Origin of the sequence: Dyadobacter subterraneus, from assembly GCF_015221875.1 — a bacterium.
Taxonomy (GTDB): Bacteria; Bacteroidota; Bacteroidia; order Cytophagales; family Spirosomataceae; genus Dyadobacter; species Dyadobacter subterraneus.
In genome coordinates this window covers 4,139,626-4,254,968 of record NZ_JACYGY010000001.1, presented here as the reverse complement: position 1 = coordinate 4,254,968, position 115,343 = coordinate 4,139,626, and the positions used below count along the sequence as shown (strand labels likewise).

The 115,343-nt window shown below is 42.2% G+C and carries 108 protein-coding genes and 7 pseudogenes (1 of these 115 running past the window's edge); 65 read left to right on the top strand and 50 right to left on the bottom strand.

Annotated elements, in window-relative coordinates:
* Positions 1–92 precede the first annotated feature (92 nt).
* Genes IEE83_RS17755 through IEE83_RS17740 form a run of 4 tightly spaced genes read right to left on the bottom strand, consistent with a single transcriptional unit; the run spans position 93 to position 2,198 of the window.
* The gene (locus IEE83_RS17755) at positions 93–569 is read right to left on the bottom strand and encodes a T9SS type A sorting domain-containing protein (RefSeq protein ID WP_194121866.1); all 477 of its coding nucleotides are present in this window, start codon (positions 567–569) and stop codon (positions 93–95) included.
* Positions 566–823, bottom strand: coding sequence for a peptidylprolyl isomerase (locus IEE83_RS17750; RefSeq protein ID WP_194121865.1), 258 nt, complete (start codon positions 821–823; stop codon positions 566–568). The genes IEE83_RS17755 and IEE83_RS17750 overlap by 4 nt, the downstream gene beginning before the upstream one ends.
* Positions 824–852: 29 nt before the next feature.
* Entirely contained in the window at positions 853–1,968 is a 1,116-nt protein-coding gene (locus IEE83_RS17745) for a hypothetical protein (RefSeq protein WP_194121864.1), read from the bottom strand.
* Between the two features lie 41 nt (positions 1,969–2,009).
* A complete protein-coding gene (locus tag IEE83_RS17740; RefSeq protein ID WP_194121863.1) occupies positions 2,010–2,198 on the bottom strand; it encodes a hypothetical protein in 189 nt (62 codons plus the stop codon).
* Between the two features lie 513 nt (positions 2,199–2,711).
* Between IEE83_RS17740 and IEE83_RS17735 the strand changes: the two genes are divergently transcribed.
* Complete coding sequence (locus IEE83_RS17735; RefSeq protein WP_228101854.1) at positions 2,712–4,415, top strand: alpha-L-rhamnosidase-related protein; 1,704 nt, start codon at positions 2,712–2,714, stop codon at positions 4,413–4,415.
* 89 nt (positions 4,416–4,504) lie between these two features.
* Positions 4,505–7,303, top strand: a complete 2,799-nt coding sequence (locus tag IEE83_RS17730; RefSeq protein ID WP_194121861.1) for an alpha-L-rhamnosidase — start codon at positions 4,505–4,507, stop codon at positions 7,301–7,303.
* 162 nt (positions 7,304–7,465) lie between these two features.
* Here the strand turns inward: IEE83_RS17730 and IEE83_RS17725 are convergent.
* Positions 7,466–7,678 (bottom strand): annotated as a pseudogene (locus IEE83_RS17725) (IS66 family transposase); the annotation flags it as partial.
* Positions 7,679–8,271: 593 nt separating this feature from the next.
* Here IEE83_RS17725 and IEE83_RS17720 point away from each other — a divergent pair.
* Positions 8,272–8,436 carry a transposase domain-containing protein gene (locus IEE83_RS17720; RefSeq protein WP_379993073.1) on the top strand — a complete coding sequence of 55 codons (165 nt, stop codon included), beginning with the start codon at positions 8,272–8,274 and terminating at the stop codon, positions 8,434–8,436.
* Positions 8,437–8,815: 379 nt separating this feature from the next.
* Here the strand turns inward: IEE83_RS17720 and IEE83_RS17715 are convergent, their stop codons facing one another.
* The 4 genes from IEE83_RS17715 to IEE83_RS17700 form a co-directional block, all read right to left on the bottom strand.
* Positions 8,816–11,830 (bottom strand): T9SS type A sorting domain-containing protein, encoded by a 3,015-nt coding sequence (locus IEE83_RS17715; RefSeq protein ID WP_194121860.1) that lies wholly within the window; start codon positions 11,828–11,830, stop codon positions 8,816–8,818.
* Positions 11,831–11,875: 45 nt separating this feature from the next.
* On the bottom strand, positions 11,876–12,451 hold the full coding sequence (locus IEE83_RS17710; protein ID WP_194121859.1) for a Riean_0653 family protein: 576 nt from the start codon (positions 12,449–12,451) through the stop codon (positions 11,876–11,878).
* Positions 12,452–13,013: 562 nt separating this feature from the next.
* The gene (locus IEE83_RS17705; RefSeq protein ID WP_194121858.1) at positions 13,014–13,661 is read right to left on the bottom strand and encodes a response regulator transcription factor; all 648 of its coding nucleotides are present in this window, start codon (positions 13,659–13,661) and stop codon (positions 13,014–13,016) included.
* Between the two features lie 5 nt (positions 13,662–13,666).
* On the bottom strand, positions 13,667–14,488 hold the full coding sequence (locus IEE83_RS17700; RefSeq protein ID WP_194121857.1) for a sensor histidine kinase: 822 nt from the start codon (positions 14,486–14,488) through the stop codon (positions 13,667–13,669).
* A 559-nt stretch (positions 14,489–15,047) separates the two neighbouring features.
* On the opposite strand from IEE83_RS17700, the gene IEE83_RS17695 reads away from it, so the two are divergent.
* From IEE83_RS17695 to IEE83_RS17655, 9 genes are all read left to right on the top strand, one after another.
* Positions 15,048–15,653, top strand: coding sequence for a TetR/AcrR family transcriptional regulator (locus tag IEE83_RS17695; protein WP_194121856.1), 606 nt, complete (start codon positions 15,048–15,050; stop codon positions 15,651–15,653).
* Between the two features lie 114 nt (positions 15,654–15,767).
* Positions 15,768–17,156, top strand: coding sequence for a TolC family protein (locus IEE83_RS17690; protein ID WP_310588523.1), 1,389 nt, complete (start codon positions 15,768–15,770; stop codon positions 17,154–17,156).
* Positions 17,157–17,174: 18 nt separating this feature from the next.
* Positions 17,175–18,218, top strand: coding sequence for an efflux RND transporter periplasmic adaptor subunit (locus IEE83_RS17685; RefSeq protein ID WP_194121855.1), 1,044 nt, complete (start codon positions 17,175–17,177; stop codon positions 18,216–18,218).
* A 10-nt stretch (positions 18,219–18,228) separates the two neighbouring features.
* Positions 18,229–21,291, top strand: coding sequence for an efflux RND transporter permease subunit (locus IEE83_RS17680; RefSeq protein WP_194121854.1), 3,063 nt, complete (start codon positions 18,229–18,231; stop codon positions 21,289–21,291).
* Between the two features lie 109 nt (positions 21,292–21,400).
* Positions 21,401–22,297: a 3-hydroxyacyl-CoA dehydrogenase gene (locus tag IEE83_RS17675; protein WP_194121853.1), complete on the top strand. Its 897-nt coding sequence runs from the start codon at positions 21,401–21,403 to the stop codon at positions 22,295–22,297.
* Positions 22,298–22,368: 71 nt separating this feature from the next.
* Positions 22,369–23,145: an SDR family NAD(P)-dependent oxidoreductase gene (locus IEE83_RS17670; RefSeq protein WP_194121852.1), complete on the top strand. Its 777-nt coding sequence runs from the start codon at positions 22,369–22,371 to the stop codon at positions 23,143–23,145.
* Positions 23,146–23,206: 61 nt separating this feature from the next.
* The gene (locus tag IEE83_RS17665) at positions 23,207–23,611 is read left to right on the top strand and encodes a hypothetical protein (RefSeq protein ID WP_194121851.1); all 405 of its coding nucleotides are present in this window, start codon (positions 23,207–23,209) and stop codon (positions 23,609–23,611) included.
* 76 nt (positions 23,612–23,687) lie between these two features.
* A complete protein-coding gene (locus IEE83_RS17660; protein WP_194121850.1) occupies positions 23,688–24,272 on the top strand; it encodes a TetR/AcrR family transcriptional regulator in 585 nt (194 codons plus the stop codon).
* Positions 24,273–24,360: 88 nt separating this feature from the next.
* Positions 24,361–24,993: a TetR/AcrR family transcriptional regulator gene (locus IEE83_RS17655; protein WP_194121849.1), complete on the top strand. Its 633-nt coding sequence runs from the start codon at positions 24,361–24,363 to the stop codon at positions 24,991–24,993.
* 84 nt (positions 24,994–25,077) lie between these two features.
* Here IEE83_RS17655 and IEE83_RS17650 read toward each other — a convergent pair whose 3' ends face one another.
* The 5 genes and pseudogenes from IEE83_RS17650 to IEE83_RS17625 all read right to left on the bottom strand — a co-directional run bounded on the left by IEE83_RS17650 (position 25,078) and on the right by IEE83_RS17625 (position 28,790).
* Positions 25,078–25,989 (bottom strand): helix-turn-helix domain-containing protein, encoded by a 912-nt coding sequence (locus tag IEE83_RS17650; RefSeq protein ID WP_194121848.1) that lies wholly within the window; start codon positions 25,987–25,989, stop codon positions 25,078–25,080.
* A 17-nt stretch (positions 25,990–26,006) separates the two neighbouring features.
* Entirely contained in the window at positions 26,007–26,744 is a 738-nt protein-coding gene (locus IEE83_RS17645) for an SDR family oxidoreductase (protein WP_194121847.1), read from the bottom strand.
* A gap of 13 nt (positions 26,745–26,757) precedes the next feature.
* Positions 26,758–27,735, bottom strand: coding sequence for an aldo/keto reductase (locus tag IEE83_RS17640; RefSeq protein WP_194123447.1), 978 nt, complete (start codon positions 27,733–27,735; stop codon positions 26,758–26,760).
* Between the two features lie 118 nt (positions 27,736–27,853).
* Positions 27,854–28,462: pseudogene (locus tag IEE83_RS33610) on the bottom strand (aldo/keto reductase).
* Between the two features lie 154 nt (positions 28,463–28,616).
* Positions 28,617–28,790 (bottom strand): hypothetical protein, encoded by a 174-nt coding sequence (locus tag IEE83_RS17625; RefSeq protein ID WP_194121844.1) that lies wholly within the window; start codon positions 28,788–28,790, stop codon positions 28,617–28,619.
* Positions 28,791–29,054: 264 nt separating this feature from the next.
* Between IEE83_RS17625 and IEE83_RS33605 the strand changes: the two genes are divergently transcribed.
* A complete protein-coding gene (locus IEE83_RS33605) occupies positions 29,055–29,258 on the top strand; it encodes a methyltransferase domain-containing protein (RefSeq protein WP_369009347.1) in 204 nt (67 codons plus the stop codon).
* A 284-nt stretch (positions 29,259–29,542) separates the two neighbouring features.
* On the opposite strand, the pseudogene IEE83_RS33755 reads toward IEE83_RS33605, so the two are convergent.
* Positions 29,543–29,668 (bottom strand): annotated as a pseudogene (locus IEE83_RS33755) (IS3 family transposase); the annotation flags it as partial.
* A gap of 506 nt (positions 29,669–30,174) precedes the next feature.
* On the opposite strand from IEE83_RS33755, the gene IEE83_RS17615 reads away from it, so the two are divergent.
* Together IEE83_RS17615 and IEE83_RS17610 are read left to right on the top strand one after the other, a co-directional pair.
* Positions 30,175–30,483 carry a helix-turn-helix domain-containing protein gene (locus IEE83_RS17615; protein ID WP_194121843.1) on the top strand — a complete coding sequence of 103 codons (309 nt, stop codon included), beginning with the start codon at positions 30,175–30,177 and terminating at the stop codon, positions 30,481–30,483.
* Positions 30,480–31,715, top strand: coding sequence for a type II toxin-antitoxin system HipA family toxin (locus IEE83_RS17610; protein WP_194121842.1), 1,236 nt, complete (start codon positions 30,480–30,482; stop codon positions 31,713–31,715). The genes IEE83_RS17615 and IEE83_RS17610 overlap by 4 nt, the downstream gene beginning before the upstream one ends.
* Before the next feature lie 563 nt (positions 31,716–32,278).
* Here IEE83_RS17610 and IEE83_RS17605 read toward each other — a convergent pair.
* Entirely contained in the window at positions 32,279–33,241 is a 963-nt protein-coding gene (locus IEE83_RS17605; protein ID WP_194121841.1) for a helix-turn-helix transcriptional regulator, read from the bottom strand.
* A gap of 87 nt (positions 33,242–33,328) precedes the next feature.
* On the opposite strand from IEE83_RS17605, the gene IEE83_RS17600 reads away from it, so the two are divergent.
* On the top strand, positions 33,329–33,781 hold the full coding sequence (locus IEE83_RS17600) for a hypothetical protein (protein WP_194121840.1): 453 nt from the start codon (positions 33,329–33,331) through the stop codon (positions 33,779–33,781).
* A gap of 631 nt (positions 33,782–34,412) precedes the next feature.
* Here IEE83_RS17600 and IEE83_RS17595 read toward each other — a convergent pair.
* The gene (locus tag IEE83_RS17595) at positions 34,413–34,766 is read right to left on the bottom strand and encodes a winged helix-turn-helix transcriptional regulator (protein ID WP_194121839.1); all 354 of its coding nucleotides are present in this window, start codon (positions 34,764–34,766) and stop codon (positions 34,413–34,415) included.
* A gap of 111 nt (positions 34,767–34,877) precedes the next feature.
* On the opposite strand from IEE83_RS17595, the gene IEE83_RS17590 reads away from it, so the two are divergent.
* Both IEE83_RS17590 and IEE83_RS17585 read left to right on the top strand, forming a co-directional pair.
* Positions 34,878–35,474 (top strand): short chain dehydrogenase, encoded by a 597-nt coding sequence (locus IEE83_RS17590; RefSeq protein WP_194121838.1) that lies wholly within the window; start codon positions 34,878–34,880, stop codon positions 35,472–35,474.
* Between the two features lie 651 nt (positions 35,475–36,125).
* Positions 36,126–36,266: a hypothetical protein gene (locus tag IEE83_RS17585; protein ID WP_194121837.1), complete on the top strand. Its 141-nt coding sequence runs from the start codon at positions 36,126–36,128 to the stop codon at positions 36,264–36,266.
* A gap of 276 nt (positions 36,267–36,542) precedes the next feature.
* Here IEE83_RS17585 and IEE83_RS17580 read toward each other — a convergent pair whose 3' ends face one another.
* Positions 36,543–36,797, bottom strand: coding sequence for a hypothetical protein (locus IEE83_RS17580; RefSeq protein ID WP_194121836.1), 255 nt, complete (start codon positions 36,795–36,797; stop codon positions 36,543–36,545).
* Between the two features lie 134 nt (positions 36,798–36,931).
* Positions 36,932–37,750 (bottom strand): alpha/beta fold hydrolase, encoded by an 819-nt coding sequence (locus IEE83_RS17575; RefSeq protein WP_194121835.1) that lies wholly within the window; start codon positions 37,748–37,750, stop codon positions 36,932–36,934.
* Between the two features lie 379 nt (positions 37,751–38,129).
* Here IEE83_RS17575 and IEE83_RS17570 point away from each other — a divergent pair, with 379 nt between their 5' ends.
* Both IEE83_RS17570 and IEE83_RS17565 read left to right on the top strand, forming a co-directional pair.
* Positions 38,130–38,342 (top strand): hypothetical protein, encoded by a 213-nt coding sequence (locus IEE83_RS17570; RefSeq protein ID WP_194121834.1) that lies wholly within the window; start codon positions 38,130–38,132, stop codon positions 38,340–38,342.
* 549 nt (positions 38,343–38,891) lie between these two features.
* A complete protein-coding gene (locus tag IEE83_RS17565; protein ID WP_194121833.1) occupies positions 38,892–39,437 on the top strand; it encodes a DUF7010 family protein in 546 nt (181 codons plus the stop codon).
* A gap of 496 nt (positions 39,438–39,933) precedes the next feature.
* Here IEE83_RS17565 and IEE83_RS17560 read toward each other — a convergent pair whose 3' ends face one another.
* On the bottom strand, positions 39,934–40,623 hold the full coding sequence (locus IEE83_RS17560) for a hypothetical protein (protein ID WP_194121832.1): 690 nt from the start codon (positions 40,621–40,623) through the stop codon (positions 39,934–39,936).
* Positions 40,620–41,132: an RNA polymerase sigma factor gene (locus IEE83_RS17555; protein ID WP_194121831.1), complete on the bottom strand. Its 513-nt coding sequence runs from the start codon at positions 41,130–41,132 to the stop codon at positions 40,620–40,622. The genes IEE83_RS17560 and IEE83_RS17555 overlap by 4 nt, the downstream gene beginning before the upstream one ends.
* A 984-nt stretch (positions 41,133–42,116) precedes the next feature.
* On the opposite strand from IEE83_RS17555, the gene IEE83_RS17550 reads away from it, so the two are divergent.
* Positions 42,117–43,574 (top strand): S41 family peptidase, encoded by a 1,458-nt coding sequence (locus IEE83_RS17550; protein ID WP_194121830.1) that lies wholly within the window; start codon positions 42,117–42,119, stop codon positions 43,572–43,574.
* A 145-nt stretch (positions 43,575–43,719) separates the two neighbouring features.
* On the top strand, positions 43,720–44,376 hold the full coding sequence (locus IEE83_RS17545; protein ID WP_194121829.1) for a hypothetical protein: 657 nt from the start codon (positions 43,720–43,722) through the stop codon (positions 44,374–44,376).
* A gap of 42 nt (positions 44,377–44,418) precedes the next feature.
* Here the strand turns inward: IEE83_RS17545 and IEE83_RS17540 are convergent, their stop codons facing one another.
* On the bottom strand, positions 44,419–45,063 hold the full coding sequence (locus IEE83_RS17540) for a DUF2306 domain-containing protein (RefSeq protein ID WP_194121828.1): 645 nt from the start codon (positions 45,061–45,063) through the stop codon (positions 44,419–44,421).
* A 363-nt stretch (positions 45,064–45,426) separates the two neighbouring features.
* Here IEE83_RS17540 and IEE83_RS17535 point away from each other — a divergent pair, with 363 nt between their 5' ends.
* The 4 genes from IEE83_RS17535 to IEE83_RS17520 all read left to right on the top strand — a co-directional run bounded on the left by IEE83_RS17535 (position 45,427) and on the right by IEE83_RS17520 (position 47,337).
* Positions 45,427–45,735 (top strand): hypothetical protein, encoded by a 309-nt coding sequence (locus tag IEE83_RS17535; protein WP_194121827.1) that lies wholly within the window; start codon positions 45,427–45,429, stop codon positions 45,733–45,735.
* Positions 45,736–46,043: 308 nt separating this feature from the next.
* Positions 46,044–46,379: a hypothetical protein gene (locus IEE83_RS17530; protein ID WP_194121826.1), complete on the top strand. Its 336-nt coding sequence runs from the start codon at positions 46,044–46,046 to the stop codon at positions 46,377–46,379.
* Positions 46,380–46,398: 19 nt separating this feature from the next.
* Positions 46,399–46,746: a DUF1330 domain-containing protein gene (locus IEE83_RS17525; protein ID WP_194121825.1), complete on the top strand. Its 348-nt coding sequence runs from the start codon at positions 46,399–46,401 to the stop codon at positions 46,744–46,746.
* A 15-nt stretch (positions 46,747–46,761) separates the two neighbouring features.
* Positions 46,762–47,337, top strand: a complete 576-nt coding sequence (locus tag IEE83_RS17520; protein WP_194121824.1) for a Crp/Fnr family transcriptional regulator — start codon at positions 46,762–46,764, stop codon at positions 47,335–47,337.
* A 315-nt stretch (positions 47,338–47,652) separates the two neighbouring features.
* Here the strand turns inward: IEE83_RS17520 and IEE83_RS17515 are convergent, their stop codons facing one another.
* The 3 genes from IEE83_RS17515 to IEE83_RS17500 all read right to left on the bottom strand — a co-directional run bounded on the left by IEE83_RS17515 (position 47,653) and on the right by IEE83_RS17500 (position 50,005).
* Positions 47,653–48,120 (bottom strand): DUF1772 domain-containing protein, encoded by a 468-nt coding sequence (locus IEE83_RS17515; RefSeq protein WP_194121823.1) that lies wholly within the window; start codon positions 48,118–48,120, stop codon positions 47,653–47,655.
* Between the two features lie 91 nt (positions 48,121–48,211).
* Positions 48,212–48,538: a DUF4267 domain-containing protein gene (locus IEE83_RS17510; protein WP_194121822.1), complete on the bottom strand. Its 327-nt coding sequence runs from the start codon at positions 48,536–48,538 to the stop codon at positions 48,212–48,214.
* Between the two features lie 675 nt (positions 48,539–49,213).
* Positions 49,214–50,005: an SDR family oxidoreductase gene (locus IEE83_RS17500; RefSeq protein WP_194121821.1), complete on the bottom strand. Its 792-nt coding sequence runs from the start codon at positions 50,003–50,005 to the stop codon at positions 49,214–49,216.
* Between the two features lie 141 nt (positions 50,006–50,146).
* On the opposite strand from IEE83_RS17500, the gene IEE83_RS17495 reads away from it, so the two are divergent.
* The 4 genes from IEE83_RS17495 (at position 50,147) to IEE83_RS17480 (ending at position 53,544) form a co-directional block, all read left to right on the top strand.
* Positions 50,147–50,521, top strand: coding sequence for a winged helix-turn-helix transcriptional regulator (locus IEE83_RS17495; RefSeq protein ID WP_194121820.1), 375 nt, complete (start codon positions 50,147–50,149; stop codon positions 50,519–50,521).
* Positions 50,522–50,869: 348 nt separating this feature from the next.
* Entirely contained in the window at positions 50,870–51,862 is a 993-nt protein-coding gene (locus IEE83_RS17490; RefSeq protein WP_194121819.1) for an SDR family NAD(P)-dependent oxidoreductase, read from the top strand.
* Between the two features lie 23 nt (positions 51,863–51,885).
* Positions 51,886–52,614, top strand: a complete 729-nt coding sequence (locus tag IEE83_RS17485) for an SDR family NAD(P)-dependent oxidoreductase (protein ID WP_194121818.1) — start codon at positions 51,886–51,888, stop codon at positions 52,612–52,614.
* 117 nt (positions 52,615–52,731) lie between these two features.
* Positions 52,732–53,544: a helix-turn-helix domain-containing protein gene (locus tag IEE83_RS17480; RefSeq protein ID WP_228101853.1), complete on the top strand. Its 813-nt coding sequence runs from the start codon at positions 52,732–52,734 to the stop codon at positions 53,542–53,544.
* A gap of 342 nt (positions 53,545–53,886) precedes the next feature.
* Here the strand turns inward: IEE83_RS17480 and IEE83_RS17475 are convergent, their stop codons facing one another.
* Both IEE83_RS17475 and IEE83_RS17470 read right to left on the bottom strand, forming a co-directional pair.
* On the bottom strand, positions 53,887–54,069 hold the full coding sequence (locus tag IEE83_RS17475) for an NmrA family NAD(P)-binding protein (RefSeq protein WP_194121817.1): 183 nt from the start codon (positions 54,067–54,069) through the stop codon (positions 53,887–53,889).
* A 32-nt stretch (positions 54,070–54,101) separates the two neighbouring features.
* Positions 54,102–54,287 carry a hypothetical protein gene (locus IEE83_RS17470; protein ID WP_194121816.1) on the bottom strand — a complete coding sequence of 62 codons (186 nt, stop codon included), beginning with the start codon at positions 54,285–54,287 and terminating at the stop codon, positions 54,102–54,104.
* Between the two features lie 25 nt (positions 54,288–54,312).
* Here IEE83_RS17470 and IEE83_RS17465 point away from each other — a divergent pair, with 25 nt between their 5' ends.
* Both IEE83_RS17465 and IEE83_RS17460 read left to right on the top strand, forming a co-directional pair.
* Entirely contained in the window at positions 54,313–55,218 is a 906-nt protein-coding gene (locus IEE83_RS17465; protein WP_194121815.1) for an SDR family NAD(P)-dependent oxidoreductase, read from the top strand.
* A gap of 26 nt (positions 55,219–55,244) precedes the next feature.
* Positions 55,245–56,048, top strand: coding sequence for a helix-turn-helix domain-containing protein (locus tag IEE83_RS17460; protein ID WP_194121814.1), 804 nt, complete (start codon positions 55,245–55,247; stop codon positions 56,046–56,048).
* 426 nt (positions 56,049–56,474) lie between these two features.
* On the opposite strand, the gene IEE83_RS17455 is transcribed toward IEE83_RS17460, so the two are convergent.
* Complete coding sequence (locus tag IEE83_RS17455; protein ID WP_228101852.1) at positions 56,475–56,627, bottom strand: SDR family NAD(P)-dependent oxidoreductase; 153 nt, start codon at positions 56,625–56,627, stop codon at positions 56,475–56,477.
* Between the two features lie 431 nt (positions 56,628–57,058).
* On the opposite strand from IEE83_RS17455, the gene IEE83_RS17450 reads away from it, so the two are divergent.
* The 8 genes from IEE83_RS17450 (at position 57,059) to IEE83_RS17415 (ending at position 63,235) form a co-directional block, all read left to right on the top strand.
* Positions 57,059–58,081: a sensor histidine kinase gene (locus IEE83_RS17450; RefSeq protein ID WP_194121813.1), complete on the top strand. Its 1,023-nt coding sequence runs from the start codon at positions 57,059–57,061 to the stop codon at positions 58,079–58,081.
* Positions 58,078–58,854 carry a LytR/AlgR family response regulator transcription factor gene (locus IEE83_RS17445; RefSeq protein WP_194121812.1) on the top strand — a complete coding sequence of 259 codons (777 nt, stop codon included), beginning with the start codon at positions 58,078–58,080 and terminating at the stop codon, positions 58,852–58,854. Before IEE83_RS17450 ends, IEE83_RS17445 begins: the two co-directional genes overlap by 4 nt.
* Before the next feature lie 113 nt (positions 58,855–58,967).
* Positions 58,968–59,783, top strand: a complete 816-nt coding sequence (locus IEE83_RS17440) for a sterol desaturase family protein (protein ID WP_194121811.1) — start codon at positions 58,968–58,970, stop codon at positions 59,781–59,783.
* Positions 59,784–59,839: 56 nt separating this feature from the next.
* A complete protein-coding gene (locus IEE83_RS17435; protein ID WP_194121810.1) occupies positions 59,840–60,094 on the top strand; it encodes a hypothetical protein in 255 nt (84 codons plus the stop codon).
* A gap of 54 nt (positions 60,095–60,148) precedes the next feature.
* On the top strand, positions 60,149–60,547 hold the full coding sequence (locus tag IEE83_RS17430) for a DUF4890 domain-containing protein (RefSeq protein ID WP_194121809.1): 399 nt from the start codon (positions 60,149–60,151) through the stop codon (positions 60,545–60,547).
* Between the two features lie 37 nt (positions 60,548–60,584).
* Positions 60,585–61,634 (top strand): alpha/beta hydrolase, encoded by a 1,050-nt coding sequence (locus tag IEE83_RS17425; protein ID WP_194121808.1) that lies wholly within the window; start codon positions 60,585–60,587, stop codon positions 61,632–61,634.
* Between the two features lie 13 nt (positions 61,635–61,647).
* On the top strand, positions 61,648–62,715 hold the full coding sequence (locus IEE83_RS17420; RefSeq protein ID WP_194121807.1) for a serine hydrolase domain-containing protein: 1,068 nt from the start codon (positions 61,648–61,650) through the stop codon (positions 62,713–62,715).
* A 97-nt stretch (positions 62,716–62,812) separates the two neighbouring features.
* The gene (locus IEE83_RS17415) at positions 62,813–63,235 is read left to right on the top strand and encodes a DUF3052 domain-containing protein (RefSeq protein WP_194121806.1); all 423 of its coding nucleotides are present in this window, start codon (positions 62,813–62,815) and stop codon (positions 63,233–63,235) included.
* 656 nt (positions 63,236–63,891) lie between these two features.
* On the opposite strand, the gene IEE83_RS17410 is transcribed toward IEE83_RS17415, so the two are convergent.
* The 4 genes from IEE83_RS17410 to IEE83_RS17395 form a co-directional block, all read right to left on the bottom strand.
* Entirely contained in the window at positions 63,892–64,386 is a 495-nt protein-coding gene (locus tag IEE83_RS17410) for a hypothetical protein (RefSeq protein ID WP_194121805.1), read from the bottom strand.
* Positions 64,387–64,601: 215 nt separating this feature from the next.
* On the bottom strand, positions 64,602–65,066 hold the full coding sequence (locus IEE83_RS17405) for a nuclear transport factor 2 family protein (protein WP_194121804.1): 465 nt from the start codon (positions 65,064–65,066) through the stop codon (positions 64,602–64,604).
* A complete protein-coding gene (locus IEE83_RS17400) occupies positions 65,063–66,085 on the bottom strand; it encodes an amidohydrolase family protein (RefSeq protein ID WP_194121803.1) in 1,023 nt (340 codons plus the stop codon). The genes IEE83_RS17405 and IEE83_RS17400 overlap by 4 nt, the downstream gene beginning before the upstream one ends.
* A 37-nt stretch (positions 66,086–66,122) precedes the next feature.
* Entirely contained in the window at positions 66,123–66,824 is a 702-nt protein-coding gene (locus IEE83_RS17395) for a dienelactone hydrolase family protein (RefSeq protein ID WP_194121802.1), read from the bottom strand.
* 82 nt (positions 66,825–66,906) lie between these two features.
* On the opposite strand from IEE83_RS17395, the gene IEE83_RS17390 reads away from it, so the two are divergent.
* A complete protein-coding gene (locus IEE83_RS17390; RefSeq protein WP_194121801.1) occupies positions 66,907–67,512 on the top strand; it encodes a TetR/AcrR family transcriptional regulator in 606 nt (201 codons plus the stop codon).
* A gap of 77 nt (positions 67,513–67,589) precedes the next feature.
* Here IEE83_RS17390 and IEE83_RS33000 read toward each other — a convergent pair.
* Both IEE83_RS33000 and IEE83_RS17380 read right to left on the bottom strand, forming a co-directional pair.
* Positions 67,590–67,871: pseudogene (locus tag IEE83_RS33000) on the bottom strand (transposase); the annotation flags it as partial.
* A gap of 181 nt (positions 67,872–68,052) precedes the next feature.
* Positions 68,053–69,006, bottom strand: a complete 954-nt coding sequence (locus IEE83_RS17380) for a helix-turn-helix domain-containing protein (protein WP_194121800.1) — start codon at positions 69,004–69,006, stop codon at positions 68,053–68,055.
* A gap of 86 nt (positions 69,007–69,092) precedes the next feature.
* Here IEE83_RS17380 and IEE83_RS17375 point away from each other — a divergent pair, with 86 nt between their 5' ends.
* The 7 genes and pseudogenes from IEE83_RS17375 (at position 69,093) to IEE83_RS17345 (ending at position 74,421) form a co-directional block, all read left to right on the top strand.
* Positions 69,093–70,271: an FAD-dependent oxidoreductase gene (locus tag IEE83_RS17375; protein ID WP_194121799.1), complete on the top strand. Its 1,179-nt coding sequence runs from the start codon at positions 69,093–69,095 to the stop codon at positions 70,269–70,271.
* A gap of 1 nt (position 70,272) precedes the next feature.
* The gene (locus IEE83_RS17370) at positions 70,273–70,677 is read left to right on the top strand and encodes a hypothetical protein (RefSeq protein WP_194121798.1); all 405 of its coding nucleotides are present in this window, start codon (positions 70,273–70,275) and stop codon (positions 70,675–70,677) included.
* Positions 70,678–70,790: 113 nt separating this feature from the next.
* Positions 70,791–71,060 (top strand): annotated as a pseudogene (locus tag IEE83_RS17365) (Gfo/Idh/MocA family oxidoreductase); the annotation flags it as partial.
* A 5-nt stretch (positions 71,061–71,065) separates the two neighbouring features.
* Positions 71,066–71,615, top strand: a pseudogene (locus IEE83_RS33750) (MFS transporter); the annotation flags it as partial.
* Positions 71,616–71,837: 222 nt separating this feature from the next.
* On the top strand, positions 71,838–72,086 hold the full coding sequence (locus IEE83_RS32990; RefSeq protein WP_228101849.1) for a hypothetical protein: 249 nt from the start codon (positions 71,838–71,840) through the stop codon (positions 72,084–72,086).
* 547 nt (positions 72,087–72,633) lie between these two features.
* On the top strand, positions 72,634–73,530 hold the full coding sequence (locus tag IEE83_RS17350) for a helix-turn-helix domain-containing protein (protein WP_194121796.1): 897 nt from the start codon (positions 72,634–72,636) through the stop codon (positions 73,528–73,530).
* A gap of 81 nt (positions 73,531–73,611) precedes the next feature.
* Positions 73,612–74,421, top strand: coding sequence for an SDR family oxidoreductase (locus IEE83_RS17345; RefSeq protein ID WP_194121795.1), 810 nt, complete (start codon positions 73,612–73,614; stop codon positions 74,419–74,421).
* A 219-nt stretch (positions 74,422–74,640) separates the two neighbouring features.
* Here the strand turns inward: IEE83_RS17345 and IEE83_RS17340 are convergent, their stop codons facing one another.
* From IEE83_RS17340 to IEE83_RS17330, 3 genes are read right to left on the bottom strand one after another with little or no spacing between them, the layout of a single operon-like run.
* Positions 74,641–75,105 carry a MarR family winged helix-turn-helix transcriptional regulator gene (locus IEE83_RS17340; protein ID WP_194121794.1) on the bottom strand — a complete coding sequence of 155 codons (465 nt, stop codon included), beginning with the start codon at positions 75,103–75,105 and terminating at the stop codon, positions 74,641–74,643.
* The gene (locus IEE83_RS17335) at positions 75,089–75,535 is read right to left on the bottom strand and encodes an EVE domain-containing protein (protein WP_194121793.1); all 447 of its coding nucleotides are present in this window, start codon (positions 75,533–75,535) and stop codon (positions 75,089–75,091) included. Before IEE83_RS17335 ends, IEE83_RS17340 begins: the two co-directional genes overlap by 17 nt.
* Positions 75,536–75,537: 2 nt before the next feature.
* A complete protein-coding gene (locus IEE83_RS17330) occupies positions 75,538–75,903 on the bottom strand; it encodes a VOC family protein (protein WP_194121792.1) in 366 nt (121 codons plus the stop codon).
* Between the two features lie 469 nt (positions 75,904–76,372).
* Between IEE83_RS17330 and IEE83_RS17325 the strand changes: the two genes are divergently transcribed.
* From IEE83_RS17325 to IEE83_RS17290, 9 genes and pseudogenes are all read left to right on the top strand, one after another.
* A complete protein-coding gene (locus IEE83_RS17325) occupies positions 76,373–76,579 on the top strand; it encodes a hypothetical protein (protein ID WP_194121791.1) in 207 nt (68 codons plus the stop codon).
* A 334-nt stretch (positions 76,580–76,913) separates the two neighbouring features.
* Complete coding sequence (locus IEE83_RS32985) at positions 76,914–77,249, top strand: hypothetical protein (RefSeq protein WP_228101848.1); 336 nt, start codon at positions 76,914–76,916, stop codon at positions 77,247–77,249.
* 310 nt (positions 77,250–77,559) lie between these two features.
* Positions 77,560–81,717, top strand: a complete 4,158-nt coding sequence (locus IEE83_RS17320; protein ID WP_194121790.1) for a hybrid sensor histidine kinase/response regulator — start codon at positions 77,560–77,562, stop codon at positions 81,715–81,717.
* 138 nt (positions 81,718–81,855) lie between these two features.
* Positions 81,856–82,056 carry a hypothetical protein gene (locus IEE83_RS17315; protein ID WP_194121789.1) on the top strand — a complete coding sequence of 67 codons (201 nt, stop codon included), beginning with the start codon at positions 81,856–81,858 and terminating at the stop codon, positions 82,054–82,056.
* A 1,463-nt stretch (positions 82,057–83,519) separates the two neighbouring features.
* A complete protein-coding gene (locus IEE83_RS17310) occupies positions 83,520–83,861 on the top strand; it encodes a hypothetical protein (RefSeq protein ID WP_194121788.1) in 342 nt (113 codons plus the stop codon).
* 753 nt (positions 83,862–84,614) lie between these two features.
* Positions 84,615–84,797: pseudogene (locus IEE83_RS17305) on the top strand (Rpn family recombination-promoting nuclease/putative transposase); the annotation flags it as partial.
* A 183-nt stretch (positions 84,798–84,980) separates the two neighbouring features.
* Positions 84,981–86,033, top strand: coding sequence for a DUF5694 domain-containing protein (locus IEE83_RS17300; RefSeq protein WP_194121786.1), 1,053 nt, complete (start codon positions 84,981–84,983; stop codon positions 86,031–86,033).
* Positions 86,034–86,862: 829 nt separating this feature from the next.
* Positions 86,863–87,192 carry a helix-turn-helix transcriptional regulator gene (locus IEE83_RS17295; protein WP_194121785.1) on the top strand — a complete coding sequence of 110 codons (330 nt, stop codon included), beginning with the start codon at positions 86,863–86,865 and terminating at the stop codon, positions 87,190–87,192.
* Position 87,193: 1 nt separating this feature from the next.
* On the top strand, positions 87,194–89,833 hold the full coding sequence (locus IEE83_RS17290; RefSeq protein ID WP_194121784.1) for an ABC transporter permease: 2,640 nt from the start codon (positions 87,194–87,196) through the stop codon (positions 89,831–89,833).
* 430 nt (positions 89,834–90,263) lie between these two features.
* Here the strand turns inward: IEE83_RS17290 and IEE83_RS17285 are convergent, their stop codons facing one another.
* Positions 90,264–91,343, bottom strand: a complete 1,080-nt coding sequence (locus IEE83_RS17285) for an AraC family transcriptional regulator (protein WP_194121783.1) — start codon at positions 91,341–91,343, stop codon at positions 90,264–90,266.
* 377 nt (positions 91,344–91,720) lie between these two features.
* Positions 91,721–91,921, bottom strand: a complete 201-nt coding sequence (locus IEE83_RS17280) for a hypothetical protein (protein ID WP_194121782.1) — start codon at positions 91,919–91,921, stop codon at positions 91,721–91,723.
* 662 nt (positions 91,922–92,583) lie between these two features.
* Here IEE83_RS17280 and IEE83_RS17275 point away from each other — a divergent pair.
* Positions 92,584–94,080 carry a PQQ-dependent sugar dehydrogenase gene (locus IEE83_RS17275; protein WP_194121781.1) on the top strand — a complete coding sequence of 499 codons (1,497 nt, stop codon included), beginning with the start codon at positions 92,584–92,586 and terminating at the stop codon, positions 94,078–94,080.
* 169 nt (positions 94,081–94,249) lie between these two features.
* On the opposite strand, the gene IEE83_RS17270 is transcribed toward IEE83_RS17275, so the two are convergent.
* Entirely contained in the window at positions 94,250–94,564 is a 315-nt protein-coding gene (locus tag IEE83_RS17270; RefSeq protein ID WP_194121780.1) for a winged helix-turn-helix transcriptional regulator, read from the bottom strand.
* Positions 94,565–94,684: 120 nt separating this feature from the next.
* Here IEE83_RS17270 and IEE83_RS17265 point away from each other — a divergent pair, with 120 nt between their 5' ends.
* On the top strand, positions 94,685–95,554 hold the full coding sequence (locus IEE83_RS17265) for an SDR family oxidoreductase (protein WP_194121779.1): 870 nt from the start codon (positions 94,685–94,687) through the stop codon (positions 95,552–95,554).
* Between the two features lie 345 nt (positions 95,555–95,899).
* On the opposite strand, the gene IEE83_RS17260 is transcribed toward IEE83_RS17265, so the two are convergent.
* The 4 genes from IEE83_RS17260 to IEE83_RS17245 all read right to left on the bottom strand — a co-directional run bounded on the left by IEE83_RS17260 (position 95,900) and on the right by IEE83_RS17245 (position 101,845).
* Positions 95,900–98,542 carry an ABC transporter permease gene (locus IEE83_RS17260; protein WP_228101847.1) on the bottom strand — a complete coding sequence of 881 codons (2,643 nt, stop codon included), beginning with the start codon at positions 98,540–98,542 and terminating at the stop codon, positions 95,900–95,902.
* Complete coding sequence (locus tag IEE83_RS17255) at positions 98,539–98,877, bottom strand: PadR family transcriptional regulator (protein WP_194121778.1); 339 nt, start codon at positions 98,875–98,877, stop codon at positions 98,539–98,541. The genes IEE83_RS17260 and IEE83_RS17255 overlap by 4 nt, the downstream gene beginning before the upstream one ends.
* Positions 98,878–99,272: 395 nt before the next feature.
* Complete coding sequence (locus tag IEE83_RS17250) at positions 99,273–100,370, bottom strand: NAD(P)-binding domain-containing protein (protein WP_194121777.1); 1,098 nt, start codon at positions 100,368–100,370, stop codon at positions 99,273–99,275.
* Between the two features lie 275 nt (positions 100,371–100,645).
* Positions 100,646–101,845 (bottom strand): ABC transporter permease, encoded by a 1,200-nt coding sequence (locus IEE83_RS17245; protein ID WP_194121776.1) that lies wholly within the window; start codon positions 101,843–101,845, stop codon positions 100,646–100,648.
* Positions 101,846–102,161: 316 nt separating this feature from the next.
* Here IEE83_RS17245 and IEE83_RS33450 point away from each other — a divergent pair, with 316 nt between their 5' ends.
* The 5 genes from IEE83_RS33450 (at position 102,162) to IEE83_RS17225 (ending at position 106,094) form a co-directional block, all read left to right on the top strand.
* On the top strand, positions 102,162–102,317 hold the full coding sequence (locus IEE83_RS33450) for a winged helix-turn-helix transcriptional regulator (protein WP_310588577.1): 156 nt from the start codon (positions 102,162–102,164) through the stop codon (positions 102,315–102,317).
* Between the two features lie 717 nt (positions 102,318–103,034).
* Entirely contained in the window at positions 103,035–103,835 is an 801-nt protein-coding gene (locus IEE83_RS17235; RefSeq protein WP_194121775.1) for an SDR family oxidoreductase, read from the top strand.
* A 60-nt stretch (positions 103,836–103,895) separates the two neighbouring features.
* Complete coding sequence (locus tag IEE83_RS32975; protein WP_228101846.1) at positions 103,896–104,096, top strand: hypothetical protein; 201 nt, start codon at positions 103,896–103,898, stop codon at positions 104,094–104,096.
* Positions 104,093–104,812 carry a helix-turn-helix domain-containing protein gene (locus IEE83_RS17230; RefSeq protein WP_228101845.1) on the top strand — a complete coding sequence of 240 codons (720 nt, stop codon included), beginning with the start codon at positions 104,093–104,095 and terminating at the stop codon, positions 104,810–104,812. Before IEE83_RS32975 ends, IEE83_RS17230 begins: the two co-directional genes overlap by 4 nt.
* Before the next feature lie 955 nt (positions 104,813–105,767).
* The gene (locus IEE83_RS17225; protein WP_194121774.1) at positions 105,768–106,094 is read left to right on the top strand and encodes an alpha/beta fold hydrolase; all 327 of its coding nucleotides are present in this window, start codon (positions 105,768–105,770) and stop codon (positions 106,092–106,094) included.
* A gap of 68 nt (positions 106,095–106,162) precedes the next feature.
* Here IEE83_RS17225 and IEE83_RS17220 read toward each other — a convergent pair whose 3' ends face one another.
* Positions 106,163–106,672, bottom strand: coding sequence for a hypothetical protein (locus IEE83_RS17220; protein ID WP_194121773.1), 510 nt, complete (start codon positions 106,670–106,672; stop codon positions 106,163–106,165).
* Between the two features lie 196 nt (positions 106,673–106,868).
* Positions 106,869–109,415 carry a TonB-dependent receptor gene (locus tag IEE83_RS17215; RefSeq protein ID WP_194121772.1) on the bottom strand — a complete coding sequence of 849 codons (2,547 nt, stop codon included), beginning with the start codon at positions 109,413–109,415 and terminating at the stop codon, positions 106,869–106,871.
* A 298-nt stretch (positions 109,416–109,713) separates the two neighbouring features.
* Between IEE83_RS17215 and IEE83_RS17210 the strand changes: the two genes are divergently transcribed.
* Positions 109,714–110,106: a hypothetical protein gene (locus IEE83_RS17210; protein WP_194121771.1), complete on the top strand. Its 393-nt coding sequence runs from the start codon at positions 109,714–109,716 to the stop codon at positions 110,104–110,106.
* A 105-nt stretch (positions 110,107–110,211) separates the two neighbouring features.
* Here the strand turns inward: IEE83_RS17210 and IEE83_RS17205 are convergent, their stop codons facing one another.
* From IEE83_RS17205 to IEE83_RS17190, 4 genes are all read right to left on the bottom strand, one after another.
* Positions 110,212–110,781, bottom strand: a complete 570-nt coding sequence (locus IEE83_RS17205; protein ID WP_194121770.1) for a Crp/Fnr family transcriptional regulator — start codon at positions 110,779–110,781, stop codon at positions 110,212–110,214.
* An 8-nt stretch (positions 110,782–110,789) separates the two neighbouring features.
* Positions 110,790–112,025: an MFS transporter gene (locus IEE83_RS17200; protein ID WP_194121769.1), complete on the bottom strand. Its 1,236-nt coding sequence runs from the start codon at positions 112,023–112,025 to the stop codon at positions 110,790–110,792.
* Between the two features lie 117 nt (positions 112,026–112,142).
* Positions 112,143–113,726, bottom strand: a complete 1,584-nt coding sequence (locus tag IEE83_RS17195) for a Na+/H+ antiporter (protein WP_194121768.1) — start codon at positions 113,724–113,726, stop codon at positions 112,143–112,145.
* Between the two features lie 424 nt (positions 113,727–114,150).
* Positions 114,151–115,343, bottom strand: partial view of a hypothetical protein gene (locus tag IEE83_RS17190; RefSeq protein ID WP_194121767.1) — the 3' portion only. It continues 169 nt past the right edge of the window; only the last 1,193 of its 1,362 coding nucleotides appear in the window; its start codon lies off the right edge, out of view; it ends in the stop codon at positions 114,151–114,153.

Here is a 115,343-nt window from a genome sequence, read left to right as displayed (position 1 = left end):
AGAGATTACCATCGAAAGGACAGGGCAGAAGAGAGAGATTTTAATAAAGATGCCGTTTCTTAAAGTAAGAAGTTTCCCACCCTTATTAAGACTTACTTACTCACAACCATTTTTAACGTCCTCACACTATCATCAGCCATTCTCACCCGGATAATATACAAGCCGTCAGAGAATTTGTTTGTTGAAATGCCATCTTCCAATACTCCGCTCGATTCAAACAAAGTGATTCCAGATTGATTTTTTATCACAACAGATTTGGCATTTTCTAAAAGGCCGCCGGATAAATAGAACTTATCAGATGCCGGGTTCGGGTAAATAGTGTAAATTAAAAAATCGAAACTCACCTGACGGGTATCAGAGTAGGAATAGTTTCCGTCAAGATCGATCATTTTCAGCCGGTAAAAGTTATCTCCGTTTAGAGGATTTTTATCTAAAAAACTGTACTGTGCATTAGTCGAATGCTGATTGCTTGCCAAAATAGACCCAAGGTTAACCCATGTTTGTTCATCACCGCTGCGTTCAATTTCAAACTGGCTGAAATGAATCTTTGTAACTGCAGACCAGTTCAAAAGCGCGGTTCTTCCTTACTAACTTCAAAGTTTTCAAGTGTTATGGGCGATGGAATGTCTTGAAATTTATTACGCGGATCACCTAGAATTAATTCGCTTTCGTTGTATGATCCCGATAATCTAAACGCATCGCTGGTGTTAAACCCGCGCGACATCAAACTATATGCCCAATTGTCCAAAAACTGGGATTCCAGTGCGCTTGCCCCGTTAATTGTAATGGTTACTAAAAGATCGCTGTAAGCATGCACATTCATTACATTTCCTTTCTGAAGGTACAGTCCCGCTAAATAGTGTTATACTTATAGTGACCCACATTACAGGATAAAAGATTAATAAGTTGGATATTAGCCTTTGGAAGATTATATAGGATATCACTGCTGTAAATGCCAAAAGAATGGTATGTAGGACTACCGTGAAGATTCAGGCTAAATAATTCATAAGACCGGCTGCTTAGCTTATCTAAAAAATCAGTTTTCCAAACGGGGTCTTCGCCTGAGTAATCAGTATCTTTCGTTCTTCCAAAACTAAGTACGTCCGCGGAGACCCATCTGCCATTGGCTTGTGCCTTTGCAACAGCGTGTTGCTCACTTACAAAGCCGTCTGTTAAAAGAACTTTTTTTTCGAATGTGATTTCCTTATTTTTGAATTTATGCAGTTTGGCAAAATAATCTCCGAGATAGTTAATCTGCCCGTCGAAGCTTAATGCAGGATCCGGAATGATCATGCCCATGGAAATGAGCGAATTGCGCTGTTGAAATACAGCTTCTCTGATTTCCTGGTCGGGCCTGTAGCACGTATTTTGATATTTTACATTTTGCAAATAATAAGTTGATGGATCGTAAGTATAGTGCTGATACAAGGGCAGGGTGTAGTGGGTAAAAGAATAGGAACCTGCCGTCAGCATTACGTTTCCCTGTTCATCAAGCAGTGTCCTGGAAGTGGTCGTTGAAGCATTGTCGCCGATAAAAAATAAGTACGAAAGATTATCACTTTTATACTGCTCCTGTATATAATTGTATAAGCCGATTTTTGAAGTGCTGTTGGTTGAAACGTAGTATTTCTCTACTAAGATAAGCGGGTTAGTTTTTTCTGCATCAGCGATATACTGATTCAGATTGGATTGAACAAGCAGTGTGTTTTTCCATTCTTCATTAATAACCAGTAGCATTTTTGAAGGTTTTGCAGTGGCAGCAGAAGTTTGAAAGCTGACGGGAGAGATTATTGATGTTTCCAGTTTGTAATTTGCTCCCGGCAGCATACCACCCATTGTAAAATCCACGGAGCGCGTTGCTTTATTAATAGCTTTGGTGGAAACCCAGCTATCTGCTACCGTCTGATCGTTGCAATCACCATCGCAGTAAGGCCGGATTGCGAAAACAACAGTAAATAAATCATCCATGTTGATGCTGATTAAAGCTAAGGTCAATATCAACAGTGCTTTCAGGATGCTCCGCATTGGCAGTTACTGTAACTGTAATATTCCGAATCAAGAATTCTTGAAGTCGCAATGGCGGTTTTGTCCTGAACTAGTATAAATTGTTTTGAGGCTGTATCTGCTTCAATGTGACAGAATCTTTGCGCCAGACCAGCGTGTGAAACAGCCAGAACATAGTAAAGGTTTCGTTTCATATGTGTTCCCGTTTAATTCATCAAAACAAATACATGTTACCAATAATATGACATTATAGGAAGTTATTTTTGTATTATGTCCTGTTAAATTGGCGAGGTTAAAAGGAGTAATAGCTCATTGAAATGGGATTGTTTGGAAGTTGAGTCAATGATTTATTTCAATCAAATATCTCGGATTGGTAAGGAGTGGCAACTCCTTTTGTTTATCAACCAAATACCGGCTCACTTATTAACTATGCGCTATATCTGCTGGCAACTAAATCAGTTTAATAAAGCAGATGTATCGCTTTGCCACGTCCACTAATGGATAAGATACTTACCTTGGTTAATTTGACCCACTTCATAAGATATCTCACAACGCAGGCAGGATAGAACAGGCTAGTTCTACGCGTAGAATTGATTTATTTTCGAAGATTTTACGATCTTAAAGCATTCATTTTTAACCAACACCGCCCAGTGAAAAAACTTCTTGCCCTGCTGACATGTCTATTTTACCTAGAAAACCAACCAATTTTGGCCCAGAACTTACCCCCGATATTTGGAAGTAATGTGATCTCTGAGAAAGACGCCCGGGTAAAACAATATCTGACAGCAACAAGAATTGTCTGGAAAACAAGCGGCGCAGGCATTTCAGGTGAGCAGAATCTTTTAAGACCCGGCACCGGGCAGGCGGATCTGATGCATCAGAATATCTGTACGCTGACAAGCAAGGATGGTGAAAAACCCGGACTGGTTCTGGACTTTGGAAAGGAAATACAAGGAGGGATTCAGTTGGTAACAGATCAACCCAGCAATCAGCATCCGATCAAAATAAGACTTCGTTTTGGAGAATCGGTCAGTGAAACCATGTCGAGCATCGATACAGTCAGCGGTGCGACCAATGACCATGCTATGCGCGATTTTATCATTGAAGTGCCCTGGCTGGGTGTGATGAACGTTGGTAATACCGGCTTTCGTTTTGTTCGTATTGATCTCGTGGATGATAACCGCGAGCTGCAATTAAAAGAGGCACGTGCTATTTTCGAGTACCGTGATCTTGATTATATAGGCTCGTTTAAAAGCAGTGACGAGAGACTTAACACCATCTGGAATACAGGTGCTTACACCGTGCATCTTAACATGCAGCAATTTTTATGGGATGGTATTAAAAGAGACAGACTTGTCTGGGTAGGGGATATGCACCCTGAAATCATGACGATCAACAGCGTATTTGGTAAAAACGAGGTCGTGGCAAAAAGCCTGGACCAGGCGCGCGATATTACTCCGCTTCCGGGCTGGATGAATGGGATCAGCGCCTATTCGATGTGGTGGGTCCTCATTCACCGAGACCTATATAAATATCAGGGAGATAAAGAATATCTAAGAAAGCAGCAGAAATATCTGGTAGCGCTTCTGGATCTTTTAATAAGTAAAACAAAAGATAACAAAGAGAATCTGGACGGAACCCGCTTTCTGGACTGGCCTTCGAGTGAAAACCCAAAAGCAATCCATGCCGGGCTTCATGCCATGATGATTATGACCCTGGATGCAGGTGCTGAGCTTTGCACGATTCTGGATGAACCTGCCCAGGCCCAGAAATGCAGAGCCGCATCAACCAATCTGAAACTATATGTTCCCGATGCAAACGGATCCAAACAGGCTGCTGCGCTGCTTGCGCTTTCTGGCCTTGTACCTGCTCAGAAAGCAAATACAGAAGTACTGGCTGTGGATGGCTGCGCGAGAATGTCGACTTTTTATGGCTATTACATGCTCCAGGCAAGAGCCAAGGCGGGTGATTATCAGGGCGCGATTGACTGTATTAGAAACTACTGGGGTGGAATGCTTGATATGGGTGCAACAACGTTTTGGGAAGATTTTGATCTGGACTGGACCAAAAACGCAGCTCCCATCACAGAAATTGTGCCCGAAGGAAAAGATGATATCCATGGTGATTTTGGCGCATATTGTTACAAAAACCTTCGCCATAGTCTTTGTCACGGCTGGGCTTCGGGTCCGACGGCCTGGCTGAGCGAACATGTGCTTGGAGCAAGCGTGCTGGAACCAGGTTGCAAAAGCATCCGAATCCAGCCTAATCTGGGCGATCTTAAATGGGTGGAAGGAACATTTCCAACCCCGATGGGAGCTGTTAAGATCCGGCATGAAAAGCTGGCGAACGGCAAAATAAAATCAACCATCGACGCGCCCAAGGGCGTAAAAGTCGTGCAGAATAACGGTTGATAGTCCAGCTCAGCCCGTGTTCCCATATTGTTTTTAGTAATTTAAGGTTTATGAAAAGTTACGGTTTATCTGTTTTTTTGATTGTTCTCATGTCAATTCCAGTGTTTGCGGATGGTTTAACCGCAGTAAATCTGCGCACTGAGTATAAAGTTAATCCTGTCACCGATGCCACAGCGCCGCGTCTGAGCTGGGAGCTTACCTCGGACAAAAGAAACCAAATGCAGTCTTCCTATCAGATTCTGGTAGCAAGCGCTCCTTCACTGCTCAATGAGGATAAAATTGACCTTTGGAATTCAGGCCAGGTTAAAAGCCGGGCTACTGCGCAGGTGCAGTACAGCGGAAAAACGCTTGTTTCCAGACAGCTCTGCTACTGGAAAATCAGAAGCTGGAATCAGGATGGCATCGCCGGACCTTGGAGCGGGGTGAGCACGTTTGAAATCGGTCTTCTTTCAAAAGATCAGTGGAGTGCGCAATGGATCGGTCTTGATCTTGACAATCTGGGCAAGGGAAAAACCTACCATCTTCCGCCTGCTCCCTATCTTAGAAAGGAAATAAAAATTAAAACAGGCGTAAAAAAAGCCAGGCTTTATGTGACGGCTCTGGGACTTTACGAATTTTCTATCAATGGTAAAAAGACTGGAACTGATTTTCTTACCCCGGGCTGGACCGATTATCACAAACGCGTTTATTACCAGACTTATGATGTGACTGCCGATCTGGAAACCGGCGTAAACGTGCTGGGCTCTCAGCTTTCATACGGCTGGTATGCAGGCTACCTGGGTTATTCGCTTCTGGTGGGAAACCCTGTTGTAAGGGCTTTTTACGGAAAAGTGCCGCTTTTGAAAGCGCAATTAGAAGTATCATACAACGACGGCAGCACCCAGACTTTTGCTACTGGAGCAGACTGGAAAGCCAGTAAAGGAGCGCTTACCGAATCGGATCTTTTAAACGGGGAGACGTATGATGCAAGGCTTGAACTTTCCGGCTGGCAAAAACCTGGTTTCAATGATAGCAGTTGGCAAAAGCCGGAAGTCTATCAGGATAAAGAAGACCGCAAGATACAGACATACCCAGGTCCGCCTGTCAAAATAACCGGTGAGCTGACTGTGAAAAGCCAGACGAAAAGAGCGGACGGCAGCTGGATTTTTGATCTGGGCCAAAACTTAGCAGGTATCGTAAGAATCAAAGTGAAAGGCGCTGCCGGCGATACGATCAGGATCCGGTATGGCGAAAAACTTTATCCCGACGGGCATCTGATGACAGAGAATCTTCGCATGGCAAGAGCCACGGATTATTATATTTTGAAAGGCGATCCAAAAGGAGAGAGCTGGGAGCCAAAATTCACATTTCATGGCTTTCAGTATGTGGAGATAAAAGGGTTTAAAGAAAAGCCAGATGCGGGCACATTGCTTGGTCTTGTCATCGGTTCAGACACGCCCAAAACTGGCTCTTTTGAAACCGACAATAAAATGGTCAACCAGCTTTATAGTAACATTGACTGGACGCAGCGCTCCAATTACATTGATATTCCGACCGATTGCCCGCAAAGAGATGAGCGTATTGGCTGGACCGGCGATGCACAGGTTTATGTCAAATCCGCCACTTTCAACCGCGATGTGGCTTCCTTTTTTACCAAATGGAATGTGGATCTGGCTGACGGACAGTTTGAAAACGGTGCTTACCCGCTTTACGCGCCGGCACCAAATCTTCGCAAAACCGATACTTTCTCACCAGGCTGGATGGAAGCCGGCATCATTTGTCCCTACCAGATTTACCAGACTTATGGCGATACCCGCATCATCGAACAAGGCTGGCCCAACATGGTGCGTTTCATGGATTTTCTTGAAAAAAGAAGCGGCGGCAATCATGTTTTCAAAGAAACGGCTTTCAAAGATCTTGATCCCAAAGGCGGTTTTGGCGACTGGCTTTCTTTCGGCCAGAAAACGCCTCCAGATATGCTGGCCAGTTTCTACTACGCCTACTGCGCAGACCTGATGACAGAGATGGCGGGAGCCATCGGAAATCAAAGTGAACAGAAACGGTTCTCCGATACCTCTGATAAAATCAGAAAAGCGGTACTAGCGCATTACACAGATACCACCGGCCGTTTTATCTGTGATGCCAAGGTGTATGGTAAAGGCGAGGGTTATGTGGATGGAAATCTTGGTTTCTCCGGAAATACCCAGACTGCCTACGCCAATGCGATTTATATGAACATAGTTTCTAAAAACAACATTAATAAAGCAGGCAATTTTCTGGCAGAACTTATCAAGGAAAACGGAGGAAAACTTGCTACCGGATTTCTTGGCGCCAAACCGCTTCTTCCGGCACTTTCAGCCAGCGGGAATTCTGCACTTGCTTATGATCTGTTTTTAAGCAAAGAATTTCCTTCCTGGGGTTTTGAAGTTGAAAATGGCTCAACCACGATCTGGGAGCGGTGGGATAGTTTCACCAATGAAGATGGCTTCAAATACAATGCGGCGATGAATTCCTTCAACCATTACGCCTTCGGAGCAGTTTGTGAATGGATGTTTTCAAACGCCGCCGGCATTCAGCAGACTCACCCAGGATTTGATCATTTTGATATTAAACCAGAAATAGACCCAAAATCCGGAGCCGGAAGAATTGACAATTTGAAGGCAACCTTTCACACCATGCACGGCGAGATAATCTCAGCCTGGAAAAAAGATGGTGTTCATTTGACAATGCAGGTAACAGTGCCAGTAAATACGACTGCTGACATTTACGTGCCAGCAGATTTGACTGATCAGTTGACAGTAGATGGAAAAAAGGTGGCGTCGAGTAAGGATGTTGTAGTGAAGAAAGGAGAGAAAGGTTTCATAATTCTTGAGGTAGGATCGGGAAATTATGTGATAAAAAGGCAATAGTTTTTTTTTTACAGAGGTTCACCAAGGTTAACGAGAGGGCCACAGAGATTTATTCCCAGTGGCCCTTTCGATTTAAAAATGATCATTGAGACTTACAAACACCATCTTATAGTAATTCGCGATTTTACCGAGAGCATCTTACTTTTGTATCCGGCCTACCAACTACATCTTTGTTAACTGTTGAATATTGTTAAAGTTTTGCGGGTACAGATCGGGGATGTTTTTATGTTTAATTGTCGAGATGTTTAGCAGAGTGTTTTTTAGCCAATTGTAGGGATTGACGTTGTGTTTTTTGCAGATAGCAAAGAAGGAGTAGATCATAGCAGCTCGTTGTGCTGCTTCGTGTGATCCGGCGAAAAGATAGTTTTTTCGGCCCTTATTATGTAAAGCTTTACATAAAATTGGTTATGGATAGTTAAAGATTATGCAAAGCAATAGTCTAAAATCAATGTTTCCAGGTAGTTGACTCTATATTTCCGATAAATCGCTTTGCATAATATTATTCATTTTCACCTTCAAAAGTTCGATGGAGACCACTTTCTAACCAATTCAGATAGAATGAGTGGGGGCGTGAGTCAACCTTACTCGATAATATTCATTGTTAATAACCCTGGATTTGTTAAAGTGTTTACTGGCTTAAAACCACTGTATAACTAATTAAACGCCACAAGGTCAATTGCCAAGACTGTGATTTGAGTTCCAGAACCATTTGACAACGTGATAATTTAACCCTGCGCATATTGTTAGTTATTTACACTTGATTATTTATTCCAGCAGCTATACCACGATAATTTCAAAATATTATGTCAAGTGAAAAGGTAATCAATAAGCCTTGATTTGATCCCAATGGCCATTTTTTAGTAAAGCTTTACATAACCCTTAGCTATGCATAACCCAGTTTATGTAAAGCTTTACATAAACTGGGACGAAAGGCGTTTTTGTTCGCTGGTTCCCACCAGGCAGCTGAAATGACAGCAGCTATGTATTCCTTTATGGCAACATGCAAAAAGAATGGTGTTGATGAGCAACGCTGGCTGACAGATGTGTTTGAAAGAATACAATCCCATAAACATAAAGATCTTTATCAACTGCTACCAAACAACTGGGAGAAGTTCAGAAATCTCGAAAATTAACCCAGAATTACGTTTACCAAATTAGCAACACGGGTTTTGTCGGAGCGATACAATAAATTGCGTTTTTCAGAATGCCAAATACCTGTTAACTTGATAATCTTGCATCTGTTTAAGTTAATTGAGAATTCCAAATCCATTTTTTGTAATGCGCTAACTTAGTACGCTTTTCAATTCCTCTTTATTTATCAATTGTCTGATCTATATGGTTTTATAACAAAAATATCGGGTGTCAATATCAGGTGTCCTCTAAAATTCATTTAAAGTAACTTTTAAGCCAGAAAAATGAGTGGTTTTCTCAAAAGCTTAGTATCAGCAAAATCGATAAACAACAAAATTGAATTCAAAAATCAATTGTTTCTGAATTCAATTTTTGATTATTTTATTCTAGAATAACTCTTGTCTTATCCACATCTCCTTCGCTTTTGACAATATGGAGATAATAGGTTCCACGAGGATAATTTTTCACCGGAATGTCTATTGTCATGGCTTTGGAAAGAGCAATAGCTAATTCTTCGTATGTAATAGAGTATACCACTTTCTGACTTTCCTCATTATAAAGTAAAATCTGTTCTGGAAGTTTGTGGTTTGATTCTTCAAATCCAAGTGTCAAAATATCTGACGCCGGGTTAGGATATGCCATTCGCGAAATAGGTCCGCCGCAAGCAACCGTTACAAAAATCTTTGTTATAGGTGAACTCACTCCACAAGCATTTTGGGCGGTTACTGAAATAGATTGTGAGGTTGGTCCAGAACTTGGCACATTAAATAGAGCATAAGTAGTTGGTATAGGAGTTCCCGGATATGTTATCAGATAGGATGCCCAGCTTCCCGCACTCCAATCATATTGCGTAACACTTTGGGACGTTTGGTTTGAATTAGTGAGGGTTATAGCAGTATCGGTATTTCTACAAAGTTGATTGTCTGGAGAAGCATTCGGAACATATAATAAAGACGGTGCGGTTGGTGTCCCCACATATACCGTTTTACTAAGACCAACATTACATCCATTGATTAATGAAGATACGGTGGCATATTGCGCATTGCCAACTTTCGTTGCCAGACCTGAAACAGAATTGATCGTTAATAGCCCCGTATTTGACGAAGACCAAGTCGGGGTAACAAAATTTAAAGCCGGACTTAAACTATAAGTTCCTGTCGTACAGATCAGACTTGGACCAGTAATTGAGATTCCTGAAAATGAACATTCAGTTGAACAATGAAGCGTGTTAATGCTCGGATTTTCCATTTCATTGTACAACCATTGACCGTTGCGTGCCGTAAACCGAATGTGCTTTTCATTATACGCAGTTGCGCTGGTGCTCGGTTTAGTGAACGATTCCTGAGCTATAAATTTTCCGAGGCGAGAAGGATTGCCAGGACTCACAGCGTCAATATTAGAGGCGGTGAGATTGCTCGCTGTAAAGTTTGTTACATCCAAGGCACTCGCGGTCGGAACAAAACAGAATTCGTCCCTTAATGTGGAACTGTATCCGGCTTGCAAAAACCATAAGACTTTGAATGAAGCACTGGGTTTAAATTCACTTCCCAGATAATCGCTAACAGGATATGTCCCGCCAGGCGCTCCGTCATAAAAAGGAATTGAAGCGCCCGTTACGGAATGACTTGCAATAGGAACATTAATACTAATTACTGAAAGTAAATTAAAAACAGAGGAAAGACTGACATTAAAAACTGTACTAGTAGATTGATTTGCTGACGAATTGATCGTTAGTGTTGTTGTCAAACGATTGTTATTGATCCATGGAAGCGGTGTAAGGAACCCGGATGCTGTAAAATTAGCCAGTTGAGTTGAGGGAGAAAAAAGTGCAACTCCGCATTGGGAACCATCACTTGTAGCAACCAGCCTGTATGGTGGTGCAGAGGGTAAATTCACCATGTTCCAGTAATCATTATTTAAGAATGAATTCGCTGAAATACTGCCAGTACTATTTGTAACTTTGTTAATCAGCAACTGTCCTGTTGCAGTTGCGTCAAACAATTTCAGTGTTTGATCTAACTCCGGAATAACATCTCTTGCAGTGAATAGACCAAGAAATCCCAAAGCTCCTAGGTGGCGGGGAGCAACCTGAACCCCCAATGGAACGTTTGCTCCTCGTTGTGGGCTGTCGTGAGCAATGAATAGACGAGTCTGCGTTGCGATACTATTTCTCACCATTTTTGCCAGTGCATATCTACCGACCAAACCTCCCATACTTAGGCCCATCACTACATTATCTGAATCTCCGGTTACTTTCTGACCATTTACCCAGATTATCAAATCTTGTAACAAGGCAGCATTTCTAATAATATCATCAGTGCCATTATTATAGTCTAAAAATATCAAATCATAATTTGAATCATCCAGAGATCCATTGAAATCAAAAGTACCGGTTGCCCCTCCTAAATCATTCAGATTTAGAATAAAATCCCGATAGGAGTAATTTTCCGCGAGATTTGGTGCAATTGAATGTACGTCAAAGCCCTCAACTACAATAAGGGGCTTTTTAAGCCTTTTAGGGCTTGATGTATTATTTTGACTATACCTTATATAGCCGATTCCGCCTGAATGACTTGTAGTGGCAGCAAAAGTATGTGAAGTATAAAAGCTTGTCCCAAAGCGGCAGATGTTACAAACATCATTTGAATAAATCTGAAAATCAAAATGGTTTTCAACAGTACTTCCTACTGCAGGTGTAACTCTGACTTTTATACGTTTATTCCCTACAGAATTAAAAGTATGACTTAAAGCGGTCCCCCAGCTAGCAGTTTGATAACCTGCACCTTCTCCAAAATCGATTGCGATACTGCTGATACTTCCACCATTGCCGAAGGACAACGATGAGTTAAATATGAACGACACAACGTTAGTCGATGAAAATGTTTTGCCAGGGGCCGCTACAAATAAGGTTCTCTCATCATATGGTGTCTGAGACCGGCCGGCGACATCATAAAATTGGCTATTTGAGACACTCAGCAAATTACTGCTCACGGCATTGGTCTTTAATGAATTGTATTTCCCATACAGCAGCAATATTGGAATGTTTGTTGAGCTGTTTAATGCCGTGTAGGTTGAAGTATTTACAACGGAAGGATTTGTTCCGGGAGTACTTGAAGAAGCAATGTATGAGGTATACCATGTCGCATAAGCCATTTGCCAAATTTGTGTGTTTGTTACATTATTCGCATTAAGAGTGCCATTAAAATTTTCGAGCGGTATAAACGGGAATGCATATTCAGAAAGATAACCTGTAGTGATATACGTCTTATTTAAATTAGCAAAAACACTATTCATTTTGGTTCTATAATCATCTGGAACCTGCGCTTTAAGATTTAAGGTCAATAGTAACAGCATAAGGGCACAGCCTAGCCCGCGAACGAGTAGAGAATTTTTCATTAGAAAATGGATTTTAAAATGTGGGAGTATTTATAAATGTATGAACTAAAATTTTACGTCGAAACGCCCTTCCGTTACTTTGATGACTGGTTTACAGCCTGCAAGGGAATCCTTTTTGTTGAGAATAAAATCAAATGTTCCTGAAATAAACCCGTTTTGAAGATCAAGTTTAGAGATGGTCAATGTTCCTGTTCTTTTATCTCCCACTTCATCGTAGTAGCAATTCATTATTTCCGTGGCACTTTGATCTTCCAGCGTTGCTATATAATATTGGCCTAAAGCCTGCCCAATATCACTATCGAATGAATATTTACCAGTTTTTGATAACTGTCCAATTGCAATATTAATATTAGAAGCTGTACTTATAGTTTGCTGCTTATTGGTGTAAAACCAATTTCTAGCCTTAAGACTCATTGTCCCACCATTAAATGCGGGATCATAGGAAAGATCTATACCTGGTTTCCCGAAGGAGCTCTTGGGAAGCCAAATTTCACCATTGACTTTACAGCCAAAAGTATTACTCCCATTCTGGGTTTCATCAGGTAATACATCGCTTTCTTTTTTGCAATTGGACAGCATAAAGAGAATAGCAAAAGCAAGAGATAAGCAATTAAATCTCATACACCAATGATAAGGGGTTAACGAACACATTGAAACTCTTACTGAAATGACTTGTTCTATATGAGTTTGTTAGGGAGGAACGCTATTAATCAAATTTAGGTTACAATAATTTAAGAACAAAATCTTTTTAAACAAAATTTAAAATAATTCTATAATAATTGTCGCATATGTTCTACATGATAAATTAATTTCAAGACCATTTCTCTGAATAGATCAAATTGACTGAATTATTAATTATCAAAAGAGCCTTTCTATAAAAATAAAGCGCTTTTCTACGCCAAAATAAAGAAGCTACTTCTATCAATTCGGTGGGGAATAATTTATTTAGTCAGGGAAGTCGAGTTTATTTACCTACTCACAAAAGTAAGTGTGCGGAAGACGCTATCAACACAATCCCGTTGAGACAGTGATGAATGGTATTGACAAAGGCAATGACTTTTATCACTCCTTTTTTCTTGAATTATCTCTGTGCCTTTGTGTCTCAACCCGGACGCAATACTTTATCGATCAAGGAATAAGTCGTTCGGAGAATTTCTCCCATAAGTTAGCGCACATCGTTTATTCAGATATCTACGATTTTAAACTGAATAGCTTTGATAATCATACCAACTCTACTCTTGACTTCCATTTTTTGAAATATGGATTCCCGGTAACCATCAATTGTTCTGGGGCTAAGGCACATCTTATCCGCGATTTCTACATAGGTTAGATCACTACAAGATAGCTGGATAAATAGTTTTTCTTTTTCATTTATTCCTAAACGCTCAATTGGATTTTGAAGGGTAACATTATTTAAATTTTTTATCAATTGGCTCGTGACAAATTCAGTGTAGTAAAATCCTTTTTGTACAACGGTATCCAAAGCTTGTTTGAGTTCGTGCGGTTTGCAACCTTTTAGAAGATAGCCGCAAGCGCCACTCCGAAGCATTTTCACTATAGATTCTTCTCTATCATTCATAGAAAGAGCAATGATTTTTATATTTGGAAAATTGTTTTTCAACCATAATGCCACTTCATATCCATTCATTCCGGGCATGTTTATATCCAAAAGGACAATGTCGGGTACAAGCTGCAGGTGAAGTCGTCTAGTTAATTCTTCTCCGCTGGACACATCATACAAAACCTCATAATTTCCGAATTTTTGGACAAGGCCTGATAGGGCTTTGGCCATAAGCTCGTGATCGTCAACTATTGCAATTGTCGGTTTCATGACTCTTAAGAGTGATTTTTAATTATCACTGAGATTTCTATGGTTGTTCCTCGTCCTATTCCAGTTTCTAAATCAAGTTTTCCACCAATTAATTTTGTTCTGCGGCTAATGTTTCGAAGTCCGGCCCCCGAACTTAAAACCGTTGTCTTAGGTGTTAAGTCAATGTCGAAACCAATTCCGTTATCCCCAATTCTCATTACGAATTCATTTTCCTTGTAAATTAATTGGGCAATTATTCTGTTTGCTGATGCGTGCTTTAAGGCATTATTTAGAATTTCCTGAGCAACTCTAAATAATACAATTTCTCTTTCAAATCCTAAACTATATCGAGCTCCTGAGACGCTTAATTCGGTACTATAAGCATTTGTATCGCGAAGTCGTTTCAATTCATGAGACAAGCTTTCTTCAAGACCGAAATCTTTTACAAAATCACCATCAAAGCTTCGCGTAAGATTTCTGACGTCTTTAATCGACAAACCTATAATCTCATTGGTCTGTTTAATATATTGCCTGCTTTCCTCGGAAAGCTCAAGATCCTCCAATATGTTAAGGTTGAGTTTTGCTACCGAAAGTAACTGCCCGATATTATCATGCAGATTCTGAGCAATTTCTTGTAACGTCAAATTCTGAATTTCGATGTGTGTTTTTAATATTTCCTGATCATACTGAGCCTTAAGATTATTTTCAATTGCTATCTTTTCTTGTTGAAACCGCAATTGGCGCTGTCTGAAAATCTGCGCGAATGCAATTAAAAAAGCGACAAAAAGAACCAAAATAATCGTGGCAACAGATAATGTCAGAAAGAGTTCGATTTCGTTACTAAACATATATGATGTTTCAATGGTATCTTTCTATCCGCTGCTGTGAAGTTAGGAACGACACGATGTAACAGACATATAAAAAATAATTAGCACCAATTTTTACATTTCTAAAGACGCTGTAAAAAACCGGGTTGTTGATTGTAAGGACGTAATTAAAAGTTCCAAAGTGGAACAGCGTCAATATATTAAATACTAGCCATCCGCAACTTATCCAAAATAATGTGTAGCTTTGTTGTTGCTGGGGTAAGTATCTTGCGTATCATTATAATCCAATTATTTCCTGAATTCTCATATTGATTTTGCCTTAATTTTAGAGTTGTCGACCTGTCAAACCAGCCTTATCTCCAACGTTACGGCAAGGATATTTATCCGCTAAATCACGGGCATAGTCAAATCAATATTTCATAAATATATCATAGATTGGTTTAAATGATTTATTTGCCGGATAGGAATATATGTCAAGGATGCGAAGAAATTTTATTGAACACTGTTTAAAAAAAAATTGAGAAAATTTTTTTTATTGAACACTGTTTAATAGATTTGCATATCAAATGAGTTTTGTAGTATGTCAATAGCGCAGAGAAAAGAGCAGGAAAAGATAGAAATGCACAAAAAGATTTTGGACAGTGCCCGTAAGATATTCCTTGAAAAGGGTTACGAACAGACCAGTATTCGCAATATTGCGAGCGCTATCAGTTACAGTCCGGGTTCAATCTATTTTTATTTTAAGGATAAGAGCGAGATTTTTCACGAGCTGCATAGAGAAGGGTTCCGGTTGTTTTTAAGCCAGATGAAAGCTTTGGATGTCATCGAAGATCCCTATGAACGCTATAAAGCACTTGGGTTGGTTTTTATCCGTTTTGCACAAAACCACTCCGATTATTATAATCTGATGTTCTTGGTCAGTGAAACCGGTAAAGCTGAAGGGGAAGGTTTTCAGATCGCACAGGAAGCCATAGAGCATTTATCAGGTGTTATACAGCAGTGCCAGGACCAGGGGAAATTCCAGGGATTGCATAACAAGCACTTCACCTTTATGACACTTTCGCTGGTACATGGTATTTGTTCACTGTACTGCAAAGACCGGATGTCGGGTTTTTTTGAAAAATCAAGTGAGGAGCTGATGCTGCATGGATACGAAACTTTTATCGCATTGATCGAGTCGAAATAGGATCAGCAGCATTTAAATTTTAATCAGTAGGAGTAAGCATTATTCTTGGCCGGTTGTGACGGGATGTTGTTATCCCAAATAATTTGGCCTTTTCTTTTAAATATTAATTAAACAGTGTTTGAAATTATTACAGTGAACAAATTACTAAAAAGATCAGGCGCCTTGCAGGCAGCGCTGTCGTTTCCCATGCTTGCCATGTTAGCTTACCCGTCCCATGCCCAGGGCATGCTCGATGATTACATCAAGGAAGGGCTCGGGTCAAACCAGAGCATCAAACAGCAGAATTTTCTTTTAGAACGAAATGTACTGGCCCTGGCCGAAGCCAAAACCATGTTTCTGCCCAGCGTTTCATTTTCTGCCACCTACACCAAGGCAAGCGGCGGGCGGACGATCGATTTTCCGACCGGGGATCTTTTAAATGGCGTGTATTCCACACTCAACCAGCTGACGGGCAGCAGCGCCTTTCCTAATTTGAAAAATGAGAGTATCCAGCTTTTTCCCGATAATTTTTATGATGCAAAATTTCGGACCACACTGCCCTTGATCAATGCGGAGCTGGTCTACAACAAGCGTATCAAAGGCCAGCAGGTTGATCTGCAGAAAGCGGAGGTGCTTGTCTATAAGCGTGAACTGGTCAAAGAGATCAAAACCGCTTACTATCAATATGCCAAGGCGCTGAATGCGGTGCAGATCTACGAATCTTCACTCGGACTGGTCCAGGAGGGCAAACGAATCAACCAGGTGCTTTTTGATAATGAGAAAGTGAACCGGACCGGGGTGATCCGAAGCGCCAATGAAGTAATCAAGATCAACGCATCGCTGACCGCTGCCAGAAAAACCGAAGAGTCGGCCAGGTATTATTTTAATTTTCTGCTCAACCGGCCGCTCACTGATAGTGTCCAGGTTGATTCTGTTACCAGCCTGCCGGAATTCAGTGCCCTGCTGGGTGGCGATGTGGCAGGAAGGGAAGAGCTGGAGAAACTCAGAATTTCACAAGGAATCAGTACCAACCTGACAGGCCTTGCTAAATCTTATATCATTCCCAGGGTGGGAACGTTTATAGACCTGGGTTCGCAGGCATTCGACTGGGATTTCAACAAAAAGAGCCGCTACTACTTCTGGGGTGTATCACTGGACTGGGACCTTTTTGCCTTTGGAAAGAATAATTACAAGATCAAAAAAGCGGTAGCTGAACAAAAAAGCATTTCGGCCCAGACCGACTACATCGCAAAGCAGCTGGAAACCGAGCTGAGAGTACGCCAAAACCAGATGCAGAGTGCAGTAGCCCAGTACCAATCCGCCCAGTCGCAGCTTAAAACCGCCCAGACCTACTACAACGATGAGCTGAAACTATACCGGGAAGGTGTAGCAATTTACATCGAGCTTCTTGATGCGCAAAACCAGTTGATCAACGCCCGCCTGGATGCCAATATCGCGCTGTTCGACATCTGGATTGCCCATGCTTCGATCGAGCGCGCCAATGCCAGTTTTACTTTCAACTAATTCAAAAAAATAGATTATATGAAAACGATACCATTATTGATTTTGGGTGCCGCGGCCTTTGTGGGCTGTAAGCTGACGCCCAAGCAGGAAGTCCATTTTGATGACCGGGAAGCGGTTCCTGTAAAAGTGTCAGCGGTCAGCGCCCTTGACGTTTCGGGCAATATCACTGCCACAGGTCTTGTCAGCACAGAGCACGAAGCCAAGTACGGCTTTAAAATAGGCGGGGTGATCAGCCGCATTCTGGTCGAGGAAGGACAATCTTTCAAAAAGGGGCAGCTATTGGCTGTTTTGAACGCCACAGAAATTGCAGCGGGGCTTAGCCAGTCGAATCTGAATGTAGAAAAAGCGCAGCGCGATTACGACCGGGCGGTGAATCTGTACCGCGACAGTGTGTATACCAAAGAACAGCTGCAGAATACCAAGACGCTTTTGGATATCGCCAAAAAAGGGGATGAGACCGTTTCCTTCAACGAGCAGTATTCCAGGATTTACGCTGCATCCGATGGTTTTGTAGCCCAGCGGCTGGCCTCGGAAGGCGAGGTGATCGCAGCGGGCAGCCCGGTCCTTGTGATCAATGAGACCAAACAGGATAAAAGCTTTCTTCTCAGGGTAGGACTTACCGATAAGGAGTGGGCTGCTGTTTCCGCGGGTCAAAAAGCAGTGGTTACGCTGGACGGCTATCCGGACAGAGAGATTGATGCCTACGTTTTTCGCAAATCTCAAACCTCGGATGCGGCCGCAGCCTCTTTTCAGGTCGAATTAAAATTGAAACTGACTGACATCAGCCCTGCCGTGGGTATGTTTGGCAAAGCGCAGATCGCTACCGGCAAAGCGCAGCATGTGATGAGCATCCCTTATGATGCGTTGGTGGAGGCGGACGGATACAGCGCCTACGCCTTCATTTTGAATGGCACCTCAAAAGTAAAAAAGGTGCCTGTTGACATTGCCAGTTTCGATAACAAAACGGTGTATCTGAAAGAGGGGCTCAAACCGACCGACCAGGTGGTTGTTTCCAATAGTGCCTACCTGAACGAAGAATCTACCATTAAAATAATACAGTAATCTCAAAGCAATGAAAATTACCAGTTTCGCTGTTAAAAATTATCAGTTCACCCTAATCATTTTCCTTCTGATTGCTGTTGTCGGCGTGCTGACGCTGCTGACCATGCCACGCTCAGAAGATCCCACTACCCATCCGCCACAGTATCTGGTGACGGTAATCTACCCGGGCACCAGTCCAAAGGACATGGAAGAACAGGTCGTAAAACCCATAGAAAATAAAATTTACGGTCTGGAGAATATCGACAAGATCCTGACCACGGTGGAAGACGGCGTAGCCGCCATCCAGATCAAGTTCAAATATGGTGTGGATGTAGATAATAAGTACCAGGAAATTTCTACGGAAATCAACGCTTTGAAAAACAGCGAGCTTCCCAAGGAGATCTACCAGATCAAGACCGAAAAAATCGCTTCATCCGATGTGAAAATCATTCAGGTTGCGCTCATATCCAATACGGCTTCTGCGAAGACATTGAGAGACCAGGCAGATATCTTAAAGACCAAGCTGGAAAAGATCACCAACCTTCGCGAGGTGAAATACACCGGGATGCCCGAGCAGGAAATACGTATTGATTTGCAGCTGGATAAGCTCGCGCAGCTGAGAATACCGATGAACCTGGTCGCAGGCAGCCTGCAAAGTGAAGCGGCAGACATTCCGGGCGGAAGTATCCATATGGACAGCAAGGTTTTTAATGTCAAAACCAGCGGCAAGTTCAAAAATGCAGAGGATGTCGCAAACACGGTCATCTACAACGCCAACGGGAAAATAGTCTACCTCAAAGACGTTGCCCAGGTGAGCTACAAAGACGGCACGGTCAGCCACATCACCCGCATCAACGGCCAGCGCTGTATTCTGGTGACAGCTGCCATGAAAAACGATGTGGACATCAGCCAGGTTAAAAAGCAGTACACACCTGTACTGGAAGAATTCAGCGAAACATTGCCTGAAAACATCAAAATGGTCAAAAACTTCGACCAGGCTGATATGGTTTCCAAGCGGCTGGGACACCTTGGTTTTGATTTCGGACTGGCCATTGTGCTTGTGATTGTCACGCTGCTGCCACTGGGTTTCAGACCATCGTTGATCGTGATGATCTCCATTCCACTTTCGCTCGCCCTGGGCCTGATTGCGATGAACCTTCTGGGCTACTCGCTTAACCAGCTCAGTATTGTCGGTCTTGTGGTTGCACTGGGGCTTCTGGTTGACGACAGCATCGTCGTGGTTGAAAATATAGAAAGATGGCTCAGGGAAGGACATTCCAGAAAAGATGCCGTCCTGAAAGGCACCCGCCAGATCGGGGCAGCCGTTGTGGGCTGTACCGCAACGCTTGTGATCGCATTTTTACCTTTGGCTTTTTTGCCGGATATGGCCGGTGAGTTCATACGGAGTCTACCGATGGCCATCATTACCAGTGTGCTGGCATCGATGATCGTAGCGCTGACGCTGGTCCCTTTCATCGGAAGCAAGATCCTGAAAACCCACGACCACGGAGAGGGTAATTACTTTCTTCGGAAATTGCAAGGCTTTCTGACCTATTCTTACCGGGGCATCATGCCGCTGGCCTTAAAGTGGCCAAAAGTAACGATTGGTATATCGCTTGCATTGAGCGTACTGGCATTTTTACTGTTCCCGCTGGCAGGGTTTAAACTTTTCCCTACCTCGGAAAAACCCATGTTTCTGATCAATATTAAAATGCCGCTGCAGGCCAACATCCCTGAAAGTGACCGGGCTGCAAGGCTCGTTGAAACGGAGCTGAAAAAACATAAGGAGATCGTTTATTACACCTCTAATGTGGGGAAGGGTAATCCGCAGATCTATTACAACGTCCACCAGCAGGATATTAAACCGGACTTTGCTCAGATTTTTGTGCAGCTGCAGGAAGAAACAAGTCCGGATGCCAAAACAGAGCTGATCAAAAGATTAAGGGGCAAGTTCAGTGATTTTCCTTATGCAAAAATAGAGGTAAAGGATTTTGACCAGGGTACCCCGATTGAAGCCAATATCGTCGTCAGGGTTTTCGGAGATAATCAGGATACGCTGCGCGCGCTTACCTTCAAAGTGGAAGATATTCTGCGCAGACACCCGGGCACCTTTTTTATCAATAACGAGCTGAATACTTATAAGTCGGATGTGAAGATCAGCATCGACAAGGAAAAAGCCAGGACATTGGGCGTGATGACCAGCGACATCGATAGGGTGATCAGGCTGGCCGTTGCCGGCTTGAATGTCGGAGATTACATTGATGACAGGGGGGATGCCAGAAATGTTGTGATTACCATTCCGCGCGAGAAGTTCTCAAATCTGGATGCACTAAAAAATCTTTATGTGAGCAGCATCCAGGGGGCACCGGTACAGATAGATCAGATTGCTACCATAGGCTTTGAAACATCGCCAACGGCCATCAACCATTTCAACAAATCACGGTTTGCCAAGGTTACTTCGCTGACAAAGGACAACATGCTGGCCAACAATATTTTGAAAGATGTGGTGCCGCAGCTGAACAAATTGAAAATGCCGAAGGGGTATTATTACAAGTTGTCGGGCGAGGCCGAATCAGAAGGTGATGCGCTGGGCGGAAATTTTCTTGCAGTCATCATTTTAAGCACATTTCTATTTATTGGCGTGCTGCTGTTGCAATTCAAAACCTTCAAGGGGATCATCATCGTTTTATCGATCATCCCGCTGGGCGTTTTGGGTGGGGTGCTGTTTCTTTTGATGACAGGCAATCCGATGTCTCTGGTTTCGATCATTGGTTTTATCGGGCTCTCCGGGATACAGGTTAAAAACTCGCTGCTGCTTGTCGACTTTACCAACCAGCTTAGAGCAGAAGGTAAAAGTATAGAGCAGGCCATCAGCATTGCCGGGGAAACCAGGTTCCTGCCGGTGGTGCTTACTTCGATAACGGCGATATGCGGTTTGATCCCGATCGCGATGAACCCCAATCCGCAGATTGCGCCACTTGCCATTGTACTGATCGGTGGACTGATCAGCTCCACGATACTTTCAAGGATCGTTACCCCGGTGATGTACAAATTGATCCCGCCAAGCATTGATAATGATATGGATGAGGAGTGAGACAAACGATGCAAAGTTAAATGACTACAAAATGCAGGGGCCTGCTTTTCAGGCCTTTCAGAATCGTTCTTAAAAATGCTTATCAAACAAATATTTTAAATTCATAAAGATGAAAATTAATAACGTCACCGTATTTGGATCTGGTGTACTGGGTGCACAGATCGCCTTTCAAACTGCCTATCACGGCTATGATGTCACACTATTTGATATAAACGAAGAGCTACTTAAAAATGCGAAACTGAAATTTGAGCAGTTCAAAGCACTTTGCCAGCAAGATATCAATGCGAACCTCGCCGATCTGGATGCTGCTGTATCAAGAATAAGTTTTACGACCGATCTGGCAGAGTCAGTAAAAGATGCGGATCTGACCATTGAAGCAATTCCCGAAAGTATCCAGATCAAAAAGGATTTTTACACCAGGCTGAGTGGGCTTGCTCCGGCAAAAACCATTTTCTGCACTAATTCTTCCACATTTTTGCCAAGCCAGTTTGCGGCTGAAACAGGCAGGCCGCAGCGGTTTCTGGCATTGCACTTTGCTACTAACCTGTTGAAGAATAATCTGGCTGAAATCATGGGGCACGGCGGCACAGATCCTGAAATTTTCGATCAGATTGTTCAATTCGCTAAATCGATTGGAATGGTAGCTATCCCAATTTACAAAGAGCAGCCCGGATACATCACCAACACACTCTTGATACCATTACTGATTGCAGGTTTCGATCTGTACCGCAATGGAGTTGCCGATGTCGCATCCATTGACAAGACCTGGATGAAAAGCCTTGGGGTTGATCTGGGACCCATGGCTATGCTGGATTTCGTGGGAATGAATACGGCCTACAATGTGGTCACATCCTTGGCTGAGTCAACCGGGGACCAGGTTTGGAAACAAAGACAGCAGTTTATGAAAGAGAATTTCATAGATAAAAATAAGCTGGGTATCGCTACGGGGGAAGGTTTTTACTCCTATCCAAACCCGGCATATCAGGATGCTGATTTTTTGAAATAGTACATCATCTAAATGTAAAAGGTAAGATTAAACTCAAAACGCAAATCGTACCAACTTAAATTTTAATGACTATGAAAGAATACATACTGCTCACCGGGGCATCATCCGGTATTGGTTATGAGATGGCCAATCAATTGGCTTCGAAAAAATTCAGCCTGATATTGGTCGCCCGCACCGAATCCAAATTGCAGCAGATGCAAACTGAATTGACAAGTAAATACGGGATCGCAGTTGAGTACTATGCTGCCGACCTCTTTGATGTAAATGCTGCGACGAGCCTATACAAAGCAGTGAAGCAGGAAAACTTTATAGTGACACACCTGGTCAATAATGCGGCTGTAGGCAACTATGGCCATTTCACTGAAACGCCTTTGGAAGAAGAACTCAGCATGATTCAGTTAAATATTTCCAGCCTGGTGGTACTTTCCAAGCTCTTTGCACAAGATATGGTCAGCCGCAAGTCAGGACGGATCATGAATGTAGGCTCAGTGGTTTCATTTTTACCAATGCCCTATTTTTCTGTTTATTCTGCTACCAAAGCCTTTGTAAGGGCATTTAGCGAAACACTTGATGCAGAATTGGACGGCACTGGTGTTACCGTTATCTCTCTATATCCAGGTACAGTAGATACTGGTTTTACAACCGCTGAGATGGCATCTACCAATCTTCACAAAACCAAACCCATGCATCCCAAAGAAGTGGCAAAGCAGGGTGTAAAACATCTTTTGGAAGGCAACGGGAAAAAAGTAGTGGGTTTTCAAAACTGGTTTAACTCTAAACTCCCAAACTTTGTGCCTGACCGTATCATGATGAAGATTAAGAAGGGCTTGGCCAGTCAACGGAAATAACAAATGGGCACTGAGCGGATTGATCTGCGGTAACCTTTCACTAATAAACACCTAAGAAAGAATGAATAATACAACCACCTCAAAAGCAGACCACGCCGAATCACTTACTAACCCGGATGTGGATTTGGTGGTAAAATACCTCAACAGGGTTTGGAACCAGAAAAGGTTTGCAGAGCTATCAGTCTATCTGGACGATGACTATGTAGATCATTCCATGCCGCATAGGTCGTTTCAAAATAAGGAAGGACTCTTGCTTTACCTGCGCGAACTGGACCGCATGGTTGCGCATACAACAGAGATAGTTGGTCTGACAACTTTGGGAGAATTGGTTATCTGCTGCATCAGGATTAGTGTGAGCGCACTTTCCACAATGGCTAAGGTTAGCGGGGGAACTGAGGTTTTTTACGGATACAGAACGTTCCGGATGTTTAACAGCAAAATTGCAGAACACTGGGAGATTATTTGATCAGGGATTTCAAGTCAGCGGGCAACGCACAGGATACCGTTTTTAATGACAATGAAACACTGCAAGTTCGGCCAAAATGATTGTGAAACAGCAGAGTATAAAAAATAATATTGTAGCAAAATCTTTAAATCTGTTCACCGCTTACGGAATTAAGGCTGTACGCACTGAAGATATTGCACTCCAAAGCGGAATTTCCAAACGAACCTTATACGCTTATTACAAAAGTAAAGAGCATTTAGTACAGGATGTAATCTTGTTTCAAATAGATCTTGTAAAATCTCAGTCTGACAGGATCCGGATAGAGCACCCTAGTACCATTGAAGAGTTTGTCGCACTTTGGAACTGTGTATCTGGCGTGATTCATGTGAGTAATCCTAATTTTTCAAGGGATCTCAGCAGACAGTATCCTCAGGCCTGGATAGTATTGACGGACTTCGAATCTGAATTCAGGACGGATTTTTTGGTAGGCAACCTAAGGAAGGGTATTGCCCAGAAGGTGTACCGGCAGGATATAGACGTGGAAATAATTTCACTCTTATGGCTTAAGGTTATGGGGTTGAACTTTAAAGAAACTAAATCCTGGTCCGAAATCAGGACTCATTTTTTAAGAGGGCTGCTAACGGAAAAGGGGCGTAGAGATTATCAATCATCAGCATTGTAAAGCAATTTAAGTATTTGTACACTAACGAAAATAAGACAGTTAACCTCCTGTCCAAAAGAAAATTACCTGTAACAATGAATCGTTGAGCATGGGAATACCAGAGAGAAAATTCAGAGAACGCGCAGCAATGAAAAAACTGATCCTTGATGCTGCTCATGAGTTGTATTCAGAGAAAGGTCTGAACTTTACAACCATCCGAAAAATTGCAGAAAAAATAGATTATAGTCCAACAACGATCTACCTCTATTATCCAAGCAAGGATCTTATACTTTACGATATGCAAAAGCTAGCTTTTGAAAGCCTGCTTAGCACAATACGGCTTGCTGACGTAGATAAAGATGCATTCAGCAGATTAAATGATCTCGGCAAAACTTATATTGATTTTGGTATACAAAATCCAGAAAAGTATGATCTGATGTTCCTGTTGCAGTCGCCAATGAATGTTACTGAGTTAAACAGACCCTGGGGGAATTTTCAGAAGACCTTTGAAATTTTGCAGCGTACAATAAAGGAATGTATGGCCGAGAAATCTGTTATCTACACCGATCCTCTCGATGGATCGCTGCAATTCTGGTGTTTTCTACACGGTATTACTTCTTTGTATATAAAGGACCGGCTTGTTAATTTTTGTGGCTATGACCAACCCATATTAGATCCTATTTATCAGGCCTGGAACGAATACCTAGGAAGAATCCATGTAGCTCCGGGTGTCAATAATTAAGGAAAATTGAATCCTGATGGTCTGTGACACCTAACCCTGGTTACGTGGTAATTGGCTCTCAGTAGTCTGCTTTTCTGTCGTCTTTTAATTAAAAGACTGTCTGAACTCAAGAGGCGAAACCTTTGCCTTCGTCTTGAAAAGTTTGCTGAACGACTGTGAATGTTCAAAGCCCAGTTCATAAGCAATTTCCGAAACGGATAGATTTGTCGTTGATAGTTTTTCTTTGGCTTTTTCTATGATGGCATGCTGAATATATTGTTGTGTGTTTAGACCTGTCAATGAACTCAGCATATCACTTAAATAGCGTTGCGACAGCCTTAATTCAGTGCTGACATATCTCACGGATGGCAAACCCTTTTTCAGACTGTTTTCTTCAAAATAGTTGTCTAAAAGTTTGTCCAAAGCAGTTACGATTTCGTGATTGACAGCTCTCCTGGTAATAAATTGCCTGTTGTAAAAACGATTGCTGTAATTCAGTAACAATTCTATTTGCGACACCAAAACATCCTGACTGAATTTGTCGATATCGTTGTGTAATTCGTTGGCTATGGAGGCAAACAAATTGGCTATAACTACTTTTTCTTTTGCCGATAAAAATAAAGCTTCTGAAACGTCGTAAGAGAAAAAGCCATATTGATGTATGGTTTCTCCTAATTGATAATTCCGTATGAAGTCCGGATGGAAATACAAAGCGATACCTTCATAGCTCTCTATGTCTTCTGGTGGAAAAACAATTTGTTTTGGCTTCAGAAATGCCAATCCGCCTTCTTCAAAATCGTAATAGCCCTGTCCGTATTTTATGTGTCCGGTGAATGTAGGCTTAAAGGAAATCTTGTAAAAATCAAGACTTACTTTTTGGCCTTTTGGAAACAGGTCAATCGAAACGTTATTATAATCAACCAAGGTGATCAATGGGTGCAATGGTGCAGGAAATCCCAAGACACGCACAAGTTGCGATATACTTTGAATGTGACTGATGTTGGATTGTTGTTGCATTTCGTTTACGAATTTAATCAATTTTGTTTTGATGGACGAATAACAATATCGCCGATTTCAACATCGTTTGGTTGACTTATTGCATAAAAGACAGCATTGGCAATGGCTAAGGGATTTATGGCAATTTGATCCATTCCTTTTTGAACAGCTGTTTTCATTTCTTCGTTTTTTATGTTGTTCGCAAAGTCTGTTTTTACAAACCCGGGCGAAATGCCTGTAATGCGTATGTTTCCGTTTGACTCCTGACGAAATGCTTCTGCAATAGTGCGAATAGCGTTTTTAGTTCCTGCATAAACACCTTGCGTTGGTACAATCTTTATGCCTGACGTTGAAATGATATTGACGATATGTCCCGATTGTTGTTGTTTAAAAACGGGAATTGCAGCCGCCATTCCATACAAAAAACCTTTGAGGTTAATGTCAATCATTTCTTCCCAACCTTCAATATCTAATTCGTCAATACGACTTAATTGGCTAACACCTGCTTTGTTTACAATGACATCTAATTTTCCGTATCGCTCAACTGCTGTATTTACCAACCGGACTAAATCGGCTTTATTCTTCACATCAATTTTAGCAAAGGTGGTGAAGCCACCTTTGCTTTCAATTTCTTTAACAATTTGTTGTAATTGTTCTGTTCGCCTTGCAGCCAGAACAACCTTTGCACCGTTTTTTGCTAATTCTATTGCAATGGCTTTGCCCATTCCACTACTTGCACCTGTAATAGCAACTACTTTTCCTTTAATATTTTGCACTGATGTTAGCTTTTTATTTGTCTATTTGTTTTTCTAAAACTTCGGGATAGCGCTCCCCCACAAGTGTAATTCCATTTACTGTTGTGTTGATAATTGCAAGTTCATCGGCCGTTAATACAATATTTGTGCTGTCAATGTTTTCCTCTAAACGATGCAATTTCGTAGTGCCTGGTATGGGTGCGATCCAGGGCTTTTGCGCTAAGATCCAGGCTATCGCTAACTGGGAAGTCGTAACATTTTTTTGTTTGGCGATCTCAGAAAGTGCGTCCACTAGAACCAGATTAGCTTTAATGTTCTCTTCGCTGAAACGAGGAATGACATTTCTGCGGTCTACATCTGCTAATTTTGAATTTATTGTACCTGTGAGGAAGCCTTTGCCCAAAGGGCTGAACGGAACAAAACCAATTCCCAGCTCCTCTAATGTTGGTATGATCTCATTTTCAGGTTCACGCCAAAACAAGGAGTATTCGCTTTGTAATGCTGATACAGGTTGAATTGCATGTGCCCTGCGAATAGTTGTTGTACTTGCTTCCGATAAACCGAAATATTTAACCTTACCCTCTTGTATCAAGTCTTTTACTGTACCTGCAACATCTTCTATTGGAACATTGGGGTCAACTCTGTGCTGATAAAGCAGATCAATGTAATCGGTTTTTAACCTTTTTAACGATGCTTCGGTCACTGCTCTGATCGTTTCGGGCCTACTGTCTAAACCTGTTGTTGGTCTGGCATCTTTACAGCCAAATTTTGTTGCGATAATAACGTCTTTTCTATAAGGCTCTAATCCTTCGCCAACAAGTTCTTCATTGGTGTATGGTCCGTAAGCTTCTGCTGTATCAAAAAATGTGATCCCCCTTTCAATTGCGTTGCGCAGTAGTGTTATGGCATCTTTTTTATCAAGACCTTTGCCGTCCAAAAAGTTTAAACCCATACAGCCAAAACCCAATGCGGAAACTTCTAATCCGCTGTTTCCTAATTTTCTCTTTTGCATAATTCTTTTTTGAATTGTTTCTAAAAAGTGAATAAATTTCAAGTACAAAATTCTTGATTTCCGTTCTATGAAAAGTAGTCAGGTTGGTAGTTGTTGTAGTCGGATTTTCAAATGTTTTTTAAACACTATAAATTAGTCCGCTGCCTCTATCAAACGATTTGATGGTTGCCATATCATCGGCAGATAACTCAAAATCAAATACATTAAAATTTTCAGTAATCCTTTTCACATTTGTTGATCTCGGAATAGCAACTACTTCTCTTTGAATTAACCATCGTGGAACTACCTGGGAAATACTCTTATTATATTTGCTTGAAAGCACTTTTAAAAGGTCATTATTAAAAAGATCATTTTTACCCTGGGCAAAGAGTGCCCAGGGCTCCTGTTGGATGCTTTAAGATTTCAAAGCTTTCTGCATTTCTGTTTTTTGGGAAAATGGATGTGTTTCGACCTGATTGACTCCTGGTATCACACTATGATTCTTAAGTAAATTCTGAATCTGATTCATATTGAAATTACTTACACCTATGGCCCTTACTTTACCTTCTCTGTATAATTCTTCCATCGCAGTACAGGATGAGCTTACGTCTCCCTGCGGGCGATGTATCAGGTACAGATCAATATAGTCAAGACCCAATTTTGTTAGTTCGCCACGGATATTAAACAGCGATGTTTTGTGCGGTAGTGGTGTGGGATTGTTATTCCTCTGGGGGGATCGTACTATCAATTGTTGGGGAACCACATGATTGCCTGCATGGAGCAGTAGGGACTGATCGGCAGATAATGACCAGTTACTGCCGTACCTGCGATCAAGAAACACCGTAACAAAATCCCAGTAGGAGCTATACCAGGCTGTGGTTTCACCATCTTTTGCTTCAGGATTAATAGCAATGTACCAGCCTTTCGTTACTTCCCGGATGAATCCATTTTTTAAAAGTATTTCCCGATACTTCCGATTGGGTATATCGTCTGTATGAAATGCCTACAATTCCTTTTTGCTGCAAATCATGAAGGAATTGAAGCGCCTCTACAAATCTTTCGCGTGGTGTTGGCATACCAGTTTAATCAGAGAGTGGTTAATTTATTGAATTGTGTTGTGCTAGCACAATTTAATTGAGATGTGACAAAAATATTAAATAATGTCGTGGTATTTTTATTAAACAATGTTGTGCTGATCTTATTAAATTGAGTCGTGGTGATTTTATTAAACCTTGATACGATTCAAACAAACGCTCACTAGGCTGTTATATCAAGCATCAATTATCTTCGTTTCTTAATTGTCCTGCTACTTGGAGTAAACAGAGGCCCAGAAGTTTGCTTTGTCTGCGGAAGGTGGAGGTAGAAATGCTGTAATTGCAGCGAAGCAAGGTTGGAATGTAACCGCGTTTGATACCAGTCAGGTTGCCAAAGAGAAAGCACTGCTGTTGCTTGACAATAAAAAAGTATCAATAGACTATGGAGTAGGAGTTCTCGAAGATATTGTCCGCAGAGATGAAAGATGCGACTGTATTGCTTTGATATAAATATTTGCCATTCAGGAATGGTGTTTGTTTGCAGGCTATTTGATCACCCTGGTGATTCCTTGTGGTAAAATTATCTTTGAAGAATTCTGCAAACAACAGCTCGAATGTCAGGAACGCTACCTGTCCGGTGGTCCGAAGGATATTGATTTTCTTTTTTAAAAAGAAGAAATTGAGTCCAGTTTCAAGGAACTGCCCATTACCTGCCTACGGCCAGAAGAGGTATTTTAAAAGTAGGTAGTTCTCACCAGGGTAAAGCGACTGTGATCAGGATGTTTCCGGCAACCTTCTTTTCCCTTACGTTTCTTATTCAACTTTAACAGCTTGTAAATCCTGTAAACCTTTTTATGATTCCAGGGCTTTCCTGATTTTCTTAGATAAGCGAATAGCTTCCTGAAACCATAGTAAGGATTCGGCCGATGCGGTTTAAACCCCAGTTCCTGTATGAAATCAACAACTACGCTATCATCCTTTTTGCTGTCATAATAATATTGGAAGCGAATTAATTTATTTTGCAGGCTCTGCTTACGGCAATATTATGCTCCTGACTAATTTTATCCGTCAATTGGCTTTTAGCCCAGATTTCAGGATGAATTTTTAGGTACCATTTCGCTTGGGAGCTTTTTATGAAGCTAACACAAGTTAACAAATTATCGAATTGAATTTCCAGGTATCATTCCTATTCAATGGAATTTATGCAGTTTCACGATTTTAGGACAATACCAAAAGAATTTAACTATATACCTTGACATATTAATAGAATTTTTATTAAACAGCTTTTATTTCTTTCGCATCATTTTGCTCCAGAGTTTGAGAGCTATTCGGTCTCTTGATCGTAATTAAATGTCGGAGTTGTATCTGAACTATTTATGTAATATAATAGTATTACTAATACATAGTTTATTTAGTAAGTAATATAATGGTATCACTTATATCGCCATCAAGGGCTCAGCGGAAACTTGCAGAAAATCTCCGATCGCGGCGCTTGAATGCTGGCTTAACCCAGCAGGGATTATCAGAGCGTTCTGGCGTTGCCCTGCCGACGTTACGGAAATTTGAGCAGCAAGGGGCCATCTCACTGGAATCCTTTTTGAAAATCCTTTTAGTCGTTGGTGGATTAGAAAAGGTCATTGAAGCAACCAAACTGGTGAAGCCAACTTATGCTTCGATTGATGAGGTGTTAAAAGGAAATGAAGGTTCAACACCTAAACGGGGACGTCACAAATGAAAAGGCCAATTCCAGAAGTAAAAGTTGGTTTGGATTTTGGGTCTACAACCCTTCCTGTTGGGCGGTTGGCGGCTCGTGATGGTACGATTTATTTTGAATACGATCGTTCTTTTATTCAAAAGAACTTAGAGATTTCACCGCTGCGCTTACCTTTAAAGCCTGGTTTGATTGCATTTGCCTCAACACCCTTTGAGGGGCTAGCGGGGGTTTTCAATGATAGCTTGCCAGACGGATGGGGCCGCTTGTTATTTGATCGCTTTTTACGTTCTCAAGGCATTTTTCCTGCTGATATTTCGCCACTTGATCGCTTGGCTTATGTGGGATCGAACGGTATGGGAGCCTTAGTCTATGAACCCGACCATGCCCTACCTGATACTGATGAGCTGATTGATTTGGATTATCTAGCGCAACAAGCACAGATGGTCCTGCAGGGGAGCTCGGACGAGGTTATTCAAGAACTTCTAACCTTAAATGGATCATCTGCCGGAGCGCGGCCAAAAGCATTGATAGGGCTGGACAAGAGCCGTCGGAAAATAGTATATGGGACCAAGAAACTTTCAGACTGTTTTGAGCATTGGTTGGTGAAATTTCCAAATTCACAGGATGGATTGGATTCTGGTGCTGTTGAATATGTTTATGCACTCATGGCAAAGGATGCAGGCATTTTAATGCCTGAGGTTCATTTGTTTGAAGGAAAGAGTGGTGCGGGGTATTTTGCTGTCAAACGGTTTGATAGGGAAGGTGAAAAATGTTACCACATGCATACTGTGAGTGGACTGTTACATAGTAACTTCCGAACGCCATCACTGGATTATGAGGACCTTCTAACCTTGACTGGAAGTCTAACCAAGGATATTCGTGAGATTGAGAAGATGTATAGGCTGGCCGTTTTCAATGTCATGGCCCATAACCGGGATGATCATGGAAAGAATTTTAGCTTTCTTATGAATGAAAAAGGGAGTTGGAGGCTAGCACCGGCTTATGATTTGACTTTTTCAAGTGGCCCTTCGGGCGAACAAAGTACCATGGTGATGGGCGAGGGGAGAAACCCTGGTGAAAGAGAGCTTGTTAAACTCGGTTTAGAATTCAAATTGCCTAAAGGTCTTATTACGGAGATTATAAATCAAACTCGGGACTCGTTACGGCAATGGCCTTCCTTAGCGAAGGATTATAATGTTCGTCAGTCAACAATAGATTTTATTGGCAAAAAACTGTCTACGAGCATAAGATAATTGTAAAATTATACAAATATCTATTAAAATCTTATATCCAAATTACTGTTAGATAGTTCCCGCAATCCTAATGCGATTAGGTTCTCAGATCCTGATGGGAGGTGGCAGGATTTGCTGCAAAAGCCTTGAAGATTTCGCAATGGGTGTTAGCGTCAGCATTACATGACCATATACATGGTGGAAATCCGGTAAGGGTAACGCTAGGTTATGGTGAGGCGTAAAATAGTGGTCAAAAAGCTGGACATTATTATGCAGCTATGGTTCTCGGTGCGGCCAAAGTAGCAAGCCGGGCATTCGTAGCTGATGCTTCTGGTTTTGAACCGCGGTAAGTGGAGAAGCAGCATTGTCAGTTGCACTCGCCGGAGCGACCACCGCTGCAGCTTTGGTAACGCAAGGAGCATTTGTAGGCATGGTGCCATTGACAATTTCGAACTTCAGGACTGGAAAAGTGATGGTTATGATAAGGTTTTATATGAAAATGAGGTAATCTGAGATGTATTGGTCCTACACGCCGCTATACTGGATTGGCTTGGATATGTAGGGCTCCCAACGCGTAATAAGAATTAATTTATAGCTAATGAATCTAACCAGCCGGATGAGAATTTCTTCGGCTTTATGCCAATGTGTTTTACGAAGACCCTGGTAAAATGGCTGAGATTGGAAAAGCCGAGTTCATAACCGGCCTGTGTTACAGAGTACTGCTGATTCTTTATCAGCTCGGCCGCTTTATTGATACGCAGTTTCTGATGGTAATTACAGATCGTAGTCCCAAAGACCTGTTTGAATAGCCTGTTTATTTTGCTTACACTCATATGTGCTAATGCAGCCATCTGGGTAAGATTTGGAGTGACACTTAAATTAGCAATAAGCTTGTCGCGAATTTCGTAAATCATTTTAAGGTCAGTAAGGTTGACCTGGTAATCCGTTTCAGTTTTTCGTTTAAGTAATTCATTAAAAAGATGGCAGATGAGTTGTTCTGCGCTTATCCGGTGGTAAAAATGCTGTAACGCGGGATGCGCGCCTGCTTCCATTGTTTCTGCAGCCGTATTAAGTATCTGCGGTGAACAGATTTCTTCATACAAAAATGGCTGACTGGCTTGAATGATCGTTTGCAGTATTTTATTGTTATGCGCGCTGCCAGCCAATTCTTTAAGTAGATCTCTGTGAATATGTATGAGAATCGTATTGATTTTTGTTAAGGCAGGAAAAAACATATGAAGATTCACGCCAGCCGAACTTACCTGAACACAAGGCAGCGTCCCGTTTAAAAGTAAAATGTTTCGAAAACTAAATGTGACCCAATTTTTCTTACTGATATGGGAAGGTACGTCTAATGTGAAATCCTTGCGAAGCTCATAGTGATGGACAGCCAGGCTCATCATCGGACCCAAATCAATTTTTTTGATGTATCCCGCACCAACATTTTCCGGCATCTGCAAAACGCCATTGTTTATCTCATGGCCTGCTGCCGCTGCGAGGATCTGCATCATGCCTAATCCCTTCGCTGTATCTAACTGAATCTGCATAATGACGATATCAGACTATTTTTTGTTTAAATGTAGCTATTTTAATCTGTTTTGGTAGGGTACATTTGCTTAAAAGTAACACCTTATATGGAGCTGACAGAAACAGTAAATTTATTTTTTGCGGGGATATTGACCGGGCTGGAGATTGCCGCTCATTATGGCTTCCGCGGCCCCGCATCTGTATTGGAGGAGCGGCCTCAGATCCAGCTCAGACAAGGACTGGTGCGTAAGTTAAGGTGGCTGGTGCCCTTATTCTTTGTACCTACGGTGTTAACTGCTACCGCCCTGGCGGTGTTAAGCACAAATATGATCACATTAGCGCTAAGGTTGATTGCTTTGGCTGCATTGGCAGTCTGGATTTATATCAGGATCATCGGGACGGTAAAGATCAATGCGGCCACTCTGGACTGGAACCCGGATAGGCCACCGTCAGACTGGCGGCAACAAATCAATAAGGCCGAACAATTCCATATCGCCGGAACATGGCTAACCGTTGTAGCCTGGATCTGTTTTCTGTTATCGGCCAGTAACATCTTCTAAGGACCAACCCTTTGATAAAACTGATGGCTGTGTTCAAAATAATAATGGCTCTGATCCTTTCAGGTGCGCTCACTCACAGTATAAAGCCCGGTGTTGTTGTGAGAAATATTTAGACTCGCAAAGGCCCGTTGTGGTGGAACTTTCTGACAGCAAGTAAAATGTCCGGCACGAAAAATTGCTGCTATCCCCAAACGTTAAAAGCGGCCAGCGGAAGTTTGCAGTTCACATTCGAGATTCCTGAAGGAAGTTATGCGTAAAAAGTTTTTCAGGATAAAAATGAGAATAAGATATGCGAAGAGGGCTTGCTCTTAATGCCTAAAGAGCCTTACGATTAGGCAACAATTTTCGGCCAGATTTTCTGCACCTGCTTTTGAAGATTGTAAATTCTTGCTTACCGGCAAGACAAATCAGAGGATATTGCTTGATAAATAGATCTATAAGCTTGCTTCCCGCTAGGTTAGGCTCAGAGGTGATCCCATTACCACCATTGCATAACTGCGTTCCGGTGGCGCTGCTCAGATTTTTAGCGCACATATGGCAAGATAAAACCGGGCACATTGCCTTAAGAGCCTGAAAGGATAATGGTAGTCTACATAGGAGCCCTGGCGTGATTCGGTAAGGTGTAAAACGCCTACTGCTCCCCGGGAACCTGATTTATAATATGCTCACGGCTCCACTCAGACATTAGGGTCATAATCTGCCGCAGGGATTCACCTTTCCGGCTTAGCGAGTACTCTACACGCGGCGGAATTTCCGGAAAGGCTTTACGTTTAATGATACCATCGGCCTCCATTTCTTTCAAAGTCCGGGACAATACTTTCAACGCCATGGTTGGAATGGTTTTATGCAGTTCTCCGAACCGCATAGGCCCCTTTAATAACAGCCAGATAATTGGTGGTTTCCACTTGCCACCGATCACATCTATGGTAGCTGTAATGGGGCACTCGTCGGCACTGTGATAATTCGGTATTTTTTTTTCGTCCATAATCCGTCACTGGCTTATTTAATACCTTTTTGTCATTACTTGACAAAAAGGTAACTACTTGCCAAAAGTAAAGTATTGGAATAACTTCGTCAAACTAAAAGAAAATAAACCATGAAAATTATCATCATCGGTGCCACCGGCACCATCGGAAAACATGTAGTAAAAGCGCTGGAAAGCGGCCATGAGATCATTAAAGTGGGTTCTAAAAGCGGGGATTACCAGGTGGACATAAGCGATAACAGATCGATCAAAGTGCTGCTTGAAAAGGTTGGCCCCTTTGACGCTTTGATCAGTACTGCTGGCGATGCACATTTTGGGCCTTTGAAAGATATGACTGATGCGGAATTCAGGATCGGTCTTGACAGCAAGCTGATGGGCCAGATCAACCTGGTGCTCTTAGGCCAGCACTATATTAATCCGAAAGGATCTTTTACGCTGACATCGGGCAGTCTAAGTGAAGATCCTGTTGTACTGGGCGCTTCGGTAAGCGCGATCAATGGTGCCCTTGATTCATTTGTCAGGGCAGCAGCGATCGAGCTGGGAAACGGGGTACGCATCAATGCCGTCGGCCCGGACGTGGTGGAAGAATCACCCGGATATTTTTCATATTTTCCGGGACATATCCCTGTAACAATGAACCGGGTAGCGCAAGCCTATGTAAAAAGTGTCCTTGGTGCACAATCCGGGCAAACGTATATGGTACTTTAAATTATCGACTTTATCCTAGCCGAATAGAACGGGCTGTGTATATGACCTTTTTTATGACAGCTTCTTTCGTGGACAGAAAATAAGCCCTTAATTGAGCCAACTTAAAGCGTAACCGGCCTCTTTGAGCAAGAAAGGCCGGTTAGATAGGAGTAATATTGGTTCACAATCACGCATCAAATTTTACTTTGTCAACTGCCTAATCAGTTTATTTATACATGTTTTCATTGTATCTACCGGAAATTTTCTCTATTTCCGTTTGACCAAGAATCCCTTTTAATTTTGAGCCGATCATATAATCAAACATGATTTCGACGGGCGCAACTTTTCTTAAATGTATACCGGCGATATTACAGGCTTAACAACTATTATTGCTGAGAATAGAGAATAGACGGCTCCCGGTGTAGGCTATGAAATTGCGTTGGTCAGTACCAGGTGTCCTTGAATTTTCAGTGCAACCTTATCTTTAAAACGCCAATAATTATTTGCAGGGCTGTTTTTACAGTCAGAGGTTTGACGGGTGGTTTGCAGGGAATACCAGATCCACAGAAAAATTTCAGCTTTTTTCCATACAGGCGAGATAGTACATGATGCATCGAAAAGGTATAGGTGGTAACGGATTATCCGGAATCTATTCAAAAATAGACCTGTAATATGCGATTTAGAAAAGCGGTCATCAAAAATGGATACATTGATTTTAATACTTCCTGTAATTGGGAGTGCAGAAAAGAAGAAGCAAATACGATAGTCATGGTAGGTGCAAACCTTACAAATGGCTTTACTTTTGGTTCATAATCATGAAAAGTCTTTGGTTATTATAGTTAATCTTAAGAATGTTTGCCCTTTAATCATGGCAGGATAAAGTATGTAATATTTCACAAATGGCGTAAAATTTTCAAGAATTGTTTACGTTGTGAAATTACCGGTTACAAAATCTAATTTACCTTTCATTCAAACGCTACTGAATATGACTCTGTTTGGTCTGAGGCCTGTCCGCTTTCGCCGAAAAGATTGCAACGCATTCAAAATGGCTCTTGCTTCTTCTGCTATCGTATTTTTTTCCTGTGAAAATTACCGGCCGGCAGAACCTGCCGTTACTAAATATGTTAAAGTTGCAAATGTCAATCGTGATACTGTGTTTGTAATTCCCAATGAGAAATTTGCCACCACTGCCAGAATATCTTTTACAGAAACTTTATCCGATACCGCGCTCGTCAGAATCTCGCCAGACACGGCATTTTCAAAAAATGGCTCCCTTTTTTTGCTTCCAATAACCAACCCTCCGTTGACATACATCTCGGGTCTTACCTCAGATTCGTTGTTCATAAAATATCAGCCATATAAAAACCATTTTCCGGCGATCTTACGGTTGAAATTACGTTTCAAAAGTAATTTTAAGAAGCGTCTGATGCATGCAGTTGATTTTGTAGGGAACAGGTCACCGTCAGCAGAGTTCCGTTTTAAGGCAATTTCGAAATCAATAATTTGAGATTGTCAATTACCAGAGTCGGTTCGTCAACCATGATATAGTGTCCCGAGTTGGTGGTGGCAACATGAGTAAAATCAGTTACCCCAGTTTTAAGTAATTCGTGCGCTTCATACCAGGTTTGCATTACTGATGATGAATGAGTCGCATCCGTTCGCATGCTGGTCAGCACAATTACCGGGACATTTGGTAAAGATGGCAATGCGCTAATATAATGTAGATCTTCTATAAATTCCCTGGCTTCCAGCGTCCCACCAAAATTTGCACCATTCGCATTTTTGGAAGCATCGTATAGCATGTCTTCCTCAGCCTGCGCGGGATGATTATAAAACTCGTGTGAGGGATCAACAAACAAGAGGGCTGCCGTTTTGAGGGGATTTTTAACTGCATAATCCCTTATGATCATTCCGCCCAAGGAGTGCCCGATCAATATTACTTTTCTTCCGTTTGAAAATTTATCTACAACGCTTTCCAGTTCACTTCGTAAGCGGTCAATATTTCTTGGAGTTGGACCATTTTCGGATTGACCATAAACTGCCCTGTCATACATAAGTACATCATGGTTGCTCTTTACTTGCGAAGCGACTGCTTTGTTATTCCATATCGTATGATCGTCGCCTAACCCAGATTCAAAAACAACCAGATATTTTTTGTTTTTTATTGCAGAGAATGTTGCCAGTTTATGCGTGGTTAAACTAACCTTGGTTTCTGTAAAAGTCGGTGTTGCGTCGTTGTTATCTTTGCAGGAACTAATCAGTAGAAGGGAGGCTAAAGCCATTGTTGCAATTTTCATTTCAGCGTTTTATTGTAAATTTTTTTGCAAAACTACTCCGATTAAAATGATAACTAAAAGTGCTGAGGTTAATTAATTGTGAGCATTCGGTGGAGCGCTGTTCAGTAACTATACTCGGTGGTTTGGAACGCCGTTTGTTGGATTAGGCCTGATTAGAACAAATCTTAGCTAGAATGAAAGACCTTTGTTTGAAGAAAACCATTCAGTTGATGGATGTACGATTCAAGGTCAAGTGACAGATAAAAATCAAACGTGCAGACATATTATTTCCCATAGTAGGATCTGATTTGTATGCAGAGAGACAGAATTGGAAATTAGAAGGCAATGGCAATCCTTTGTTCCAAAGAGAGACAGGTTCTTCTTTGGGCGCTAAAGTGTTTTGAAAATTGATTCGCTCGTGCTTGCGACTGGCTGGATTTTTGTAACTTTTGAGCAGTCAATTGAAAACAATTTCCGCATGAATAAGCATGGAGATATCATAATCATTGAAGACGATGAAGATGATCAATTTCTTATGAAGAAGGCTTTCGAATCATGGGATTATGTAAATGAGAGCAAATATTTCTCAAATGGTGCAATCGTCATAGAATAGCTGCACTGCACAAAGGCCATGCCTTTTTTGATCTTTCTGATACTAATATGCCTATATTGAAGGGGTACGAGCTAAGGAGTAAACTAAAAACCGATGAAGAGCTCAATTTGCAATGTATTCCTTATCTTTTCTTTTTCACTGCAATAAATCAGAGGATGGTAGTAGATGCATACAGTGCATCAGTTAAGGTTTTTGTAAAACAAACCTGGTTTGATCAATTGGTCAATATGCTTCGGTGAATTATAGAGTATTGGAATGATTGCGCATCTGCTAATGACTACTAATATTCTGTTGTCTTGCTTTAATTATTGCTAGGTGCCAAGCTCTTAGATCCCGACGCTGATAAACGAATTTTTCATGGGATTATAAAATGAGTATGAAGTTTAACTTTTCCGATCAATTACAAATACCAAATTGTTATACAATAAAATAATGTCCTATTTTTGAAAAAACTGTGGGGATTATAAAGTATAGAAAGAGGATGCGTAAGGATTTCAACTTCAAATGATTAACGGTTAAGGTCGTAAATATTTTAGAACGAAATTGCAGATGACACAACTGATAAGGACTCTAGAGCAGCAAAAGGAGGAATTTAAAAAAGCGAAGTTACTAGCTACACCAATTGCCGGATTGATCGCTTGGTTGATTGTTGGCCTGGGCGGGATTTTTTTATCCAGCACAGCCATGGTCTGGGTGTTATTTGTTGCAACCGGGAGTATCGTTTATTTGGGGATGTTTGTATCAAAATTCACGGGTGAGAATTTCCTTGACAAAACAAAGCCTAAAAACACTTTTGATAAACTGTTCCTTCTTACTGCGGGTCAGGCTATTTTAGTTTATGCGATTGCTATTCCCTTTTTTTTAGTTGATTATTCTTCGCTGCCTCTCACAGTAGGTATCTTAACAGGATTAATGTGGCTGCCTCTGACGTGGATCATTGACCATTGGGTTGGTGCTTTCCATGCTATTACAAGAACCTTTATTGTGCTTATCCTCTGGTATTTGTTGCCAGTATACCGATTTGTTGCGATACCATTTTCGATCGTTATACTATATATTGTGACAATTGTAATTTTAATGAACAGAAAGGTCTAATTCTAAATGTTTTACTGCGAGCCTGTTGCCAATAATATGACAGCCAATTAGCGAAATGAGCTACATGTACCTTTGTTGGTGTTCAACTTCACCCCGAAATAATATGATTCCAATTGTCGTATTAGGGCAGTGACTTGGAATTGTTTAGTATGCCTAATATTTCGGAGAATTGACTGCTGCCATGATGCTAGTCAACAGGTTGTGATGGATTTCAAAGCCCCAGAGAATATCTTGAAGGTATCCGATTATTAAGTCAATTTCTTTTTCGGTTTCTTTGGAAATCAATTGGTTGAAATTACTATTTTGCCCGGAATTTATATGATCAAATTTCACAGTCTCAAATGTAAAGTAAGGTATTTAAAACCACCTATTTAGAGTTTGCGTAGGTGAGTAGTCTAAATGGCAATCTCAGTTTGTAACCTCCAGTACCATTGGCAGACTGACTGTATGCAAGACATTGGAGTGATTGATTTTACAGTCAAAGAAAGAGTGAAACCTAGGACTGCGTATGCTGCGATCGTTCTTTGACTGGTGATTTATATTCACTGACGTGGTCCATTAACTCCATTGCAGATACAATAGGTGTCCATTCGTTTCCGGAAAAAAGAAGTCTGAACCAGTTCTTATCCTTGTTCTCATACCGGATATTGACAAAAAACCAGATGCCCAGACAGGTAAAAAATATTGCAATAGTCAAGATCAGGACTAATTGAAAAAATTGCCACTGATAAAACATTTCTGTACTCCACCAGAATGTAGTCCACACGGGTAGCTGCAGAAATAATATGCGCGTAACCCAAATCGTAGAAGATTGTAGTCGCGCTACATCCGCTTGTGTTTCTATGATGCTTCTGCTAATATCCATTTGGTATATAAGTATCAGCTGATATACATAAACCCATAAAGCAATAGCTGTAAGTCCTACCTGAATGGTTGCAGAAAACAGGAAAAACTTGTTGGCCTGAGCGAATGAATACAGATAAATATTTCCTAAAATAAATACACCGAATCCCACCCATATAATCCCTGCCAAAGCAGCAAATATTTTAATGGGCTTGATCGATGAAACAAAATAGTGCACTTTTAAATTTGATATTTCCTGCATATTCCGTCTGTTTTCCTCAAACTGCAATTCTAGCTTTTCGTTTGATAATATCCAGAGATTTTTTATTTCCTGATCGTTCATAGTGATTGCATTTTTTCTGTTAAACGGTGTTTTAATTTATCTTTTATGCGGCTGATTTTTGTTCCCACATTACTTACGGACACACCCACGATTTCTGCAATTTCTGCATGGGATTTTTCTTCAAGATAAAGCAGCATCAAAGCTTTGTCTATTTCCTGTAATTCACTGATAAACTCTTCCAGTTGGCTTAATTGCTGCTCTTGAGAAGTATTGCCAGGTACTACGATTTGAGCGGCCTCTTCATTCAACTGGATATGTTTAGCCCTTCGGACTGCATTTCTCCGATAAAAGGAAATGGCTACATTCAACGCAATACGGTACAGCCAGGTAGAGATTTTGTATTGATTGTCGTATCGGTGCAATGATTGCCATACTTGTATCATTATCTCCTGAAACAGATCTTGCCGGTCAAATTCATTATGACAGTAAACGCGCACAACTTTAAACACGATTCCTCTATGTTGCTCCATAATTTCCTGGAAGTGTTTTCTTTGCCAATCTTCATTCATCGTAATTTAGTTTCGCAGTTCAAAGGTAAAGAAGGATATAATCCTGAATAAGACAAGAATAGCTAGTCATGATGATCACAGGCTGACTACTAAGCCGTTTGTCTTATACAATTATTCGCAGCATGACCGGAAAAATCACAGCAGCCAGTTTTTATTTTTCTAAAAAGGGAGTTTTCATCGGAAGCAAGTAATAAATGGTGAGTGCTAGAATCAATAGCATAAATAGTACGTAGATCCTTTTGATCTGTTTTGTGAACCGTTCAGGCAGATAAATATCAAATTTTGTCCTGTCTAATGCGAAATACCTTCTGGCCTGTATGGTTAGCGGTCAGGTCCAACGGAAAAAGAGTGGAACCAAACCTTTAAGCAGAATGAAGCCAAACAATTGACCACCTCAATTCAGAAATTAAGATCATGTCATTTAGGTCCGCATTAAACAGGCTAAATAGTTGATTAGTTGTTTCTTAGACATGAACGAATACAGTCCATTTATGGTCAAGCCTAGTATAGGAATTGCTCCTTTGTGCCCATTCGTCAACTTGGTAGATCAAACATTGGCTTGATGCCCATGCCGCAGAGATGGGAGGGGGGCGGATACTGGTGGTCTGTAACGATGGAAAGATCATTTACAGTCATGCGGTCAATGAAATGAATAGCAGGCAGCAGACATAATTTTTCTTAGCCTTCTTAGTACAGTGATTTTTGGACTTTGGTCAGTGGGGGATGGTTTAAAAAATTCGGACGGTTTTGCGGGTAGATGTTTTTGAGATTGCTGTTTGGGATCATGCGTGGGGTGCTGATCATTCATTTGCCTGTCTCGATGTAGCAGTTGGTAGAAATAATTCGCGCCACAATCAAAGGGTTCCTTTGGGAGAATATATCGGTAAAAATCGCTTCTCATGCAACGTTTCGGTAAAAATTGCATCCTCTTCATATTGAAACCCCAATGCTTAGGTTGGGATTCTTCAGAAGATATGATTAGCCATGACATTAAATTACCGCAGAATGAAGAGCAGCGTCGGGATTACAAGTTTAAGATTGCTTTTACAGATTATGTTTTTCTTGGTCGTGGCTACAAACATTAGTATGGCCCAGGGGCAGAATCTTCAAAAAAAATATGACCCTCAAAAGCTGAAAGGCGATATTGATTCTCTGGTTAAATTTATAGAGGATACACACCCAGATCCCTATTACCGCTATCCCAAAGATTCGTTTTACATAGCCATCGCTGATGTCAAAGGGCAGATCACCAAGCCTTTATCCATTTTATCTTTTTACCAGCTCATAGAACCTGTACTTGTCAAGCTGCAAGACGGGCATACGGACCTGGCAATGCCCTTATCCGAATTCTATAATCTGTATCCCAACCCGTTCCGCATACCGGTCAGGCTGAAATTCTCAGTTAAAAAGCCTTTTATTTCTTTCCAGGGGCCTATACTGCCTGATCTGGATATTCCCATACCGGTAAATGCAGAGATCTTGTCAATCAATAACATCTCATCTAAAAAAATTGCAGATGATATCATCAACATGACTTGTGGAGAAAGCCAGGAATTTCGTCTTGCCTTTGGGAGCTCATTTCTTCAGTTCCATTTAAAACAATTGTACAACATCGATAGCAGCTACACGATTACATATGCTTCCGGACAGGGAATAAAGAAAATTAAACTGGCTGGTATTAGGGACAAAGCGTTTAACGCGCGCAAGCCAAAGGAAAATAAACCAGCACCTAGTCAGGCACCTTATATTTTGAAACTTTTAGATAGTCTGAATACCGCCATTATCGACTTCCGAAGTTTTGAAGACAAGCCCTCTTTTCTACTTTTTGCAGATTCGACATTTTCTTTACTTAAAGAACAAAAAGTTGATAAACTTATCATTGATTTAAGGTCCAACCTGGGGGGAGACTCGGAAATCGGCGATGAATTTTTACAATATTTTGTCCGATCTGACTTCAATCAATATACCAAAGTGGTTACCAAGTATAGCCGTCTGCAAAAAGAGAGGTATAAAAACAACGCAAATACAGATCGCAACAGCAGTGCTTATAGTAAAATGATCAGTAAAGAAAATGGCAGTATCGAAGTGGAAGAATATCCACTTATCAAAAGGAAAGAACTTGCCAACCGGTTTGATGGCCAGCTATATGTACTCACGAGCCCTTTTACTTTTTCATCCGCTGCTGATTTTACCCAGGCGATTCATCATTACAAACTTGGGAAAGTAGTCGGGCAGGAGACAGGCGGATTGATTGTAAGCTTCGGAGATATCATCACCACGCATCTACCGGCGACCAACATGGAACTGACCATATCGCACAATTTATATTATAACATGGGCGCTAAAGAGACTGATTTCAGGGGGGTGATTCCGGATCATCCCGTAGAATACCCGGACGCTTTAAAGTTTACCCTGGATTTAATAAAAAGCAGCATACCGTAAAAAATAACTAATCACCTGTTTGTTTGACTTTTCTTACAACTTTTAGCATTTATCTGTACAATCTTAAAAACTGAACAGCATAGTTTTATTAAGTAAGTTCTCTACTTTTGTATGTCACCAAATGATTACTAAACCTTTAATACACATGAGCATGATAAACAAGTACGTTGACAGTTTTTTCAACAGAATACTAATCATGGGTCTATTCTTCCCAATGCTTTTTTCTTCTTGCTTCAAGTCTGTAAAGGTGGAACCGGAAGAAATGCCTCCGGCAGAATATGTTATTCAGGACATTTCCTATTTTATGGATAAGAACGATAAGATTGACACAGCAAAAGTCGTGTTAAAAGACACCACTTTTTATAATCCCGGCAGTGTTTTAAATGTGCAGAAGTTTACGGGAGATCTTAATGACCTAAACAAAACATCACGTTTCCAGCTAACAAACCCGGATGCCCTACCCAAAGATGTAAAACTGGATGACTTGTCTGTAAGTGTTCCTCAAAACTGGGATTCGGGTAGTTATTTTGATCTGTTTCCTGAAAAATTTCCGTTAAACCAGCAGGTGAACCAGAAACCTTACAATTTAGTATCAAGCAGTACGGAGAACATGGCGGTCAACGTTCCCCCACGATCCAGGATTGTTGTCAATTACAGTATTCAGGCCTTTTATATGACCTGTTCTTTTAGCGCTGTTTTACAAAATAAAACTACCGGACAGCGTTATCCGCTCACGGGTAGCTGGAAAGGGCTTTTGCGTTACGACAATGCACAAACTAAATTAACAGAACAGCCGCTGTAACATCGTAGGATTTATAAAAAAAGTCCTGTGTGCAAAATTTCCTTATACAAACTCGTTCCCAGAATTCTTCATATTTCGGGTTAACATATACGCAACCAAAATATTGGGGATCCAGCACAGCCATGCCACCACAACATAGGCTTTGATAAAATCACCATAAATGAAAATCAGCAAGGGCAGCCAGATACGCAGTGTTACGGCAGCAAAACATGCTGCGTAGCTGTAAACCATGAACCGTTGGTGCCGGATAACCCGGCCATTTACAATACTGGTGTATCCGATTATTGTGCTGGTAAACCAAACAATGGCAAGGCAAAGAAATCCCGTAACAGCGATTACGCCGCCTTCTGCATGAAGGGCCAGATACGAACCGGAAACTGAACTGCAAAGAGCAAGGAACAGGTACAGCTTTCCAAGGTTACGGTGCATGGCAGGGTTAGCTATTCTGATCCTTTGATTAAACTGAACCCAGCCGAACAGCAGGGCCAGCCCGCCGGCAGTAATATGCGTGTAGAAAGACGAGCTCCATAGCATGCTTGTTAATAATGCACTGTTTTTACTGCCCAATAGCCCAAAGTTATCCTGTAAAAAATAGAATAGGGGATAAAGCCCGATGAAAACAGCCAGTATGGCAAGCACAGTCTTTAAGATTTTATTACGTAGTGAAGAAGTAGATTTTTGTGGCATGGATACAGTTTTCGTATATGACGCTTTTGTGGGTATTTTGGTTGCATCTTTCAGAAAGATCTAGAATTCGGAATCATTGACTCCTGCAATTCAGATTAAACTGATGATACTGTTTCAGACAAAATTGACCAGGATATCCCCTTTGATCACTGGAAGTTAGTGACAAGACCAGGAGACGAAGACGGTAATGATTTTGCCACAGCACTGGGTGGTCAAGCGAACCGAATTCTTTAGTACAATTGTATCACCCTTTTGGATTGATCCAACTGAAATCTTCCGCTTAAGGTAGGGCTCCGCTAAGCTTACTCGGACTCGAAAACGAATATCTTTAGAAGTATTAATGATGATCTAGGATTGTTGAATTTGAAAAGGATCGCCAGAAAAGAGAATAACAACAACCGAAATAAATCTCAGAGCGAAGCAGAGAGCTATTTCATATTTTACAGTATGCGTGATGGTCATACGCGCGATGACTCACAAGCAAATAAGAATATCGGGATTTCCTTTAATCAATATGAAAGTGTATTGAGCGCAGTACAACAAGCCCTTTTTTGGACTCATTCTTATCTTATTACCATGCGGCATTTTGCGTTTGCCATCCTTGGAAAACAGAGTTTTGCCATGATGAGCGCAATATGCTCTCTGATGCGGTTTTTGCCTGTCTGCGCGTAACGCTTGGTAGTGTGGTTGCTTTTTTGCCTTGGCAAACGAAATAAAATCTAGAACAGCTATTACGAATGGACTGATACTTTAAAAAGTCTTCTTGAAAGGCCAATGAAACTGTCTGGTAATTGTATGGTCCCTGCCAGCAAAGCGGGGTTGATCATTGCTGGTCTTCTGCTGTGAATTCAAAAAATCATGGTTATAAAAGTTGATGGATTTGTGCGGGCTGCTACGAATGCTATTTAAAATCATCAACTAGTTGAACTTTTTTGCGGCGCGCGCCGGCGATCTTTGCTATATGCAAAAGATAAAAAATATTGAAGAATCGATCCTCTCTTACACAAATGCCTGGAAGAAACGGAACGCGAAGTGATCAAAGAAAACATCAGCCGCTGCCGGGCGCCGGAAGCTACCTATATAGACCGCCTGACCGGTACGATCACAGGGCAGGATGCCATACTGACCTGATCATCAGCTCGTATGAGAAGAAGGGGCCGCGATCCTTTGCGGAGCTTAGCCAGCCGGAAACGAATCGTAGCAACGGTTGTTTACGCTGGCTGGCCATTGGTCCACAGGGTTACCCGGTTATAGGTATGGACTATTTTGAGCTTGACAGCGATCACCGCATTACAGGCATTGTTGGCTTTTTTTAATCACTATAAAACTAATATTATGAAATTACCTGAATTTGAAGAAGTAGAAGGTCCTGTACTGATGCTCAACATGTTGAAATTTAAAGACCGGGAATATTATTTCGAAACATATCTCCCGGCGTTTCGCCAGGTTACAGAAAAGCTAGGCATTACGGACGTAAAAGCCAGACTGGTATGCAATGTGGTAGCAAACGTAATTGCGCCGGAAAACGAAGCCTGGGATGCCATCTTACTGGTTGAATACCCTAGCGCCAAGGCATTTAAAACAATTGCGGAAAGCGATGCCTACCGCGAGATTGCCGATCCGCACCGACTGGCAGCAACAGCTGACCTGCATTTGTATATGACCACGCCGTTTGAGCTATAATGCTTATCTTGGCCTATGAACCGATTGATCCTGTCAAATTTTGCCATGCACATAGCGCTTTCTTCTGGTGAACAGCAGAAAGTGCTTGCGTTATTACAGCAGAAAATGGTGGACAAACGCACTTTCCTGGTGCAAGCCGGAAAAGTTGACCGGTATATATATTTTGTAAACCGGGGATGCCTGCGCATGTATAATACCGACAAGGAAGGCATGGAGCACAACATCTGCTTTTATCCCGAAAACTGGTGGGCCTGTGATATCGTGAGTTTCTTCAAAGAGAAGCCGGCCGTTAATACCATACAGGCACTTGAAGACAGCGAGGTATACTATATGTCATTATCCCGACTGGAAGAACTGTTTCTTGAAATACCAAAATTCGAACGTTTCTTCCGTATCCTCACACAAAACGGCTTTGACCTGTACCAGAAGCGCATCTCATCCAATCTATCCAAAACGGCACAGGAACGCTACCTCGAGTTCAGAAAACTTTACCCGGGACTGGAAAGCCGCATCGCACAAAAACACGTTGCTACCTACCTTGGCATCACGCCGGCTTATCTGAGCATGATGAGAAAAGAAAAGCAGTTATGATCAGAAATTTCTGCCATTCTCTATGTATTTATTGTTTTCTCTAGTCTGTAAATTTTACAACTGCATCCCAAAATAAAAGCCGGCCAACAAATGTTTGATGAGCGAATTGTGAATTTTGCCAACTCTTTTAATAAACAGTTCAAAATCTGATACATTTCTCTTATTTGCTACCTGTCGATACACAGGATCATAACATCTTTTACAGTTGCCTTAACTAAGAAGCGGAATAAAATATGTTTCCAGACTGCGAATCATCTGCCGGCAATAAGCTGATTATTTTAAAGGGGCAATTCGAAACCTTCATGGTTGCATTAACTAAAGATAGTTGATCATTATCAGGGCCGTAATCGCAACAAGCAGTAGAGCAGCACGCAGATTGATCACTTTGTCCCAACGTTGCTGCAGCTGTCTGATGTTAGCTATTATCCTGCCAAACCTTACACCTTGCACCATAATGTTATTGATTGGTTTGGAAACGGCAAAGTAAATACCCAGATGAACCAGTAGGGCTGTAAATGATACAGCTGCTAATTGCCCGTTCAGCGTATATATGTCATGCAATATAACCTGTAAGAGTGTAGTGACAATGGCTGTAATACCGATTACCGGCATCCGGGCGTCGGCTACTTCATGGAAATGGCCCATCAGATCGGCAAGGGAAGGGTCCTTGCTTTTTGCAGCAGCTTTTTTGCCAACCAAAGCAAAGAACACGTCGGTTCCGAATACAACGGCAGTAGCGACTATGGACGTGCCGTTTAACAGATGAATCAATGCGTTGTTCATGATTTTGGTTTTTTGATTTTTCTTTGAATAATAATATGGTGAGAATCATTTATACTACCCTTAGGCCGTGGATGAATTTATGCCTGAGGTCTTACGCACCATTGACGGCAAGCACAGTAAAACAATCGGATACTCGGATAACAGTAGCTTTGCCGAATGCAGAAGCAGTAGCGCGCGGCTGCCTGCGGATAAGGCATATAAGCACCACTAAACCCGGAAATATGTCCCTGATACCTTTGATCCGGCTATATGCCAAGGCTTCATTTGCGCGCGCGAAAGGAATTTCGAATCCTTCAGCACCCGTGTCCGGTGCCAGTATAAACCTGATACCAAGGAAAATAACCCCGCATGCTACCAGAGCAGCAAGCCAGTAAGAGGCGGAAGGTGGCCCCCAGAAATAGATGGATGGTGTTTTCATTTGCTTAATTGTTTTGTTAAGCAAATGTCGGTTGCCGGAATCTGCTGTCCGTTCACCCAGGTTAATTAATGCGGATTAGCTATCCTTTTCCGGATTCGGGAAATCGATTGTGGCTTAATGCCTACATAGGAGGTTTCTGTGAGAACTATCCGATTTACTGGCTGTGGAGCTTGCCTGAAAGTTTGAGCGATAGGATTGTTGTCGTGATCTTTTTGTGCGAAGCCTTTTTCTTTTCGGATTGTATGGTTTCCATGGCTGCATAATGTGACTCCCTTTACCTACTTTTCTTGTTGTTATGCGCTGAAAAGGGAACGGCTAAAATTAGCCATTCCCAATTATCCGGTAACTTTCAGTGACTGTATCAGTCCATCAGCTATCTTTAAATGATAGGTTAATACAATAGGGCTTCCTTCAAAATTTCCCGAAGTTTCTGCCATTGGAAGGCTTTCCGTCTCTTTTTCTTCAAAGCCGACAGGCTTTATTGTCGCCTTGTACCGCTCGTTAGAATCCGCTATCCAACGCTCTATTTCTTTTCTTCCGTTGTGCGTTTGCCCTTCATCAAACTACGGCAGCTTCGGAAAAACAATTTGCATAGGCAACACTATCAAAGCTGTTTTGCGTTGCGACTAATTCGGCTACTACTTTCGGTAAGTTCATTTTTTTGTTTTTAAGTGATTAAATAGTGGGTACAGTTCCGCCGTCAATGACATATTCTGTCCCTGTCAGATAGCTTGCTCTTGGCGAAACCAAAAAGCCGACAAATTCTGCAACTTCTTCTGGTTGGGCAGGTCTTCCGAACGGTATTCCACCCAATGCATCCATTACACTTTGCAGCGCTTCTTCCACTGTACTGTTCGCGTTTCTTGCAATTTCGCCCAGCCATGCCTCGGATGCTGTGGTATTAATCCAGCCTGGCGAAACAGCCAGCACACGAACACCTTTTGGCGTCACTTCATTTGATAAGCTTTTGCTGTAGTTTCTCAGTGCTGCTTTTGCAGCTGCGTAAGGCAAGGTGGATTCATAGAGAGGCAGTTTGCCCTGGATAGAAGCGATGTGAATGATCACACCACTTTTTCGATCGATCATTTGTGGTAAAAATCCTCTGTCCAACCGAACCGGAGCGAGCAAATTAGCTTGCAGCGTTAATACCCAATCTTCATCACTCAATACAGAAAATCCACCTGCGGGTGTTGATGAACCTCCAAGATTATTTATGAGAATATCCAGCCTTCCATAAGCGGATAGCACCTCGCTTACAACCTTTTGTGATCCCTCCGCCACACTTAAATCAGCTGAAATAAAATGCAACTTTTCGTTTGCCTCTTCCGGCGCGTTCCTTGCGGTAATAATTACAGTTGCACCAGCTTGCAAAAGCCTTTCTGCAATTGCTCTTCCGGCTCCTTTTGTACCCCCGGTCACCAGGGCAATTTTACCTGATAATTCATTGTTGAAATTAAACTGATCCATTGTATTGTCCTTTGCTTAAAAATGAATGATAGGACAAAATTGGTGTGTAAATAAAATTCAGACAAGTACGGAATTACGATTCATATAGGGATAAATTAATCCCCTATTGCACTAACTAATACATACGCTTAACTTTGAAATATGTATGAGAGAAAGACAACACCAAACCTGAATTGCGGACTTGACCTGATCGGTGAAGTGCTTTACGGCAAATGGAAAATCCGTTTGCTTTGGTTTATCCATACCGGTCATAAGCGCCCAAGCGAATTGCAGCGCAAAATACCTGACGCTTCACGCAGGGTTTTGAATATTCAGTTAAAAGAACTGGAAGAACACGAACTGGTTACAAAAATAATTTACCCGGTTGTACCGCCGAAAGTAGAATACAGCCTTACCGATTTTGGTAAAACTGTAATCCCGGTGATTGCCACATTAGGTCAGTGGGGCGATGAGCACGAAGACCGTCTGCGCGATGTGATTATAAGGCAAGCCGTTTTATCATCAGACAATAAGTAACCAAATTCTTTGCTGACAAATTAAGGTGACACTTCCTTTACTTATAATGATCTTGCCGCTCACCACGCAAGTCGGATCATGCATAAACATATTCAGGTCGACTATAATTTCTTAATCAGACCTGTCGCTGCCAGGAAAGCACTGGCAAACAGCAATCTCCAGCTCCGGCGAACGGTTATTTAACCTCCTGAACCGGTTTCTCGCTACATAGAATGTTCTTGATCTACCTGCTAATGTATGAATGGTTGGCAATAGAACTGGCCTTTTGAACAAACCAACTTAGGCCTTTTAAACAAAGTCATTCGTTTTGAGCCCTGCTACCTTTGTTCCAACAAAACAATTAAAAAAATGGAACAGAACAATTATCAGGGAGCTTTACAGCAACCAGCAGGCTCCGGCTTCAACGCAAAATCAACGGCTAGCGATGTAATCAACGGCATTGACCTTACAGGAAAAATCGCTATTGTAACCGGCGGCAATACAGGCATTGGCCTGGAAACAACGAAAGTACTGGCAGCAGCGGGTGCAACGGTCGTAGTGCCTGCAAGGGATATAGAAAAGGCCGAGAAAAATCTGCGGGGTATTCACAACGTGGAAATATTGCCGATGGATTTAATGAATCCTGCATCCATTGATGCATTTGCCAACAGCTTTTTGGCATCGGGCAGACCGCTGCATTTACTCATCAATAACGCAGGCATTATGTGGGTGCCGCTCCGCCGGGACGAGCGCGGCATCGAATCGCAGCTGGCTACCAATTACCTGGCACAGTTTCAACTTGCCGCAAGGTTGTGGCCTGCACTTAAAAAAGCCAATGGAGCCAGGGTGATCAATGTGTCTTCTCATGGGCACCATTTTGCTCCGGTTAGCTTCGAAGACCCTAATTTCCTGCGTAGGGAATACGAAACATTACTGGGCTATGGCCAGTCCAAAACCGCTGTCAATCTTTTTTCAATGGAATTGGACAACCAGGCCCGCAGCAGTAAGGTGAGGGTTTATTCGGTGCACCCCGGTTCTATTGGCGGAACGGAACTGGGACGGGAAGCGCCGTTAGAGCTGTTTCAGAAAATGGGTTTCGTGGATGCAGGCGGCCATTTGCTGCCCGAAGTTGCCGCCGCACTAAAGACAATTCCGCAAGGTGCTGCCACCACGGTCTGGTGTGCCACTTCCGCCTTACTAGACAACATTGGTGGTGTATATTGTGAGGATGCAGACATCGCAGTCCTGAGTACGGACATTACCAACTCCAAAGGCGTAAACCCTTATTCGCTGGATGAAGCCAGCGCGAAAAAGCTCTGGACGATTACTGAGGAAATGACAGGGATCAAGTTCACACTATAACATCTCAATCGCATATCAAAAAAATGAAAGATTTAAATAATAAAGTCGCTGTCATCACAGGTGGTAACAGCGGTAGAGGCTACGCCACCGCAAAAAGGCTCAAAGCAAGCGGTGTAAATGTAATCATCACCGGCAGAAGAAAGGACGCTGTGGAAAAGGCAGCCGCAGAACTCCGGGTAACCGGGCTGGTGGCGGATCAAAGCAAATTACCGGATATTGAGCATCTTGTTCGCCAGGTTAAAGAACAATTTGGCAAGGTTGATACCCTACTTGTCAATGCAGGTATCACCAAATTCTCAACGATAGAAGACATTGAAGAAAGCCAGTTTGATCAAATAATGAATGTCAATTTCAAGGGTGCGTATTTTACGCTGAGCCGGTTTATTCCGCTACTCAACCAGGGAGCTTCCGTGATCATGCTCTCCTTGGCATCGGCCACCATATCCCCGCAAAGCGCTTCTGTTTATGCAGCTAGTAAATCAGCGATCAATGCGGTGGTAAAAATAGCGGCGCTGGAACTTGCAGCCAGGAAAATCCGCGTAAATGCTGTAAGCCCCGGTCCGGTGGCCACAGAAATTATGAATAAGATCGGGCTGGATGAAACGCTGGAACATCAGTTGGTACAAAGTATTCCTGCCGGAAGAATGGGGAAAGCCGAAGAAGTGGCCAGTATGGTCCAATACCTGGCGAGCGAGGAAGCGTCGTTTTTAACAGGTGCAAACTTTTTGGTAGATGGCGGGCAATCAGTTTAACCGCTCTGGGGGAGAATAATCACGGTTCTCTTCCCTTTCTCAGAAAATGGCCTTTTCAACAAAGTGAAATGTAAACTATGCGCTATCTTTGGTTTACTGATTTCCTTAAAATATAAAATGATGGAATACAAGGCACGGTATATTACCGATGACATAAAGCTGTCGAGCTATGAGGACAAATTTTTTAAGTCTGATATTATGTTTGACCAGCACATGCTGGTATGGTTCCTTTCGGGTGAAACCAAGATCGTACAGGCCGATGCCACTTACTTTTTCAGGAAAGGCGATATTTTCCTGATCCCGCGAAATCAGCTGGCGACCATTATTAACTATCCGAAAGACGGGCAGCCACATAAAACCGTAGTGATGCACCTGTCGGTGGACAGGCTCAGAAGTTTTTACAGCGGCAAGAATGTAAAACACAAGCCTTTGCAATCGCCCAAAATTTACAGCTTCAGCAATCACCCGCTACTGGAAAGCTGTCTGGCATCACTCATCCCTTATTTTGATATGAAGGATATACCAGAGCACATTGCTTCTCTTAAAATAACCGAAGCGATCAGCATCCTCAGGACACTCGATAAGGACATTGATGATGTGCTTGCCAATTTTGAGGAACCTGGCAAAATAAACCTGGTGAACTACATGGAAAGGAACTTTATGTTCAATCTGCCCATGGAAAAATTTGGCTATCTCACCGGAAGGAGCCTTACCACCTTTAAGCGGGATTTTAAAAAGGCTTTCAGCACCACGCCACAACGTTGGCTAACACAAAAACGGCTGGAGCTGGCGCATTATCAGCTTACCGAAAAGGGGAAAAAGCCATTGGATGTATGCTATGAAGTAGGTTTTGAAAACCTGTCGCATTTTTCGTTCGCTTTTAAAAAACAGTTCGGGATCGCACCCAGCCAATTGGCTATTTCTGAATGATCAGCCACGGTAGCTCAGGATTGACACTCGGTCAAAGTCCATTGCGCGTTGCCAGAAAATGCTGATCTGGTGCTATCACTTCGGAAATTTTTTAACCAATGATGCTTCAATAGTCGAAGATTCCGATCTTACCGCAGCCTTTCAGCTTTCAGTTGAGCGGATGGCTCAATTCGAGCGGTGGCAGGCTGGTCTTCGTTTCATTTTGCTCAAAGACTGCAGGTGTTCAAATTCCAGCTGGCTGGCGATCTCACTGATGGTAAGGTTGATAGTGGACAGCTTTTCCCCGGCCATCTTGATCAGTTTATGATGCAGATGTTGCTTCATATTTTGCCCCGTCAGCGTTTAAAGGATAAAATAACCCGCCGTCACAACCTTAACACCTTTGGCTTCCAGTTCTTCGGAACGTTCATCAATGCTGTGCACCATTGCCCTGACAGGATGATCCGTTTTAATAAGTTCGTTTATGGCACAGCCACCGCTCTTGGCTGTGCCGCCGGTAATTAATACTTTAGTGGGCTTTTCCATTTTAAGTATCTTGTTGTTTGACCTCAAATGGTTTAAGCAAGGGTAGATGCGTCCTGCACAGTCGCTCCGAGGCGAATTTCAGAACTACTGTCACTTTTTTGCCCGTTAGCGGCAGCTCTGGCAGACCCTACGTTGCAAACAGACATCCAGACTTTTGGACTTCCCACGACAATAACTTTGGACTTTTCAAGAAAGCTGGCTGAAAATTTTATGTTCAACTTTGCTGCGTAAAATTTTTAGACAATGGAAAATAAAAAAGCATACATCATCACCGGACCAACATCCGGTATCGGCTATGAAACAGCATTAGACCTTGCCAAAAATGGCACGGTTATTCTTGTCGGGCGAAATAAAGAAAAGCTTCAACAAGTTGAAAAAACGATAAAGCAGAATGGACAAAATGCAGTTTCCGTAGTATGCGACATTTCAGATATTACAAGTGTAAGAGCTGCAGCACAGCAAATAATTGAACTTAATCTTTCAATAGCGGGGCTGCTTAACAACGCAGGAATTATGCCGTCAAAAGCAACAAAAAGTAAGCAAGGTTTTGATATGACTTATGCTACCAATCATCTCGGGGCATTTGCATTAACCGAAGCACTTACACCTCATCTTGTTGATGGTGCAAATGTTGTCTTTATTGCTTCTGCGATTGAAGACCCTGAACGCAAACCTGCAAAAGCAATGGGTATGAAAGGCGGTCGTTATATTTCTGCTGAGGCAAGTGCCAAAGGTGAATGGAAAGAAGGCGGAGCTAAAATGCCTGGCATAGACGCCTACGCCACCTCAAAGCAATGCATTCTTGCCTCTGCTATGGCTTTTGCAAGAGAAACACCAAGATTACATTTCAACGCAGTGGAACCCGGAATAACCCGGGGAACAAATCTTGGTGGCGAAAGCACCAATGCCGTTGTCCGTTTCATATTCGGACATCTGATGGCAATACTTCCGCCTTTTTCCAAATACAGCAGCACACCTAAAAAAGCGGCAAAAGTTATTACAGGAATTTTGACGGACACTTCGGGTAAGACGGGTGTTTATTTTGACGAGAAAGGACAACCGATGCAAGGTTCAGCGCAGGTGAGAGATACAAATTTTCAGGACCGGATTGTCAGTGAAACAAGAGCCTTATTAGCGAAAGTGAAATAAAGTATGAGTAAATTCGGCACGGCAAAATGAAAGATAATACAACACATATGCACTATGTCGGGAAAGAAATTTCACCTGAACAATTTATTGCAGAGCATACATTTGTTTATGTTATAAAAGGAATCATGAATGTCTATGACGGAAACAAACAAATAACACTAAAATCAGGCGACTGCTGCATTGCACGAAAAAACAGGTTGGCACGCTATAACAAGGAAAAAGTTGACAACGAACTTGAAAAAGTGTTTGTATTTTTTGATGAGGCGTTTCTTAAACAATTTCAGCGGCGGTATAAAACAGAAACAACAAAATTTAAATCAGCCGAAACACTAATACCAGTAAGCAAGAATGATTTACTTCCAAATTTTATTCAGTCTTTACTTCCGTATTACCATCACGCAAAAATCAAAGATGCTTTTGCTGACGTGAAACGTGAAGAACTATTGCTTATTTTACTGCAACAACAACCCGGATTAGCAGGCTTGCTTTTTGATTACGGTATTCCTCAAAAAATTAACATTGAGGAATTTATGAACCGGAATTTCAAATTCAATGTAAGTGTTGCACGTTTTGCCTTTTTGACAGGGCGAAGTTTGTCGGCTTTTAAAAGAGATTTCAAAGAAAAGTTTAACGATTCACCAAATCATTGGCTTGTGAAGAAACGTTTACAGGAAGCCCATTTCCTTATTGACAAAAAGGACAAAAAGCCGGCAGAAATTTATCTTGATTTAGGCTTTGAAGCGCTGCCTCATTTTTCATTCGCTTTCAAAAAACAATTCGGGCTGACGCCAACCGAACTTACAGAACGAAAAACGAAGACCAGCCGCTAACACGGGGGTTTATGCAAGTTGGGTATGACAAATAAACATCAGCTGATTGCAAAGCCGGGCATTGGTTCGGGGCTTGACAAACAATGTTCAGCATTAGTTTAACTTCAACAAAATATTTTCAATCAGCAGCAGCCCGGGCAGTGTAATGCTATTTTTCCAACCTGCAAAAGGCCCTGTTCGCTACCTGCATTCATTCGAAAGGCGCTTCAAGCTGTGCTAAAATTACCTACGGTTGATGCCTGGCATTTTAATGCGCCAGCAAGGAAACGATACAAAAAAGTGAGGCACCTGTTAATGCCTCACTGATGATGCAAAAAAAGCTAACCGATTTTTTAAGGTCGTAGATTCAATTTTACCTGCGGAAACGGCTCAAATCACTTACTTACACGGCTCAATCAACGATTGGAAATTCAGTTGGATTGTGAATCAAGCAGGGTTTACGCTGTGTGTTTTTAAATCCTGCATTTTCTTTAATCTGCGTGCTGCTCCGTAAACGTTGTAGCCGTTTTGAACCAAATAAAGTGCTGTTGCTTTTCCAATTCCTGCCGAAGCACCCGTTACTAAAATTGTCGTTGTCATTATTTCATTATTTAAATTATCAATTGTTCAAAGTTGGTTCAATAAAAAATGGAGTTATTTGTCATTTGGCAAAAAATGAGCTTTGCGTAGTGGGTTAGCCTGGATTTATTGTCTCTTAAAATGTTTCTGTACCAACGTCTTTTTATTTTTTCTGCGTCAGTTAGTTGGGCGTCTGCTAGCCGGGTTGTACTGTTCTGCCCTTGCAACCAATGGTATCGGGGGGAGTGGGACTTTCAGTATGACACTTGATACGAACCCGCATGGATCCAGATTTGTATAAATTTAATAAACCGAAGAAATTCCGTTCCCGTGATGAAAGTTTCGCTTAATCTGGTATTAACTCACCTCCGAACTTCTCCATTTCACCCCCTGATTTATTTCGCTGACATTGGAGGCAGCCCTATAAATTTAAATTTTCAGTAAGTTTAACGATGGATAAAAATGAGCAACGTATTTGCTGGTACAGTTCCCTGCTGATCGCCCTGATGGTGAACTCTCCAAAACTTTTAGCTTTGCGTGAAAATGGGCTTATGGCCCGGTACTGGCATTTTAATCCCTATGAACTTTTATTCCAGTTTGCATTTAGCCTGACTTTCTGCGGACTGCTTTTCACCATTAACCTCTTCAGGGGAGGATGGCTGTCATCGTACCGGGAAAAAGAACGGTATTTACCTTACGCTGTTTTCAACATCCTAGTTTTCTTTGGTTTATTGATGACCGGTGCGGTATTACGCCGTTTGTTTTTCCCCAATCTGCCATCGACGCGCCTGGTATTCTCGGGCTCATTGTTCCGACTGGGCTTGAGCACCATATTAACGGGGATCATCATCAAGATCGTTTTGCTGATACGCAATTCCAGCAGCATGGCAGCCGAAAACCAGCAACTGAAAAATGCTTATCTGGCCTCGGAGCTGCAATTACTAAAAGAGCAGATGAACCCGCATTTCCTGTTCAATTCCCTGAGCAGCCTTTCAGCGGTAGTGCGTGAAAATCCCCAGCAGGCTCAAAAATACATCCGAGATATGTCTGCTGTTTTTCGTTATGCATTGGTAGGATCTCATACGGATCTGGTCACGCTTTCCAATGAGCTGACAATGCTCGGATCGTTTGCAAAACTGATTTCCATGCGGTTGGAAGATGCATTTGAGCTAAAAATCAATATTGCAGATGCGCACCTGCCTATTAAAATCCCTCACTTATCTTTACAGCCACTGCTTGAAAATGCAGTCAAACATAATGCCGCCACAGCGGAAAGGCCATTACAGGTAACGATTGAGGCAAAGGACGACCAACTTATATTCAGTAACAGCCTTTGGGAAATACCGACGCCGGAAGCAAGCAATGGAATGGGTCTGGCCAACCTGAACGAACGTTTCAGGATCCTGTTGCACCAGGAAATTGAGATCAGCCGGTCTGAAACACACTTTATCGTGAAACTCCCTTTACAACAATGACAGTTATCCGTATTATAGTGGTAGAAGACGAAGCCGCAACGGCCCGCAGCCTGATCCATATTTTAAATGAATCAGGAGAAAACCTCACCATAGTTAAAACACTGAGCTCCGTATCCGGTGCTGTTACCTGGTTCAATGATAATCTTGGTTCATATGACCTGATTTTTATGGATATCCGCCTGGCAGACGGTCTTTCTTTTGATATTTTCAAACAGACAGCCATATCCCGGCCGGTTATTTTTGTGACTGCTTTCAATGATTACGCGATCTCGGCCTTCAAGAACAACGGGATCGACTATATTCTCAAACCATTTGACCCCGATGAGATCAGAAATGCGCTGGACAAATATAAAAACTGGACGGGTGCTGCTGAAAGGCCTGGCGGACCGGCGCTGGCTGATCTATTGGCACAACTTGGCAACCTGACCAGGTCTTATAAAAAATCCTTCCTGGTGCACTACCGGGATAAACTGATCCCATTGGAAACAGCTAAAATAGCCTGGTTCTATACGGCCAATGAAGTGGTTCATCTGCGCACGACCGATGACAAACAATATGTGTTAGAGTCAACCATGGAACAGTTGGAACAGCAACTCGATCCGGTATTATTTCTCAGGGTAAGCCGCCAGTTTATTCTCAATCGTAACGCTGTCATCGAGGCCGAATTTTATTTCAACGGGCGTTTACTTGTCAAGATAAAACCACAGCCGCACGAGCATGTTATTATCAGTAAAGCTAAATCCGCTGAATTTAAAAAATGGATGAACAGCTAGATCAGTTCACCCCTTGTTTTTTCCATTTCACCGGGTTTACCAGGGTCTGAAATCTTCTTTTGGGTCAATTTTGTATCAAACCATTTGGCCGGTACAAAACAAAAAACCAGGAAATGAAAAACCACATCGGACCTTACCGGATCTATCTATTATTGTTTGTAGCGGGACTTATCTCTGCGGAGATCATCTGGAGCTGGAAAAAAGGCAAAGGCGTGTATCATTTAAAAGAGACATTTTCTAGCCTGGCAGTCTTTGCAGGTTTCCAATTCTTTAAATACCTGTTCGCCGGTTATCAGTTGGCCCTGCTTGGCTTTTTTTCTGGTCATTCTCCATTTAAGCTGCCGCATAACGGATGGGTCTTACTGCTCACTTTTATCACGGCTGATTTTATTTATTATTGGTTCCACCGCATATCACATCTTTGGAAACCCTTATGGGCCTTTCATATGGTCCATCACTCGGCGATGCGCATGAACCTGACTGCTGCTTACCGGCTTAACTGGTTCTCAGCGCTTGTCAGCCCCTTGTTTCTTATTCCGGCAGCACCATTGGGTATGCCGCCTGATTTTATTGTGATCTGCTACGCACTCAATCTTGCCTACCAGTTCCTTTTGCATACCGAAGCTGTCGGCAGGCTTGGCCGCATTGAAAAGGTAATGGATACACCCTCGGCACACCGCGTACACCATGGCCGTAATCCCCTTTATATTGATAAGAATTTTGGAGGTGTCCTCATTATCGGGGACAGGCTATTTGGTACCTACCAGCCGGAAACCGAGAAAGTGGTTTACGGCCTTACGACCGGCTTTTTAAGCCACAATCCATTCAGGCTGGTCTTGCAGGGCTTTATCGATTTGTTTAAACCGGCCAGTTCAAAAAGCCATGCGGTCTGTTCACCCCCAGTATTCGACGCTTCACCGGAAAAATGAAAACCTGGCCGCAAAAACACGGTCGTACTTATAAATATCATCTTAAATTATACAGTATGAAAAAGGTCATTTTAATCATTTGCCTCCTCGCCACTGGCATTGTAAATGCAAAAGCGCAAACACCTGTCATTGTAAGAAGACCTGTGGGTCGTGTAGTAGTGGCTCCGGCCCGGCCAGTTATTGTAAGCCCGGTAAGACGCGTAATAGTAAGGCCAGCTGTTGTTTTGCGGCCAGCAGTCACCTTTGTACGGCCGGCAGCACGCAGGCGCGTAGCGGTCGTTCACCCGTTGACCAGATGCGGGCATTTATAGGTCCATCCAAAGAGCAGTAGTATTCAATCATCAAAAAAAACAAATCCAACAAATATGAAAAGTAGCAACCCCACAAAAGGCATAGCCGTGACACTTACCTTGTTGTTTATGCTGTATGGTCAGGTGGTTATGGCACAGAACGCTTCCGCAATGCAGGATAGGACGCCGCAGGAAAGGGCAAAATTCCAAACGGAAATGATGAAAAATAAGCTTGATCTGGATTCTGTACAGCTAAACCAAGTTAAAGCCATTAATCTGAAATACGCATTGAAGAATGAGCCGGTCATTAAAAGTAGCGACAGTAAGTTTTCTAAGTTCAGACAGATCAGGTCATCGCAAAAAGAGAAACAGGCAGAGCTGAAAAAGGTCCTTAACACCGAACAGTTCAAACAATACCAGGCTTTCCAAGATGAAATGAAGGCACAACTGAAAGAAAAGAGGAAAAACCGGTAATTTGAATAAACCAGAAATAGATCATCAATAAAAGAAAATGAAGACGATATTATTCAGCTTGTGCCTGCTGGCCTTGATCTTGCCAGGTTGTTCCAAAAGTACAGATTCGCCTCCGGTAGATATAGCCATTGATGAGCTGGCAGGGCCGATTTTCCGTCCGTCATCAGGATATGGTGCCGATGGTGCTTACGCGGTATCAGAGATTGAGTTTCCCAACACCGAATATCCGGGCACCAATGTTACCGTATTTTACCCATCAGGTATCACCTCACCCAGGCCGACGATCTTCTATTCGCATCCTTATGGCGGCGAGAGCAAAGAATATAACAGGGGGCTCTTCGAGTTCATTGCCCAAAAGGGTTATGTGGTTGTATTCGTTCCCTATGCTACCAATGACAGCAGCATAGACCACCGTTACACCACTTTATGGACTGGCTTCACAAAGGCTGCGGCCGATTCTCCCGGTATTATCGATACCCGGAAAGTGGGCTTCATGGGACACTCCTTCGGTGGAGGCGCTTCGATCGGCTTGGCTTATAAAGCTTTCAGTGAAAAGGGCTGGGGAAAAGACGGGCGCTTCGTTTTTACAATGGCACCCTGGTACAGTTATCAGATCACGCCCGCCCAGCTCGCCAGCTTTCCGGCCAATACGAAAATGATCACCCAGGTCTATGATGAAGATGTTTATAACGATCACAGAATGGCCATCGATATCTTTAAGAACATCAATATTTCCAATGCTGAGAAGGACTACTATTACCTGAAATCCTCAACCGTAGCTGGCTATAAATATGCCACGGACCATACGCTCCCCAACACCCGTACCGCCTACGATGCCTATGACTATTATGGGGTTTACCGTTTGCTGGATGCGCTGATTGATTACAGTTTTAATAACAACGCGGCGGGAAAAGATGTGGCGCTGGGAAATGGCTCAGCCCAGCAGGTCACTATGCCTGGGTATAAGGGCGAATTTATGGCTCCATTGGAAGTAACCGATGCGCCAGTGGCCAAATACAACCAGGATAAATATCAATTCAGGTGCGGTAGTGTGTTATACAATCCAAGAATAGCCCACTGCGAATAACCTCTTAAACAAGATGATGAAAAAGATCGTATTATTGATGATGGTTCTGCTTTTAATCAGCGGTGCCTATGCCCAGCGGCCGTTTTTGAAGGTAGATCATTGGCTTGATGCCCATGCCGCAGAGATGGGTGGGAGGCTGATACTGGTGGTCTGTAAAGATGGAAAGATCATTTACAGTCATGCGGTCAATGAAATGAATGGCAGACAGCAGGCACTCGTCAGGCTGTTGTCAGAACGGAAAGGGGAGGAGCCCGATTTGGGGAACTATACCGAAACGACAAAACAACCCGTTGCCAGCTGCAGCAAATGGTTGAGTGCAGCGCTTGTGATGACATTTGTAGATAACGGCAAAATTCAACTTACCGATACAGTCGGTAAATTCCTGCCGGTACTTTCCAAAAACGGAAAAGGCAGTATTACGATCGGGGATTGCCTGTCTCATACGACCGGGATTCTCTCGCCGGATTTAAAAGACGACCTGACAGCAAAGCGGAAAGCCAATAATATGGATGAGGTGATCAGCCAGATCGCAGCCTACCCCATGGAAGGGCCTTCAGGAACAGTCTTTCGTTACAGCAATACCGGTCTTCAAATTGCCGGTGCAGTGCTCGAAAAGATTAGCGGTAAGCGTTTTGAAACCTTGTTTGCCGAGCGGATCGCCGGGCCGCTGGGAATGAAAAACACCGATTTTGGACATGGCGTAGTAGCCTTGCCCGCAGGCGGGGCGCTGAGCACACCCGAAGATTACATCCACTTTCTGACCATGATTTTAAACAAGGGTATCTTTGATGGGAAGAGGATTTTAACGGAGAAAAGTATAGCCGCGATGCAGGTAAATAGGGTGACGCCCGATGTAAGAGTTGCCTATACACCTGCGGAAGCAACAGGTTCAGGGTATGGTTACGGGGAGTGGGTTATGGGCAGTGGAACGGTGAGTAGCCCGGGACTTTTTGGCAGCTACCCCTGGGTCGATAACAACAAGGGATACTGCGCATTTTTGATGGCCTTTAATCTGAAATCTGACGGGCGGCAGGCCAAATATGGCGAGCTGAGAAAACTTGTGGAGGCTCAGATTAGATAGTTTCGAATATTGGTATTCTAATGGCTTCAATCTTGAATTTGTATCCAGAATTATAATTAATTGTATGTTTCATACCAAATTGGCTAGTTTTAATTAAATGATAAACACAGCAGGATACTCGGCAAAGCCATTGGCTAAAAAATTGGGAATCAGGGAAGGATTCGTAATACGCCTGGTGAATCCACCAGCATATTATTTTGATCTGTTTGAGGATATGCCCCTCAATATCCAGATATTTGATGACAGGGCGACAGCTAAGAACCTCATTCATTATTTCACACAACTTGCAGATGATCTTCGCAGGGATATGCCCCTATTAAAGGAGGAAATCGAGGCCAACGGCATGATATGGATCTCATGGCCTAAAAAAGCATCAAAGATTACGACTGATATTACCGAAGATGTGGTGCGGGCCCTGGCCCTAAGCAATGGTCTTGTTGACATCAAAGTTTGTGCGATAGACGAAATCTGGTCCGGCCTTAAACTGGTAATACCTGTAAAAGATAGACTCAAAAAATAAGGAAAAATTGTCCCCAAAACACTGTAATGGACTTATCCGGTGTAGGCCATTAATTCACCTTTAACTACCCAAGTGTTTTTTCTCCCGTAAGGAATCACCTTCAAGCTCAATACGGTGTGAAAAAAACAATTCAATTTGCTATAACTACTTGCTGATCAATTAGATGGGTGGTTTAATTATTGTCCTTATGTGGTAAACCGGCGAGGTTGGCTATGCTGCCCGACCTGTATTTACTAAACTTACATCCTTTGCATAAACCCGAATGCAACCATTTGCGCGGGAAATGTTTTGGAAGGTTCGGTTAGTTAGACTGCTTTTTCGTTTCAGCGAATCTCATTCTTCGGATCATAAAAGTCTTCCTGTGCATATACATTGAAAGAAAGCAAAATGATGATAGCAATCAGTGTATTTTTCATGGGCAGAACTCTCTAAAAGATTATTTTTGACAACAATTGCAAAATTATTATACCATTGCCCACAAATGCTTCCTAATGGTTCAAAAGGCATCTCATAGTGCAAATGATGTCCGAATTCGCACATTTAATATCCAAATCTGTAAATAATTGTCTCTAAAAATTGGGAGAAAGTCACAATCGGATTTTAAGCCAACATTTACATCAGTAGTAAAGAAGGAGGTGCCGCTTGGAAGATATAAGCTATCTTTTAATTTCAATAAGCAACACCCAAGCATCAAAAACAGCTTTAATGAATGATAAAATCATCGCCGGAACTATCCAATAAAATCCAGTATCGTGAAAAAACAACAGGCAAAGTCCTGCTAAGAGATAAGGAAGAATTGCGAGTTGATCAAAAAGTAAATTAAAAAGATATACGCGTTTAAATTCCTTTAATGCTTTCAGATATATTTTCAGATCAGCCCTGGTCACCATAACGCAAACAAGCAACCCAAATCCTAAAAGTTCGTAACCTATTAAGTTATGTCTTTGGTTGGGAACGAGCAAAAGAACTGAAAAGATCAAGATGGATACCAATAAAATTAAAGCTACTGATGCCTTGAGAATAAGAAGCGGAAATGATAAGATTTGTGTGAGGTTGATGGAAATTCCAACAAATATTAATCCCGTCAGCGCTGCCGCTGCACCCGCAGTGGCTACATAGAAATCATTCCATTCAGGCATATTTGAAGTCATACAGATTTGATTTACGGAGATTGGTTTGTTTACCTAAGTAATTTTTATAATAGGTATAGAGGATTCCTTTATTGATGCATAGAGCATCCAGTCAGCGAAGTCCTGATCATTTAAACCAGGCAATTACATAAACTACGTCAATATTGTGCTGATTTAAAAGATGGGGTAAATCCGTACACGACTTCCATGTACGGATTTATGTTCTAAGGTCGATATTAATTACCTTCGTTATCTGTCAGAAGATTTTGATCGCTGGCGTGGGAAATATTTAGAAATGTGCAGGATCGCTCCCGGAACAACCACTTTCCCGTTTCATAAACAAGCCGATCATCGTAGGTTGCCAGGCTTTGATAACAAGATCCGTCGTGACTGCCAGCACTTTCCGATAGGATCCAGCGCGCAGTGGCCGTTTTTCCTGAGATCGTGACCACACCTGAGTGCAGCATCTGACAAAAGAAACGCTTGCCTACTGTAAGTGTCGAAAAGAGCTTTGAAATACTATCTCGACCTCTACTCTCTATAATGAGAGGTGCGGATAGCAACCAAACGCCATCCTCTGTCCATAACGATGTAAAACGTTTCGCATCCCCAGACGTGCAGATATCTGCAAACGAAGCAGCCAACGCCCGGATCAGATTCTCGTCTTCCAGGATTTTCAGTCTTTCTTCAATGCTATTCATGACTTTTGTAAGTGTAAAGTTTCGTCGTTTGGGCCTCGCTGTATACCGCTAACCAGCCGGTCCCAGTTTCCATGCGCAATGGCTTCCTTGTCCGCCACGGACAGTTCTGCTTGTTCAAGGAAAGCGCGTGCACCATTCTTAATGCTGCTTTGGTATGGCCAGTCCTGGGAGAACATCATCCGATCAACGCTAACAATCTCGATCGTGCGAGATAAATACTGCGGGCTGAAAATGCCACTTGGCGTATAATAGACGTTCTGTTTGAAATAGTCGATTATGGGACGCTCCAGATTGAGGCCAGCGTGGTTTAGCTGTGCGATGCGATCTAAGTAGAAGAGTACCACTTCGCCCCAGTGGCCAACAATCACCTGAAGTTTAGGATACCGGTCAAAAACCCCGCCCAGCACCATCCGCAGGAGCTGGATTCCCGTCTCATAATGCCAACCTATCGCGCCCATAGAAAGCATGATGTCCGCTACGTCGCCAATACCTGTATAGTAGGCATCACGTACTTTGGCTGGGGGAAGCTGCGGATGGAGGTAAAGCGGTGCCGCTAACGCTTCTGCAGCCTCGTAAATCGGATCGAAGTCGCGATGATCCATATTGCGCTCACGGACACGTCCATTCAGCAGCGCCCCTTTCAGCCCAAGCTCATGTACAGCACGTTGCAGCTCTTTTGCTGCTGCCGCCGGATCAGGTGCAGGAAGCGTTGCGAAACCATCGAAGCGATCAGGTCGGTTTTTAATGGCACCCTTCAAGATGTCATTGAAGTCTCTGGCAACTGATATGGCATCTGCTGGCTCAAAATTCTGAACACCGGGTGACGGCAGTGACAGCACCTGAATATCGATGCCTGCATCATCCATTGCCTGAATGCGGATATCCTCCAGATCTTCCAATTGCCTTGCATATTGATTGCTATTTAAGGACACTGTGAAGTCTTGTTGGGCCGCGGTTGCCGTCCAGGCGTCACTTACCCGACCAGGTACAAAGTGTTCTTCTAAAGCTATAATTTTCATAGTTTTGGTCTTTTATAGTTCCTTACCCACGCTTATATCAACCAATGTGTTCGGATAAAAAGTCAGATGTACGCTGATCTGCTAAAGCCGCTGCGGCTTCCGATCTACGTTTGCCAAGGGTGCAAGCAAAACCATGGTGTTCGCCTGGATAGTCAAAAATCGTGATCTGCGGATTACGGTCAAAAGCAGCATGAATTTGCGCCTGAATCTCTTTGCCCACGTGTTCGTCGAACTCTGGCATATGTAACATGAGCGGATTTCTGATGGCATCTTTTTCGTCAAGCATGCGCTCGATCTGCACACCGTAGTAAGATACGGCCGCATCAATATCTGTTCTGGCCGAAGCATAAGCCGCCATGCGTCCACCCAGGCAATAACCGACCAAGCCGACCTTTACCTTACTGCCTGCGATCTCTCGAGCTTTGTTTATCGTGCTCTGGACATCGTGTACCCCTTTATCCGTGTTAAAGCGCATGACGACATCCACGGAACGTTTCAAGTTGGATTTCACGTCCGGGTCCAATTCCATACCCGGATCCAGACGCCAGAAAAGGTCAGGCGCTATGGCCAGGTAACCGCTTTGGGCCAAGAGGTCGCAACGCCAGCGAATGTCAGTATCGACTCCGAAAATTTCCTGAATGACGAGAACTGCCCCCCGTGGTCTCCCCTCTGGCTCTGCCACATACACATTGAACTTGCCTACGCCGTCATAGGAATGTATCTTTGTTGTAAAACTCATATTGAAAAATTGTTTAACCGTACCACGTGGTACGGTTAAACAAACGTACTAAATGGTACGGTAAATTGCAAGCAAATAAATAATGTCTAAAGATCTGCAACAACAAGCGCGCCGTAAGACAATCCTGGAGGTTGCTGGACAGCACTTCCTTCTACATGGTTATGGTGGCACTACGATGTCGGCGATTGCTTTGGCATCTGGTGGGTCAAAAGAAACCCTGTGGCGGTACTTCCCTAATAAAGAGGTTCTTTTCGCGGCATATATCGAGCACGCCACTGCTGCTTTTCGGGGTAGGTTGGCTCCTGATCTTGACTCCAATATTCCTTTGGAAAAAGCGCTCAGAAACTTTGCCAAACACTACATCGAAGAGATATGTTCGCCAGAATCAGTTGAATTGCATCGACTTGCAGTGAGCGAGAGTTCGCGTTTTCCGGAAGTCGGCAGGCTGTTTTATGAACGTGCGCCGAAGGCAACTGAGGAGCTTCTTGCCGACTTTTTGGAAAAACAAATGGTAATTGGAAGCCTGCGGTCAGAAGATCCCAATAGAGCTGCCAGAACGCTTATCCAACTATGTATGATGGCAAGATATCCGGTCATTTTCTGTATTCAAACGGCTGCCGACATAAATGCAACCGGATTGGCTCAAACTAGTGTATCAGATTTTATGAGTATTTATGGAAATGTATAAAGAACCGGTCGTGGCTGTTGAAGAAGTAGTCCGAACAAGGAATTTTTGAGATCTGCTTCAAATATTTCTTTTACCTTTCAAAAAGAAAGGTAATCTGCTAAAAAGAGCGGATTGGTAATAGTAGATCGGCTACTAACTTCCTGGGCAGCACTTATACCGACTTTTATTTTTGTCGTTTTAAGATGCTTCTTGACATTAAATGCAATGGCAGCCACCAAAATGTTCTTATGAGCTCCTTGCTTTCCCAGCACATTTACTTTACTGAATCCATAATATTGAACCAAGCTTCTAAAGGCTGGGTCAACTGTACTTTGTCGTAGCCGCTTCATCCTTTTTCCCCTTCTGCTTTGTTGCCTTACATATGCCCTCTGATACTCTGGATACTTTCACCGGAATCTGCATTCAGGCGTGAAAACCGTTTAGTTTCATATCCATTCATTCATTTATTAAATTATAGCTTTTCGTTGAGCCCTCAATTTTGCTCTGACGGAATTACAGCCACGTAGATTTAGAATATTATATAAAATCACGTTAGCACCATTAAATCCGATTTTTTTCGCTCCACTTTTTTGGTTTTAGTCCAAAGTATTTTTCAAACAATCGCCCAAAGTAACTGAGGTTGCTGAACCCTAACTGATATCCAACTTCTGAAACGGATCGTTTCTCTTCTCTTAAAAGCCTTGCAGCTTCCTGCATACGCCGATGCTGGTGGTAATCGTTTAGGCCCATCCCAAATACCTGGGTAAAAATTTTTCTTAATTTCAGTTCATTCATTCCGCTTACTTTGACGAGCCCCGCCATTGTAAAGGAACTATCCAGGGAGTCTTCCAGGGCATTGCGGACAAGATATACTGCCTCTATTTCATAATTGCTCAGGCTACGGTGCCTGATGTCCTGTCTGTTTAATAAATTTTCAAAAAGCAGATAAATCAGTTCCAATGATTTCAATCTGTAATATGCTTCAGGCAAAATAGGGTCCGTATGGCTGTCGGAGATTTCATTGACCAGCTTTGCCATTTGAGGCGACATAAATTCCTCTATCCAAAGCGTTTGATCCGCGTTGAATAAATATTCCAGCCGGCTTTGATCTTTCCCTATGAAGTTTCTCAGATAATTCAGGCTTAACAGAATTGTAATTTGCCTGATGTTAAAATCTTTTGGGAAAGTAACCTCGCTTTCCCAGTTAGAAGGTGTTATACGTACATGGGGCTGACAAGCCGGCGGCCTGGCTGCCGGTATAGCTTCCTTTGCTGCGGTATTAAACATATTCTGAAACGAGATCAGCAGTCCCTTCTCTTCGATCTGCATCGGTTTTCGTTTGAAGAAAAATGTTTCAGTGGCTACCAGTGACCGGATCAACACAAGCATATCTGGCAGCATATCTACCACCTTCATCTCATCGAATTGCAGCAGCTTTAATGCAGCGTCATCAGCTAGTACAGGGACACCCAGCCTGGTTGCCAGCCTTAGCATTTCATGTTGAACCTCATTCATTCTTTTGGACTATTTTTGCTGTCTAATGGGCTATTTTTATCACAAATTAGCAAATAATTTTGTGATGTTAATTTAAATTAAAATATATGAAGAAACATATTGTTATCTCAGGAGGGGGTATAGCCGGTTTAACGGCGGCAAAGTTTTTAGCCAAACAAGGTCACAGGATAACGGTGCTGGAAAGAGCCCTGTCATTTAATAAATCAGGATTTCTGATTTCGCTGAAAAGTTTTGGGGTAAAGATCATGGATGAACTTGGGCTCACTTCTGAGCTCTTTGGTGAATCATCGCCTTCTGAATTTGTCAATTTCAGGGAATCTGATGATACGGTAATCCAAAAGATCAGCTATGAGAAGATGAATGAAAATATTGAACGCTCGATCTTAATCACAAGAGGTGGGCTTCATCATGTATTGTACGAAAGTGTAAAGAATGAAGTCGAGATAAAATTTTCATCAAGCATTCAAGAGCTAATCGTACAGGGGCAGCAAACCAATATTGTACTTGGTGACGGGAGCATTTTGGCGGCTGATCTGCTCATTGTTTCAGAAGGATTGCGTTCATCGACAAGGGAAAACCATTTCAGACATTGTCAGCTCGAAGACTTTAATGTGCTTTATATGGGTGGCCGGCTTAAAGGGAAGCATTCTTACAAAGTAGGAACGTTTAATATTTATATTGATGTCAATAAGATGCTGTCTGTTTACCCGATTGCTGCTGAAGAAATAGCCATACAGTGTTATGTCCACAATACAAGCGATGATTTAGCGGCCATAAAAAATACTGCCGACAAACTGCTGTTAGAATCTTTCAAAGGATATAGCCCTGATACAGTGAGCCTTCTGGATCGATTCGTAGACAAAGGCCTTATGTTCGTAGATAAAATGGGTATGGTAAATGCCCCGAAACTAGTGCAGGGAAATGCTGTTTTACTAGGGGATGCAGGCTATTGCCCTACGGCACTTTCCGGTATGGGCGCATCCCTATCTATTTACGGAGCAAAAGCACTGGCACATTTTATCCAGCAGAATACCGGCGATTTGAAATCAGCCTGTAACAGTTATGATAATCTGATGCAGCCGATAATTCAAAAATTTCAGGGTAATGCAAGAAATAACGCGGCATCCTTTATTCCCGATAACGAAGAGAAATTAAAGCAATTTGTCCAATCGTTTAGAGCAGCTTCGGAGCCGGATCTTCATAGAATAATGACTGATCCCATTGTATTGAATGATAACCAGTTACACTTTAAAGCAGATCACTGAGATGAATTTTAGAAAAATGCTGGCTGTGTTAACTGGATTTGGAACGGTTGCGCTTTTGAGTTCGGTGTTTGCCAAAATACAAGGGGTGCTCAATCCGACGTCTCTGGTGCTATTCACAAATAATAGCTTAGGGACAACGGATACTTTGCAATTGCTGATCAAATTGTTGTGTGTTTATAGCAGCTGTATCATTGGTGGTATGATGAGCACTATCGTTGGCGGAGGCACCAGGGAGAATTTAATTGTTGGCGCCATTACAGAATTACTTGTAGGCTGGCTTTGGCTGTCGGTCGTAAATCCTTCCTGGTTCTGGATAATGTTGATTCTTGGTGTGTTGCCTTGCGTTTTGTTAGGAAATAAATGGCTTTTAGTACTTAAAGGTAAACACTGGCATGCGGGTAAGTGAAGTTAAGTAGAGGATAAGATCTGTTAACTGGTTCTGGTACTTCTAGCAAACCATGCATTCTGTGAACCAGACATTTCCTACCTCAGGCATTTTATCCAAGTAGTTTCCTTTGATTATATATCTGTACGACCTGGAACCTGCACGCACCTATGGCCAAGTATGCGATGGGACATGGCAAGGACGTAGCCTGTGAAATTCCGATTGCAACCACAGTGCAAGAATGCTTCCACCTGGTCGAAACCTCTGAAGGAACAAAAAAGCACTGCATGATGCTTGAAAAGTGCTGCTATGATTTCTTTGAATTATTGACACTGAACATGGCCAGACAACGGTTTTTCAGTGAGATCCTTCACGCAGAGGGTGCTTATATCCATGATTCATTGTTTGATTGGGCGCGCTGGCTATTTTCCTTCATGTCGGATCGCAGGTGATTGCTTTTGACACCATCATTGGTTATGCGGGATCAGTGGGCCTTGGTCTTGTGGAAGCAAAGGTTTTTTCGTCTTACACACTTTTCTGCACGATCTGTGGTTAATCAGTTTGGGTATCGTTTTTATTCCCAAACTGATTAACCAGGTCAATGCCCTGAGGGTCCGTACGGTTTTAGGAACCTTATTCACTTTACTGATTATATACGCTAAGGGAGAGATTAGCTGGCTTAGTCACAGTACCGATGTTTCGATCTGGTTTGTAGTGCTTTTAGGACTGGCCAACTCACTGGTCTGGGCTGGAATATGGCCGGTTGCACTGGATAGTTAGGGCAGATTTACCAAGCTTGGAGCATCGGTTATGATTATGGGTTTGAGCGGAAATGCCAGCATTCCTTTATTTTATGGTCACTTTGCCGATGTGCAAAAGGCTTACTGGGTGCTGGTTCCGTGTTATCTGTACCTAGTTATTTATGCTTTTCAGGACACAAAATAAAACACTGGCTCTGAGTTTCTTTACTTTTTAAAGGCGGATTTTAAAATTTTACTGTATAGAAATAATGACGATTAAAATTTTCAACGGTAATATTCTGACGCCTTACCGAATGATAAAAAACGGCACAGTCGTAATTGCCAACTGAAAGATTGCTAGGTGATTGAACGGGATATTGAGACGCCCGATGCTGTTGAAATTGATGCAAAGGAAACTATATTTCACCCGGTTTTATCGATATGCACATCCATGGTGGTAGCTATGATTTCATGGACGGCACTAAGGAAGCTAATTTGAAAATCGCTGAAACACATGTGAGGTATGGCATGACATCCATGGTGCCGACGACGCTTACAAGTCAAAAGAAAGAACTTTTGAGAAAACTTGATCTCTATGAGCGGGCACACGAGAAAAATCGGAACGGATCACAGTTTTTGAGGATGCATTTGGAAGGGCCATACTTCTCGCAGGGTCATTACGGTGCATAGGAGGCACGTTACAGTCGGAAATACTGCATGCAAGATTGTCGTTGCAGTAATTTAGCTTTTAGCTAAATTCTTTCGTCTACACCAGAGGGTCTTCAAGTTTCAGAATTGTGATACTCCTTTTATTTTGCATTGCCAGCGGCAAGTTTAGGATATTGCGCTTCCTCTCCATTTGTCTTTTATCAGGATATGACATGGTCTTCATCTTATTAGGGAGATGCCAACTTCCCAAGAGCTCTTGCAAGTTATCTCCTTGATCACTATTACAAAATGTATCTATGAAACTTTTACATCCATTCAATCGGTCGACAAAAGCCCACTGGTAACGAGATATTGGCGTCATGGAAGGCGAAGTGCTTCGTATTTGGGTTTAGTGGTGAAATCCCATCCGAACGTTAAGCCGTGAACCTTTACCAACTGTTTTAAACAACCTCACAATCCGGCAGTACGATTTTTAATAGGAGAAGGATGGTGCAAGTGTAGATTTTGTCTTCCTTAATTTATTTATACTTTCCATGATTCAATTATTTGAATTTTGTATCTTTGAAAAATGAATAATATAGAAACATTAGAAGATTTTTATACACAACGTTTCAAGGCTATTCCAAAAATTTTGCAAAATGAAATCGGGCATTTTAATGTGTTTGCTTTTAATGATTTGCTAGGGTGTAGCATAAAACCCATTCCTTACAGTCGCAGAGGTTATTTTAAAATAAGCTTCATACAAGGGGTAAATAAAGTGCATTTTTCGGATAAAACTATTGAGATCAAAAAACAGGCATTGCTTTTTGCAAATCCCCAGGTGCCCTATAATTGGGAACAAATCGGAAATGAGCAAAATGGATTTTCGTGTGTGTTTACAGAGCTTTTTTTTCATCATTTCGGCAATCCGAAAGACTATTCTGTTTTTCAACCGGAGCGTTTGCCAATAATTGAATTGACAGACATACAGGCAAGGTGGGTAAAGAAATTATTTGACGAAATGCTAACGGAGTGGACATCTGAACACATGCATAAGTACGACAAAATGCGAATTATGGTTTTTGATCTTTTGTATAATGCAGAAAAACTGCAACCTATTAAACCCACTTTTCAACTCTACAATAACGCTTCTCAAAAAATTACCACCCAATTTTTAGAATTATTAGAACGTCAGTTTCCTGTTGAAGATGTTGGTGCATTGCCTTTACGTTCCGCTTCAGATTTTGCGGAAAAACTATCCATTCACGTCAATCATTTGAACAAAGCGTTACACGAAGTTTTGCATAAATCCACCTCTTTCATTATTCAGGAAAGAATTTTAATTGAAGCAAAAATCCTTTTGAAGCATACGAAAAAAGATGTTTCTGAAATTGCGTTTGCATTAGGTTTTAAAGAAAATACACATTTCAATAATTTCTTTAAAAAATATACTGGTATAACACCAAGACAGTTTCGTCTTGATTGATTTTTGTAATAATGTGATTGTTTTTTGTTAGAACATAGGTTTGTTCTCAACTTAATTTGCAACAACAAATTATATACTACAATGGCAAAAACAATTTTTATTACAGGTGCTTCATCGGGCATAGGGAAATCAACAGCAATTTATTTTGCAAACAAAGGTTGGAAAGTAATTGCAACAATGCGAAGTCCACAAACAGTAACAGATTTAGGAGAATACGAAAATGTTACGTTGCTTCCGTTAGACGTTACTAATGTTGAACAAATAAAATCAACATATGAAAAGGCTATTGCTTTGGGAAATATTGACGTTGTGTTGAATAATGCAGGTTACGGAACTGTTGGTGCGTTGGAAGGGACGACAGACAAAGAAATTGAACAAGTTGTAAATACCAATCTTTTGGGCGTTATCCGATTGACGAAGGAGTTTACTCCGCATTTCAGAGAAAACAAAAGAGGTGTATTTATAACAATTTCATCCATTGGTGGTTTAGTCGCTTATCCTTTCTTTTCGTTGTATCACGCTACAAAATGGGCTATTGAAGGTTGGACAGAAAGTATGGCTTTTGAATTAAACCGTTTGGGTATTCAAATAAAAACAGTTCAACCTGGACCTACAAAAACCGATTTTGTAGGCCGTTCATTGGTTATTCCTGAGCATCCGGCCTATGAAGATTTTTTCGATGGCTTCAAAAAAGTATTTTTTAGCGACGAAGTCATCAACAGTCTTGCTCCTGCGGAAACTGTTTCAGAAGTGATATACCAAGCTGCCACAGACGGAAAAAACCAGTTGCGTTACTTGGTTGGCGCTGTTGCAAATGATGATTACAACAAGCGTTTAGAATTGGGTGCAGAAGCATTTCATCAAGACCTGGATAAGGCATTTTTCGGATGAAAATTATTTATAACAAAGAACAAATAAAAAAAAGGCTGTAAAAAGCCTTTTTTTTATTAAGAGTATGCTGTCCATTCATAGGAGAAGCGGCAGATGCAAAAGAACTGTTTAAGGAATGTTGGTTGATAGTCCTAATTGCATTCAAATTTGACGGATTTATCCTTCATTGTCACTGGATCAGTAACTTGATTTGTACTTCGCTTGTCCCGCTAGTGACTGTTAAACGTCTTTTGTATTTTGTTTGATGAGTGCCAGCATAGTGGAGTTAAAAGAAGTCAAATCTGATCCTAATTCGTTGAAAAATTCCAAGTCAGCGTTTTCGACACAAATAATGGCTTTTTGAAGTACTACTTCTCCTTTCGTAGTCAGCTTAATCAGCTTTGCCCTGGTGTCTATCGGGTGATCATGGCGGGTGATGAATTCTTTTTCTTCGAGTGTCCTTAAGACCTTTGACACCATCATCCTATCCGCATTGCCCTGATTAGCTATATCGACCTGCGTAACTTTATCACTCTCCCTAGATAGCCAGGCCAGGGCACAGAGTAGCGCAAACTGGGTAGAGGTTAGATCCAAAGGATCCAGCACACGCTTTTGTTTCCTTTGCCATAGCATGGTTAACTGCCCCAAAAGATAACCCGGGCTTTCTTCGGGTTTCTTAAAATGAAATTCAATCTTTTTGGACATGGCTCTTTTCCAGCATTTGTGAAGAAATCAGTTCAAAGTCTTGCTGATCGATTTCGAACAAACCAAAACGAAACGGATAGCCCCAGTTTTTCTTGTCCTGAATAAAATTCAGTCCAGGGATTAGCGGCAAAATGGAAGTATCTTCGCCATGAAAAATTTCAACCTCGCGTCTTGATGGGCAGAAATCCTCTGACGCTTGGAACTGATAGATTTCATCATCCATAAGCCTGCCTATCCCAGTGAACTGCTGACACGCCTGTGGCTTTCCTAGTGTTTGTTTTCCCGAATAGAAGATAACGACATCATCTTTGCGCAAACGTTTAAGTGGCGATGCCTTGCCGTGGCAAGTCTGGGCAATCACCTGCATGAATGCGCTTTTGACATGCTCCTTTGACGCCGATATGATCCAATTTTTTGTATCCCGGTTCATATCTATTCAACTGTCTCAAGGAAGGTTAGCTTGTATCCATCTGGGTCTTTGGCAACGATGATTTTTCCGAAAGGTGTTTCCTGAATTGGCCCCAGCAGGGTTACATCCTTCGCAAGAAGCTGAGCCTGGAGATCCTCGATTTTACCATCGATTGCGAACCAGATTGCAACGCCGACACCCAGCTCTTTTCCATTGAGGTCACCGATTGGGGTACGAATGGCAAAACTTGACTCACCTTTGTTGTAACGAAAAACACAGGCATGTGGGTTAGGTATTCCGGAATCTTCGAAACCCAATTTCTGCGTATAAAACGCTTTGGATGCCTCAATATCCCTCACTTGAAGGGATGCAAATTCTAATTTTCTCATAATGTTTCTAATTTTTGTTGTCGTAAATATAATATATACGACTACAAAATTCAAATGTTTTATTTTCTCATGTTCACATTTATACGACCTTTTACATGTGGACATCTGTCTCCGCTACGCTGAATGCATAGTATGAGATAACCGTCCGTTTTCGCTAATTTTGAAAATTTGTTTGGTGGTATTTGTGTAAATCACAAGCTGGCTATTCAGTGACCTTTTAGAGCATAGGAAGGAGTGTTTTAGTTCGATAAAGGTAAGACGATGCACGTTTAATCATAATTTAACATGCTGCTCAGAGCGTCCATAAGCAAACGGTGCTGGCCGCAGCAGAACTGTTTTAAAGATGTTGGAACATAGGTAGCTTTCTGATTCTTTTTCAGAATTGTACCGCAAAAGCAGGGAAAATAGGTGAGCAACCGATATAAGTGTTGATTAGGGTTTCCTTAAAATAAAACATCAACACGCGAGGATGTACGAAATATTGCTGTTGTTTAATGAAATTAAAGAAGCAGATAAGCCGGATTACATTAGTGACTCTTCCTTTTACATAAAAAAAATAGGGAATCATTTAAAAAATGGACAACTCATACTCACGGATTTAAAAAATATAAAAACAATACAAATTCCTAAATCTCCGGATGTTAAAATTCAGTTTCATCTTATTCCTTTTGATTAAGTTGAGAATTTTCTCAAAAAACGATAACGAATAAAAAGTTACGATTGAGTTTATGAAAAAGAATGGTAAATAGGGAAAAAGATGATAAAACTTGGTAAGGGTATTTCAAATTTCATAGTGATTGCATTTGTATTAACAATGATTGTGTCCTTAATAATCTTTTTGAGTATTTAGATGCCACTTAACGACTTGTTGTATGTGTTCTTTTTATATATCGCTGTTGCATTATTTTTTTACGGAGTTTATAGACTTTTTAAGATGCTGCTCTGATTCAAACTGATAGCCTGTCACAATAATGTCCCACAAAGCGAAGAGTTATTGAAGACAACTCCAAATGATGTTCAAAGCAGATATAATAGGTCTGCCGTATTCTGGAGAATATAGCGAACGAGTTTACGACAATGAAAATCCATGGAATTCTCAAAGTTGGACCTTTGTAAGGTTCATAAACAACGATCAATCAGAGTGGTGCGGACATTTTAGTGGTTTTCCAAGGGAAGTTGCTGTCCCGAAAGCCAGAGATATGGTCTTGATTTTGACATCGGATTGGTTATACCGGCTTGACAGGCAGAGAGGAAATCTAACGAATTCAGAAGACAAGCTCTTCTCTGGACTGACCTATGAAAATTCTCTTCTTAAAATCGAAGAACGGATAGAATGTGATTTATAGATAAAAATTGTATTTTATTTGTTTGAAGACCTATGCCATGGGGTAATTTAAGAACCATTAAAACATGTATTTGGCAAGCCTGACAGAATTTGCTTCTGCGACTACAGTAGGAAGAAAATGTATTGCACCGCGCAATAAAAACCTATTTTATTTCTGTCGGATTGACCGTTAATGTTGTAGAATTATTTTATATATTGTAGAAATTGTTACAGTTTATAAGATTATTAAAGATTAAACGATCAATGCTCATCACGCGTCGTTAAGAATATTTCTCACTGTATCACGGCTGCTCTCCCTTAAGATGAAATATATGACCGCTCAGACGCTTTTTTTGGTGTCAATCCATATTCTGGTTCAGGCGCAGAATCTTAGATTCAACCATCTCACAACCAATGAGGGACTTTCCCAAAGCCACGTGACGGCCATTCTCAAAGACAAACAAGGTTTTATGTGGTTTGGAACAGAAGACGGGCTCAATAAATATGATGGCTACATCTTTACCCATTATAAACATCAACCTGACGACAAAAACAGTATAACAGACAGCTATATCCAGGATTTATTAGAAGATAAAAAAGGCAACCTGTATGTTGCCACATCCAGTGGTCTTGACAGGTTTGACAGAAATAAGAACAGTTTCAGACACTTATTTACCCAAGATGTTAACGATATTTTCCAGGACAGTGAAAACAGGATCTGGCTTGGTACTCAAAATGGGCTTTTCCTATTTGACCAAAAAGGCAATAGATTTCGATTCTTTCAGCATGCCGGGCAGAATCGCAGTTCAGAAAGCAGAAATCCAATTCTTCGTATTGAGGAAGAAATGGACGGTTCACTGTGGCTGGGAACGGAAAAGGGGCTTTACCAAGTAGTGCTTAAAAATCAGAAATATACAAGCCGCCATGTTGCAATGGCATGCAAAAACTGCTTACCGGCAGCACCTGTCAGAGCCCTTTGTAAAGATGGCAATGGACGTTTATGGATAGGAACCAGGGGCGCCGGGCTTTATATGTACAAGCATGACCAACAAGCCTTTCAAAACTTTCAACATCAGCCTTCTCAAGAGAATTCAATTGCACATAATGATATTCTTACTATAATGGAGGCTAAGGATCATAACCTTTGGATCGGAACCGAAAACGGTGGAATAAGCATGTATAACGTTGTTACAGGCCAGTTTCATCGCTATCAGCAACGACCCAATGAGCCGGCCACCTTAGGCAATAATTCTGTTTATTCGATCTATCAGGATGACGCTGAGAATTTCTGGATTGGCACCTATGCTGCCGGGGTTGATTTTTTGCCCAGGTTTGGCGAGAAATTTCGGTCTTACCGGACCATTCCAGCAAATCCTGCCAGCCTTACAAACAACGTGGTGCTTTCCATATGCGGGGATAGTTTAGGCAGGCGTGTATGGCTAGGCACAGATGGCGGCGGATTGAATGTATTTGACAGCCAAAGCAATACATTTTCAAATTACCGGCACGATCCTAAAAACCCAAAATCCATCAGTAATGACCATGTGATTTCGATAATAAGAATTTCTAAAGATGTATTGGCGCTCGGGTTCCACGATGGGGGCTTTGATTTTTTTAATACTAAAACCGCTGCTGCGCAGCACCATTTACCAGATCCTGGTGACCCAAACAGTCTTTCGTTTGCAGATGTTAACAACCTATATAAAGACCGCCAGGATAATATATGGATAGGCACCTGGGGCGGCGGGTTGAACTCTTACAACCTGAAAACCGAAAGATTTACGCGCTACCGGACTAATCCCAGAGACAGCAGCAGCATTAGCTCAGACATCGTAACAACTGTTTTTCAGGATCAGGAAGGCAATATCTGGGTTGGAACCTACAATGGACTCAACCGGCTGGATGTCGTCCGGCAGCGCTTCAAGCGTTACGGACGTAAAGCAGGCAATAGCGTGTCGATCTCGCATAATAAGGTCCAATGCATTGTCCAGACTGATCCAGGCGGCTTGTGGATAGGCACAGTCGGAGGAGGACTCAATTATTTTGATACCGTCACTCAAACATTTAAGGCCTACACCGAAAAGGATGGGCTGGCCAGCAATGTTGTATTTGCCATGCTGCAAGATCATCACAACAATTTATGGTTAAGTACCAATAAGGGCATTTCAAGACTGGATCTTCAAAAGAGAACATTTAGAAACTTTGGGGTCAAAGACGGTCTTCAGGGAAACGAGTTCAGAGATAATTCCTGTTTTGTGAGCAGTGCCGGGCAAATGTTTTTCGGCGGGGTGAATGGGTTTAGCAGCTTCAACCCAGATAGCATCAGCTACAACCGATTTGCCGCACCGTTGTTTCTTACTGGGCTTCAGATTTTTAACAAGACTGTTACAGCTGGTGACCGCTCGGCAGTTCTAATAAAAGATATCTCCCAAACCAACGAACTGGTACTCTCATACAAGCAGTCTGTATTTACACTTGAATTTGCAGCACTTAACTATACCATACCGGAAAAAAACCAGTATGCCTACCAGTTGGAAGGGTTTGATCCGGCCTGGAATTATGTCGGCACAAGGCGCACGGCAACCTATACAAACCTTGATGCTGGAACGTATACTTTCAGGGTTAAAGCGTCCAATAATGACGGGATGTGGAACCCGGTGGGCAGGTCTTTAAAAATCACTATTACTCCGCCGTTTTGGCTGACCTGGTGGTTCAGGTTGATCGCTCTGAGTACTGGCACTGGTGTTTTGATCTTGATTTACCTGGTGCGAACACATGCGAGCCGAAGGCACAAGAAATTGTTGATCAAAGAAGTCAAACAGCGTACCATGCAGCTGGAAGTGGCTATTGAAGAGGAGAGAAAAGCCAAGCGAGCCGTAGAGAAAGCTATTGAGCAGGAAAAAAAAGCGAAGCAGCAGGCCGAGTTGGCCAGTAGGGCTAAAAGTGCTTTTCTGGCTGTGATGAGTCACGAGATCAGGACGCCTATGAATGGGGTTATTGGTATGGCTTCACTGCTTGCGGAAACGGAGCTGGATCCTGAGCAGCGCAGTTACACGGAAAGTATACAGTCAAGCGGAAGCAGTTTACTGACGGTGATCAATGATATTTTGGACTTCTCAAAAATAGAATCGGGCCATATGCAGCTTGAGGAAGCACCGTTCAACCTTCGAAGCTGCATCGAAGCGGTGATGGATGTGTTTAGTGCTAAAACCGTAGAATCTAAACTTGAGCTGCTTTACACAATAGAGCGTGGCGTACCCGAGCAGTTGATTGGCGATAGTCTTCGGCTTAGCCAGATCCTTACGAATCTGATTGGAAATGCTGTGAAATTTACCAATATGGGAGAGGTTGTATTATCAGTCCAGCTGCATGAGGGCATAGAAGTGGATCAAAAAATTCGACTGTACTTTTCAATCAAAGATACCGGAATCGGTATTTCCCAAGATAAGATCGGTAGGTTGTTCAAGGCCTTTTCGCAGGTAGACTCCTCCACCAGCCGACAATATGGCGGTACAGGCCTAGGCCTTGCCATTTCACAGAAACTGGTTGGTCTGATGGGCGGTACCATTCAAGTAAGCAGCTCTGAAGGTAAAGGTAGCACCTTCGAATTTTCATTGCTTTTCAAAATGCAACTTCCTTTCCATGCTGGCATTTCGGTAGATCATAAAGATTTTTCGACAGCTATGGTCCTTATAGCAGAAGGTAATGCCAGCAGCCGCCGGATATTGGCGGACCAGCTTAACGATTGGGGAATGGTTGTCCTGCAGGCAGCCAATGGCCAGCAAGCGCTGCATCTACTGGCAGAAAATAAAGCGGTACAGTTGGTGATTACCGGGATGAATATGGTGCCTGTCGACGGCATAGGGCTTGCAATGAGGACCAACCAAAATTACCCTGGGCTTCCGGTGATACTTCTAAGTGCCGGAAGCGAACTGCCCAAGGAACAGAAGGCGCTTTTCAGTGCCTTGCTGAAAAAACCATTCAGGCAAAAATTACTTTTTAATACGGTTCAGCAGCAGCTTAAAAACAAAGATGTTGGCTATGCAGCTGGTACAACAGCGCCTGAAGTGTTCAATAAATTACTTTACGCAGGCTTTTCAAGCAAATATCCGCTCAACATCCTTGTGGCAGAGGATAATAAGGTCAATCAGATTGTGATATTAAATGTTCTCAGCAAGCTGGGCTATAAACCAACGCTTGTTTTCGATGGAGCTCAGGCGGTGCAGAGCGCAAGTCAAAACGCATTTGATCTCATTTTGATGGACGTACAAATGCCACATATGGACGGGCTTGAAGCAACAAAAATAATTAAGGCAGGTAATTTGGGTAGGCCCTATATCATTGCAATGACCGCCAACGCTATGCCTGAGGATAAAAATCAATGCTTTGACGCTGGGATGGACGAGTATGTTAGTAAACCTTTGAAATTGGAAGAATTAATGCAGATCCTTGAAAAATTCTCCAGGTTAATACGAGAGAGGAAGCAGTAAGGCTTTGAAGGTAGTGATTCTGAGGATGGTAAAGTATTTTATGGATACATGACTTTTAATGATCGCCGGAATTGCGGGAATGTTCTCGATTTGCCCGGATCAAACGTTGCAGCATGTTCTACGAAAACAACATGCAACATGATGAACGGACAAACCAAAGTTTCTGATATGGAAACAATTTTACAAGGGTCTCCGCGCCAGACGATACGCCACTGCACTTCTGTACCCCATCAGACACGCGGTCTTTCCGGGTGGACTTTCGAAAGACGCGCTCTGTTACCAATGCCCCCACAACAAGAGCCTACACATTCGTCAGGGAGGCCGATTTATGTTTTTTAGGATCCCTTCCCGAACAAATGTCGAACCAATTTCTCAATGATTTACAGAAAATAACTAGATTAGTTGTGCATTGACGTATTTACGAAGCTAAATATTTTAGGTAATGCTCCTACGATTTTATGAAGGTCGAATCCCATCGGAATTTTCACCAACTAAATTTTGAACACCTACTTTTTTATTTCGAAGACGGGCCGGACTTTCGCTTATAAGTTCCTGCAAGATAAAGATACCTTGGCCGGATCCAAAACCGACAACTCAATTTTGAAATTGACAAGTGGGTTCAATGATGCAAGAGATTAATTGCCTCTCGTGTTCCTACTATAATGGCACTAGCCGATAATAACAATTTCCTCAATACCGGGATTTTTTTAAATCATTGACTGTGAAATTATTAATTTATAACTGCATGGTCACTATTGATAATTGAAATTCAATTCGATGGCTCGAAATTATAACCCTTGATTGATTACCTTCTGATCCAGTAAACCATTATGGAAGAAAATGTGATTTTCCTCCATTTAAAATAAACGATGAGGTAGAATATCCGGCTCAGTCTTCTTAGGAAACAAAAACAAAAAGAGAGCCTTCGGATAAGATCCTTGGCTCTCTACCTGTACTTAGACTATAAACACCATAGAAAACGGCTGAACTAAATAAAAATCTATGCCAAAAAAGAGCGTAGAAATTTCCTACGCACTTTCCATCTCAACCTAACTGGTAGATATAAAAAAAGTTATACTACTGACGGAGGTAACAAAAGTTACAAAAAAACATCACCAGAATAACCTTTGATGTTTAAAACCCTCCTCAGAATAGTAAGCGACTTACTCAGTACTGCAAATGTAGCGTGTATTTTATTTTCACAAAGAGAAGGTAAGAAACTTATAAGCTTATTAACATGTAAGGAGTCGCGGCCTTCTGCGTTTCTTTTTTGTCCAGAACTACTAAATAACTGTCTTCAAATTCAAACTTACTAAAAGGGAAGGAATCAATTCTTACGCATCTTTTGATTATAAATGAAAATCTGATGTTTGGATCCATTGATTTATTTTACTCCTCACTTGAAGTTTATTTTATCACGTTTCTCTCACAATTTACGAGTAATTTACCTTACAATGCTGGTTGCTGCCGAAATCAAAGAGCTACGCCTGGCCGAATCTCTTCCGGTTATCAATGAGCTGGGAAAATGGATCTTTGATCAATTTAAAGTGCACCCCCAAAAAGCCAGATTGGAAAAATGAAGGATTAAAAAGGGTATTCCAAGGAAAACTAGTATTTGTATTTGTACCTTTTGTCTGGTAGGGGCATCTGTACCAAATCAAGTTTGGATCTATCCCTATTTGCATTCTCAGCGTAGGTGTGAACGGAGGTGGCTTTGCATAACTCAATCGCAAAAGGACATTGTAATCAACAGGTTTATATCCTTTATATTTGGGAATCTGTTAATAAATGAGAATTTTCATATGAAAGTTACTTGCGTTCCAATTAATCTTTCGGCCGTTGAACGTTTAAACTATGACATAAATGAAACGAATGATCTGATAGAAATGGATCTTGATGATAAAATGCTTCAAAGATTATTCGAGATTGGTTTCTTTGAGAAAATCAATGCTATTTCTGGGGCCTTAATTGATTATTTTGAAGACGAGCATATCGTTGGAATACCTGCAATAACCAAGGTATTAAATAGTAATATCTTAGACAATGCCGGTTACGATATTGAACTCCATGATGTTTTGGGTGAAATCAAAAGTCTATTTCAAGAGGCATTTGACCGAGGGACTGGTGTGTTTTTTTATTTTTGAGCTGCTTGATAGTTGTAATAATTGTGGTGTAAGTGTCTGTACGTAATCAAAATGGTTCGATTTGACGTAGGGATGCAGTAACTTCAGGATACAAGGATGAAAAAACCTCACGGAAAGACTGTTCACCAGCTTTCGGTTATCTGACCGGGTTTCAAGGGAGTTTGAAGAATATAAATTAACACGCTCCATTTGACATTAAAATATAGGGATTTAATATAGAAGAAGTTATCAGGGTGGAAATCATATTTATTGAAGCTAGGTTCTGAGCTAGCCAAACCTGCCGGGAAACAGGACAGCGATCTTGATTATCTTCCCAAACAACTTCTTTGTGAGTTAATTAAATCCATTATTTTGACGCAGTGGCATATAGTAGCGCAATGAATCCGTCCGGCTCCAACCTTACAGTTTAAATGATCACAAGCTTAGTTTGTATCAGTACTCAATTCAACGCTGTAAGCGAACTTCATTATGTTTGGGAGCAAACAGTGTACCAGTATAAGTTAATCCGATGGTTCCTTCCGACCTGGATCACCTTTGCAGGTTTCCAGCCGATAAACCCATATTATTGTAGGTCAACGTTCCATTTTCGGCAATTGATCCGGGTATTTGAAAGCGGTAAGAGAAATCCGTCCTGCCTGATGTCGCACCAAAACTCCATTGCAATAACCCCACTTTATTCAATTAATGATTTGGAAATCAGGTTATCTTAGGCCCATGGACAAAATCACCTCTACATGACACTTTTATAAGGCACATATGACTGATAAAAACATTGCTATTGAATATTTTCAAAGCTATTTGCCACAATTTGTGACCGGACAGCTGGATCTTTCGACGCTGACGCAGCTGCCAGACGTTTACGCATCTGCGGAATTGCAGAAATCGATGTCCGGCATTGTTTATTCAGGCCAAAGGAATGATGGGAAGAGAAAATAAAGGTATCACTGTTAATCTTGCACAAGAGTTACGCAGATAAGTACACCCCATTTCAGATAGGCGGCTACATTTTCCAGGATTGCAAAAACAAATTGAGGCTGAGACAAATCCGGTCGTCTTACAAAAATTTTAATATTTTTAATTAAAATTGATTTAAGAACCGTATTCCTTACGCCATCAAAAATGAAATTTTCTTTTTTAATTATTCTCTTCGTATCACTTAATGTATGTGCACAGCAAGTAGACATTGTGCTGATAGGTGTTTCACATAATTACAGTAGCTATCCCCGGCAGGACCTTTCAGCTATTTATAGTAAAATCAGGAAATTTGCGCCAACTGCTTTTTTCGGAGAGTTTTTGAGTAAGGAAGATGAACGACTTGTTATGGATTATTGGTGTAAACAGGATAACATCCGCAGACTTGAGATGCTTAGAAGAAATAGGGATATAGCAGTGGACTTACTCCCCCAAACCATTGACAGCTTAAAACAATTGTCAGAGCAACGGCCAGATAATTATCAAATAAAAGCGGATCTGGCACATGCTTATTACCTAGACCAGGATGTTGCAAATGCGCATTACCAGGTCTGGCAGGTATTTAGCAAACTGGTACAAACACCGGATACATCGCTTGAAAACTATGTAAATAAACTGCTTAGTCCCGGGTTTGATACCACGGGGCGAAGTATGAAAAGGCTAAAAACCTCGGAGTACGCACTCATTGCATTTCCAATGATGCTGGAAATGAAAATCAAGGGATTACTTCCCATGGATTGTCAGGATTATGATTTGAACTGGCAGGCATCCTCGGCCGCATTTCATCAAAAATTTCAACAATTTAGAGCGGATACAATTTCCTCTTATGCCGATGCATTAAAAGCACTGCTCAACAGGAGAGATAAAGGGTTCCTGAAAAACGCAGGTATCGAAAAAAGCTCAAAAAACATAACGGAGTGGTTAAATACAGACCAAGCCTCTGTGATCTTTGCTTCCGGAGATTTTTATTTTCCGGAAATGTATGATATTGCAGGATTTCCAAAAGAGCAAATGCTTTCGCAAATCCATTGGTGGCTAATGAGAAATAAAGTCATGTGCGAAAATGTTGTCAATAAGTCAAGGGCATTGGGTCTGAAAAGAGTCGTTGTTCTTGCCGGTGCCAATCATCGCAGATATATGCAGGATATATTTAAAACAATGCCTAACGTGACGATTAGAAATATTAATGAAGTTAAGTAAACTTTTTTCTTGGACAGGTTCATGCCATTAATCCTCCAAATTTCCAGTCACTAACAATTGCCGGCAGGCATTTTGGTTCTGCCTTCGCACCGGGAAACATTCGGATGCTAGATGTCACGTCTCGGGCAGAAAAACAGGATTATTATAAGAAGTGTTTCACTCAATATGTTGTGATTGCTGCCTTGAAAGACCTTTTTTGTGGAAGGACGGAAAATTTAATTAACAACGCCGGAGGCTTTGGCTGGATTAACCCGTTTGGGTTTAAAAAGGCATTATTTGTCTCGAACGGCTTTACATAAAGCCATACCATGAATCTGCAAAAGAGAACATGTTGCAAGGCCCCTTTGTCAGACGTCTTTATCTCAGCCAGTTATAAAATCACGTTTATCGTAGCTTTTTTTAGATAGCTATAAGGAAGCAACATTACCTGGTGGTGCAAAATCTGTAGTTTCTGCCTTTCTGCGCGTTCTCGTCTTGCATTATCCAATTGCAAAGGAATATCAGGCCGGCAAAGTCGGTCTTTTGTATACCGGTTTGTTTGCTTTACGTGGTTTTCACCTAATTGGGAATGTCTATTTAAAAGATTTTCTGAAAGCCATCAGTAGTTTCGCAGGCGAGATCAGTAGTCACTTTACAGAATCAAAGGTGTTGTGTTAGCTATACGACCGAATTGTTCGAATTTGAACAGTTGAGTGACCGTAATCGGACAGAATACCTGCGCTCCATTTGTAATTATCTTCGTTTAGAGCGTTTTGAGCTCGGTTATAATGGCTGGCTTTTTATTTGCTATGCAAAGTAAGAAGATATGGAACACAATTGAATTTTAGACATGAAGGGTACTCAACTGGGCGAATTTGAAGAGGTGGTACTGCTCTCGATTGCCTCACTCTGGGATGACGCTTACAGCGTGGCCGTTTTGGAGGTATTGAACAAGCGTCTGGCCAGGCCCATGAGCCTGGGTGCAGTGCACCGAACCATGCAGCGGCTTGAAGAGAAGAGGCTCGTTAGCTCACGGTTCGGAGAGGCTTCGGCTGAACGGGGCGGACGACGGAAACGACTTTTTACGGTCACTATGGCAGGCGAACAAGCCCTGAGAGAGACGCGGCGTGTTCGTAATGAACTTTGGGATAATATTTCAGAAACAGCTTTTGGAAATTGATATGAAACGTGAAACGAACTCGCCACCACGCTGGGCCGAACGTCTGATTGAAAACATGGCTGCCCCGCACCTGCGGGAAGAGATCCTGGGAGACCTGTTTGAACTGTTCCAAAAACGTAGCATGCGGCTGGGTGAGCTTCCAGCGCAGTGGTTATACGTACTGGATGTAATCCTGTTAATCCATCCCCGGCTCTGGCGGAAAAATGCAACCGCGGCCAGGCTAACACAACATTCAACCGATTTTTCTAAACCCAATCCCATTGTCATGCTTAATAATTACATCAAAGTTGCCTTTAGGAAATTAAACCGGCAAAAATCCTATACGCTGATTAACACGATCAGCCTTAGCCTGGGCATTGCTTGTGCTATCCTGATTTTTACGTTGGTGAGGTACCATCTGAGCTTTGAGGATTTTCATGCAGATAAAGACAGGATTTACCGCATATATTCAGAATTACATGGTGAAAAAATCAGCTACAGCACAGGTGTGCCGAATCCATTGGGCCAGGCTTTCCGGGCAGAACACGATGTTGCCCAGAAAGTGGGCCGGATTGCATTTCTGCCTAAACGGGTAGTATCGCTCAACCCGCAGAAAAAGTTTGAAGAAGATATCGCTTTCGCTGACGCCGATTTTTTCGATATTTTCAATTTCCCTCTGATTGAAGGTGACTCCCGGTCGGTACTGCGCGAGCCTAACACCGCGTTGATTACCAAGCAAACAGCAAGGAAATATTTTGGGAACACTGCGGCAGTCGGACAACTGCTGCGGATCGATGATTCATTAATGGTACGGGTGACTGGTGTACTGCGTGATTTGCCGCCCAACACTGATTTTCATTCGCAAATCTTTGTTCCGTTCGTCAATTTGCAGGATCATAGTCCGTGGATGGTTGAAAAGGACTGGTGGATGAGCGTCAACAAAGAAATGCAGTGCTTCGTGCGGTTGAAGCCCGGCGTGACGGCTGCCTCGGTCAACAAGGCGGTGCTGCCTGCGATTTCTAGCACGCATTATGACAAGGAAATGGCTAAGTATTTTCGGTTTAAGCTACAACCGCTGTCCGATGTTCATTTCAATATGGATTTGCGTGGAAAAGTAGACAAAAAAAACCTTCAGACCTTTGGGTGGATTGGCTTCTTTCTGGTGCTGACCGCATGCGTCAACTTTGTAAACCTGGCTACCGCGCAAGCCGTTGGCAGGTCACGTGAAATCGGTGTACGTAAAGCATTAGGTAGTCGAGAGGGCTCACTTTTCTGGCAGTTTATGATCGAGACGGCCATTATTGCAACGGGTGCGCTGGTAATTGCTGCGGGTCTGGCACACCTGGCGCTACCTTTCGTAAACCGGTTGTTTGAGATAAACCTTTCCATTAATCCCTTTCAGGACAAAACCCTGCCTGTATTTTTGGGTATATTACTGATCGTTGTAATCTTTTGCTCTGGTGCGTACCCAGGATTAATTTTGGCCCGGTTTCAGCCCGTGGCCGCATTGAAAGGTAAACTGACGCTACAAACGCCCGGCATGTTCTCGGTGCGTAGGGGGCTGGTTATTGGACAGTTTGCAATTTCCCAGCTTCTGATCATTGGTACTTTGGTTATTACAAGTCAGCTGCGTTATTCCCAGCAAGCAGACATGGGTTTTCAAAAAGAAGCAGTCGTGATCCTGCCTATCCCCGACAACCAACAAACAAAAATCAAAACGTTGGGAACTGAACTTAGCAGGCTTTCGGGCATTGATAATGTAACGTTCTTTGATACACCTCCCGCATCGGATGCCATAGGTAGCACCAATATTCAGTTTGATATGCGTCCTGAACCGGAAAAGTTTTCAATTTCCATTAAAGCGGCAGACGATCAATATGTGCCGATGTTCAAAATCCCGCTAATCGCTGGTCGTAACCTTTTTATCTCTGACACGATCCGCGAGTATTTGCTCAACGAGACGGCTGTGAAAGCGCTGGGTTTGAAAACGTCGGATGACGCATTGGGTAAGCCTGCTACGATCAACGGTCGCCGGGGAACAATTGTTGGCGTGGTGAAAGACTTTCACTTCCGCTCCCTGCGGCTGGCTATAGAGCCACTGTGTCTGACAACCCATAGCGAGGTTTATAACAGTTGCGCGCTAAAAATAAACTTATCGTACATGGCCACCACCATTGATCAGATGAAAGCAGAATGGACTAACATTTATCCTTCATCGATTTTTACCTACCAGTTCATGGATGAGGACATTGAACGGTTTTACAAGCTTGACAATATGCTTCTCCGCCTGATACAGGCTTTCGCCGCAGTAGCAATTTTTGTAGGGTGTCTTGGCCTGTATGGCCTGGTATCCTTTATGGCCAATCAAAAGACCAAGGAAATTGGTGTTCGCAAAGTGCTTGGAGCAAACACTTCGGACATTCTCTGGCTGTTCGGGAAGGAATTTATCCGGTTGCTATTGATTGCTTTCATGCTGGCTGCTCCGCTGGCATTGTGGATTATGAGCCGTTGGCTCAACGATTTCGCATACCACATCGTGCCAGGACCCGGAGTCTTTGCGCTAGCTCTTATGACAACATTCTCAGTAGCGTCCATTACAGTGGCATTCAGAAGTGTCAAAGCTTCGATGATCAACCCCATTATGACCTTGCGCACGGAATAACTGCTGCCATGGTCAGCTGTGACAATATGGATTAAACAATTAATTGCTTTGATTGATGATGATTTGGATGATGAGTTTTTTTTAATGACAACTGGAAAATAGGGAATGTTTTAACTTCTTCATATAAATCATTGTAATCAAGCCTTACAGCATTTGAGCGTTGCCGGTTCCTGGCAAGCTATGTTTGCTGAGATTTAGAGAAAGTAATGAAAAGGTAATATATTTGCGTGTGCATGATACGTGCGTTAACATTGCCTTTTAATACTTTTTTAAAACAGCATAGGTTACAATCTCCCAAACAAAGTCTTGCTTTAAAGTAATGAGACATTTTCCAGTAGACGGCCGATTTCCGGGGGAGACAATGCTTACACGTTTGCATAACAGCATCAAGCTATATTCCACGGACCGATCTTATCGAAACATAGACTGGTCAAATGGGACCGGCAGTCGACAGCTGTTCTTTGAACTGGGCCGGGGTTGCGCCTTTGTGTTTTTTAAAAGCAGTATAGAAAGTAGACTTTGAGTTAAAACCCACCTCGTAGCCGATCTCTTCCAGTTTGATCCCTTTGTCATTTGCAATCAGCTCGCAGGCCTGGATGATGCGAAATTCGTTGATATAGGTAGAAAAGCTACATTTCAGATTGTCGTTTAGCAGTTGGGAAAGCTGGTGGGCTGGTATATTAATTTTTTTAGCTAGGTCACCGATTTTCAGATCCGGGTTTTTAAAAAGTTGTTGTTCAACAATTAGCTGATGCAGCTTGTCCGCCAGAACCATCGCCTTCTGAGAATCGATCTTTTTATGACCATATTTTTCTTTCTCACCAGCAAGTGGGCCAGCGAATATGGTATTGTGCTTTTTACTGTTGACAAATAGCAGAATATTAAGGTATAGTAAAAGAGAAAAGAACAGACCTCCGCTAATGTACATCGTCTTAAAAAATCCAATCGCGGCCAGGACAAAGGCGATGTGAACAATCAGCGCGCCGCCGTAAATCGAAAGGACGGAAACTTCTGCAATTGTAAGCTTTCCTCTGGCATAGAATAGAAGGCTAAACTGCCTGCGCAGCAGCCATCCGGAAAGGATCACAAAAATGGCCCATTGCAGATAAATAAGCTTGGGGATATAAACTTTCCAGAAAGCCGGGTGCGAAGCGTAGGGGAAACAGAAACCGATAGCCACCAGCAGCACCCAAAATAGGTAAGAGTATTTCCAGCTTGCTGCCGTATGGGAAACGTTCGCAAGTGAAGCTTTGATAAAATAAAAAAGCGAAGGTCCGATCAAAAGGCATCCGGAAAGACCAATCTGAACATAGATCCTGGGAAGCTCAGGATTAAAGTATAGAAAAATAGCTTTGCAAATTCGGATGCTTAACATGAATACCAGTAAGCCCAGAAAAGTGGATGCGGGGGGATTGTCCTTTTTTAACAACAGTAGATAAGCGCTAATGACTAAGCCGTTAAAAACGCCAAGTGCACTGATTAAAAAAAGAAGTTGCTGGCCAAGAGTCATGTTTCAAAAATAATAAACTAGAATCAAAGGAGAGTTCGTGAAAAAATTTGTAGTTTCTTCCACCAATAATTACCTAAAAATAGGAATCTAATCCCAACGATCAGTGTTTATTATTTATCTTTTTTTGATTTCGGATCATTTCCAACGCCTTTTTGCCGCCTTGGCCGGGATTCAGTTGGATGGACCGCTGATACATTGCTGCTGCTTAATCGGGTTGCCTGGTTGTAGCAACACCTGTGAATAACTATCAAACGTGTTTCAGGCCTAAGTACGCAGGCCCGTATTTAATTTGAGCGTTTTAAAATCCTTAGGGTAGAAATGCGTTTCAGCACGATGATAGGGGTTTTTCTTAGCAAGAAAATCATAGCCGAGCTGATTCATTTCATCCTTGGACAACTGATAATATCCGTATCCTTTTTAAATTTTGCAGCTGCCACTGCACCATCTTTTCTTAGCGTGATCTCATATAACCGGACAATACTGTGCTTCGGTAGTGGAAACTGCTCGCCACCCAGCAGTTTCATGGCCCGAACGCCGATTTCATGCGCATTATAATGAGCGTTGTCAAATAGAATCACTGTACGATGCTGATCGATACGACGAATGATCTCCGAACTTAGGTCCTTACCGGCCTGCTATAATGGATGCCTCTTCCCGGTGAGCCGTCCGATCTGCTAGCCCTACCCAAACAGTTGCGGGTCAAGCTTGTTAACAGCCAACCTGACCGGTTCGAAGATTTGTTTCAGGGGCTGGTGCCCTGAGTAGGCGTTCGTCATTAGAAGGATCTTCCCATTTATCAAATCGACTGATTTTATTAATATTTGCTAAACAAATAACGTTCCAAAAGACGTAATGGTGGTAATGTGTAGCTTATTAGGGTATTGTAATTTTTCTTTAATTTGAGACTGTTGGAAACTGGACGGCAGGATTGCGTAAGCGGACGCGAAGTTAATCCAGATGCAATAGTAAATAAGAGTATTCGGCGTACAGCAACTAAAAAAGGATAATGACTTTTGAATCCTGTTATTAGCGATCTGGTTGGCTGGGATCCAATCCACATTTTCTCAGCCTTTAAATGAATCAAAGACTAGGATCCTGTCATTCGGAGAGGGTCGGATCGTACGGATTTATAAATTAGTACTCCTGAATCAGGATTGCTGCACTTTCATTTTCAAAGTAAACCACAGATTTGCGAAACGAAATGGAACGGTTTCATTTTGACAATCAAAATTACTTTTTAATGAAAAGGACAATCTTATTCTTAAGCTTAGTGACCGGTTTTCAGGCCTTATGCCAAAACCAGCCAACTGAAAGGCAATTAATCGAAAATACCATTCAACTCTATTTTGAAGGCTGGGCAACGGGCGATACAGCAAAGCTGGGCAAGGCTATGCATGCTTCGTGTTTTTTGAAGAACTACCGGGACGGAAAATTTACGAGTTTTTCTAAAAGCCAATACCTTGGGCTATTCAAACCACACGCCCGGACAAAAAATCTGAGTACAAACATTGTTTCCTTGGATATTACCAATAATATGGGCAGCGCAAAAGTTGAAATTATCAATGAACGGGAGGTTTTTACTGATTACTTCAATCTGATGAAAACTACTGAGGGCTGGAAGATCGCTGATAAAGTATCAACCCGCACACCTCATAAAACAAACGATGTATTACCTCAGAAAGAAATTGTTTTAGACGGTCTGAAACGCCCCTGGAGTATGGCCTTTCTTTCAGAGGACGAAGTATTGATCTCAGAAAAGGAAGGTGATTTGATAAAATACAACTTTCAGAGTAAGGAAAAAACCAGGATAAAGGGCTTTCCTTCCGACCTGGAAGATGGCCTGAATGGTTTTGGAGATAATACGGGCAAATTCGACGTGTTGATCGATCCGGATTTTAAATCCAACAGATATATTTACCTGTCTTATGCTGCGAAAGCGCAGAATGGCAGAACCACGAAAATTGTCAGGGCTGTCCTTGAAAACGCATCATTACAACAAATCAAAGTGCTTTTTGTGGCGGAACCCTATGCCGATCAGCGGGTCCACTATGGTGGTGGAATGCTTTTCGGAACTGATGGTAAGCTCTATTTTACAATTGGCGAGAGGATATTTACTGAGAAAGATGAACCTTCCATTCCCATTGCACAGAATGTGGAAGATAAGAGAGGGAAAATATACAGGATAAATTCCGATGGAACTATCCCAAATGATAACCCCGACTTTGGAGATAAGGCAATTCCAGGTTTATATGCAACGGGTATCAGGGCGGCCCAAGGTCTTACGCGTGATCTTCATACTGGCAAGATCTGGTTCAGCGAGCATGGGACACACCAGGGAGATGAGATCAATGTGTTGAAGGCTGGGGCCAATTACGGCTGGCCTATGAAGACAACAGGAAAATACCGCTTTGCAGAATATGCACCTGCGCCGATTCGGGGTAATAAATATACCGAGCCTGTATGGTCATGGATGCAGACTGTCGCGCCAACAGGCCTGCATGTTTACTGGGGGACTGAGTTTGCCGCATGGAACCACAATTTGCTTGTCGGCGGATTGTCGAAAGGCAGCTTGTGGCGGCTGGTCATGGCAGGGGAGACCGTAAAAAGCGCCGAAGAGTTATTTACCGATGACCGTCTAAGAATACGGAAAGTAATCCAAAGCCCAATGGGAAAATTGTATTTGTTGTCAGATGAAGTGAACGGGAAATTGATAAGGGTTAAAAATACGGGATTTTGAGAAGAATTGATCCACTTCTGTAATTAAACTAAATTCTGTATTTGCTTGGCTGGAATCCAGGCATCCAATATAATTCTCGAAAATCACTTTTAACAGCGCTCGAAGAACTTTTAAACGAAAAGAAGATCGCCGCTTGACCTTTTAAGCTCTTCTTGTTGCAATGCCAATCCTAAACTTTTTCTTTTTTCCATGCTGACATATAAGCTAACAATGGGCGAAGGCTTTCACCAAAATCTGTGAGCGCATATTCTACCCGAGGGGGATACTCCTTGAATTGTTCCCTGCTAATTAAGCCATCAGCTTCCAGTTCTTTCAATTGTTCAGTTAAAACTTTTTTTGAAATAGAAGGTATACGGACCCTGATTTCTCCAAATCGCCTGGAATGCTTACAAAGCACATGCAAAATAATTAATTTCCACCGTCCTCCAAGCAAAGCTATGGTTTCGGCGGCAGGACAATCACCGTATTCTGTATTATTTTTCATTAGTCACTTTTTGGTTACCCCTATTTATTTTGTTGTCAACAGAATAACGTATTTTTTAGTGCCGATTTCAGTTTCTTCGCCTAATGAAAGTAATTGATCATTTATCTTAAAATAAAAACTATGATTTTAGTAACTGGTGCAACCGGTAATTTAGGCAATGCCACCATTAATTCTTTACTGAATAAAGGCATACCCGCAAACAATATTGCAGCATTAGTAAGAGATGAATCCAAATCGGCAGATCTTCAATCAAAAGGCGTTCACGTGCGGGTTGGCGACTATCAGAATTTTGAGTCTTTAAAAAGTGCGTTCCAAGGTGTGGAAAAGCTACTGCTGATATCCTCTTCCTCGGAAATAACGCACAGGTTTATGCAACATAAAAACGTAATTAATGCGGCGAAGGAAACTGGTGTTAGTCATATCATTTACACCAGCTTTAATATGAAAGATCTGCGTGGAAGTATAATGGTTGCAGATGTTGACTACCACGCAGACACAAGTGAATATCTAAAACAGATCGCTGTACCATATACTTTGATGTCTAATACAATGTATGCTGACATGATTCCCATAATTTCCGGAAATAATATATTAGATGAAGGTATTTCCATCCCTGCCGGAAATGGTAAAACACCTTTTTTACCGATAACAGAAATGGCAGAAGCCTTAGCCGTTGTATTGACTACTTCGGGCCACGAAAATAAGGAATATGTCATTGCTGCTGAGACTGCTTTCTCCTTCGCTGAGATTGCTGACATCATATCAGAGATTACAGGGACAACGATAGCTTACAACCAAACTGAGATAATGTCCTATGTTGCCCAGCTTGTTCAGCTAGGGGTTTCCAACGATGATGCAGAATATCTGGCAAGGTACGCCGGGGCAATAGCTAAGGGTGAATTCGATACAAATCAAAGTGATGTCAAACAATTATTAGGGAGAAGTCCGATATCTTTAAGAGATTTTTTAAGAAGCATTTACGGTAAATAATTCAAAGAATCTTGTATTATTAGTAACATCCGGGCCTGGGAGCTTACCGGGCTGGATGTTATCAAAAATCTCTTAGATAGACTAAATCAGGATTGTTGCTAGCGCAACGGAATAAACATACTTTTAGCGTTAACCGTCAGGTATAAAAGTTCGGTATGTATCAATAATTTACAAGTTCAATGGGGCAGAACTCCGCTAATCATCAACTTTCGAAATCCCAGAAAGCGTCCCGCCCGCTGGACTCTTACCACCTTTCTTTGCGGAAAGGACGACTGTGTCAACTTCTAGGATTTTGTGAGAATGATTTATAAGAAAGAAAAGGATTGAATCTTTAAAAGCTATTAGTCACTCACTTTTTAGAATTTTCCCCGGATCCAAAAGGGCCGCTCTTACACTTTGATAACTGACCGTCACCAGTGCTATTCCAATAAGCAAACCGGCGGTTGCTGGGAAAGTCCACCACGATAGCTCTTGCCTGTATTTGAATCCACTCAGCCATTTGTCCATGGCCCACCACGCGGTAGGACAGGCGATCAGAATTGCGATCAGAATGAGCCTGAGAAAATGATGAGAAAGCAGTCCGACGATGCCCAAAACGGTTGCGCCCAGTACCTTCCGGATTCCTATTTCTTTCCTGCGTTGTTGAGCCATGAATGAGGCGAGGCCGAATAATCCCAGACAGGAAATGAAAATGGAAAGGAAAGCAAAGTAATTGCCCAACGTTCCGATAACCTGTTCATTTTTATACATTTTCTCATATTCCTGATCGGCAAAGCTGTATGTGAACACAAAACTGGGGTCAAGCTTTTTACAAATGGTTTCGAGACTGGCCAATGCATATCGGGTCTGCCCAGGTTGCGTTCTCACAAGCAGGTTCCCATAATTATTTTTTTCCCCAAACCACATAACCAATGGTTTGACCGGTTCTCTCAACGACTGAAAATGGAAGTCTTTAATGATACCCAGGATCTTGCCCTGCTTCCCCCATAGGGACAGCGGCTGACCAATAGGGTCCTTGTAGCCAATCCGGCGTGCAGCCTCTTCATTAATTACATATCCGGAAGAGTCCGTGGTCAGCGCCGGCGAAAAGTAACGGCCTTCTTTCAATTTCATTTTCAGCACACTGTCCATGTCGTACCCAACAGAAACCTGCGCAAACTGAATGTTTACAGAAGGATCTTTTCCTGTCCAGTCCACCTGGGTAGTGCCGCTCCCAATGCTGCTGGGCTGATAATCCATTCGGGAAACACCGTAAACTCCGGGCATATGCAGAAGTTCCTGTTTTAAGACGCTATATCTTTCTAACAATCTCCCTTCCATTGGAACGTAAATAAGGTTTTCACGGTCGAAACCCAGATTTTTCTCCTGAATAAAATTCATCTGCCGGTATACCACGAATGTCCCGATCATCAGCACCATTGAAATGGTAAACTGGATCACGACCAAGCCCTCACGGAACATAGTGGTTGACCGTTTAGATTTTAATGCACCCTTTAAAACACTGATTGGACGTAAGGAGGAAAGATACATGGCAGGATAACTTCCCGCCAAACCCCCTGTGACAGCTACGATCGTAAACATAGCCAAGGAAAAATTCCAGTCTGTCATGTGCAATGCAATCGCTTTTCCGGTAAGCTGGTTGAAAGCGGGTAAGAGCAAAATCACCAGCCCAAGCGCGCCGAGCGCAGCAGCAAAAGTCAGCAGCAGCGCCTCTCCAAGAAACTGAATGGTAAGTCGGGAGCGACTGGCCCCCACCACTTTTCTTACACCAACTTCCCTTGCTCTTCTGGCAGTCTGGGCGGTGGAAAGGTTCATGAAATTAATGCAAGCAATCAGCAATACGATCACGCCCACAATTGCAAATAAATGAACGTAGTCGATCCTGCCGCCGGAAATTTCCCCGTTATCTGTTTCCGAATGCAGATAAATGTCTTCATAGGGTTGCAGAAAAAGTTCTACGTCAAACCGCGCCGCATTTTTGGCATTGATGCTCAGGTAACTTCGTAAAGCATGTTTTATCTTGGCTTCAAAAGCCGCAACATCACTGTCCGCACGTAATTGCACCAGTGTCCAGGGACTTGGATTGCCCCATTCCTTTGCCCAAGGGTTCTGATTGAGAAAACTAGCCCAGGAAAGCAGGAAATCATATTTCTGGGAGGTGTTTAGTGGCAGGTTTTCAAAAACCGAAGTAACCTGAAATTCTTCCTTATTGTCGATCCGGATCGATTTTCCGACCGCATTTTGAACGCCGCCGAAATAATTATCTGCCAGCTTTCGCGAAATGGAGATGCTGTTTGGATCCCTTAGCGCAGTTTCCGGCGAGCCGGCCAGCAGCCTTATATCCAACATCTTAAACCAGTCAGCACCAGCCCAGTCACCTGTTTCTTTGAAAATCTTTTCCCCGACCTTCAATGTCATTGCCTTGCTCCGGGCCGTAAAAACCGATGTATGGACAATTTCCGGGAATTTCTTTTTAAACTCGTCTGCGGTTGGGCCCGGTGTAGAACCCATGGCCATCCGCTTTCCTTCTGTGATTTGCCGCCACATCAGACGGTATAGCTGAGGCCCGTTGGTATGATAGCGGTCCATATTAACTTCATCACTGATCCAAAGAAAAATCAATAAGCTGGAAGTCAATCCCAGCATGAGTCCAAGCATGTTGATCGCAGACACAGCTTTATTACGCCAGATGCTCCTAATGGCAATTTTGAAATAATTAACTATCATATCAGGGGTTAATAAAGAGTTGGACCGCCGGGCGGTTGATAACAAAGGCTGCTTCTTAATGTATTTCAATTTCATAAATCCAAATACTTCAAGCCAGTAACGCCGCCTGGCCGCTTGTACCCCCCTTCGTTTGACCTGATGCAAAAATTCTTCGTGCAAATCGCCTTCGATGGTCTCGACCATATCCGGTGCACAAAACCATCTCAAAAAGAGGACAGCCCATAGGGGCGGAGCTGGGGCTTTAAATGCTTGCCTTTTCATAAATCGGCAGCTAGTTTGAAAGGGTTTGTCAGTTTGTCCCAGAAATTGAGCCGCACATGATGGATTTCCTGTAAGGTTCTCTCCCCGTATGCGGTTACCACGAATAAACGTTTTCGTTTCCCGCCTCGCTCTGCTGTCGGTTCACCCAATCTGGATTTTACCATTCCTTTTTCTTCCAGGCGATGTAAGGCCGAATGCACCTGGTTCAACCGAAGGTCCCGTCCGGTTTGTTCGACAATATCGTGCATTACTGCCACGCCGTAAGCCTCGCCCTGCATGACGGCAACAGCCAGCAACACAATTTCTTCAAATTCTCCAAGATAGGTCCGCTTCATAATTTTAAGTTAACTCTACTTTTGCTGATAAAATAGCTTGCCAGGGAATAAGGTGGAGGTTAACGTCCTTTAAAATAGCGACTTGTGAATTATTGGCCGCATGGCTAGTGTCCGAAATTGAACAGGCTTGTGCGGTTTACGAACAGGTATAAATTTTTTATAGCTATCTCACCCTTCAAGGATTCATGAGCTTTCTGTCTAATAACTTGCTAAGACAGACTAACCATGGATTGATGCCTAATTTTTCAATTATGCTCTCCCCTCAGCGATTGACAGACATGAATAGCCAGGTACTGCCGACCAAAGGCGTCTTTTCACAAGCGATTTTGCTGATGGTTAAATTGTCAAAATCACCCGACTTTGTACAACTTTTAAAAGGCGCTTTTTATAAGTTATTAGGATCGTCGTTCAGCCAAACCCAACGTAGTCATCAGCTCCCGCACCGCAACTGATCCCGCGCGGTTTGCTCCAATAGTGGAAGCCGACGGGCCGTATCCGGGCAAATGGATGCGTGGCTCTTTTGCAACCATGGTCGCTAATCTGCCAGCCATTATAATCCCACCGCTCTGCTCTCTGGGTAAAACCGCATCCAAATGCTGCAGCGCTCCTTTAAAACCGGTGTTCCATAGAATTATATCGGCCTTTTGCTCTCTGCCATCTTCCCATTTTACTCCGTCCCTTGTGATTTCGCTGAACATGGGAAAGCGGTTAATTACGCCTCTCTTTTTCATGTCTATGACTTCTGGTGAAAGGGGAAGTCCTGTAACGGAAACGACCGATAATGGCGGCAAACCATTTCTTACCCTTTCATCTACTAAACTCACAGCGTTATGACCAGCGGCTTCGTCGAAAGGAAGTTCTCTAAACACGGGTGGGCGGCGGGTCACCCAGGTCGTTGTGGTCACTTTTGAAATCTGGTCGAGCAGTTGGATAGCAGATATACCCGCGCCCACCACCACAACATGCTTGCCCTTGAAGTAATCCGCAGTTTTGAAATCCTTCGTATGTAACTGTTCGCCATGAAACAGATCAGCTCCGGGGTAGCTTGGAATATAAGGATTTTCCCAGGTTCCGGTTGCGTTGATGATTCCCATTGCAGAAAATAGCGTTTCGGAAGTGTCTATATAAAACCGGTCGTTGCGCAGGTAAACATTTTCTACTTTCACTGGGCGGTAGACCTCAATGCCAAATTTTTGCTCGTATAGCTCATAATAATGTGGTTCAGCAATGCTGGCCTGCACGGTCTTATCGGCTTTCTCGAGGGTTTCCTCAAAAGACATACCCGGAAGATCATGTACTTTGTTTACGGTGCTCAGCGTTAGCGAGGGCCAACGGTATTGCCAAGCGCCGCCTGCGGAAGGCGCGGCATCAAGGATGATGAAATCAGGTCCTATTGCTAGCCCCAATTTCTTTAAGTGATAAGCTGCGGATAGGCCGGCCTGACCAGCACCTATGACTGCAATCTTTGTCTTGTATCGGATTTTATCTGGCATTTATACTTCCTTTTCTCTGAGCTGTTCTGATGACAAAGCTAATATCCAGCAATGAATGCGCATATATTTTGGACAGTTGACAATGTAAAGTAGTTTGACTTTGACCTTCGCAGGGTTTGTGGCGTTTAAAAACGGTTGTTTTATCTGACACTTATAATACAAATCGAGTATCTGATGAATGTCTCCCGGACAAGAGTTTTTTTATACTAGGATTTTATCTTTAAAAAAAGGACTTGAGAAGGACCGTGTGGATTTTCTAACATTATGTAACGCGATCATCTTTGGCCATACCTCTTTTTTTTTGAAAAATAAGTTTCTATGGGATTGAAAACATGTACAAGAGCAACCCAAATCGACGATATAATGCAAATTAGGATCACAGAAATAAGTGCGATGACGGTAGCGGTACCAAAAGCAGAAAAAATTGCTTCAATTTTGAAATTGAAAAAAAGTTTGGCTAGGAGAATGATACCCGCTACCGTCAGAAGTGCTGTAAGAAAAGCCAGAAGCGATTTAAAAAGAACCCGTGCTGAAAGTATATAAGCAAAAGATCCGGTAGATATGTTTAATTTTTTTTCTGATATGCTAAGGTCAGAAGAAGTACCTCTTGCCAAATAAATTACCGATTTTACCAGAACGAGCACAGCGACAACAAGCAACATACCCAGTCCAAATACATGATAATTTCTTCTCAGTGGAATTAACCCGCTATTTATAAGCGGTGTTAACGTCACTTCATAATCCATAGCAGTCCCTTTTACTTTAAAGTTCTGATTAGTTTGCAGTAATGCAAGAATGTTTTTCTCTACTTGATTTTTATCCTCCCCATCTTTAAGAAGAACAAAGGTGATTGCTCCTGACCTTTGGATTTGTCTATCTATTCCTGGATTAAGTACCTTCGTAAAGGTTGACATGGAAAGGTAAAAATTTGATTTGATTTGAGAATTGCCAGAAATTTCCCTGACTACACCAGTGACTTTTAAAGGTGTAGTCATACGTTCAAAAAACAGGCTCTTCCCCAATGCTTTTTTGCAACCAAAAAAACGGAATGCGGTTTTTTCGGTCAGGACAATACTCGCTGGCTGATTCAAGGCTGTATAAGGAGCACCTTCGATAAATGTAAAAGTAAATATGTCAAACAGTGAGGAATCTGCAAACCAACCATCGACGGTGGTGAAAGAGGTATTCTGTGCACTTAATAAACCTTTGCTGTATAAAATTTGGGTTGTCTTTGAAATACCCGTAAAATTATCGCGGAAGAAAGTTGAGGGGCAAGGCGTAATTATACTAGTGCTATTTTCTAAGGGAGTTTTCCGGGTTGTAACAAGTCTGTAAATTTGGTTTGGCCTGGGCTTTGTAATGAATATGTCATAGTGCAGTTCCTGTACTGCAAATGCCAGTAAAAATATCCCCGCTGTCATGATTGCCGCTAATATGATAAACAGGAATAGAGTGTTTTTAGTAATTTTGTCCATTGAGATAAAGAAGTGGTAAGATCTCTGAGCTCCCAGACATTCTTGACGTGCCTTTCAAAGAAATAAACTCCAATTACCATAATGAGGTTGGGTCGGATATGAAATTTTTAGAAGACCTCTAAACGAGTTGTTATCTGCAATCCTCTAAATTGATTATAGTTGATTGGCTAAATAAATGAAAGTGTAAGAAATACCATAGGTTTTGGGGCAGTATAACGTGTGTTGATCAAGTAAATTCAAATCAAAAAGCCAACCTTTACGAACATTTCGAGACGACAACGGTAATTTTTTGAAGACTTGCCGTTGAGAATCTTGTATTGAGAAGTCAGGGGCCTGTAGTCATATAGAATATGACCGCAAACCACGGGTTAGGCAAAGCGGGAACAAACGGTTCAACGACATAGCAAATTCTATTCCGCACATCACTAACAGGGTGCTGTCCAAAGAATTAAAAAATTTAGAGGCGAATTAGATGATTAAGAGGACGATCGTAGATGACTATCCGGTTCGCATCGAATATACGGTGACAGACTACTGTTTAAGTATAGAAAGCGTTGCAAAGCCTATGGAAGATGGGGGTAGAGGTCACAACGATAAAATAGCCGGAACATTCAGGTAATGTTCATCATGCAGTCAATTTAATAGGTTTTAAAAATCTGTTTAACGGAATTAACTTTTATTACTTATTTTGATGGTTTATAATACAAATACTGGTTGAATAAAGCGCATCTTGTCAAAGTAAGCTGTGATTTGTTAGCAGTATCTGGAAGTCCTAAAAATTTTACTAATAGTAAAGAAAACGGTCGTTTCAATAGAATCTGGAAGCCTTCTCAAAAGGTTGTCACTCGTAACTTGGCCCATTTTATTCATTTTAAGTGAAATAGCACACCTTAAACTGTAATTTATTTCTTGCTCAAAGCGCCTGCCACAAACGGTCGTGTGTATCTGGACAAACAACAACTAAACCACTTTGGACTTACAGTCTAATGTGGTTTAGTTGTTTACGTTTTAGGCCATCATTATAAGCGTCGTTTCAGCCCGCGCCGCTCAGGATGGCATTGGGTGAAAATAAGCGAAAAAGCCTGCACTGGCTTGTGCAACCATTTTGGCTACAACAATCTCCATATCCACTACAAACGCCAGCCTTGGGAAGCAGAAATTTGTCTCCCGAAAATAACAGTTAAGACAAATGACAAAAACTATTTTTATTACTGGTGCTTCAACAGGTATCGGAAGGGCTACGGCTAAATTGTTTGCGGCCAAAGGCTGGAAGGTGATCGCGACCATGCGCAGACCCGAAAATGAATCAGAACTTAATGCGCTGGATAAGGTAACAGTGCTGCCCCTGGATGTGACCAACCCGGCCCAGATCCGAGAAACTACACAGCAAGTGTTGGCTTTGGGTGATATTGATGTGGTATTTAACAATGCGGGTTATGGATTGTTCGGCGCATTGGAAGCGATGACCGACGAGCAGCTGGTACAGCAAATGGAAACAAATTTTTTCGGAGTCGTGCGGGTTACCCAGGCCTTTATTCCCTATTTCCGTAAGCGAAAAGCGGGACTTTTTATCACCACCGGCTCCTCGGCGGGGCTAATGGCTTTTCCGGTAAGCTCGATGTACGATGCCAGTAAGTTTGCGCTGGAAGGCTGGGCGGAAAGTCTGTCTTATGAGCTGAATGAATTTGGAATCGGCATTAAAACCATTGAACCCGGATTGGTGGCGACTGAAATCGGTGCGAAAGCGGTGTTTGCCACGCACCCGGCTTATGAAGCATTGACCAGCAAATTCATGGCGATGCTCGCACCTGACAAAGCTGCGTCAACTTCAGAACAAATCGCCGAAGTGGTGTATGGCGCGGCTACGGATGCTACCAACACATTGAGATACGTTTGTGGCGAGGATGCCAAAGAACTTTACGCCCAGCGCCTGGCTGCGGGCGACGAAGCTTTTAGGAGCGGGATTAAACAATTATTAGCCGCTGTTTAAAACCAAACGGTCTGCCAGCGCAGGCGGGAACGATTTGCGCCGGCAGACCATTATGTGATTATGAAAAGGGAACATCTCAAACCGCGCGTGTACCACTCCATTGCCGAAATGCAGCGTGCATTCGGCCTGCCGCAACCATTGCACCCTTTGATCAGCTTGCTCGATTTCAATAAGGTGCAGATCACGGCCGAAATGCTGGCCGATACTTTTGCCATGGATTTTATAACATCACCTATAATGAATCGGCGGGCTGCCGGATGAGATATGGGCAGACAACCTACGATTTTCAGGTAGGCGGTATGTTTTTTTCCTCGCCGGGCCAGCCGTTGACGGGCATTCAAGTGGCCGAATCGACCCTGGGATTTACATTGCTTGTCCACCCTGATTTCCTGCGAAACTATCCACTGGACGCCAAAATCAAGCATTATGGCTTTTTCTCTTACTCGGTGACCGAGTCGCTGCATTTGTCGGACAAAGAAAAGTTGATCATCGAAGGCATTGCCAGAAACATTGGCGACGAGCTCGAAACGGCGATCGACGAGCTGAGCCAGGATGTGCTGATTTCACAAATGGAGCTGATGCTGAATTATAGTCAGCGGTTTTACAAACGCCAGTTTATTACCCGAAACCCAATCCACAATGCATTGCTGGAAAAGATGGACCAATTGCTGAACAATTATTTCGACGAGGAGACCGCCCTGCTGAAAGGGCTTCCGAGCGTTCAATATTTTTCAGACCAACTACACGTTTCACCCCACTATCTTGGCGACATGCTCCGGGCACTGACCGGCCAGAGTACGCAGCCGCACATTCACAATAAGCTTATTGAGAAAGCAAAGGAAGTTTTGACATTTAGTGATCTGACAGTAGGTGAAATCGCCTATCAGCTCGGTTTTGAGCATCCGCAGTCTTTTAGTAAGTTATTCAAATCAAAGACAAACTTTTCCCCCCAAGAATTTAGAGCGAGTTTTAATTAAGAAAGCAGAATATGAATTTTCACGGTGATACGTATTGGAATCTCATGCGGTAAGTGAAATAAAAATATATGTAGTACTCCCGTTGTGCCTTTGGGCTCTGTTCTGATTTTTATTGGCAGGTCAAAACTTGGTGGTTGGCATAGTCCGTTAAATCGATTGATAAGTGCGGAATACTGTGGGATTTGATGAATTAGTCTGGAACTTTTGGGTAGCCGACTATCCCTATGTCCTCCTTTCGCCAATCGGGCTATTGCTTCAACACTGCAATCGTTTTAAAACCTCGGTTCCTGACGCGAAATATGGACTAAGGACTTGTAAATCAGATGAATGTGCTTTAAGATTAAATAACCGTTTTGAAAAGGAGAAGCCTTAGCAAGCGGCTTACCGAAACCTTAAGGGGTAGCCGATCAATATTCTCTTTTTTGCTGCATTTTAAATTCATAAATAATGGGAATTAAATTGCCATTTTAGAAAAAATATATTTTACATTAATAGTTATACTACAAATGCGGCAATAAACTTCCGAATGGCGAACAAATTCTTACATTTTTTGAAATGCCATCGGTATCTCGCTTTAAAAGAGTTAAACTCGGAGGGGGGAATCTTAACCATGTGTGGTGCATGATCCATAATTTTTCATCCTATGGCTGAATTGCTCAATTTGCCTCCGACAAACATTCTGTAACATTCTTCGACAGCAAATTGCGTCTATCATATTCCGGTTCTTACCTTAATGATGCCGTACTTGCCGGTGCAACTCTTTTAAGAAAATAATTAAGGCGGAAAACAAATATTTGTCGGAATTTACCCCATAAGTTGTCGGTTTTGTACTGCGCATATTCATAAAATACTACGGATTTTTGTATTGTCACTGACAATAACTAAACTGAGCAATTTTATGAAAAACCTGATACACCCAAGATATCTTCCTAAATTTCTCCTAATCGCAATCATTATGACTGTGTCATCACAATCCAATGCACAACATATCAAACCTACCGGCAGTGGTTATGCACCGGCTAATGGTACCAAAGTTTATTACGAAGTATATGGCGAGGGTAAGCCTATCGTTTTATTGCTTGGTGCTTATTGTACCATTGAGATGAACTGGGGAGAATTGATAGCTGAATTAGCAAAAACTAGAAAAGTAATTGCCTTGGAATTGCAGGGACCCGGGCATACACCGTTTTCAGAGAGAAAACTTTCACGGACCACTTTTGCTAGCGATGTGGAGAAGGTTTTGGATTACCTAAAAATAGACAGCGCTGATTTAGCAGGATAAAGTTTTGGCGGTCAGGTTGCTTACCAGTTTGCAAATACAAAATCCTAAATGGTTGCGAAAACTAGTCATCATTTCGTCATATAGTAATCTACTTCATCAGAGTCTATATTATGATGAGCCACCCTGCCAGTTAGGTAAATGTAAACTTTTCGGTTGGCGGGTAATTCTTTCTCTCCTCGTAAAAACCTCTGCCAGTCAAGAGCAACTTCTTTCAGTCTGGCTAAATACGGCTCGCATTGTATGTTAGGATCTTCAATCTGGTCTATAAGTACTCTCCATAACATGGATACAGTGAAATAGAATAGATTATTGTCATATTTTAGATGCTTCTTATCGCCAGCTAAATATGGATAGAAAATATTGTTAGTGAACCAAGTCTCCCTTTTCGAGAATTCTGTTTCAGCCTCCTGACAAAGCAAGTACTTTTTGGGGCCATCTTGCATTCTAATATTTGGATTTGCGAACCCGCGTAAAAATCGTGAGCCCGTTTTCTTGGTGTGTTCATAGGCAAACTTAGGAATGATGTGACTTACTTTTTGTTCTGCTTTAATCTCATATAATCTACAAATCCCTATCATGTTTTTTGTTTAAAGCAAAAATATGTTTCTATTTTTTTTCTACTATGCAAACTCTGGCGCACTGAGTAATTCTACCTTTTGGAAAACAGGAGCGATTTCTGGATTTACCCAATGAAGTAAAGAAACTTCTAGTCTTAAAAACAATACGCAGTTTAACTACCAAAAACTCCCATCTAAGCAAACAATCACAACAACCTTAATTTATCCCATAACCCACACTCACATAATACATCCCCCCAATAGACGGCCCTCCCAAAAAGGAAGTATAGTAATGATTAAGAAGATTGCTTGCACCTATTTTGATAAGTGATTTAATCAAAGGGAGATGATAGGTCACCTGCGCATCCAGACTCGAATATGATGGTACCTGGCCGCTGACCAGAAAAGTTTGTGATAAATAATGCGACTGCCATCTGTAAGCCAGGGTTGCATCGAAATTTTTTAACAGCTCCATTTTCGAAAAAGAGATATTGTAAATCCATTTCGGCGTATTAAAACCATCTTCCAGACCGTCCTGGTTTTCGGTATTTCGCAGCTTTGAAAATGTGGTGTTTGCCGCGATGATCAGGTTTTTGTTGAATTTATAATTAACACCTGCACTAAACCCGAAATTGTCAATAATGGACTGTGAATTCGTATACATCCGGTACTGCGATTGCGTGGTACGGCTGTATAAGTCCGCCGGAATCTTGGCAGGATTAGTTGAATTAGGCACATTCATATTGGCCTGGGCAATGAAATTGCTGAACCGGCTCAGATAAACATCCGCATTGGCATACAGACTGTTGCCAAAGAACAGACCTTTGTAGCCGGCTTCCCAGGTTTGTGCATGTTCGGGTTTAAGGTAGGTGTAAGGATTTTTTCGAAGCAGCCCTTTGTTTTTTTCAATGGCGGCTGCCTGCGTCAGGCCGGTTTGGTTGATGTCAGCAAGTACTGCTGTCTGGAATGCGGTGATGGAAGTGGCCAGCCATGCGTTTTCAAAAATTCCGCTGGACATAACCGGAAGTCCGCCAACCCTTTTTACGCCGCCGCTGTTAACATTGCTGTAAGCTTCAAATATGCTTGGGAAACGGTAACCGCTCTGGAAAGATGCACGAAAATTGTGGTTATGGACGGGGCTGTAAACCGCTGAAAATCTGGGGTTGAACGTGGTATTGAAATAATCGTTTTTATCGGCCCGTAAAATGGCTCCAAGTTTAAGCTTGCTTTGAAACAGCCCCTTGCTGATTGAAATGAAACCGCCGGTTTTGCTGTAATTAATATTCTTACCATCCTGGCCAGGCTCAGGATTCACAAAATAATTGCCATCCGGAACGATGATATAGGTCCTGTGGTCAGCTCCTACCAGAAGATCAAGATCGTACTTGGTCTTTAACGATTGAAGATAATTTTCTGTCAGATTTACTTGCAGCTCTCCATGTACCAGGCTCGCTTTCACACGCAGCGCGGCGCCGACATCCCAATTGTTAATATCCTGTAATTTTGCCAACTGCGCATTAAATGCAGGAGTGCCTGGCTGAAAGCGGCCTGCATCTGCAACCGTTCGGGCTTGCCTTAGCGCATCCGATACTGTCGCCCCGCCGGATACGGATTGATTAAACCCACTGGTGAAATCGGTATACCAAGTGTTGTCGGGTTTGTAACTTCTGTCCATATTCTCAGCCATGGAACGCAGGTTGTAGGATTTGCCGGTATTTTCAGAATTGATATAAAGCCTGGCCTGCACAGATTGGGACTGATACTGAATGGCATGTTGTTGTAAACGATAATCCTGCAACCGGAAACGGTTGGCACGCTGGTAAACATTATCAAGTTCACTAAAATGATACGAGTAGGTCAGCATGGCATCCTTGGCCACTTTATAATAAATTCCGGCATCTGCTTTTACATTTTGAAGATCATAGTTGACGACGTCCATTTCCTGATAACCTGTCCTGGCCACCACATAATTTCGGCCTCCTAGTGATATCGTTCTTCTGTCCGAACTTTCATTCCCATAGCTGTTTACAGGATCTTTCGCCGGATTGTCAGCCCCAAACAGATTGGTGCTGCGATTGGCATTTCCATTCAATTCGGTCTGGTCGGATGCAATCCAGTCGTATCCTTTTGTGAAAGCGCCGTTTACCTTGAAAGCCAGTTTTGGTGAAATTACTTTTGCAAAACGGATCGTGGTTTCTGAAAATGGTTTTACATGGCTATACCGGTCATTGAAATGATTCGCTGCGGTCTTTTGCTGTATCGAAAGCCCTTCCGATGTGAAAGGGTTTTTGGTGAAAAAATTTGCAAGCCCGTTGACGGTGTTCATACCATATAAAGCAGATGCTGTTCCGGGTAAAATTTCAACATTATCAATATCAAGATCGGTTGGCCCGAGCGCATTGCCAATCGCACCGCCGATATGCGGTGATTGCACATCCATACCATCGACCAGCTGAGCAAACCTGACATTAGTTGTATTTGAAAATCCTCTTGCATTCAAAACTTTAAATCCAAGTGATGGCGTGATCATATGAATGCCTTGCGCATTTTCAAGGCCGTCGAAAAACGAAAGAGCCGGCGAAAGTGCGATGGCCGTTTTGTTGATTTTTTGCACACTTACCGGAGAAACCAGAATGCTTTCTGTCAGCCGGGATGCAGTGACGACAACTTCCTGAAGTGAATTGGTTTTAAGCGTATCAGTCGGCGTTTGAGCTTTTGCAAAAAATGCAGACGCCATGAAAATGCAGGTAATATGTTTCTTCATATATGTTTTTTAGATCGATATAGCTTTGTGGATACAACGATATGAAAAAATAATTAGAAATGCACTTTCCTCCATTTAATTAGCCGATCAAGAAAGTAGTTCGACCAACGGCCTGAATAACGACAGCAACAACAATCCGAGAAATTATTTGAACTGTTCCCGGCTTACGGATACGACGAAGGTCTGAATAATCCATTGATACATTTTTATTGCAGGTTTTTAAACAAGATATATGTGGAAGAGGGGATGTTAGCTGGAACAGTTTTTATGTACAGGTGCTGATTAAATTACCTCAGATATGGAAAATAATTTCAGTTGCATCTTGATTGACGATGATATCGATGAGCACGAATTCTTTCAGATAATTCTCAGAAAGTGTTCTCTGCCAGTTGATTGTGTTTATACCCGGAGTTGTATCGAGGCCATTACGGCTGCCGAAAAAACGCCGGAGGAGGTATTTAGTTTTATTATTGTCGACTGGATACTTTTAGATAAAATTAGCCTGGGCTGCTCCCGTGAGCTTAAAGATGTCTCGGTATTTGGGAAATCAAAATTTATAATTTATTCAGTTACGCCTCCACCCAAAAATATTTTGTCCGATTATGCTCTGAACGAAAGATTTTTTATCAAAAAAGATCACTCCTTTGAAGCAGTTGCTGAGGAGTTGAGAAGCCTGGTAACCACTCTATAATTCGTTTTTATAGCGTAAATGATGAAGAAAAAAGATCGAAAATTGATATCTCAATGCGGTGCTAATTGGCAGGAACAGCCAATATCTATGAGATTGTCCTATGCATTATTTTGACTTCATTCGACTCAGTGTTTCAGGGGACATATTCAGATAGGATGCCACAATTTTGTTTGGTAAACGCCTTACTATTTCCGGATTTCGCTCCAAAAGCTCTTTATATCTAAATTCTGCATCCTTTGTAATCTCGCGCTGAAGTATCTGTAAGTTGTTGATATAGGCGTTTTCTAAATAAAATCTAAAAAATTTTTCCCAGGCAGGAATGATACCAAGCAAATAGTAGAAGTCTTTCCTCGTTATGCGCAGTAAATTACAATCCTCCATGACCTGGATATTTTCGGTTGAAGGTTTCATCGTAATAAAACTTGCCAGACCTGTGGCAAACTGGTTTTCAAAAGCCAGGTGCCGTGTGGATTCCTGACCATCTTCCCTGACAAAATAAATCCTGAGACATCCCTTGACAACAAAATTCATGTAACCGCCAATTTCACCTTCGCGCACCAGCAGGTCGTACTTTTGGTGCGACGAAGGTTTGAAAAATGATAAAGCAAGTTGCATTTGTTCATCGCTGAGATAAACGATGTCTTTAATATAATCGCGCAATTCGTTTTTCGCCATAAGGTCCTTTACGCAAGATTAATTTCGGATTGCTGCTTTTTGATTTTGTCTTTATTGTATTCAAAATAAGCAAGAAGAAGACTGGCCAGCGCTGCAACGGCGCCCATGATGTAAATATTTCCATAGTTGCCCGCACCGGCAAGCAGCCCTGCTACCGGTGCTGTAATGCCCATACCCAAATCAAAAAATGCGTTGTAAGCGGCCATAGCCATGCCGCGGTTTTCAAGTGTCACTTTTTTCACAGCAATAATACCGAACGAAGGAAATATCAGCGACATGCCGATACCTGTTAAACACGCTCCCGCAATACCGGCATAGGCGTTTGGTGCTTGCCAAATCAATATTTGTCCGATAATTTCAATCAGTAAACAGGCCATGGCAACACGTGCTCCGCCAAATTTGTCGGGAAAATGGGCGAAAAATATCCGCATGACAATATAGCCAGCTCCAAAAGCAGTTAAAGCCAGCGATGATCCTTCCCAGGAATTTTGACTAAAATAAAGGGTAATAAAGGAAGCAATCCCACCAAATCCAATACTGGCAAGTGCCAAACCCGTACCTGACTGCCAGACCAAATGAACTGCTTTGTAAAACGGAAGCCTGACTACATTTGAAGGAATGGGCACATTTTTCAGTAACATAACAGCCAGATAACTGATAATAGGAAAAATAATAATTGCAGAAAATGCGGCGGTCAAAGAGAATGTTGATGAGAGCAGAATTCCCAAAGGTGCGCCGCAGGCCATTCCGCCATACATGCCCATACCGTTCCAAACCATTACCTTGCCCACATTTTTTTGCCCGGCCAGAATAAATCCCCAGGCAAATATTCCGATCACCAGATAACTTTCGCCAACTCCTAAAAAGATTCTTCCTAATAAAAGCGCTGCCAGGCTAAGGTTTGGTATTGATACGGACCAGTAAGATATCAGGCACAATATTCCTGAGATGCTGGAAAGCAGGAGTCCGAGCATTACTGATTTTTTTCCTCCTTTAACATCAGACATTTTTCCGGCAAAATGGCGGCTAAGCAGTGTTGCCACGTATTGTATCCCGATTACGAAGCCGACAACCAGGTTGTTAAAACCCAATGTTTGGTGAACATAGGAAGGAATGATGCCAAGAGATATTCCCATGATAAGAAATTCAAGGAAAATAATGGCGAAAATGGTAATTAGTGTTTTTGTTAAATTAGACGCTTCCGGACCTGAAATCTGGTTGCCGGAATTATTGATTTCTGACATGCTGGTTTTAAATAATTTTCACAAAAATAATCCAAAGAAAACCAGGGGACATTGATATAGATCAAAATCAGAAAACCCAATTTTAAGATTGACTATGATGTAGGGATTGGTTCTGGGTTAAATGATTTTTAATCTTTCTTCTTCCAGATCAATTTGATACAACTGCTGGCGGATTATGGCTTCATCAATCTTTGGATCTTTGTTGAGTTCAGTCAGATACTGTCGCTGGGTTTCCAGCAGTTCTACAAAAATTTTCTTTGTTTTTTCGTTCATCCAGTTGTCATCGGTGGCCTTTGCCCGTTCCTCCCATTGTTTCAGGAATTTTTGCAAACCTGCATTTCCACTTTCATCGGTTTCATATTTGTCTTTTAAAAACTGATAGACATGTTCTTTAAGACCTTGTTTCATTTTATGCCGGCTCGCTTCTTCGGATTCTTCCTCAACAACCCCTTCAAATAATCCTGTACGTTCTATTATGACCGGCAGCGTAAGTCCCTGCACCAGCAGCGTAAGCAGTATGACGATAAAAGTTATAAAGAGAATCAGGTTCCTTTGCGGAAAAGCTGTCCCATTATCCAGCGTAATTGGGATCGCCAAAGCCGCAGCCAGCGATACTACCCCGCGCATGCCGGTCCAGCCCAAAAGCATTGGCATCAGCCAGCGCCTTCTGTTGGAACTGGCGCGAGGCATTACGCCGGGACGAAAAATGTAAGTCGCGATTAAGGCGGCATAGGAACTGATAATTCTGGCAGCTACCAATACAGCTGTGACCAATATTCCTGAGGCAATGGCGGAAGACAAAGGAATGCCTTTCTGGCGCAGACCTTCCACAATTTCAGGAAGTTCCAGTCCGATAATCAGAAAGACGACGCCATTCAAAATAAAGACAAAGCTATCCCAAACACTGGAGCTTTGAATCCGGCTTGCGCTGTTAAAGAAAATGAGCCGTTTTGCCGACAAAAACAAACCGCCACTTACCACAGCCAGCACGCCCGAGCAATGAAACTGCTCAGCCAGCCAATACATAAAATAGGGCTCAATGATCGTCAGTGCTATATTGGATGGTGCATCCAGCGGAAGGCGTTTATGTGCCTGAACAAAAATCCAGGCCAGCAGCAGACCAATACCAGCGCCCCCGGTCAGCATCCACAAAAAACTGAGGGCTGCTTCCTGCCAGATAAATTGCCCGGTTCCAACCGCGATCAGTGCAAAGCGGAATATGATCAGAGACGAGGCATCATTGAGCAGGCTCTCACCTTCCAGAATTGCTGCGGTAGTTTTTGGGATTTTCACAAATTTGGTAATCGCGCCGGTACTGACCGCATCAGGAGGAGATACGATTCCGCCCAACAAGAATCCCAGGGCTAGTGTAAATCCGGGAATGAAATGATGCGCCACAACCGCTACGGACAACGCTGTGAAAAACACAACAAGAAAGGCAAAACTGCCAATAATACGCCACCATCTTTTCATTTCTTTCAGCGAAACATTCCAGGATGCTTCAAACAAGAGAGGAGGCAAGAAAATGAAAAAGATAAGGTCTGGATTGATCCGTAAGATGGGCAGTCCCGGAAAAAAGCCAATCAGCAAACCGGCTACAACAAGTAATATCGGATAGGCGATTTTTAATTTATTGGCCAGCGTGTTCAGCAACACAATGGCAGCAATCATGGCCAGTAAAAATGGTAAATAAGTATGCATTAATAATTGTGTATAGTTGTATTGAAAATTAAATGGAGTCAATAACAGTGTTTTATCCGGAATCGCCAGCCTCAGAGGCCTGGATACTTTTTAGAATCCATTATCTGCGAAAATAACCTTTTTGAAAATAATGACACTATTAAAAATCTTACATTAAACTTGCCGGATTCAATTTCATGCTATCAGGAACTCAGTTATTATAAGTTGTGAGTCGGAATAATTGCTGGTTTCGCCAATGGAAAAAGCATTTCAATCCATTGGTCATTATCAGCCAGGTTGATCTTAAACTGAAAAAATTAGCACTGATTACGGGAAAATGCAGACTTAAAGCATATCCGGCAGTTCTTCTAATAAAAACCGGAGTACATTATCATCAGATAATAAAAGATGTTCATAAGCCAGAACCATTCTGCATGTTTTCAGCTTATTGTTCGGGTACATACCAAAAAGGAATGTTGGCTATATTTTCTTCTTTTTTTAAAGAATCAGGTTTAATTCCGATCCGTACATAATTTTTTCCGGTTTTCAGATTTGTTGGCAATAATACCGTTTGATAACCGCGTTGCTGCTGATAACCAAGTTGGGTAAATAAAAGATCTGCATCAGCATACAGCGAATCATTGATATGTACAGCAATAAGACGGTTGATCTGCTTATGAGTCCATTCAGCATAAAGCTTGCGTCGTTCTTTGATTGGCAGATTTGTACCCCAATTCGGCTCAACAGCCAATCGGGACATTATCGTATCCATGGCCTTGGGATAAGCAATATACAAGCGGATAAAGGGTTCACGGATTACATCAGCCTGTATAGAAGCCTGTGATACGTATTGATCGTCTGCTCTTTGGTTATCATAGGCGTCAGGATTCACAAAAAGGCTGTCCACCCGCGCTGTAAACAGGTGACGACCATTCATAAAAGACAAGCGATGGTCAACACGAGATAAATCTGTCAGAAGTTCTGCGAAAATCAGCGCAAAGAAAACGACCGACATCAATCCGCTGATTTTTAATAATTTACTATGAGTTAAATGACTGTAAAAGGTATTAATAATATAGCTAAATGGCTTATGCAGGCCCCAGTAAATCCATTTACTAAAAGAAAGCATCTTGTACTGGAAATTTGCCATTCCGGGTCTTGATCTTACCTGAGGCAAAGCCGCTACGATACTAATCAGCATGAAAATGCCGAAAAAGACCAGCGCGGCAACTTTAACACCCCGCCAGTACCGGTTGGGGATCAGTGGTTGAAAACCCGAGTAAATCAGCAGTACCAGCACATATGACAAAGCCACAATAATCAGTAGAAATACAAATAGAAATGCCACCGCAAAAACAATGTTACAGTGCCTGTCAAGCCTGATAATGTAGCTTTCTAAAGACCCCAGATCACTTCGCATACGCTGCTGGGTATGCTTGTTTGTAAAGGGAATCCGCTTGTAGTCAATGCCGTTGGGATACACCGCCAGAAGCCCGACCAGTCCAACCCAGAATGCCCTCATGACAAAATTGGTAAGGAAGGCAATAAACAACACATAACAGCTCGCCTTCATCATACTCAGCGCAAGTGCAGGAATTATTCCGGCAAGTCCCTGTGTTTGCCCAAGCATATTGTAAC

Coding starts and splice junctions, on each gene's coding strand:
- IEE83_RS17750 (WP_194121865.1), bottom strand. CDS start 823: ATGAATGTGCATGCTTACAGCGATCTTTTAGTAACCATTACAATTAAC.
- IEE83_RS17745 (WP_194121864.1), bottom strand. CDS start 1,968: ATGGATGATTTATTTACTGTTGTTTTCGCAATCCGGCCTTACTGCGAT.
- IEE83_RS17740 (WP_194121863.1), bottom strand. CDS start 2,198: ATGAAACGAAACCTTTACTATGTTCTGGCTGTTTCACACGCTGGTCTG.
- IEE83_RS17730 (WP_194121861.1), top strand. CDS start 4,505: ATGTCAATTCCAGTGTTTGCGGATGGTTTAACCGCAGTAAATCTGCGC.
- IEE83_RS17720 (WP_379993073.1), top strand. CDS start 8,272: ATGACAGCAGCTATGTATTCCTTTATGGCAACATGCAAAAAGAATGGT.
- IEE83_RS17715 (WP_194121860.1), bottom strand. CDS start 11,830: ATGAAAAATTCTCTACTCGTTCGCGGGCTAGGCTGTGCCCTTATGCTG.
- IEE83_RS17710 (WP_194121859.1), bottom strand. CDS start 12,451: ATGAGATTTAATTGCTTATCTCTTGCTTTTGCTATTCTCTTTATGCTG.
- IEE83_RS17705 (WP_194121858.1), bottom strand. CDS start 13,661: ATGAAACCGACAATTGCAATAGTTGACGATCACGAGCTTATGGCCAAA.
- IEE83_RS17700 (WP_194121857.1), bottom strand. CDS start 14,488: ATGTTTAGTAACGAAATCGAACTCTTTCTGACATTATCTGTTGCCACG.
- IEE83_RS17695 (WP_194121856.1), top strand. CDS start 15,048: ATGTCAATAGCGCAGAGAAAAGAGCAGGAAAAGATAGAAATGCACAAA.
- IEE83_RS17685 (WP_194121855.1), top strand. CDS start 17,175: ATGAAAACGATACCATTATTGATTTTGGGTGCCGCGGCCTTTGTGGGC.
- IEE83_RS17680 (WP_194121854.1), top strand. CDS start 18,229: ATGAAAATTACCAGTTTCGCTGTTAAAAATTATCAGTTCACCCTAATC.
- IEE83_RS17675 (WP_194121853.1), top strand. CDS start 21,401: ATGAAAATTAATAACGTCACCGTATTTGGATCTGGTGTACTGGGTGCA.
- IEE83_RS17670 (WP_194121852.1), top strand. CDS start 22,369: ATGAAAGAATACATACTGCTCACCGGGGCATCATCCGGTATTGGTTAT.
- IEE83_RS17665 (WP_194121851.1), top strand. CDS start 23,207: ATGAATAATACAACCACCTCAAAAGCAGACCACGCCGAATCACTTACT.
- IEE83_RS17660 (WP_194121850.1), top strand. CDS start 23,688: ATGATTGTGAAACAGCAGAGTATAAAAAATAATATTGTAGCAAAATCT.
- IEE83_RS17655 (WP_194121849.1), top strand. CDS start 24,361: ATGGGAATACCAGAGAGAAAATTCAGAGAACGCGCAGCAATGAAAAAA.
- IEE83_RS17650 (WP_194121848.1), bottom strand. CDS start 25,989: ATGCAACAACAATCCAACATCAGTCACATTCAAAGTATATCGCAACTT.
- IEE83_RS17640 (WP_194123447.1), bottom strand. CDS start 27,735: ATGCAAAAGAGAAAATTAGGAAACAGCGGATTAGAAGTTTCCGCATTG.
- IEE83_RS17625 (WP_194121844.1), bottom strand. CDS start 28,790: ATGCCAACACCACGCGAAAGATTTGTAGAGGCGCTTCAATTCCTTCAT.
- IEE83_RS17615 (WP_194121843.1), top strand. CDS start 30,175: ATGGTATCACTTATATCGCCATCAAGGGCTCAGCGGAAACTTGCAGAA.
- IEE83_RS17610 (WP_194121842.1), top strand. CDS start 30,480: ATGAAAAGGCCAATTCCAGAAGTAAAAGTTGGTTTGGATTTTGGGTCT.
- IEE83_RS17605 (WP_194121841.1), bottom strand. CDS start 33,241: ATGCAGATTCAGTTAGATACAGCGAAGGGATTAGGCATGATGCAGATC.
- IEE83_RS17600 (WP_194121840.1), top strand. CDS start 33,329: ATGGAGCTGACAGAAACAGTAAATTTATTTTTTGCGGGGATATTGACC.
- IEE83_RS17595 (WP_194121839.1), bottom strand. CDS start 34,766: ATGGACGAAAAAAAAATACCGAATTATCACAGTGCCGACGAGTGCCCC.
- IEE83_RS17590 (WP_194121838.1), top strand. CDS start 34,878: ATGAAAATTATCATCATCGGTGCCACCGGCACCATCGGAAAACATGTA.
- IEE83_RS17585 (WP_194121837.1), top strand. CDS start 36,126: ATGCGATTTAGAAAAGCGGTCATCAAAAATGGATACATTGATTTTAAT.
- IEE83_RS17580 (WP_194121836.1), bottom strand. CDS start 36,797: ATGAACAACGAATCTGAGGTAAGACCCGAGATGTATGTCAACGGAGGG.
- IEE83_RS17575 (WP_194121835.1), bottom strand. CDS start 37,750: ATGAAAATTGCAACAATGGCTTTAGCCTCCCTTCTACTGATTAGTTCC.
- IEE83_RS17565 (WP_194121833.1), top strand. CDS start 38,892: ATGACACAACTGATAAGGACTCTAGAGCAGCAAAAGGAGGAATTTAAA.
- IEE83_RS17560 (WP_194121832.1), bottom strand. CDS start 40,623: ATGAACGATCAGGAAATAAAAAATCTCTGGATATTATCAAACGAAAAG.
- IEE83_RS17555 (WP_194121831.1), bottom strand. CDS start 41,132: ATGAATGAAGATTGGCAAAGAAAACACTTCCAGGAAATTATGGAGCAA.
- IEE83_RS17550 (WP_194121830.1), top strand. CDS start 42,117: ATGACATTAAATTACCGCAGAATGAAGAGCAGCGTCGGGATTACAAGT.
- IEE83_RS17545 (WP_194121829.1), top strand. CDS start 43,720: ATGAGCATGATAAACAAGTACGTTGACAGTTTTTTCAACAGAATACTA.
- IEE83_RS17540 (WP_194121828.1), bottom strand. CDS start 45,063: ATGCCACAAAAATCTACTTCTTCACTACGTAATAAAATCTTAAAGACT.
- IEE83_RS17525 (WP_194121825.1), top strand. CDS start 46,399: ATGAAATTACCTGAATTTGAAGAAGTAGAAGGTCCTGTACTGATGCTC.
- IEE83_RS17520 (WP_194121824.1), top strand. CDS start 46,762: ATGAACCGATTGATCCTGTCAAATTTTGCCATGCACATAGCGCTTTCT.
- IEE83_RS17515 (WP_194121823.1), bottom strand. CDS start 48,120: ATGAACAACGCATTGATTCATCTGTTAAACGGCACGTCCATAGTCGCT.
- IEE83_RS17510 (WP_194121822.1), bottom strand. CDS start 48,538: ATGAAAACACCATCCATCTATTTCTGGGGGCCACCTTCCGCCTCTTAC.
- IEE83_RS17500 (WP_194121821.1), bottom strand. CDS start 50,005: ATGGATCAGTTTAATTTCAACAATGAATTATCAGGTAAAATTGCCCTG.
- IEE83_RS17495 (WP_194121820.1), top strand. CDS start 50,147: ATGTATGAGAGAAAGACAACACCAAACCTGAATTGCGGACTTGACCTG.
- IEE83_RS17490 (WP_194121819.1), top strand. CDS start 50,870: ATGGAACAGAACAATTATCAGGGAGCTTTACAGCAACCAGCAGGCTCC.
- IEE83_RS17485 (WP_194121818.1), top strand. CDS start 51,886: ATGAAAGATTTAAATAATAAAGTCGCTGTCATCACAGGTGGTAACAGC.
- IEE83_RS17480 (WP_228101853.1), top strand. CDS start 52,732: ATGATGGAATACAAGGCACGGTATATTACCGATGACATAAAGCTGTCG.
- IEE83_RS17475 (WP_194121817.1), bottom strand. CDS start 54,069: ATGGAAAAGCCCACTAAAGTATTAATTACCGGCGGCACAGCCAAGAGC.
- IEE83_RS17465 (WP_194121815.1), top strand. CDS start 54,313: ATGGAAAATAAAAAAGCATACATCATCACCGGACCAACATCCGGTATC.
- IEE83_RS17460 (WP_194121814.1), top strand. CDS start 55,245: ATGAAAGATAATACAACACATATGCACTATGTCGGGAAAGAAATTTCA.
- IEE83_RS17455 (WP_228101852.1), bottom strand. CDS start 56,627: ATGACAACGACAATTTTAGTAACGGGTGCTTCGGCAGGAATTGGAAAA.
- IEE83_RS17450 (WP_194121813.1), top strand. CDS start 57,059: ATGGATAAAAATGAGCAACGTATTTGCTGGTACAGTTCCCTGCTGATC.
- IEE83_RS17445 (WP_194121812.1), top strand. CDS start 58,078: ATGACAGTTATCCGTATTATAGTGGTAGAAGACGAAGCCGCAACGGCC.
- IEE83_RS17440 (WP_194121811.1), top strand. CDS start 58,968: ATGAAAAACCACATCGGACCTTACCGGATCTATCTATTATTGTTTGTA.
- IEE83_RS17435 (WP_194121810.1), top strand. CDS start 59,840: ATGAAAAAGGTCATTTTAATCATTTGCCTCCTCGCCACTGGCATTGTA.
- IEE83_RS17430 (WP_194121809.1), top strand. CDS start 60,149: ATGAAAAGTAGCAACCCCACAAAAGGCATAGCCGTGACACTTACCTTG.
- IEE83_RS17425 (WP_194121808.1), top strand. CDS start 60,585: ATGAAGACGATATTATTCAGCTTGTGCCTGCTGGCCTTGATCTTGCCA.
- IEE83_RS17420 (WP_194121807.1), top strand. CDS start 61,648: ATGATGAAAAAGATCGTATTATTGATGATGGTTCTGCTTTTAATCAGC.
- IEE83_RS17415 (WP_194121806.1), top strand. CDS start 62,813: ATGATAAACACAGCAGGATACTCGGCAAAGCCATTGGCTAAAAAATTG.
- IEE83_RS17410 (WP_194121805.1), bottom strand. CDS start 64,386: ATGACTTCAAATATGCCTGAATGGAATGATTTCTATGTAGCCACTGCG.
- IEE83_RS17405 (WP_194121804.1), bottom strand. CDS start 65,066: ATGAATAGCATTGAAGAAAGACTGAAAATCCTGGAAGACGAGAATCTG.
- IEE83_RS17400 (WP_194121803.1), bottom strand. CDS start 66,085: ATGAAAATTATAGCTTTAGAAGAACACTTTGTACCTGGTCGGGTAAGT.
- IEE83_RS17395 (WP_194121802.1), bottom strand. CDS start 66,824: ATGAGTTTTACAACAAAGATACATTCCTATGACGGCGTAGGCAAGTTC.
- IEE83_RS17390 (WP_194121801.1), top strand. CDS start 66,907: ATGTCTAAAGATCTGCAACAACAAGCGCGCCGTAAGACAATCCTGGAG.
- IEE83_RS17380 (WP_194121800.1), bottom strand. CDS start 69,006: ATGAATGAGGTTCAACATGAAATGCTAAGGCTGGCAACCAGGCTGGGT.
- IEE83_RS17375 (WP_194121799.1), top strand. CDS start 69,093: ATGAAGAAACATATTGTTATCTCAGGAGGGGGTATAGCCGGTTTAACG.
- IEE83_RS17370 (WP_194121798.1), top strand. CDS start 70,273: ATGAATTTTAGAAAAATGCTGGCTGTGTTAACTGGATTTGGAACGGTT.
- IEE83_RS32990 (WP_228101849.1), top strand. CDS start 71,838: ATGCACATCCATGGTGGTAGCTATGATTTCATGGACGGCACTAAGGAA.
- IEE83_RS17350 (WP_194121796.1), top strand. CDS start 72,634: ATGAATAATATAGAAACATTAGAAGATTTTTATACACAACGTTTCAAG.
- IEE83_RS17345 (WP_194121795.1), top strand. CDS start 73,612: ATGGCAAAAACAATTTTTATTACAGGTGCTTCATCGGGCATAGGGAAA.
- IEE83_RS17340 (WP_194121794.1), bottom strand. CDS start 75,105: ATGTCCAAAAAGATTGAATTTCATTTTAAGAAACCCGAAGAAAGCCCG.
- IEE83_RS17335 (WP_194121793.1), bottom strand. CDS start 75,535: ATGAACCGGGATACAAAAAATTGGATCATATCGGCGTCAAAGGAGCAT.
- IEE83_RS17330 (WP_194121792.1), bottom strand. CDS start 75,903: ATGAGAAAATTAGAATTTGCATCCCTTCAAGTGAGGGATATTGAGGCA.
- IEE83_RS17325 (WP_194121791.1), top strand. CDS start 76,373: ATGTACGAAATATTGCTGTTGTTTAATGAAATTAAAGAAGCAGATAAG.
- IEE83_RS32985 (WP_228101848.1), top strand. CDS start 76,914: ATGATGTTCAAAGCAGATATAATAGGTCTGCCGTATTCTGGAGAATAT.
- IEE83_RS17320 (WP_194121790.1), top strand. CDS start 77,560: ATGACCGCTCAGACGCTTTTTTTGGTGTCAATCCATATTCTGGTTCAG.
- IEE83_RS17315 (WP_194121789.1), top strand. CDS start 81,856: ATGATGAACGGACAAACCAAAGTTTCTGATATGGAAACAATTTTACAA.
- IEE83_RS17310 (WP_194121788.1), top strand. CDS start 83,520: ATGAAAGTTACTTGCGTTCCAATTAATCTTTCGGCCGTTGAACGTTTA.
- IEE83_RS17300 (WP_194121786.1), top strand. CDS start 84,981: ATGAAATTTTCTTTTTTAATTATTCTCTTCGTATCACTTAATGTATGT.
- IEE83_RS17295 (WP_194121785.1), top strand. CDS start 86,863: ATGAAGGGTACTCAACTGGGCGAATTTGAAGAGGTGGTACTGCTCTCG.
- IEE83_RS17290 (WP_194121784.1), top strand. CDS start 87,194: ATGAAACGTGAAACGAACTCGCCACCACGCTGGGCCGAACGTCTGATT.
- IEE83_RS17285 (WP_194121783.1), bottom strand. CDS start 91,343: ATGACTCTTGGCCAGCAACTTCTTTTTTTAATCAGTGCACTTGGCGTT.
- IEE83_RS17275 (WP_194121781.1), top strand. CDS start 92,584: ATGAAAAGGACAATCTTATTCTTAAGCTTAGTGACCGGTTTTCAGGCC.
- IEE83_RS17270 (WP_194121780.1), bottom strand. CDS start 94,564: ATGAAAAATAATACAGAATACGGTGATTGTCCTGCCGCCGAAACCATA.
- IEE83_RS17265 (WP_194121779.1), top strand. CDS start 94,685: ATGATTTTAGTAACTGGTGCAACCGGTAATTTAGGCAATGCCACCATT.
- IEE83_RS17260 (WP_228101847.1), bottom strand. CDS start 98,542: ATGAAAAGGCAAGCATTTAAAGCCCCAGCTCCGCCCCTATGGGCTGTC.
- IEE83_RS17255 (WP_194121778.1), bottom strand. CDS start 98,877: ATGAAGCGGACCTATCTTGGAGAATTTGAAGAAATTGTGTTGCTGGCT.
- IEE83_RS17250 (WP_194121777.1), bottom strand. CDS start 100,370: ATGCCAGATAAAATCCGATACAAGACAAAGATTGCAGTCATAGGTGCT.
- IEE83_RS17245 (WP_194121776.1), bottom strand. CDS start 101,845: ATGGACAAAATTACTAAAAACACTCTATTCCTGTTTATCATATTAGCG.
- IEE83_RS17235 (WP_194121775.1), top strand. CDS start 103,035: ATGACAAAAACTATTTTTATTACTGGTGCTTCAACAGGTATCGGAAGG.
- IEE83_RS32975 (WP_228101846.1), top strand. CDS start 103,896: ATGAAAAGGGAACATCTCAAACCGCGCGTGTACCACTCCATTGCCGAA.
- IEE83_RS17230 (WP_228101845.1), top strand. CDS start 104,093: ATGAGATATGGGCAGACAACCTACGATTTTCAGGTAGGCGGTATGTTT.
- IEE83_RS17225 (WP_194121774.1), top strand. CDS start 105,768: ATGACTGTGTCATCACAATCCAATGCACAACATATCAAACCTACCGGC.
- IEE83_RS17220 (WP_194121773.1), bottom strand. CDS start 106,672: ATGATAGGGATTTGTAGATTATATGAGATTAAAGCAGAACAAAAAGTA.
- IEE83_RS17215 (WP_194121772.1), bottom strand. CDS start 109,415: ATGAAGAAACATATTACCTGCATTTTCATGGCGTCTGCATTTTTTGCA.
- IEE83_RS17210 (WP_194121771.1), top strand. CDS start 109,714: ATGGAAAATAATTTCAGTTGCATCTTGATTGACGATGATATCGATGAG.
- IEE83_RS17205 (WP_194121770.1), bottom strand. CDS start 110,781: ATGGCGAAAAACGAATTGCGCGATTATATTAAAGACATCGTTTATCTC.
- IEE83_RS17200 (WP_194121769.1), bottom strand. CDS start 112,025: ATGTCAGAAATCAATAATTCCGGCAACCAGATTTCAGGTCCGGAAGCG.
- IEE83_RS17195 (WP_194121768.1), bottom strand. CDS start 113,726: ATGCATACTTATTTACCATTTTTACTGGCCATGATTGCTGCCATTGTG.